Source organism: Stenotrophomonas sp. TWI602, assembly GCF_039674045.1.
Lineage (GTDB): Bacteria > Pseudomonadota > Gammaproteobacteria > Xanthomonadales > Xanthomonadaceae > Stenotrophomonas.
In genome coordinates this window covers 10001-125343 of record NZ_JBDJMT010000007.1, presented here as the reverse complement: position 1 = coordinate 125343, position 115343 = coordinate 10001, and the positions used below count along the sequence as shown (strand labels likewise).

97 protein-coding genes and 2 rRNA genes (2 of these 99 running past the window's edge) are annotated in these 115343 nt (G+C 67.8%); 27 read left to right on the top strand and 72 right to left on the bottom strand.

Annotated elements, in window-relative coordinates; genetic code table 11:
- Window positions 1-384, bottom strand: partial view of a methyltransferase gene (locus ABE483_RS09725; protein WP_313209539.1) — the 5' portion only. It extends 426 nt beyond the left edge of the window; only the first 384 of its 810 coding nucleotides appear in the window; it begins with the start codon at window positions 382-384; the stop codon falls past the left edge of the window.
- 225 nt (window positions 385-609) lie between these two features.
- Between ABE483_RS09725 and ABE483_RS09720 the strand changes: the two genes are divergently transcribed.
- Window positions 610-1569, top strand: coding sequence for an aldo/keto reductase (locus tag ABE483_RS09720; protein WP_346481590.1), 960 nt, complete (start codon window positions 610-612; stop codon window positions 1567-1569).
- A gap of 93 nt (window positions 1570-1662) precedes the next feature.
- Here ABE483_RS09720 and ABE483_RS09715 read toward each other — a convergent pair whose 3' ends face one another.
- The gene (locus tag ABE483_RS09715; RefSeq protein ID WP_313209457.1) at window positions 1663-2571 is read right to left on the bottom strand and encodes an NAD(P)/FAD-dependent oxidoreductase; all 909 of its coding nucleotides are present in this window, start codon (window positions 2569-2571) and stop codon (window positions 1663-1665) included.
- Window positions 2561-3013: an Rrf2 family transcriptional regulator gene (locus ABE483_RS09710; RefSeq protein WP_313219329.1), complete on the bottom strand. Its 453-nt coding sequence runs from the start codon at window positions 3011-3013 to the stop codon at window positions 2561-2563. Before ABE483_RS09710 ends, ABE483_RS09715 begins: the two co-directional genes overlap by 11 nt.
- A gap of 181 nt (window positions 3014-3194) precedes the next feature.
- On the opposite strand from ABE483_RS09710, the gene ABE483_RS09705 reads away from it, so the two are divergent.
- Window positions 3195-5327: a methyl-accepting chemotaxis protein gene (locus tag ABE483_RS09705; RefSeq protein ID WP_346481589.1), complete on the top strand. Its 2133-nt coding sequence runs from the start codon at window positions 3195-3197 to the stop codon at window positions 5325-5327.
- Window positions 5328-5402: 75 nt separating this feature from the next.
- Here ABE483_RS09705 and ABE483_RS09700 read toward each other — a convergent pair whose 3' ends face one another.
- Window positions 5403-6305, bottom strand: coding sequence for a LysR family transcriptional regulator (locus tag ABE483_RS09700; RefSeq protein ID WP_102788681.1), 903 nt, complete (start codon window positions 6303-6305; stop codon window positions 5403-5405).
- Between the two features lie 126 nt (window positions 6306-6431).
- Between ABE483_RS09700 and ABE483_RS09695 the strand changes: the two genes are divergently transcribed.
- Together ABE483_RS09695 and dkgB are read left to right on the top strand one after the other, a co-directional pair.
- On the top strand, window positions 6432-7646 hold the full coding sequence (locus ABE483_RS09695; protein ID WP_313219325.1) for an MFS transporter: 1215 nt from the start codon (window positions 6432-6434) through the stop codon (window positions 7644-7646).
- A gap of 133 nt (window positions 7647-7779) precedes the next feature.
- The gene (gene dkgB, locus ABE483_RS09690; protein ID WP_346465679.1) at window positions 7780-8583 is read left to right on the top strand and encodes a 2,5-didehydrogluconate reductase DkgB; all 804 of its coding nucleotides are present in this window, start codon (window positions 7780-7782) and stop codon (window positions 8581-8583) included.
- A gap of 57 nt (window positions 8584-8640) precedes the next feature.
- Here dkgB and ABE483_RS09685 read toward each other — a convergent pair whose 3' ends face one another.
- The 3 genes from ABE483_RS09685 to mgtE are packed head-to-tail and all read right to left on the bottom strand — an operon-like array spanning window position 8641 to window position 13540.
- On the bottom strand, window positions 8641-9339 hold the full coding sequence (locus ABE483_RS09685) for an alpha/beta hydrolase (protein WP_346481588.1): 699 nt from the start codon (window positions 9337-9339) through the stop codon (window positions 8641-8643).
- 47 nt (window positions 9340-9386) lie between these two features.
- On the bottom strand, window positions 9387-12116 hold the full coding sequence (locus ABE483_RS09680) for a bifunctional acetate--CoA ligase family protein/GNAT family N-acetyltransferase (protein WP_313219320.1): 2730 nt from the start codon (window positions 12114-12116) through the stop codon (window positions 9387-9389).
- Window positions 12117-12169: 53 nt separating this feature from the next.
- Window positions 12170-13540 (bottom strand): magnesium transporter, encoded by a 1371-nt coding sequence (gene mgtE / locus ABE483_RS09675; RefSeq protein ID WP_070469987.1) that lies wholly within the window; start codon window positions 13538-13540, stop codon window positions 12170-12172.
- Window positions 13541-13885: 345 nt separating this feature from the next.
- Between mgtE and ABE483_RS09670 the strand changes: the two genes are divergently transcribed.
- On the top strand, window positions 13886-15691 hold the full coding sequence (locus ABE483_RS09670; protein ID WP_346481587.1) for a monovalent cation:proton antiporter-2 (CPA2) family protein: 1806 nt from the start codon (window positions 13886-13888) through the stop codon (window positions 15689-15691).
- Between the two features lie 72 nt (window positions 15692-15763).
- Here ABE483_RS09670 and ABE483_RS09665 read toward each other — a convergent pair whose 3' ends face one another.
- The 21 genes from ABE483_RS09665 to ABE483_RS09565 all read right to left on the bottom strand — a co-directional run bounded on the left by ABE483_RS09665 (window position 15764) and on the right by ABE483_RS09565 (window position 36494).
- Complete coding sequence (locus tag ABE483_RS09665) at window positions 15764-19099, bottom strand: ankyrin repeat domain-containing protein (protein ID WP_346481586.1); 3336 nt, start codon at window positions 19097-19099, stop codon at window positions 15764-15766.
- Window positions 19092-19358, bottom strand: a complete 267-nt coding sequence (locus ABE483_RS09660) for a YcgL domain-containing protein (RefSeq protein WP_019185480.1) — start codon at window positions 19356-19358, stop codon at window positions 19092-19094. The genes ABE483_RS09665 and ABE483_RS09660 overlap by 8 nt, the downstream gene beginning before the upstream one ends.
- 247 nt (window positions 19359-19605) lie before the next feature.
- On the bottom strand, window positions 19606-20043 hold the full coding sequence (locus ABE483_RS09655) for an excinuclease ATPase subunit (RefSeq protein ID WP_313209482.1): 438 nt from the start codon (window positions 20041-20043) through the stop codon (window positions 19606-19608).
- A gap of 76 nt (window positions 20044-20119) precedes the next feature.
- A complete protein-coding gene (locus ABE483_RS09650) occupies window positions 20120-21361 on the bottom strand; it encodes a beta-ketoacyl-ACP synthase (protein WP_346481585.1) in 1242 nt (413 codons plus the stop codon).
- Window positions 21361-22092 carry a 3-ketoacyl-ACP reductase FabG2 gene (locus ABE483_RS09645; protein WP_313209486.1) on the bottom strand — a complete coding sequence of 244 codons (732 nt, stop codon included), beginning with the start codon at window positions 22090-22092 and terminating at the stop codon, window positions 21361-21363. The genes ABE483_RS09650 and ABE483_RS09645 overlap by 1 nt, the downstream gene beginning before the upstream one ends.
- On the bottom strand, window positions 22089-22544 hold the full coding sequence (locus ABE483_RS09640; RefSeq protein ID WP_313209488.1) for a hotdog family protein: 456 nt from the start codon (window positions 22542-22544) through the stop codon (window positions 22089-22091). Before ABE483_RS09640 ends, ABE483_RS09645 begins: the two co-directional genes overlap by 4 nt.
- A gap of 2 nt (window positions 22545-22546) precedes the next feature.
- Window positions 22547-23734, bottom strand: a complete 1188-nt coding sequence (locus tag ABE483_RS09635) for a beta-ketoacyl-[acyl-carrier-protein] synthase family protein (protein ID WP_346481584.1) — start codon at window positions 23732-23734, stop codon at window positions 22547-22549.
- Window positions 23731-24282: a DUF3261 domain-containing protein gene (locus ABE483_RS09630; protein ID WP_313219313.1), complete on the bottom strand. Its 552-nt coding sequence runs from the start codon at window positions 24280-24282 to the stop codon at window positions 23731-23733. Before ABE483_RS09630 ends, ABE483_RS09635 begins: the two co-directional genes overlap by 4 nt.
- Window positions 24270-25511, bottom strand: a complete 1242-nt coding sequence (locus ABE483_RS09625; RefSeq protein ID WP_313209496.1) for an NAD(P)/FAD-dependent oxidoreductase — start codon at window positions 25509-25511, stop codon at window positions 24270-24272. Before ABE483_RS09625 ends, ABE483_RS09630 begins: the two co-directional genes overlap by 13 nt.
- A 43-nt stretch (window positions 25512-25554) precedes the next feature.
- On the bottom strand, window positions 25555-27900 hold the full coding sequence (locus ABE483_RS09620; protein WP_346481583.1) for an MMPL family transporter: 2346 nt from the start codon (window positions 27898-27900) through the stop codon (window positions 25555-25557).
- Entirely contained in the window at window positions 27893-28513 is a 621-nt protein-coding gene (locus ABE483_RS09615) for an outer membrane lipoprotein carrier protein LolA (protein ID WP_346463428.1), read from the bottom strand. Before ABE483_RS09615 ends, ABE483_RS09620 begins: the two co-directional genes overlap by 8 nt.
- Window positions 28510-28932, bottom strand: coding sequence for a thioesterase family protein (locus ABE483_RS09610; RefSeq protein WP_313219306.1), 423 nt, complete (start codon window positions 28930-28932; stop codon window positions 28510-28512). Before ABE483_RS09610 ends, ABE483_RS09615 begins: the two co-directional genes overlap by 4 nt.
- The gene (locus tag ABE483_RS09605; protein WP_313209504.1) at window positions 28919-30475 is read right to left on the bottom strand and encodes an aromatic amino acid ammonia-lyase; all 1557 of its coding nucleotides are present in this window, start codon (window positions 30473-30475) and stop codon (window positions 28919-28921) included. The genes ABE483_RS09610 and ABE483_RS09605 overlap by 14 nt, the downstream gene beginning before the upstream one ends.
- Window positions 30465-31412 carry an acyltransferase gene (locus ABE483_RS09600; RefSeq protein ID WP_313209506.1) on the bottom strand — a complete coding sequence of 316 codons (948 nt, stop codon included), beginning with the start codon at window positions 31410-31412 and terminating at the stop codon, window positions 30465-30467. Before ABE483_RS09600 ends, ABE483_RS09605 begins: the two co-directional genes overlap by 11 nt.
- Window positions 31409-32194 (bottom strand): glycosyltransferase family 2 protein, encoded by a 786-nt coding sequence (locus ABE483_RS09595; protein ID WP_313219303.1) that lies wholly within the window; start codon window positions 32192-32194, stop codon window positions 31409-31411. The genes ABE483_RS09600 and ABE483_RS09595 overlap by 4 nt, the downstream gene beginning before the upstream one ends.
- Window positions 32187-33872 (bottom strand): AMP-binding protein, encoded by a 1686-nt coding sequence (locus tag ABE483_RS09590; RefSeq protein ID WP_313209510.1) that lies wholly within the window; start codon window positions 33870-33872, stop codon window positions 32187-32189. Before ABE483_RS09590 ends, ABE483_RS09595 begins: the two co-directional genes overlap by 8 nt.
- The gene (locus ABE483_RS09585; RefSeq protein WP_088433443.1) at window positions 33865-34416 is read right to left on the bottom strand and encodes a hypothetical protein; all 552 of its coding nucleotides are present in this window, start codon (window positions 34414-34416) and stop codon (window positions 33865-33867) included. The genes ABE483_RS09590 and ABE483_RS09585 overlap by 8 nt, the downstream gene beginning before the upstream one ends.
- A gap of 22 nt (window positions 34417-34438) precedes the next feature.
- Window positions 34439-34696, bottom strand: coding sequence for an acyl carrier protein (locus ABE483_RS09580; protein ID WP_019185496.1), 258 nt, complete (start codon window positions 34694-34696; stop codon window positions 34439-34441).
- A 20-nt stretch (window positions 34697-34716) separates the two neighbouring features.
- Window positions 34717-34977 carry a phosphopantetheine-binding protein gene (locus ABE483_RS09575; protein ID WP_019185497.1) on the bottom strand — a complete coding sequence of 87 codons (261 nt, stop codon included), beginning with the start codon at window positions 34975-34977 and terminating at the stop codon, window positions 34717-34719.
- Window positions 34964-35767 (bottom strand): lysophospholipid acyltransferase family protein, encoded by an 804-nt coding sequence (locus ABE483_RS09570; RefSeq protein ID WP_313209526.1) that lies wholly within the window; start codon window positions 35765-35767, stop codon window positions 34964-34966. The genes ABE483_RS09575 and ABE483_RS09570 overlap by 14 nt, the downstream gene beginning before the upstream one ends.
- Complete coding sequence (locus ABE483_RS09565; protein WP_313209528.1) at window positions 35760-36494, bottom strand: beta-ketoacyl synthase chain length factor; 735 nt, start codon at window positions 36492-36494, stop codon at window positions 35760-35762. Before ABE483_RS09565 ends, ABE483_RS09570 begins: the two co-directional genes overlap by 8 nt.
- A gap of 180 nt (window positions 36495-36674) precedes the next feature.
- Between ABE483_RS09565 and ABE483_RS09560 the strand changes: the two genes are divergently transcribed.
- Window positions 36675-37697, top strand: a complete 1023-nt coding sequence (locus ABE483_RS09560; protein WP_313219298.1) for a pteridine-dependent deoxygenase — start codon at window positions 36675-36677, stop codon at window positions 37695-37697.
- A gap of 463 nt (window positions 37698-38160) precedes the next feature.
- Here the strand turns inward: ABE483_RS09560 and cydB are convergent, their stop codons facing one another.
- Together cydB and ABE483_RS09550 are read right to left on the bottom strand one after the other, a co-directional pair.
- Window positions 38161-39174 carry a cytochrome d ubiquinol oxidase subunit II gene (cydB, locus tag ABE483_RS09555; protein ID WP_313212568.1) on the bottom strand — a complete coding sequence of 338 codons (1014 nt, stop codon included), beginning with the start codon at window positions 39172-39174 and terminating at the stop codon, window positions 38161-38163.
- Window position 39175: 1 nt separating this feature from the next.
- A complete protein-coding gene (locus ABE483_RS09550; protein ID WP_313212569.1) occupies window positions 39176-40573 on the bottom strand; it encodes a cytochrome ubiquinol oxidase subunit I in 1398 nt (465 codons plus the stop codon).
- 328 nt (window positions 40574-40901) lie between these two features.
- Between ABE483_RS09550 and ABE483_RS09545 the strand changes: the two genes are divergently transcribed.
- From ABE483_RS09545 to hemF, 5 genes are all read left to right on the top strand, one after another.
- Window positions 40902-43268, top strand: a complete 2367-nt coding sequence (locus tag ABE483_RS09545; protein WP_346481582.1) for a S9 family peptidase — start codon at window positions 40902-40904, stop codon at window positions 43266-43268.
- 28 nt (window positions 43269-43296) lie between these two features.
- Complete coding sequence (locus tag ABE483_RS09540) at window positions 43297-43716, top strand: NUDIX domain-containing protein (protein WP_313212585.1); 420 nt, start codon at window positions 43297-43299, stop codon at window positions 43714-43716.
- A gap of 123 nt (window positions 43717-43839) precedes the next feature.
- On the top strand, window positions 43840-44346 hold the full coding sequence (locus ABE483_RS09535; protein ID WP_346481581.1) for a hypothetical protein: 507 nt from the start codon (window positions 43840-43842) through the stop codon (window positions 44344-44346).
- Between the two features lie 51 nt (window positions 44347-44397).
- Complete coding sequence (locus ABE483_RS09530) at window positions 44398-46029, top strand: hypothetical protein (RefSeq protein WP_346481580.1); 1632 nt, start codon at window positions 44398-44400, stop codon at window positions 46027-46029.
- Window positions 46030-46081: 52 nt separating this feature from the next.
- A complete protein-coding gene (gene hemF / locus ABE483_RS09525; RefSeq protein WP_313212573.1) occupies window positions 46082-46978 on the top strand; it encodes an oxygen-dependent coproporphyrinogen oxidase in 897 nt (298 codons plus the stop codon).
- 87 nt (window positions 46979-47065) lie between these two features.
- On the opposite strand, the gene ABE483_RS09520 is transcribed toward hemF, so the two are convergent.
- Both ABE483_RS09520 and polA read right to left on the bottom strand, forming a co-directional pair.
- Entirely contained in the window at window positions 47066-47542 is a 477-nt protein-coding gene (locus ABE483_RS09520) for a YetF domain-containing protein (protein ID WP_313212574.1), read from the bottom strand.
- A gap of 375 nt (window positions 47543-47917) precedes the next feature.
- On the bottom strand, window positions 47918-50689 hold the full coding sequence (gene polA / locus ABE483_RS09515) for a DNA polymerase I (protein ID WP_346481579.1): 2772 nt from the start codon (window positions 50687-50689) through the stop codon (window positions 47918-47920).
- A gap of 97 nt (window positions 50690-50786) precedes the next feature.
- On the opposite strand from polA, the gene ABE483_RS09510 reads away from it, so the two are divergent.
- Together ABE483_RS09510 and ABE483_RS09505 are read left to right on the top strand one after the other, a co-directional pair.
- Window positions 50787-51068, top strand: coding sequence for a DUF2782 domain-containing protein (locus ABE483_RS09510; protein ID WP_070470027.1), 282 nt, complete (start codon window positions 50787-50789; stop codon window positions 51066-51068).
- Window positions 51069-51151: 83 nt separating this feature from the next.
- Window positions 51152-51391 (top strand): hypothetical protein, encoded by a 240-nt coding sequence (locus ABE483_RS09505; protein WP_121040913.1) that lies wholly within the window; start codon window positions 51152-51154, stop codon window positions 51389-51391.
- 51 nt (window positions 51392-51442) lie between these two features.
- On the opposite strand, the gene ABE483_RS09500 is transcribed toward ABE483_RS09505, so the two are convergent.
- The 3 genes from ABE483_RS09500 to ABE483_RS09490 all read right to left on the bottom strand — a co-directional run bounded on the left by ABE483_RS09500 (window position 51443) and on the right by ABE483_RS09490 (window position 52841).
- Complete coding sequence (locus ABE483_RS09500) at window positions 51443-51889, bottom strand: universal stress protein (RefSeq protein ID WP_313212577.1); 447 nt, start codon at window positions 51887-51889, stop codon at window positions 51443-51445.
- A gap of 75 nt (window positions 51890-51964) precedes the next feature.
- Window positions 51965-52534, bottom strand: coding sequence for a sugar O-acetyltransferase (locus tag ABE483_RS09495; protein WP_313212578.1), 570 nt, complete (start codon window positions 52532-52534; stop codon window positions 51965-51967).
- 49 nt (window positions 52535-52583) lie between these two features.
- Window positions 52584-52841 (bottom strand): hypothetical protein, encoded by a 258-nt coding sequence (locus ABE483_RS09490; RefSeq protein WP_313212579.1) that lies wholly within the window; start codon window positions 52839-52841, stop codon window positions 52584-52586.
- Between the two features lie 153 nt (window positions 52842-52994).
- Here ABE483_RS09490 and ABE483_RS09485 point away from each other — a divergent pair, with 153 nt between their 5' ends.
- Window positions 52995-53726: a ThuA domain-containing protein gene (locus ABE483_RS09485; protein ID WP_346465652.1), complete on the top strand. Its 732-nt coding sequence runs from the start codon at window positions 52995-52997 to the stop codon at window positions 53724-53726.
- On the opposite strand, the gene ABE483_RS09480 is transcribed toward ABE483_RS09485, so the two are convergent.
- The 7 genes from ABE483_RS09480 to rpmB form a co-directional block, all read right to left on the bottom strand.
- On the bottom strand, window positions 53727-54281 hold the full coding sequence (locus ABE483_RS09480; RefSeq protein WP_282264094.1) for a hypothetical protein: 555 nt from the start codon (window positions 54279-54281) through the stop codon (window positions 53727-53729).
- A 166-nt stretch (window positions 54282-54447) separates the two neighbouring features.
- Window positions 54448-56637, bottom strand: a complete 2190-nt coding sequence (uvrD, locus tag ABE483_RS09475) for a DNA helicase II (RefSeq protein ID WP_346481578.1) — start codon at window positions 56635-56637, stop codon at window positions 54448-54450.
- Window positions 56638-56671: 34 nt separating this feature from the next.
- Window positions 56672-57673, bottom strand: a complete 1002-nt coding sequence (bla, locus tag ABE483_RS09470) for a subclass B3 metallo-beta-lactamase (RefSeq protein ID WP_346465648.1) — start codon at window positions 57671-57673, stop codon at window positions 56672-56674.
- Between the two features lie 125 nt (window positions 57674-57798).
- The gene (locus ABE483_RS09465; protein ID WP_346481577.1) at window positions 57799-59181 is read right to left on the bottom strand and encodes an FAD/NAD(P)-binding protein; all 1383 of its coding nucleotides are present in this window, start codon (window positions 59179-59181) and stop codon (window positions 57799-57801) included.
- A gap of 54 nt (window positions 59182-59235) precedes the next feature.
- On the bottom strand, window positions 59236-60654 hold the full coding sequence (cls, locus tag ABE483_RS09460; RefSeq protein ID WP_313212587.1) for a cardiolipin synthase: 1419 nt from the start codon (window positions 60652-60654) through the stop codon (window positions 59236-59238).
- Window positions 60655-60809: 155 nt separating this feature from the next.
- Window positions 60810-60977, bottom strand: coding sequence for a 50S ribosomal protein L33 (gene rpmG / locus ABE483_RS09455; RefSeq protein WP_172407465.1), 168 nt, complete (start codon window positions 60975-60977; stop codon window positions 60810-60812).
- A 10-nt stretch (window positions 60978-60987) separates the two neighbouring features.
- On the bottom strand, window positions 60988-61224 hold the full coding sequence (gene rpmB / locus ABE483_RS09450; RefSeq protein WP_019185625.1) for a 50S ribosomal protein L28: 237 nt from the start codon (window positions 61222-61224) through the stop codon (window positions 60988-60990).
- Between the two features lie 306 nt (window positions 61225-61530).
- On the opposite strand from rpmB, the gene ABE483_RS09445 reads away from it, so the two are divergent.
- Window positions 61531-62748 carry a glycosyltransferase gene (locus ABE483_RS09445; RefSeq protein ID WP_346481576.1) on the top strand — a complete coding sequence of 406 codons (1218 nt, stop codon included), beginning with the start codon at window positions 61531-61533 and terminating at the stop codon, window positions 62746-62748.
- A gap of 261 nt (window positions 62749-63009) precedes the next feature.
- Here ABE483_RS09445 and ABE483_RS09440 read toward each other — a convergent pair whose 3' ends face one another.
- From ABE483_RS09440 to ABE483_RS09380, 13 genes are all read right to left on the bottom strand, one after another.
- A complete protein-coding gene (locus tag ABE483_RS09440; protein ID WP_346481575.1) occupies window positions 63010-66183 on the bottom strand; it encodes a CusA/CzcA family heavy metal efflux RND transporter in 3174 nt (1057 codons plus the stop codon).
- A 35-nt stretch (window positions 66184-66218) separates the two neighbouring features.
- The gene (locus ABE483_RS09435) at window positions 66219-67208 is read right to left on the bottom strand and encodes an efflux RND transporter periplasmic adaptor subunit (protein ID WP_313211903.1); all 990 of its coding nucleotides are present in this window, start codon (window positions 67206-67208) and stop codon (window positions 66219-66221) included.
- Entirely contained in the window at window positions 67205-68485 is a 1281-nt protein-coding gene (locus ABE483_RS09430) for a TolC family protein (RefSeq protein WP_346481574.1), read from the bottom strand. The genes ABE483_RS09435 and ABE483_RS09430 overlap by 4 nt, the downstream gene beginning before the upstream one ends.
- A 55-nt stretch (window positions 68486-68540) precedes the next feature.
- The gene (locus tag ABE483_RS09425) at window positions 68541-68921 is read right to left on the bottom strand and encodes a DUF2946 family protein (protein WP_313211905.1); all 381 of its coding nucleotides are present in this window, start codon (window positions 68919-68921) and stop codon (window positions 68541-68543) included.
- Window positions 68922-69020: 99 nt separating this feature from the next.
- A complete protein-coding gene (locus ABE483_RS09420) occupies window positions 69021-70808 on the bottom strand; it encodes a DUF885 family protein (protein ID WP_346481573.1) in 1788 nt (595 codons plus the stop codon).
- A 173-nt stretch (window positions 70809-70981) separates the two neighbouring features.
- Window positions 70982-71323, bottom strand: a complete 342-nt coding sequence (locus ABE483_RS09415) for a lipid-A-disaccharide synthase N-terminal domain-containing protein (RefSeq protein WP_088432293.1) — start codon at window positions 71321-71323, stop codon at window positions 70982-70984.
- Window positions 71323-72045: a glycosyltransferase family 2 protein gene (locus ABE483_RS09410; protein WP_313211908.1), complete on the bottom strand. Its 723-nt coding sequence runs from the start codon at window positions 72043-72045 to the stop codon at window positions 71323-71325. The genes ABE483_RS09415 and ABE483_RS09410 overlap by 1 nt, the downstream gene beginning before the upstream one ends.
- An 87-nt stretch (window positions 72046-72132) precedes the next feature.
- Window positions 72133-73098 (bottom strand): SDR family NAD(P)-dependent oxidoreductase, encoded by a 966-nt coding sequence (locus ABE483_RS09405; RefSeq protein WP_313211909.1) that lies wholly within the window; start codon window positions 73096-73098, stop codon window positions 72133-72135.
- Window positions 73099-73185: 87 nt separating this feature from the next.
- Window positions 73186-73494 (bottom strand): helix-hairpin-helix domain-containing protein, encoded by a 309-nt coding sequence (locus tag ABE483_RS09400; protein WP_019185615.1) that lies wholly within the window; start codon window positions 73492-73494, stop codon window positions 73186-73188.
- A gap of 35 nt (window positions 73495-73529) precedes the next feature.
- On the bottom strand, window positions 73530-74453 hold the full coding sequence (locus ABE483_RS09395) for a ParB/RepB/Spo0J family partition protein (RefSeq protein ID WP_313211910.1): 924 nt from the start codon (window positions 74451-74453) through the stop codon (window positions 73530-73532).
- The gene (locus tag ABE483_RS09390; protein WP_019185613.1) at window positions 74453-75250 is read right to left on the bottom strand and encodes a ParA family protein; all 798 of its coding nucleotides are present in this window, start codon (window positions 75248-75250) and stop codon (window positions 74453-74455) included. The genes ABE483_RS09395 and ABE483_RS09390 overlap by 1 nt, the downstream gene beginning before the upstream one ends.
- Window positions 75251-75451: 201 nt before the next feature.
- A complete protein-coding gene (gene rsmG, locus ABE483_RS09385; protein ID WP_346481572.1) occupies window positions 75452-76090 on the bottom strand; it encodes a 16S rRNA (guanine(527)-N(7))-methyltransferase RsmG in 639 nt (212 codons plus the stop codon).
- A gap of 50 nt (window positions 76091-76140) precedes the next feature.
- Complete coding sequence (locus tag ABE483_RS09380) at window positions 76141-76740, bottom strand: 4'-phosphopantetheinyl transferase superfamily protein (RefSeq protein WP_346464281.1); 600 nt, start codon at window positions 76738-76740, stop codon at window positions 76141-76143.
- Between the two features lie 90 nt (window positions 76741-76830).
- On the opposite strand from ABE483_RS09380, the gene ABE483_RS09375 reads away from it, so the two are divergent.
- Window positions 76831-77082: a GlsB/YeaQ/YmgE family stress response membrane protein gene (locus ABE483_RS09375; protein ID WP_123729793.1), complete on the top strand. Its 252-nt coding sequence runs from the start codon at window positions 76831-76833 to the stop codon at window positions 77080-77082.
- Window positions 77083-77145: 63 nt separating this feature from the next.
- On the opposite strand, the gene xth is transcribed toward ABE483_RS09375, so the two are convergent.
- A complete protein-coding gene (xth, locus tag ABE483_RS09370; RefSeq protein WP_313211915.1) occupies window positions 77146-77913 on the bottom strand; it encodes an exodeoxyribonuclease III in 768 nt (255 codons plus the stop codon).
- Window positions 77914-78171: 258 nt separating this feature from the next.
- On the opposite strand from xth, the gene ABE483_RS09365 reads away from it, so the two are divergent.
- Both ABE483_RS09365 and ABE483_RS09360 read left to right on the top strand, forming a co-directional pair.
- On the top strand, window positions 78172-78405 hold the full coding sequence (locus ABE483_RS09365) for a hypothetical protein (RefSeq protein ID WP_346464282.1): 234 nt from the start codon (window positions 78172-78174) through the stop codon (window positions 78403-78405).
- A gap of 257 nt (window positions 78406-78662) precedes the next feature.
- Window positions 78663-79178: a PH domain-containing protein gene (locus ABE483_RS09360; RefSeq protein ID WP_346481571.1), complete on the top strand. Its 516-nt coding sequence runs from the start codon at window positions 78663-78665 to the stop codon at window positions 79176-79178.
- Between the two features lie 22 nt (window positions 79179-79200).
- Here the strand turns inward: ABE483_RS09360 and ABE483_RS09355 are convergent, their stop codons facing one another.
- The 3 genes from ABE483_RS09355 to ABE483_RS09345 form a co-directional block, all read right to left on the bottom strand.
- Complete coding sequence (locus tag ABE483_RS09355; RefSeq protein ID WP_346481570.1) at window positions 79201-80616, bottom strand: coniferyl aldehyde dehydrogenase; 1416 nt, start codon at window positions 80614-80616, stop codon at window positions 79201-79203.
- Between the two features lie 181 nt (window positions 80617-80797).
- Window positions 80798-82453, bottom strand: coding sequence for an MFS transporter (locus ABE483_RS09350; RefSeq protein ID WP_346481569.1), 1656 nt, complete (start codon window positions 82451-82453; stop codon window positions 80798-80800).
- Between the two features lie 66 nt (window positions 82454-82519).
- Window positions 82520-83947, bottom strand: a complete 1428-nt coding sequence (locus tag ABE483_RS09345; protein WP_346481568.1) for a DcaP family trimeric outer membrane transporter — start codon at window positions 83945-83947, stop codon at window positions 82520-82522.
- Between the two features lie 519 nt (window positions 83948-84466).
- Here ABE483_RS09345 and acs point away from each other — a divergent pair.
- From acs to ABE483_RS09330, 3 genes are all read left to right on the top strand, one after another.
- Window positions 84467-86410: an acetate--CoA ligase gene (acs, locus tag ABE483_RS09340; RefSeq protein WP_346481567.1), complete on the top strand. Its 1944-nt coding sequence runs from the start codon at window positions 84467-84469 to the stop codon at window positions 86408-86410.
- Window positions 86411-86615: 205 nt separating this feature from the next.
- Entirely contained in the window at window positions 86616-87281 is a 666-nt protein-coding gene (locus tag ABE483_RS09335) for a response regulator transcription factor (protein ID WP_121040978.1), read from the top strand.
- A 268-nt stretch (window positions 87282-87549) separates the two neighbouring features.
- Window positions 87550-88128, top strand: a complete 579-nt coding sequence (locus ABE483_RS09330) for a manganese efflux pump MntP family protein (RefSeq protein WP_313211923.1) — start codon at window positions 87550-87552, stop codon at window positions 88126-88128.
- 24 nt (window positions 88129-88152) lie between these two features.
- Here the strand turns inward: ABE483_RS09330 and ABE483_RS09325 are convergent, their stop codons facing one another.
- From ABE483_RS09325 to glyQ, 6 genes are all read right to left on the bottom strand, one after another.
- Window positions 88153-91602: a PAS domain-containing hybrid sensor histidine kinase/response regulator gene (locus tag ABE483_RS09325; RefSeq protein ID WP_152152054.1), complete on the bottom strand. Its 3450-nt coding sequence runs from the start codon at window positions 91600-91602 to the stop codon at window positions 88153-88155.
- Window positions 91603-91680: 78 nt separating this feature from the next.
- Window positions 91681-93828: a S46 family peptidase gene (locus tag ABE483_RS09320; protein ID WP_346481566.1), complete on the bottom strand. Its 2148-nt coding sequence runs from the start codon at window positions 93826-93828 to the stop codon at window positions 91681-91683.
- Between the two features lie 107 nt (window positions 93829-93935).
- Window positions 93936-97781, bottom strand: a complete 3846-nt coding sequence (locus tag ABE483_RS09315) for a translocation/assembly module TamB domain-containing protein (protein ID WP_346481565.1) — start codon at window positions 97779-97781, stop codon at window positions 93936-93938.
- Window positions 97778-99562, bottom strand: coding sequence for an autotransporter assembly complex family protein (locus ABE483_RS09310; protein WP_313211940.1), 1785 nt, complete (start codon window positions 99560-99562; stop codon window positions 97778-97780). The genes ABE483_RS09315 and ABE483_RS09310 overlap by 4 nt, the downstream gene beginning before the upstream one ends.
- Before the next feature lie 284 nt (window positions 99563-99846).
- Window positions 99847-101943 (bottom strand): glycine--tRNA ligase subunit beta, encoded by a 2097-nt coding sequence (gene glyS / locus ABE483_RS09305; RefSeq protein ID WP_313211928.1) that lies wholly within the window; start codon window positions 101941-101943, stop codon window positions 99847-99849.
- Window positions 101940-102851 (bottom strand): glycine--tRNA ligase subunit alpha, encoded by a 912-nt coding sequence (glyQ, locus tag ABE483_RS09300; protein ID WP_102788722.1) that lies wholly within the window; start codon window positions 102849-102851, stop codon window positions 101940-101942. Before glyQ ends, glyS begins: the two co-directional genes overlap by 4 nt.
- Window positions 102852-102932: 81 nt before the next feature.
- On the opposite strand from glyQ, the gene ABE483_RS09295 reads away from it, so the two are divergent.
- The 3 genes from ABE483_RS09295 to ABE483_RS09285 all read left to right on the top strand — a co-directional run bounded on the left by ABE483_RS09295 (window position 102933) and on the right by ABE483_RS09285 (window position 106497).
- Window positions 102933-104771, top strand: coding sequence for an ATPase, T2SS/T4P/T4SS family (locus ABE483_RS09295; protein WP_313211931.1), 1839 nt, complete (start codon window positions 102933-102935; stop codon window positions 104769-104771).
- Entirely contained in the window at window positions 104743-105462 is a 720-nt protein-coding gene (locus tag ABE483_RS09290) for a glutamine amidotransferase (RefSeq protein ID WP_313211932.1), read from the top strand. Before ABE483_RS09295 ends, ABE483_RS09290 begins: the two co-directional genes overlap by 29 nt.
- Before the next feature lie 135 nt (window positions 105463-105597).
- Complete coding sequence (locus tag ABE483_RS09285; RefSeq protein ID WP_313219253.1) at window positions 105598-106497, top strand: BPSS1780 family membrane protein; 900 nt, start codon at window positions 105598-105600, stop codon at window positions 106495-106497.
- A 42-nt stretch (window positions 106498-106539) separates the two neighbouring features.
- Here the strand turns inward: ABE483_RS09285 and tatC are convergent, their stop codons facing one another.
- From tatC to ABE483_RS09265, 4 genes are all read right to left on the bottom strand, one after another.
- A complete protein-coding gene (gene tatC / locus ABE483_RS09280) occupies window positions 106540-107289 on the bottom strand; it encodes a twin-arginine translocase subunit TatC (protein ID WP_102788725.1) in 750 nt (249 codons plus the stop codon).
- The gene (gene tatB, locus ABE483_RS09275) at window positions 107286-107828 is read right to left on the bottom strand and encodes a Sec-independent protein translocase protein TatB (protein WP_313211934.1); all 543 of its coding nucleotides are present in this window, start codon (window positions 107826-107828) and stop codon (window positions 107286-107288) included. Before tatB ends, tatC begins: the two co-directional genes overlap by 4 nt.
- A 15-nt stretch (window positions 107829-107843) precedes the next feature.
- Entirely contained in the window at window positions 107844-108071 is a 228-nt protein-coding gene (gene tatA, locus ABE483_RS09270) for a Sec-independent protein translocase subunit TatA (protein WP_019185586.1), read from the bottom strand.
- Between the two features lie 75 nt (window positions 108072-108146).
- Window positions 108147-109043: a YSC84-related protein gene (locus ABE483_RS09265; protein WP_313211935.1), complete on the bottom strand. Its 897-nt coding sequence runs from the start codon at window positions 109041-109043 to the stop codon at window positions 108147-108149.
- A 187-nt stretch (window positions 109044-109230) separates the two neighbouring features.
- On the opposite strand from ABE483_RS09265, the gene hemH reads away from it, so the two are divergent.
- The 3 genes from hemH to ABE483_RS09250 all read left to right on the top strand — a co-directional run bounded on the left by hemH (window position 109231) and on the right by ABE483_RS09250 (window position 113139).
- On the top strand, window positions 109231-110193 hold the full coding sequence (hemH, locus tag ABE483_RS09260; protein ID WP_313211936.1) for a ferrochelatase: 963 nt from the start codon (window positions 109231-109233) through the stop codon (window positions 110191-110193).
- Complete coding sequence (locus ABE483_RS09255; RefSeq protein WP_313211937.1) at window positions 110190-111038, top strand: alpha/beta hydrolase; 849 nt, start codon at window positions 110190-110192, stop codon at window positions 111036-111038. The genes hemH and ABE483_RS09255 overlap by 4 nt, the downstream gene beginning before the upstream one ends.
- Before the next feature lie 364 nt (window positions 111039-111402).
- Entirely contained in the window at window positions 111403-113139 is a 1737-nt protein-coding gene (locus tag ABE483_RS09250; RefSeq protein ID WP_346481564.1) for a methyl-accepting chemotaxis protein, read from the top strand.
- Between the two features lie 6 nt (window positions 113140-113145).
- Here ABE483_RS09250 and ABE483_RS09245 read toward each other — a convergent pair whose 3' ends face one another.
- The 3 genes from ABE483_RS09245 to ABE483_RS09235 all read right to left on the bottom strand — a co-directional run.
- Window positions 113146-114033, bottom strand: a complete 888-nt coding sequence (locus ABE483_RS09245) for a D-2-hydroxyacid dehydrogenase family protein (RefSeq protein ID WP_346481600.1) — start codon at window positions 114031-114033, stop codon at window positions 113146-113148.
- 20 nt (window positions 114034-114053) lie between these two features.
- A 5S ribosomal RNA gene (rrf, locus tag ABE483_RS09240) occupies window positions 114054-114168 on the bottom strand.
- Window positions 114169-114293: 125 nt separating this feature from the next.
- Window positions 114294-115343: ribosomal RNA gene (locus tag ABE483_RS09235) — 23S ribosomal RNA — on the bottom strand; it runs 1829 nt beyond the window's last position.

Below are 115343 nucleotides of genomic sequence, written 5' to 3'. Positions count from 1 at the left end.
CACCACACGGCTCTTGCCGAACACGGCAGCGTTGCCGGCGAATTTCTTGTCCAGCCCATCGCGGCTGCGCTGCTGGTAGTCGCGGCCACGTCCCTCCGCCACGGCCATCGGGTCGACCACGGCGGCCACGTACTGGCCCTTGTCGTGCAGCAGCGGCGCCAGGATTTCCGAATACCAGCCGCTGCCCGGAGTGACTTCGATGACGGTCTGGCCCGGCGCGACACCGAAGAACGACAGCGTCTGCGCCGGATGGCGGTAGGCATCGCGTTTGACGTTGGCCGGATCGCGGCGATTGTCCTGCACGGCCTTCTGCACGGCCGGGGTGATCGCGACCTGCGCGTTCGGGCCGGCGGGCTTGATCGCCATCGCGGGCGCGGCAAGCATCAGGGTGGAGACAGTGAACAGGCAGGCACAGGTCAACGAACGGGCTTTCATCGGCGGGGCTTCCAGTAACGGGATGCGGCGAGACTAGCAGCCAAGCGTGCACAGGTGTTCACAAAGCGTTAGTGCGACGCAGCAATCCAGAACACTGTTTTGTGCCTGCTGCCGCAACGCTGTCACCCCCCCGGCCGTATCCTGTGGAAACGATTCCCAGGGAGAACATCACCCATGACTGCTACGCGCGAACTCGGTCGTTCCGGCCTCCATGTCGCCCCCATCGCCTTCGGCGGCAATGTCTTCGGCTGGAGTGCGGACGAGAAGACCTCCTTCGCCCTGCTCGATGCCCTCGTCGAGGCCGGCTTCAACCTGGTCGATACCGCCGATGTCTATTCGGCATGGGTGCCCGGTAACCAGGGGGGCGAGTCGGAAACCATTCTGGGCCGCTGGTTCAAGCACAGCGGCAAGCGCGACAAGGTGGTGCTGGCGACCAAGGTGGCCAAGTGGTCCGAACACCCGGGCCTGTCGGCCGACAACATCACCGCCGCCGTGGAGGATTCGCTGCGCCGCCTGCAGACCGACGTGATCGATCTGTACCAGGCGCACGAAGATGATGAATCCACCCCGCTGGAATCCACGCTGGCCGCCTTCGGTCGCCTGATCGAACAGGGCAAGGTGCGCGCGATCGGTGCCTCCAACTACAGCGCCGAGCGCCTGCGCGATGCCTTGAGGGTCTCGGCCGACTACAAACTGCCGCGCTATGAAACGCTGCAGCCGGAGTACAACCTGTACGACCGCGCCGGTTACGAAGCCGGGCTGGAAGCGGTAGTGCGCGAAGCGCAGCTCGGCGTGATCAGCTACTACTCGCTGGCCAGCGGCTTCCTCAGCGGCAAGTACCGCAGTGCCGCCGATGCGGGCAAGAGCAGCGCGCGCGGCCAGAGCGTGGTGGACAAGTACGTCAATCCGCGTGGCCTGCGCATCCTGGGCGCACTGGACGACATCGCCAGCACGCATGGCGTGAGCCCGTCGCAGATCGCGATCGCGTGGTTGATCGCCCGTCCAGGCATCACCGCGCCGATCGTCAGCGCCACCAGTGTCGAGCAGTTGCACGATGTGCTGGCCGCCGCGAAGGTCGCGCTGTCGGCGCAGGATGTGCAGCAGCTGGATGCGGCGAGCGCCGAACAGGCCTGAGCCCACCGCCATGTATGACGGACAGCCGCCGCAGGGCGGCTGTTTCCGTGTGGGGCGGGCGCTCGGTTTCCGGCCCGGCCGAGCGCCCTCGCCTTATCGGCTGGCCCGGCTGTCTTCGGCGACCAGCGCGTGGTGCAGGCTGACCCCGGCGCGCACGCCTTCGGCACTGGCCAGGCTGATGTTGCCGACCAGCGTTGCATCGCCTGCGGCGTAGATGCCGGGCACGCTGGTCTGCTTGCCCGGGTCGACCTGGACCAGCACGCCGATCGGGCTGTTCTCCAGCACGCAGCCCAGCTGTTCCACCAGGGGTGTCGCCATGTGCTGGCGCGCGGTGACGAACAGCGCGCGCAGTTCAACCCGGCGGCCATCGGCGAGCACGGCAGCGCTCAGCGCCGGTGCCTCGCCTTCGAGACCGATCACGGCCTCGTGCTCGATGCTGACCCCGCGGTGCTGCAGGGCAGCGCGTTCTTCCGGTGCCAGTGTCATGCCGTGCGCGAACAGGGTGACGTTGCCCCAGTCCGCGAGCAACGCGGCCATCGTCGCGGATTTCTCATGCCCGCCCAGCAGGCCGATCGCGCCGCCGCCGATTTCATAGCCATGGCAGTACGGGCAGTGCACCACGCTGTGGCCCCAGCGCTCGGCCAGGCCGGGCAGTTCGGGCAGTTCATCGGCGATGCCGGTGGCCAGCAGCAGCTTGCGCGTGGCCCAGGTGTCACCGTTCGCGGTGCCGACCACGAAACCATCCACGGTCGGCTCGGCCGTGCTGACCGTATCGTTGACCCAGCGCACCGTCGGGTAGTCCAACAGCTGCGCCTTGGCGTTGCGCAGCAGCTCGGCACCGGCGATGCCATCCTGGCCCAGCACGCCCTGGGAATGGGCGGCGAAGCGGTTGCGGGGCAGGCCGCTGTCGATCACCAGGATCTCGCGGCGCGCACGCGCCAGGATCAGGGCAGCGGACAGGCCGGCGAAGCTGCCGCCGACGACAATCGCATCAAACCTCATGGGGAACTCCTGCAGCATGGTGGGCCAGGTGGCGGGCGAATTCCTCGCCCAGCGTGGCCAGGGTGGTGTCACGCAGGCGGGCCTCGAGCAGCGCCTGGGCCTGGCGGTAACTGTCGTCCAGCGCCTCGTTGACCACGCGCTGCACCGGGCAGCCGCGCCCGGTCTCGCGCGCGCCGGTGTGCAGCAGGGCGGGCGCACCGATGGCGACATACACGTCGTGCAGGGTGATCTGCGCCGGCTCCCGGGCGAGTTGGGCGCCGCCCCCGTGGCCACGCACGGTGGTCACCAGACCGCCTTTGTTCAGGGCCGACAGCAGACGGCGGATCACCACGGGATGGGTCGGCAGGCAGGTGGCGAGCTGCTCGGAGGTGCGCGGACCGTCCTGGCCGACCAGATGGGCCATCACGTGCAAGGCGTCTGAGAACTGGTTGCTGGATTTCATGTAACTACATTAGTTACATATTGGTTGCGTGTCCAGTCCTGTTTCGTTCCATATGCGACCAAAATTAATCTACACGCCATCGTCACAACGTTTAATGGAACGGTAACCGTGATTGGCGTCGCACTTCAGCCTGCTTTAGGCAGACCGATACCGCATTGCCCTTCCCCACTTTTCATTTCCCATGACGTCCTCCGCACCGGCGCGTCCACGCGCCCTGAGTCTTCAATTCAAACTGCTGGGCGCGCTGTCGCTCGGCCTGGTCATCATCGTGCTGGCGGCCCTGGCCGGGCTGGGGTCGGCCTGGCGGAACCTGTCGGCCGAGGTGCCCGTCGAGGTCGCCCGCAAAGCGCAGGCCGAGCTGCTGCAGCGCGAGTTCCGGCTGCAGGTGCAGGAGTGGAAGAACGTCTTGATCCGGGGCGCCGATGAGGCGCTGCGCGAGCGCCACCTGGCGGCGTTCGATGCGGAAGGACGCCGCATTGAAGCCCTGGCCGGCACGCTGGCGACCAGCCGCGATGAACAGACACGCACGCTGGCCAACCGGTTCCTGGCCGAGCACCGCGCATTGGAGGCCCGCTACCGCGGCGCGTTGGAGGCATTCGCGGCCAGTGGCTATGACACCCAGGCCGGCGACGCGCTGGTGCGCGGCGCCGACCGCGCCGTGGGCGCCACGCTGGATGCCTTGGCCGCGCGCGCCAGCGAACGAGCCGAGTACGAGACCGGTGCAACGGCCGAGCGCGCCCGCGCCGCGCTGGTCGCCTCGGCCATGGTCACGGCGCTGGCGGCGCTGGTGCTGCTGGCCGTGCTCACCCTGTGGCTGCGGCGCGCGGTGATCGCCCCGGTGGTCGCGGTCGAAGCCGCAGCCCGCGCGGTGGCACGCGGCGATCTGGAGCATGTGGTGGTGGTGCGCAGCGGCGATGAGATCGGTCGCCTTGGCACCGCGATGCGCGAGGTTACCCAGACCCTGAAGGGCGTGCTGGCCGCGCAGGCGACGATGGCGCAGCGCCACGACGCCGGTGAGATCAGCTACCGCATGGACGCCACGGCATTCCCGGGCGGCTATGGGCAGATGGTCAGCGACACCAACACCCTGGTCGCCAACCACATCCAGGTGAAGCTGCGGGCGATCGAGATCATGGGCCACTACGCGGTCGGTGATCTATCGGTGGACATGGAACGCCTGCCCGGCGAGAAGGCGGTGATCACCCAGGCGCTGGATACCGCCAAGGCCAACCTCGGTGCCATCAATGCCGAGATCAAACGATTGGCGGCGGCAGCGGCCGTGGGCGATTTCAGCCAGCGCGGCGATGAGGCACGCTACCAGCACGACTTCGGCGAGATGGTCGGCGGTCTCAACCGCCTGATGCAGACCACCGAGCAGGATCTGGGCGAGGTCTCGCGCGTGCTGCAGGCGATCGCCGGGGGTGATCTCAGCGCGCGCATGCGCGGCGACTTCCACGGGGTGTTCGCGCGCATGCGCGATGACATGGCGCGTACCACCGGTCAGCTGACCACCATCGTCGGCGACATCAAGCACGCCGCGCAATCGATCCAGACCGCCGCCGGCGAGATCGCCGCGGGCAACAGCGACCTGTCGCGCCGTACCGAACAGCAGGCCGCCAACCTGGAAGAAACCGCCGCCTCGATGGAGGAACTCACCTCCACCGTGCGCCAGAACGCCGAGCACGCGCGCCAGGCCAACCAGCTTTCGCTCAACGCCGCCTCGGTCGCCTCGCAAGGCGGTGAGGTGGTCGGCCAGGTGGTCACGACGATGGGGGCGATCCAGGCCTCGTCGCGGCAGATCGCCGAGATCATCAGCGTCATCGACGGCATCGCGTTCCAGACCAACATCCTGGCGCTCAACGCTGCCGTGGAAGCGGCGCGCGCCGGCGAGCAGGGCCGCGGCTTTGCGGTGGTCGCCAGCGAAGTGCGCACGCTGGCGCAGCGCTCGGCCAGCGCGGCCAAGGAGATCAAGGGGCTGATCGATCAATCCGTCGCCGATGTCGACAGCGGTGCCGCGCTGGTGCAGCAGGCCGGGCAGACCATGGGCGAGATCGTCGGCAGTGTGCAGCGCGTCACCGACATCATGGCCGACATCGCAGCGGCCTCGCAGGAACAGTCCGCCGGGATCGAGCAGGTCAACCAGACCGTGGTGCAGATGGACGAGACCACGCAGCAGAACGCAGCGCTGGTGGAAGAAGCTTCGGCGGCAGCGCGCAGCATGGAAGAGCAGGCGCTGGCCCTGAACGCGGCGGTGGATGTGTTCGTGCTGGATGCCGGGCGCGGTGCGGTGACCGGATTGGCGCGCGCGGCGTGATGCAGCCGTAGTGCCGGCCGCTGGCCGGCAACCGCACGCAGTGGGCATCGCGAGGGAGCCGGCCAGCGGCCGGTACTACCGGACGTAAGGGGTACCCACCATGGCCTCGGCCAGGTGATCGAGGAAGGAGCTGATCCGCGCCGAGACCGCCGTGTTGCGGTAGTACACGGCGTGGATCGGCTGGCGGACCTCCACGGTGATATCCGGCAGCACCTGCACCAGGGCGCCGGCTTCGCGGTCACGGTGGGTCATGAAATCAGACAGGCTGACGATCCCGACCCCTTCCAGCGCCAGCCGGCGCAGTGTTTCGCCGCTGGAGACCGCCACCGCCGGGCGCACGTGCAGCAGCGCGTCGGTCGCGCCGGGCAGCGGCCAGTGGTTGAGCGAGTCAGGCTCGTTGAAGCCGAGCAGGGTGTGCTCGGTCAGTGCCGCCACGTCGCGCGGGGTGCCGTGCTGCTCCAGATACGCCGGGCTGGCCATCACGCGCAGCCGGCTGTGGGCCAGCGGCCGCGCATGCAGGGTGGAATCGGCCAATGGCCCGATACGGATGGCCACATCGGTGCGCCGCTCCAGCAGATCGATGTAGCGCTCGCTGCTGTTGAGCTCCAGCGCCACCTCGGGATAGCGCGCGCGGTAGCTGGCCACCAGCGGGGCGATCACGTGCAGGACGAACGGCATCGCCGCATCCACGCGCAGGCGCCCGGCCGGTCGCTGACGGCGTGCGGCGATCTGCTCTTCGGCCGCTTCCACCGAGGCCACGATCGCGCGGGCCTGGGCCAGGAAAGCGTCGCCCTCCTCGGTCAGCTGCAGGCGACGGGTCGTCCGCGTGAGCAGGGTGGTGCCGAGCTTTTCTTCCAGCCGACCCAGCGCGCGGCTGACCCCGGAGGTGGTCTGGCCCAGCTGTTCGGCGGCGGCGGTGATCGACCCGCTGTCGATCACGGCGATGAAGGCCTGCATTTCATCGAGGGTGGTTTTCATGGCGGCGGCCCGGCGGAGACGCTCCATTATTGACCATGGAGCAACAGTGATTGGCGTGAAGGCCGCTTTTTCCGCAAGAGTGCGGCGCGCAGACTGCGCAGCCTCACTCCCCACCGGTATCCGTCCATGTCCCGTGGTATCCCCTTGGCCTTGTTGGCGTTGACGCTGGGTGCGTACGCCATCGGCACGACTGAATTCGTCATCGTCGGCCTGATCCCGACGATCGCCGCCGACCTCGGCGTCACCCTGCCCTCGGCCGGCCTGCTGGTGTCGCTGTATGCGCTTGGCGTGGCGGTCGGTGCGCCGGTGCTCACCGCGCTGACCGGCCGGGTGCCACGCAAGACCCTGCTGGTCGCGCTGATGCTGCTGTTCACCCTCGGCAATGTGATCGCCTGGATGGCTCCGGGCTACGGCTCGCTGATCGTGGCGCGCGTGCTGACCGGCCTGGCGCACGGTGTGTTCTTCTCGATCGGCTCGATCATCGCCACCTCGGTGGTGCCCAAGGAAAAGGCCGCCAGCGCGATCGCGATCATGTTCACCGGCCTCACCGTGGCGCTGGTCACCGGCGTGCCGCTGGGCACCTTCATCGGCCAGCACCTGGGCTGGCGGGCCACCTTCCTGGCCGTGGCCGCGCTCGGCGTGATCGCGCTGATCGGCAGCCTGCTGTTCGTGCCGCGCAACCTGCAGCGCAGCGCGCCGGCCACGTTCGGCCAGCAGCTCGCCGTGCTCGCACAGCCGCGCCTGCTGCTGGTGTATGCGATCACCGCACTCGGCTACGGCGGCACCTTCCTCTCCTTCACCTACCTGGCCTCGATCCTGCAGGACGTGACCGGTTTCTCGGCCAATGCGGTCAGTGGCGTGCTGCTGGTCTACGGCGTGTCGGTGGCGATCGGCAACCTGTGGGGCGGCCGCCTGGCCGACCGCCGCGGCCCGATCCCGGCCCTGAAGCTGATCTTCGCGTTGCTGGCCGCCGTGCTGTTCTTGCTTACCTTCACCGCCTACAACACCTGGTTGGTGCTGCTGACCGTGCTCGCGCTGGGTGCGGTGGCGTTCGGCAACGTGCCGGGCCTGCAGGTGTACGTGGTCAAGCAGGCACAGCGGTTCGCCCCGCAGGCCGCCGACGTGGCGTCGGGCCTGAACATCGCCGCCTTCAACGTCGGCATCGCGCTCGGTGCTTCGCTGGGGGGCCTGGTGGTCGACCACTTCGGCCTGATGCATACCCCGTGGCTGGGCGCGCTGGTGGTGATGGGCGCCTTTGGCCTGACCGCGTTGAGCGGCCGCCTGGACCGCCGCGATGGGGTGGCCGACCGCGCCGAAGGCATCGCCGTGAGTGCGCATTGAGGGATCCCGGTCGCGGACCCGTGACAGCAGCCGACCAACGGTCGGCTCTACCTGACAGCCGACCAACGGTCGGCTCTACCGTCGCTTTACGGTGCACGGCGTAGCCTGCACCTCACCCCATGAAGGAGTTTCCATGAGCATTCCCGCCTTCGGCCTCGGCACCTTCCGCCTGAAGGGCCAGACCGTGATCGACTCGGTGCGCAACGCACTGGACGTCGGCTACCGCGCCATCGATACCGCGCAGATCTACGAGAACGAAGCCGAGGTCGGCCAGGCCATCGCCGAGTCCGGCGTGGCGCGCGAAGCTCTGTTCCTGACCACCAAGATCTGGATCGCCAACTTCCACCACGACGCGCTGCTGGAGAGCCTGCACGAGAGCCTGCGCAAGCTGCGCACCGACCACGTCGAGCTGACCTTGATCCACTGGCCGTCGCCGAAGGATGCGGTGCCGATGGCCGAGTATCTCGGTGCACTGGCCGAGGCCAAGTCGCAGGGCCTGACCCGCCAGATCGGCATCTCCAACTTCACCATCGCCCAGACCCGCCAGGCCATCGAGATCCTCGGTGCCGATGCAATCGCGACCAACCAGATCGAAGTCCACCCCTACCTGCAGAACCGCGCGCTGATCGCGTTCCTGAAGGAACAGGGCATCGCTGTCACCGCCTACATGAGCCTGGCCTACGGCGAAGTGCTCAAGGACCCGGTGATCCAGGCCATCGCCGCGCGCCACCAGGCCACCCCGGCCCAGGTCGCGTTGGCGTGGGCGCTGCAGCAGGGCTTTGCGGTGATTCCGTCCTCGACCAAGCGCGACAACCTGGCCGGCAACCTGTTGGCCGCCGATCTGCGCTTGAGCGATGAGGACATGGCGCAGATCGCCACGCTGGATCGCGGGCATCGCCTGGCGAACCCTGAGGCGATTGCGCCAGCCTGGGATTGACCGGTAGCGCCCGACCGTTGGTCGGGCGTGGTGGGCATGCCGACCAACGGTCGGCACCTACCCCTGCAACCACGCGCGCAGTGCCGCGCTGACCTCGTCGGGCTTCTCCATCGGGGCCAGATGGCCACAATCGGGCAGCGCCACCAGGGTTGAATCCGGCACCAGCGCATGCATCGCCTCGCTGATCGCCAGCGGGGTGATGCGGTCGTTCGCACCGCATACGATCAACAGCGGATCGCGGTATCCGGCCAGCACGTCATGGCCATCCACCCGGTCCAGTGCGCTCTGGCGCAGGAACACCTCCGCGCCCAGCCGCGCGGTCATGTCGCGTACGCGCTGCACCAGCACATCGTCATCCAGCCGCGAGGCATCGATGTAGCTGCGCATCAACGTGTCACCGAAGCCGTGGAATTTTCCGGGCAGCCGCACGCTTGCCTGCTGCGTCCTCCGTTGCGCGGCGCGCTCGGGCGAGTCGGCATGGATCGAGGTATCGATCAGGGCCAGCCGCAGCACCCGCTCCGGCGCGGTGCGCAGAATCTGCTGGGCGACGAAACCGCCGAGGGAGAACCCGGCCAGGGCAAAGCGCGCCGGTGCCTGCGCCAGCACGTCATCGACCACGGCCTGCATCGTCTCGCCGCGGGTCTGGTCGCCCACGATGCAGTCGGCGATATCGGACAGGTCGGCGATCTGCGCACGCCAGAGTTCAGCGTCGTTGAGCAGGCCGGGGAGCAGCAGCAGGGGGAGGCGGTCGGTCATCCCGTATTGTCGCCCCGCCCACGTGCACGCGCCGTACCGCGATCGGCTCAGTGCGTTGCAGGATCGGGCGCCTGCGGCACCTGTACGTCCTGCACCGGCAGGGTCACCACCATCACCGTCGAATCGTCCGGGTCGAGCCGGGTCTTGAAGCCCAGGCTCTGGCACATCGCCAGCATGGTGCTGTTCTCGCGCAGCACCTGGCCTTCGATGATGTTCAGGCCCAGCCATTGCGCGTACTCGATCATGATCGCCATCAACCGCCAACCGATGCCGTGGCCCTTGAGGTCGGAGCGGATCAGGATGCCGTACTCGCCACGGTCGTAGTCCGCATCGGCGTGCAGGCGCACCGCGCCGAGCATGTCGCCGCTGCGCGGGTCGATGGCCACCAGCGCGATGGAACGCGCGTAGTCGAGCTGGGTCAGGCGCGCGATGAACTCGTGGCTGAAGTGCTTCACCGACTGGAAGAAGCGCAGCCGCAGGTCGTCATCGGTGACGCGCGCGAAGAAGGCACGGAACAGCGCGTCGTCCTCGGGGCGGACCGGGCGTACAAAGGCGGGGGCGCCGTCGGACAGGGTGATGGTGCGCTCCCACTCCTTCGGGTACGGAAACACCGCGAAACGTGGGTGGCCGCGGCCCTTGTGCAGCTTGCGCGACGGTTCGATCGCCACGCGCGCATCGAGTGCGATCACCCCGTCGCGGTCGGCCAGCAGCGGATTGATGTCGAGCGTGCGGATCTCGGGGATGTCGGCGGCAAGCTGGGCGAGCTTGACCAGGATCAGCGCAACCGCGCGTTCGTCGGCGGCCGGAACATCGCGGTACGCCTTGAGGATGCGTGAGACCCGCGTGCGGCCGATCAGTTCATGCGACAGGCGCAGGTCCAGCGGTGGCAGGGCGATCGCCTTGTCGTCGATCACTTCGACCGCAGTGCCGCCACGGCCGAATACGATCACCGGGCCGAAGGTCGGGTCATCGGCAATACCCGCGATCAACTCGCGCGCCTTGGGCCGCACGATGGTCGGCTGCACCAGCACGCCATCGATACGCGCATCGGGCCGCTTTTCATGCGCGCGCGCGATGATCGAGGTCGCCGCCGCATGCACGGATTGCAGGGTACCGAGGTTCAGACGCACGCCGTCGACATCGGACTTGTGCGGGATGTCGGCCGAGAACACCTTGATCGCCACCGTGGCGCCCTGCTCCAGCAATGGCTGGGCCAGGTCCATCGCCTCGTGGGCATCACGGGCCTGCATCACCGGCGCGGACGGAATGCCGTAGGCGCTGAGCAGCTGGTGGGTGGCGATCGGGTCCAGCCACTGCTGGCCGGCGGCCAGTGCGGTCTCCACCAGCGCGCGCGCCCCGGCGGTATCGACCACGAAATCCTCGGGCAGGCTGGGCGGGGTTTCCATCAACGCGGCCTGCGCGTCGCGGTAGCGCACCAGATGCTGGAAGCCGCGCACGGCCTCCGCTTCGGTCGGGTAGGTCGGCACGCGCGCGGCATTGAGCGTGGCGGTGGCACGATCGTCGTTGCCCAGCCACACCGCGAACACCGGCTTGTCGCGGTGGTGGCGCGGGCGCAGGCCGAGCGTGCGGGTCAGGGCCTGCGCGGCATCGGCCGAGGAGGTGAACGCGGTCGGCACGTTGACCACCAGCACGGCGTCGTTCTCGGTATCGGACATCAGCGCTTCGATCGCCGCGGCGTAGCGGTCGCCATCGGCATCGACCACGATGTCGACCGGATTGCTGCGCGACCAGCCTTGCGGCAGCACCGCATCGAGCTGGGCGACGGTGGCCGGCGACAGCTCGGCCAGGCTGCCGCGCAGGGCCAGCAGCTGGTCCACCGCCAGCCGCCCCACCCCACCGCCGTTGCTCAGGATCGCCAGGCGACGGCCCGGGAAGGTGCCGAGCCGGCCCAGTGTTTCGGCCGCGGTGAACAGCTCATCCAGCGCGCTGACGCGCAGCAGGCCCGCACGGTTGAATGCCGCACCGTACACCGCATCGGCGCTGGCCAGCGCCTGCACGTGGGTATCGGCATCGGGATTGATGCGGATGTGGCGGCCGGATTTGACCACCACCACCGGCTTGGCGCGCGCAGCGGCACGCGCGGCGGACATGAACTTGCGCGCATCGCGGATGTGCTCGACGTACAGCAGGATCGCGCGGGTGCGGTAATCGGTGGCGAAGTAATCGAGCAGATCGCCGAAGTCGACATCCAGGGTGTCGCCGAGCGAGACCACAGCGGAGAAACCGACCGAGCGCGCCACGCCCCACTCCACCAGGGCCGCGGCAATCGCACTGGATTCGGAGATCAGGGCCAGATCGCCGGCCTGCGGGAAGTGCGCGGCGATGCTGGCGTTCAAGCGTGCATGCGGCGCGATCACGCCCAGGCAGTGCGGGCCGAGAATACGCAGGCCCTTGGGCCGGGCGGCGGCCTCCACCTGCGCGGCCAGCGAGCCCGGGCCTTCGCCCAGGTTGGCCGTCAGAATGATCGCCGCGCTGACACCGCGCTCGGCGGCCGTGGCCACCACCTGCGGCACGATGCTGGCCGGGGCGGTGATCACCACCAGCTCGGGCACCCAGTCCAGATCCTTGAGCCGCTTCACGGTGCGGATGCCGTCGATCTCGCTGTAACGCGGATTGATCCAGGCCACCTTGCCGGTGAAGCCGGTGCCGCGCAGATTGCGCATCACTGCGCGGCCAGCGGAGCGTTCACGTGGGCTGCCGCCGATCACGGCGACCGACTGCGGGCGGAAGACGGCTTGCAGGTGGTAGGTGCTCATGCGATCAGACAGTAACAGGGACGGGGGTGGTTATTAACCACCCCCCGTCCCTGTCAAAGGAGGGTGCCGCGCAGGATCATCGCGGCGATGCTGAAGTAGATGACCAGGCCGGTAACATCGACCAGCGTGGCCACGAACGGGGCCGAGGCGCTGGCCGGGTCGAAGCCCAGGCGCTTGAGGATGAAGGGCAGCATCGAGCCGGACAGCGAGCCGAAGGTGACGATGCCGACCAGGGCCGCGCCGATGGTCAGTGCCAGCAGCTGCCAGTGCTCGCCGTAGTCGTGCAGGCCCAGCAGCTGCCAGGACACGATGCGGATGATCGCCAGCACGCCCAGGATCGCGCCCAGGGTGATGCCGGTCGGCACCTCGCGCAGCGCCACCTTCCACCAGTCACGCAGGCGCAGCTCGCGCAGGGCCAGGCTGCGGATCAGCAGCGAAGTGGCCTGCGAGCCGGAGTTGCCGCCCGAGCTCATGATCAGCGGGATGAACAGCGTCAGCACCACCGCGCGTGCCAGCTCGTCCTCGTAGTGCTGCATCGCGCTGGCGGTCAACATTTCGCCGAGGAACAGCACGCTGAGCCAGCCGGCCCGCTTGCGCAGCATCTCGAAGAAGCCGATCTGCATGTACGGCTTTTCCAGCGCCTCCATACCGCCGAACTTGTGCACGTCCTCGGTGGATTCTTCGATCAGGGCATCGAGGATGTCATCCACCGTAACGATGCCAAGCACATGGTGCTGCGCGTCGACCACCGGAATCGCGAGCAGGTCGTGGCGGCGGATCAGCTGCGCCACCTCTTCCTGATCCAGCTGCACCTCCACCGTTACCGGCGGGTTGACCTGGGCAACGTCGAGGATGGGTTCCTCGGGCAGCCCGGTGATCAGCCGGCGCATGGTCACCACCTGCACCAGCGCGCGGGTGTGCGGGTCCAGCACATAGATCGCGTAGACGGTCTCGCGGGTGCGCTCGACCTCGCGGATGTGCTGCAGGGTGCGGCCGACCGTCCAGTCCGAGGGCACGCTGACGAACTCGGTGGTCATCAGCGCGCCGGCGGTGTGCGCCGGGTAGCTCAGTAACTGCTGGATCGCCTTGCGCGCCTCCGGGCTGAGCAGCGGGATCAGGCGCGCGCGTTCGTCCTCGTCCAGCTCGTGGACGATATCGGTGGCGCGGTCATCGGCCATCAGCCCGAGCAGGGCGGCGGCGCGGGCCACCGGCATGGCCGCCACGAGATCGCCGCCGCGGTTGAGCTCGGGCTGCTCGAGCATCTTCACCGCGCGCGGCAACGGCAACGCGGCCAGCGTGTCGGCGGCGCGCGACAGGCTCAGCGTGTTGAGGAATTCCACCGCATCGGCGGTGTTGAAATTATCGAGGGGTGCGCTCAACGAGGCGGCATCGGCCACCGGGCGCAGCAGGTCTTTCTGGTTCATCGTATTCGCCTGTGGGTATCGCATTGCGCGACGCCAACGCTGGCGAACCGACCCGTGTCAGGCGGTCGCCATCGCTGGCGTCGAGCAAGGTCGACTTCTACTGTCGCTGGACATGGGTTGGGGACTCCGGAAGGGTTTACTGCCGACGGCGGACGCCAGCAGCGGCGGGCAGTCTGGACCCGGGTGTGACGCAGGTCAACCCTTGTGCGGGACGCCGTTCCGGTGGGAGTCGCCTTCCGCACCCATCGCGGTCGCATAATGGCGCGTGGCCCCGGCCACAGGCCCCGGTCCGCCCGGGGAGGCTTTCCACCCGCACGGCACACGACCCCATGAGCAGGTTCCCCCATGCATAGCGGCGCGCTCGAGCTGGCCCTGGTGCTGCTGCTGGCCGCGGTGATCGCGGTGCCGGTGTTCAAAAAACTCGGCCTGGGCGCGGTGCTTGGCTATCTGGCGGCTGGCGTGGTGCTCGGCCCGGATGGCCTGGGTTTCGTGCAGGACGCCGACCGCATCCTCAGCGCCGCCGAGATCGGCGTGGTGATGCTGCTGTTCGTGATCGGCCTGGAGCTGTCGCCCGCCCGCCTGAAGGTGATGCGCCGCTCGGTGTTCGGTGCCGGCGCACTGCAGGTCGCGCTGAGTGCCCTCGTGCTGGGCAGCCTGCTGATGCTGGATCACTTCCAGTGGAAGAGCGCGTTGATCGTCGGCATCGCGCTGGCACTGTCCTCCACGGCGGTCGGGCTGCAGCTGCTGTCCGAACACAAAGCGATCAACAGCGATTACGGGCGCCTGGGCTTCGCCATCCTGCTCTTCCAGGATCTGATCGCGATCCCGTTGCTGGCGGCGATTCCGCTGCTCGGCGGTGCGCGCAACGACACTCTGCAGTGGAACGACGTGGCGATCGCGATCGGCGCGCTGGCGGTGGTGATCCTGTGCGGACGGCCGGTGCTGCGCCGGCTGTTCAACATCATCGCGCGCACGCGCAGCCCGGAGGTGTTCACCGCCACCGCGCTGCTGGTCGTGCTCGGCACCGCATGGTTCATGCAGGAGGCCGGGCTGAGCCCGAGCCTGGGCGCGTTCCTGGCCGGTGTGCTGTTGTCCGATTCGGAATTCCGCCACGAGCTGGAATCGCAGATCGAACCGTTCAAGGGCCTGCTGCTCGGCCTGTTCTTCATCGCCGTGGGCATGGGCATCGACCTGGACCGCATCGTCGCCGAGCCGATGATGATCGCCGCCGGCGTGGCGATCCTGCTGGTGGTCAAGTTCGGCCTGCTGTTCGGCATCGGCAAGCTGGCCAAGCTGCGCACGCGCCACGCGGTGCTGCTGGGCAGCGTGCTGTGGCTGGGCGGCGAGTTCGCCTTCGTGGTGTTCAACGAAGCCCAGCGCGCGCACCTGCTTGGCAGTGCCAACCATGATCGGCTGGTGGCGATTGTCGGCCTGTCGATGGCGATCACGCCGCTGTTGATGATCGGCCTGATCCGCCTGCTGGGCCGCGATGACGGTCCCAAGGCGCCGGCCCAGCCCGCCGACAAGGTCGACATCACCGATGTACAGCCGCAGGTGATGATCGCCGGCATGGGCCGCTTCGGCCAGGTGGTGGCGCGCCTGCTGACCGCGCAGAAGATCCCGTTCGTGGCGCTGGAGTCCAATCCGGATACGGTCTCGGACCTGCGCCGCTTCGGCAACAAACTCTATTACGGCGACCCGACCCGGCCGGAGATGCTGCGCGCCGCCGGCGGCGAGCACATCCGCGTCTACGTGGTCACACTGGATGATCCGGACGCCAACATGCGGGCCACGCGGCTGATCCGGCGCATGTATCCCAATGCGGTGGTGCTGGTGCGCGCACGCAACCGCCAGCATGCGTGGCGGCTGATGGACATGTCCGCCGAGCCGTTCCGCGAGGTGTTCGGCACCAGCCTGGAACTGAGCGAACGGATGCTGATCGCGCTCGGCATGTCGGTGGAGACCGCACGCAGCCATGTGCAGCGCTTCCGCGAGCATGACGAGAAGCTGCTGCGCGATCAGTACCTTGTCTACGACGACGAAGCGGCGGTGATCCAGACCTCGCGCGATGCGCGCGCGGACCTGATGCATCTGTTCGAGGCGGATGCGGAGAGTGATGGGAACGGTGTGGACGGCAACCCGCCGCGTTGATGAACCTGCAGGTGCACCTGCCCGTGCCTCATTGAGCGCTGCCGGCCAGCGGCCGGCACTACCAGGCGGGGCTCAGCCGTTATCGCGCAGGAACCGGGCCATCGAGGACACGCCCGGTACCAGCGGTTCGAATTCGCCGGCGACGTCGATGAAACCACGCATCACCGCGATCTCGCGCGGGCTGCGGTTGAGTGCGTCGCGCACGTCCGGGTCGGCGCCGGCACGCAGCAGGCGCTGCACCAGCAGCGGTAGGCCGTGCAGGGCCGCCAGATGCAGCGGGCCGAAGCCACGCGGATCCCGCACGTCCAGCGAGACCTCTTCGTCCAGCAGGCGCTCCACCGCGGCGAGCACGATCTGCTCGTCGCAGGCGGTGCCCGGTTCGGCGCGGGCGCCGAGCAGCAGCAGCAACGGCGTGACCGAGCCGGCGGCAGCCTGGTCCGGTTCGGCGCCGGCCAGCAGCAGGGTGTCGAGCAGGGCCAGCAGACGCGAGCGGTCGCGCGCACTGAAACCGTATAGCGCGGCGCAGTGCAGCGGGCCGAGCTGCTGGGCATCGCCCGCATGGACGTTGGCACCGGCGGTGAGCAGACGCGAAACAATGTCCGGCAGGCCCAGCGCCGAGGCCAGCATCAGCACGGTGACCCCGCCCGGCAGGCGGTATTCCAGTTCGGCACCGGCATCGAGCAGGGCCGAGACGATATCGATCTGGCGCATGCTGACCGCCGCCGACAGCGGCGTCGCACCGCTGGCCGCGGCGTGCTGCGGATTCGCACCACGGGTGAGCAGCAGGTCGACCACGGCCAGGTGCCCGCCACCGGCGGCACGCAGCAGCGCGGTGCAGCCTTGGGCGTCGACCACATCCACGGCGAAACCGAGATCGATCAGGCGACGCACGGCATCGGCGTCACCGGCCATCGCGGCCGCCGGCAGGTCGCCGTCGCGCAACGCGCGGCGCGGCAGCGGCCACACCCGCCAGTCCAGCCAGTCGGCCAGATCGCGGCGGCCGATCGACAGCGCCACGCCCAGCGGGGTCTGGCCGTCGGCGGCGCGGGCTTCGGGTGAGGCGCCCTGCTGCACCAGCAGCTTGATCGAGCCTTCGCGCGCGAGCGCGGTGGCCAGATGCAGGGCGGTCATGCCATGGCTGTCGCGCGCTTCGCGGTCCACGCCTTGAGTGAGCAGCGCCTGCTGCAGCCGCAGCCAGCCCAGCCGCACGGCCAGCGACAGCGGCGGATCGCCGGCCGGCGATGGCGCGAACGGATCCGCGCCGCGTTCCAGCAGTTCAAGTGCAAGCTGTTCCAGCCCGCGTGAGGCGTGGTCGTGCTGGGCGCAGGCGCTCAGCAGACGCGCCAGGCCACCGCGACCGGCCGGGGACACGCCACGGCGCAGCAGCACCTGCAGCGCCGGCACCGCGTCGATGCCCCGCGCCAGCAGCGCGAACATCGGGGTATCACCGCACGCATCCAGCACTTCCGGCGCCGCGCCGTGCGCGAGCAGCCAGTCCAGCGCCTGCGGATCCAGCGCCAGTTCGGCGTCGTGCAGCAGCGCACCCAGTTCCTCCGGCGCGCACAGGCGGGCCAGCGCGGCCATGCCCTCCACGTTGCCGAAGCTCAGCGCTTCACGCAGCAGTTCCAGTGGCGGACGGTCCGGCAGCGAGGGCGAGGCCGTGTCCCCGTCGCCGGACATCACCAGCCCATCGCTGACCGCGGACGGCAGCGGATAGGCGGGATCCAGCAGCGAGACGATCGCCCAGCGCCCGGCACCGGCGGCGATATCCACGGCACGGCGGCCCTGCGGGTCGGCCACGTCCACGGCGATGCCCAGATCACGCAGGCGGCGCACCAGCAGTGGCGAGACGTTGTCGGCCATGCAGGCCAGCAGCACCGCGTTGCGGCCTTCGCCATCAACCGCATTGAGATCGGGGTGGTGCGGCAGCAGGTGTTCGACCACGCCGGCCCGACCACCGCGCGCGGCTTCGAGCCACGGCGTGCGCGCCAGTCCGTCGCGGGCTTCCAGATTGGCGCCGGCGGCGAGCAGCACATCGATGATGTCGACATGGCCGGCCAACGCGGCTTCGTGCAGCGCGCTGCGGCGCTGGCGGTCACGCGCATCGGCGCGGGCCTTGTGCTTGAGCAGCAGCTGCACACCGGCGGGATCGTCTTCTTCGGTGCCCGCGGCCGCCAGCAGCACGGGCGTTCCCTCGGCCGGCTCGGTCTTGGCCCCGCGTTCCAGCAGGAACTTGGCCAGGCGCCAGTTGCCCACCTGGCAGGCCACCGCCAGCGGTGACCAGCCATCGTCGTTCAGCGCGTCCACTTCGGCAGCGGCGTCGCGCAGCAACGCGGCGACGCCGGGATCGGAGCTGCGCGCGGCGTGGTGCAGGGGGGTGTTGCCTTCGCTGTCCACTGCACGCGGGTCGGCGCCGTTGGCGAGCAGGGTCATCACCGCCTCGGGGCGGCCATGCCAGCTGTCGCGGGTGGCGGCCAGCAGCGGGGTCATGCCGCGGTGCGGCGCATTGACCCCGACGCCGCGGGCAATCAGTTCACGCAGCAGCCGCAGGTCAGGCAGCACCGCGGCGAGCACCGCCAGGCTGCGCTGGTCGCGCCAGGCCGGGTCGGGCAGGCCGTGCGGATCGGCGCCGGCCTGCAGCAGCTGCAGGGCGCGGTCGACCCGGCCGCTGCGCGCGGCGTCATACAGCGCCGGCTGTTGTTCGTGCAGGCCGATCGATTCGAGCGGCTTGGGCTCGGGGTATGGCTCGGCAAAGGGATCGGCGCGGTCGCCGCGCGTCTCGGCCGGCACCGGCGCACCCAGGCTCGTCGCCGGCGCGATCGCCTGCAGCAGCACGTGCGCCAAGGGCGAGAGCAGCACGACCGCAGCGGCGATCGGCCAATGCAGCGCGTCCGACACCAGGCCCGGCCACGCCGGCAGCACCACCAGCGCGCACACCAGCACCACCAGTGCGGCCACGGCCAAGCCGCGCCAGGCGGTCAGGTCGCGTCCGGCCAGGGTCTGCCAATGCCGGGCCAGACTGCCCTCGCTGCGTTCCACGTCATTCCACAACGGCCAGGTTCGCCAGACCCCGAGCAGCGCGGCACTGACCGCCACGCTCAGGCCAAGCACGGCGGCCAGGCTGCCGCTGTCGTGCAGTGCGTTCAGCGGCCAGGCCACCAGCAGGGTCAGCAGCAGCGGGCCAAGGGACCACAGCGCCAACAGCGCGGGCGCGTCGTGGCGGGCCACTTGGGGCAATGGCTGCAGCGGGCGCGTCCGGCGCCACCACGATACCGCCAGCGCGAACGCCGGCTGGGCCAGCGCGGCGCACACCGCACCGGGCACGCCACCGACGGCCGCGGCCAGGGCCAGCAGCACACCGAGCGCGGCAGCGGAGGCAACAGCGCGAGGGCGTTGGGAGTCAGTCATTGCGTCGCGGGAACCGGACCGGCGCCAACGGGGGCGGCGGCAGCTGCAGGTGGAATCCACGCTCGGTCAGGTTCTGGCGCACTTGTGCGGCATCGACCTGGGCAAGGCGACGGTCGGGAGTCAGGGCCACTTCGAGAACGAACTGGAACGGCGCCAGCGAGGCCTTTACCGCGTCAGGGATGACCGAGAAGTCATCACGAACGGCGAGATAGACGAAGCTGTCCTGCTTGCGTTGGCTTTTATAGACGTAGGCTTGCATGCCGCAGGGCTTTGCCCAGGGTAGTGAATGACAATGATTGTGGAGGAAAGCCGGCACAGGTGAAAGCCGCGTGCACTGTCCACCGTCGGTTTTCCGTCGCGCGACAGCGTCAGGTTCATCAATGTCGCGATGTCGTTCAGCTGGGCGCCGCTGCAGTCTGCCCGCGCCGCCGTGATGAATGCGTATCTGCGGCGGCCTGGGCAGGGGGCAGCCGACCACCGCCGGGTGAGGCGGTGGCCGTGTCTGCTTACTTCACCTTGGCGTAGGTGCCCTTCAGTGCCACGCCGGCCAGGATCGCGCCCGCATAGCATTCGTAGTTGGTGGTGCTCTTGAACTCGTTCTTCTTGTAATAGCTGACGATGTCGACCACCGCATTGGCACCGCGCGACTTGGCACCGTCCTGCAGCGCGCGCAGCGCCGACAGGGCCACCCAGCGGCAAGCGTCGGCATCGCTCTTGTTGGCGGCGTTGGTCTTCTTGTTGGTCACATCCTCGCCCAGGCGCTGCAGCACGCTGACTTTCTCGCCGGCCAGATAGAACTTCACGCTGCCGTCGATGCCGACGTTGCGGGCTTCGGCGGAATTGACCAGCTCATGCAGCGACTGCTCCACGCGGGTATCGCGGGCCTGGGCGGTGCCGGCGACGGCGAGCAGGGCGGTGGCGGCCATCAGGGCAAAACGACGCATTCAACTTTCTCCTTGTTGGTGGGACGCGAGGGGTCTACGGAAACGGCCGGCCCGCACGGCAGGCCGGAAACAGCGGTCAGTCCTGCCAGCGGCGGAAGATCAACGAGGTGTTGATGCCACCGAAGGCGAAGTTGTTGCTCATGACGTAGTCGGTCTGCAACGCGCGGCCTTCGCCATCGATGTAATCCAGCACGCCGCAGCGCGGATCGACCTCGTGCAGATTCAGGGTCGGGGCGAACCAGCCGTCACGCATCATCTCGATGCTCAGCCAGGCCTCGAACGCGCCGCAGGCACCGAGCATGTGGCCGACGTAGCTCTTGAGCGAACTGATCGGCATGCCCGGGCCGAACACCTGGTGGGTGGCCTGGGTTTCGGCGATGTCGCCGTGCTCGGTGGCGGTACCGTGCGCGTTGACGTAGCCGATCCGATCGGCGGCCAGGTCGGCGTCTTCCAATGCCAGCCGCATCGCCTGGGCCATGGTGCCGGCGCTGGGCTGGGTGACGTGCTGGCCGTCGCTGTTGGTGCCGTAGCCGACCACTTCGGCCAGGATCGTGGCACCACGCGCCTGTGCATGCTCCAGCTCTTCCAGGATCAGCGTGCAGGCGCCCTCGCCCAGCACCAGGCCATCGCGGTGCGCATCGAACGGGCTGGGCGTGGTCTGCGGCGCGTCATTGCGCACGCTGGTGGCGAACAGGGTGTCGAACACCGCCGCGGCGGTGGCATCAAGCTGCTCGGCACCACCGGTGACCATCACCGTCTGCTTGCCGCTGCGGATCGCTTCATAGCCCGAACCCACGCCCTGGCTGCCCGAGGTACAGGCGCTGGAGGTGGTGTAGACGCGGCCGGACAAGCCGAAGAACACGCCGATGTTCACCGGCGAGGTGTGGCTCATCATCTTCAGGTAGGTGGTGGCGCTGATGCCTTCGGTGGTGTGCTCATGGAGCATGCGGCCGAACTCGGCGGTGGCCTCGTGGCTGCCCGAGGACGAGCCGTAGGCCACGCCGGCCATGCCACTGCGCAGCACAGGGTGGCCGACCAGGCCGGCTGCCTCCAGCGCCAGCTCGGTGGCACGCACCGACATCACCGCCACCTTGCCCATGCTGCGGGTGGTCTTGCGGTTGTAGTTGGCCGGGAGCTCGAAATCCTCGGCTGGCGCGGCCAGGCGGGTATTGAGGCCATCAAACACTTCCCACTCGGGGATGTAGCGCACCGCGTTGGTCCGCGCCTGCAGGCGCGCGCGGATGCTCGCCCAATCCTGCCCGAGCGGGCTGATGGCAGCGGCGCCGGTCACCACCACGCGACGATCGGAGCCGGCCATCAGACCATGCCTCCGTTGACCGAGATCACCTGGCGGGTGATGTAGCCGGCCGACTCGGAGAGCAGGAAGGACACGGCCGCAGCGACCTCTTCCGGCTGGCCCAGGCGGTTGGCGGGAATCAGCTTGAGCGCGTGCTCGACGACTTCTTCATTGACCATCTCGGTCTCGATCAGCCCGGGGGCCACGCAGTTGACGGTGATCGCGCGGCTGGCCAGCTCCAGCGCCAGCGCCTTGGTGGCGCCGATGATGCCGGCTTTGGCCGCACTGTAGTTGGTCTGGCCGCGGTTGCCGACCAGGCCGGACACCGAGGACAAGGTCACGATGCGGCCCGGTTTGCGCCGGCGCACCAACGGCATCACCAGTGGGTGCAGCACGTTGTAGAAGCTGTCCAGGTTGGTGTGGATGACCGCATCCCAATCCTCGGCCGGCATCGCCGGGAAGGCACCGTCGCGGGCGATGCCGGCATTGCAGACCACCCCGTAATAGGTGCCGTGCTCGGCGATGTCCGCTTCCAGCGCGGTGCGCGCGGCATCGCGGTCGGCCACATCGAACATCAGCACCCGGGCCTGCCGGCCCAGCGCCTGGATCTCGGTCACCACGGCCTGTGCGTCTTCGATGCGGCTGCGGCAATGCACCACCACGTCGAAGCCGTCGCGCGCGCAACGCAGCGCCACGGCACGGCCGATGCCACGGCTGGCGCCGGTCACCAGCACGGTCAAATTCCCTGTCATGCCTCTCCACTCTCCAGATAAGCCGCTGCATCCGTGGGTTGGAACACGGAAACGTTGGCAACTGCCACTTCGATATCGTCCGCCAGGATCCGGCAGGCGAACATGCCCAGGCCATTCTCGCCCAACAGCTCGCAGTTCGCCTCCACCCGCAGGCAGCTCCCGGCGGCAAAGTATGGCCGGTGGGCGGTGTAACGACGGCTGCCGAGCAGGAAGCCGATCGAGGGTTCCGCACCGGTCTGCCAGGCGCGGCACCCGGCCCAGGCGGCGATCGCCTGGGCCATGTATTCGACCCCGACCCAGGCGGGCACGCCGTCGGGGGTGCAGAACAGACCCTGCGTCGGGACGTCCACCTCGACCGCGATGGATTCGTCCTGCCAGGCCACCACGCGGTGGATCAGGCGCATGCTGTCGCGGTGCGGAAGCACGGCGTCGATGTCGGGGGGCAGCGGCATGCTCATCCCTTGGCCAGTGCCAGCACGGCATTGCTGCCGCCAAAGGCAAATGAGTGACTGAGCACGTGCTGCAGCGGCTGCGCGGCATGCGTCCCCGGCGCCACCAGCGCCAGTGCCGGCAAGGCGTCATCGGCCTGTCCATCCCACCAGTGGGTGGGCAACTGCTGGTCGGGGTTGTCGGCCAGCGTCATCCAGCACAGCGCCGCTTCGATCGCGCCGGAGGCACCCAGCGTGTGCCCGGTCAGCGGCTTGGTTGAGCTGGCCGGCACCTGCGTGCCAAGCACGGCGGCGACCGCCTGGCTTTCCATCGCATCGTTGTGGCCGGTGGCGGTGCCGTGCAGGTTCACGTAGTCGATCTGCGCGGGCGTCAGGCCGGCCCGGTCCAGCGCCTGCTGCATCGCATCGATCGCCCCGCGTGCCTGCGGATCCGGCGCGGACATGTGGTGCGCATCGGAGGATTCCCCCCAGCCGGAGAGCCGCACCGGGCCCGGCTCGCGGGTCATCAGGAACAGCGCCGCGCCCTCACCGATGTTGATGCCGTTGCGGTTGACGGAGAACGGATTGCAGCGCGCCGCCGAGACCGACTCCAATGCGCTGAACCCGGCCACGGTGAACCGGCACATCGAATCGGCGCCACCGGCCACCACGGCATCGACCACGCCGGCCTGCAGCAGGCGCGCGGCCGACATCAGCGCCTTGGCGCTGGACGAGCATGCGGTGGAGATCGTCCACGCCGGGCCGGTGCTGCCGATCCGCTCGCGCACGAAGCGCGCGGCGGTGCCCATTTCCTGCTGGGCGTAATGGAAATCGGCCGGCCACACACCATCGCGGTGATGCGTACGCAGTGCATTCTCCGATTCGCCGATGCCCGAGGTGCTGGTGCCGATGATCACCGCCACGCGATCGGCACCGAAACGGGCCACGGCGGCAGCGATGCCCTCGCGGATCTGCTCCAGTGCGGCCTCCAGCAGGCCGTTGTTGCGGCCACGCAGGGCCACCGGCAAGGCGGCCAGGTCCGGCAGCGGCGCATGCACTTCGCCCAGCGCCAGCGTGCGCCCGGGGAGGATCTCAGCGTTGTCGCGCAAACCACCGGGCTGCGCCGCGAACAGGCCGTCGCGCACCTGGGCGCGGTCGGCACCCAGCGCGCAGATCACCCCCAGCTCGTTCAGATAGACCGCGCTACTGCTCACTCTTGGCCCTGCCCCATGTCCATCGATTCGATCACCAGTTCATAGCCCTCGGCCAGGTTGCGCAGGCGCACGCGGCCGTCGGGGAGGCTGTCGCGCACCAGCCAGGGTTTGCCGCCCTGCTCCAGGCTGCGCACGCCATCGGTCTCCTGCAGGGTCCAGCCGGCGGGCAGCGCGGCACGGATCGCCGCCGCCGGCCACAACGCGAACTGCAGGTCGTCCAGCACGCGCTCGCCGCGCACCTGCGGCGGCAGCCAGGGGGCACGGGTCTGTTCAAGATGCTGCCCGTCCCAGACCATGCGCACGCCGGTCTGGCCCATCGCCTGCACCGCCAGCCGCACCTGCTCGGCATCCACTTCCAGCAGCGCATCCAGCTCTCGCTGGTGGCTGCCGAAGCGGAACTGCAGGCGCTGCTGCAGCTGCACCGGTTGCGGCAATGCCGACGGCGCCAGCTGCAGCGTGGGCAGCTGCACCAGCGGTGTGGGCATGCGGGTACTGGCACACGCGGCCAGCAGCAGGCTCAGCAACAGGGTCAGGATCAGGCGCTGCACAGTTCCTCCAGCACGCGCAGGCGCCGGCCGCTGGCATCGGCAACATACGGGTTCTGCGTGTCCCAGGCGTAGCCGGCCAGGATCGAGGAGATCATGCGGCGCACCTCCGGCTGCGGATCGGGATGGTAGATGATCTTCTGGAAGCCACCGGCGTACCAGGCTTCGACAAAGCGACGGAAGGTCTTCACCCCGGCGCGCAGCGGCACCGAGAACGCCTGCTCCCAATCCACCGTCTCACCGGCATGCTCGCGCGCCAGGCACTCGCTGGCCAGCTGCGCCGACTTGAAGGCAATGGTCACGCCCGAGGAGAACACCGGGTCCAGGAACTCGCCGGCATTGCCCAGCAGCGCATAGCCCTCGCCCCACAACGAGGAGACGTTGGCCGAGTACCCGGTGATGGTGCGCACCGGCAGCACCGCCCATTCGGCGTTGCTGAGCAGGCGGGTCAGGTTCGGGTCTTCGCCGACGATGGCCTGCAGCTTCTCCAGATCGGTACCGGGGTAGCGCTCGAAGAAACTCGGCTCGGCGACCACGCCCAGCGAGCAGCACCCATTGGAGAACGGAATCGTCCAGTACCACACGTCCACGTGCTCGGGATGGGTGGTGATCAGGATCTTGTTGCGGTCAAACCCCGCGCCGGCCGGAATGTGGTCACGCACGTGGCAGAAGATCGCGCCGCGCACCGGGAAGTTCGACGGCGACTCCAGCTTCAGCAGGCGCGGCAGCAGCCGGGCGAAACCGCTGGCGTCGAGGATGAAACCGGCCTCGATGGTGTACTCGCTGCCATCCGGGCGGCGCACCTGCACCTGTGCCGGGCGGCCGGGCTGCACCGAGAGCACTTCATCGCCGAAGCGCAGCGTGGCACCCATGCGCTCGGCACCGCGCGCCAGCACATCATCGAAGTCGGCGCGCTGCACCTGGTAGGTGGTGCCCCAGCCCGGCGAGAACTTGTCGCGGAAGTCGAACTCGGTGGTCGCTTCGCCGCGCACGAACGCGGCACCGTTCTTGTACTGGAACCCGGCCTGCACCACATCCTGCAGCAGCCCGGCGGCCTCGATGTACTCCATGCTCTGCGGCAGCAGGCTCTCGCCGATCGAGAAGCGCGGAAACTGCTGGCGCTCCAGGATCAGCACCTGGCGGCCCTGCCTGCGCAGCATCGCGGCGGCCACGGAGCCGGCCGGGCCGGCGCCGATGACCAGGATTTCAGTACGTTCCACCTGCGGGTTCATCGATACATCCTTGATCAGTGCATGAAAGGAAAAACGCGGTCGCTCAGTGCGGGGCGTCGTGCGGTGGTGGGCGGAACAGCGGCGAAATCAGCCAGACCAGGCCGATGCCGAACAACAGGGTCAGACCGAACGCGCGCAGCGCCGGCGTGGCCGACAGCCCGAGCAGGCCGAACGACAGCCAGGTACTGGCCGCGCCGACGCACACGGCCAGCCAGGCACTGGCATCGCCGCGGTGCTCGATCAGGAAGATGCCGTAGTCGATGCCCATGCCCAGCAGCAGCATGAGCGCGAGCACGTTGAACAGCTGCAGCGGTTGCCCGAACAGGCCCAGCAGGGCCAGCGTCAGCGCACCGGCAACCAGGGTCGGGGCGAGCACGCGCCAGGCCTGCCCGCGGTAGCGCCAGTACAGCACCGCGAACACCAGCGCGATGCCGATCAGCAGCAAGCCGCTCATCAGCTTGCGATAGTGCTTGAGCAGCTGCGAGAAATCGGCGGTACGGTCGACCCAGCGCACCCCATCAATGCCCTTGGCCTGTGCTTCCAGCACAGCCAGTGCATCGGCGCGGGAGAGGTCATCGACCATCACCACCGAGGCCACGCCCTGCCCGACCGTCCCCAGCCACAGGTGGCGGAACGGCATCGCCGCCGGCGATGCGAGGAAGGCCTCGGCCTGCAGATCCTGCGCGGCATAGGCCGGGCGCAGCAATGGCTCGCCCACGGCCTCTCCGACCCGGGCCAGCACCTGCGGCTCGACCTTGGCCGTCAGCGCGGCATCAGCATGCTGGCGCTTCTGCGAAGGCAGCCAATCGCTGATCGCGCGGTAGCCGCCGATCTGCTTGTCTGCTTCCAGCACGCGCAGGCGGTCGATCAGCGCTTCTTCGCGCTCGAGCACCTGCTCGGCGGTATCACCCTGGACCAGATAGAACTGCGCCGGGCTGGGCATGCCCAGCATCTGGCTGATGCGGATCTGCTGGGCGATCAGCTCCGGTGGCGACGACTGCAGGCTGCGCAGGTCATCGTTGGTCTGCAGGCGCGCGATGCCGATCGCCGAGAGCAGCGTCACCACGCCCAGGAACATCGCCGCCTTGCGCCCATGCAGGCGCGGCCAGCGCTCCAGCGTGGCGCCGAGCCAGCGGGCGAAGCCGGTACGACGGATTTCGCCGCCATCCAGCCACGGGAACCAGAAGATCACGGTCAGGAAGGCGGCGGCCAGGCCCACCACCGAGAACAGCGCCATCTGGCGCAGCCCCGGGAACGGGGCCAGCCCCAGCGCGAGATACGCCAGCGCGCTGGTCAGCAACGCCAGCCACAGGCCCGGCAGCAGATGCCGCAGCAGCTTCCAGCGACGGTCAGCCGGCTCCGCCTGGCGCGAGGCGAACCAGTGGATGCCGTAGTCCTCGGCAACACCGACCAGTGACGCACCAAACACCAGCGTCAGCACATGCACCTTGCCGAACACCAGCACCGTCACCGCCAGCGCGACACCGCAGCCGATCAGCAGCGAGGCGGCCACCAGCAGGATCGGGCGCAGCGAGCGGAATGCCAGCCACACCAGCAGCAGCACGGCGGCCAGCGAGCCCCAGCCGATCGTGTTGATTTCCCAATTGGCCTGCACCGCAGCCGCCTCGGCATGCAGCGGCACACCGGCGCGCAGCACCTCAAGACCAGGCGCCTGCCTGGCGGCGGCTTCGGCAGCGGTGTCCAGCAGCAGATCGATATGGCGCTCACCATCGAGCTGGAACGCCGAACCGACCGTGTCGTACTGCACGATCGACCAATGCTTGCCATCGGCCTCCAGCAGGCCGTCGTCGCCCATCTGCAGGCCCGAGCCCAGCGCGCGTTCCTGCCACCACTGCGGCCACAGCGAGAGCGGATCCTGGCGCCACTCGGTCAGGCGCGGTGCGCCCATCGGACCGTACAGCGCCGCCAGTGCCGACTCGGCCAGGCCTTGGGTGGGTTCGTTCTGCAGCCGCTCGCGCTGTGCGCTGGTCAGCAGACGGTCGCGATACGGTGCATAGAACGCGCGGGCCTGATCGAACCAGCCCTCGATCGAGCCGCTCTCCTGGAGCAGCGGGGCAGCGCCCCGCTCTGCCTTGATGGCATCGCGGAAGGCCGCCTCGGCCGCCTTGGTCTGCGCCGCATCGGTACTGCCCAGCAGCACCACGATCTGGCGCGCATTGGCATCGGCGATGCGCCGGGTGACATCGGACAGCAGGCGATCATGCGCGTCCTGCGGCAGCAGCGCGAGGATGTCGGTGTCGATCCGCGATTCGCTCTTCCACAGCTGCCACTGCTGCACGCCCAGGCCGACCAGCACCAGCAGCCAAACGATGGCCAGCCAGCGCCAGAGGCGCTGCAGGCGACCGTTCGAGGTCAGCACGTCATTCAAACCTGCGACCCTCGTCGGTGCTCAGCGTGGCCGGCGTATCGCTCATGCCGGCAAAATGGATGCGGGTGACATCCTGGTTGGCCTCGTTGATCTGGACCTCGCGCACGTAACGGTCGCCGCTCAGGGTGAGCTGCGCGAACACCTTGCCGAGCATCGCCGAGCGCGGGGTCAGCTGCATTTTCCAGGCGTTGCCAGGCAGCACCTCGACCTTGACCGTGAACTGCGCCGACAGCGCCTGCGCATCGCCGCTCATCAGCGCGAACATGATCGCGTTGACCGAGCGCATCGCCGGCTGCTGGCGGCCATCGAGTTCGACCCGGCTGCTGCCATCGCTTTGCCGGCTGAGGATGCGGTCACGGGTGACCACCACCTCGGACGGGAACGGCTTGAGCGTGGTCCAGATCACCCCGTGGTCCTGGGCCAGCACGAAGCGGCCCTGCGAGCGCAGCGGATTCTTGAAGCCGGCGACCTGCTTCTCCTGGGTGAACTCGCCACGCAGCACGTCGACCTTGGCCACGCGCTGTTTGACGGCCTCCACATCGGTGGCGGCAAGCGCCGGGGCGACCACGGCCAGCATCACCAGCACGCACAGCGTGCGCAGCAAACGGTTCATTGCGGTTGCACTCCCAGACGCTCCCACAGCACCGGCGGGCACAGGTAGAGCATTTCATTGGTGGCCGCGTCGACCGCGACCTGGATGGTGTGGGCGCGGGTCAGCGTGGTACCGCTTTCCGCATCCACGATGTCGTAGGCGATCTTCAGGCGGTTTTCCCACTCGGTGATCGTGGCGCGCACGCGCAGCGCCTGGCCGTACAGCAACGGCCGGATGTACTTGACCCGCGCATCGACCACCGGCCACAGGTAGCCCGAATCGCGCATCTGCGGGTAGTCGTAATCGTGGCGCTGCAGCAGTGCGCAGCGCGCGATCTCGAAATACTTGAAGTAGTTGCCGTGCCAGACCACTTCCATGGCGTCGCAGTCATGGAAGGCCGGCGACAGCGTCACCTCGAAGCTCAGATCAGGCGTGGACATACAACTCCCAGCGCTGTGCGCGGATATCGTCCAGCAGGGCGCGCAGCTCGCCATCCAGCGCGCGGTCTTCCTCGATCAGCGCGATGCGCTCGGACAGGTCCTGGTACATCGCGGCCAGATCGCCGTGCAACGTCGCTTTCATGCCGACACGCTCGCGCAGGGCCATGCCCTGGCGGGCAGTGATCAGCAGCGCGGCGACGACCTGTTCGGTCAGTTCGATCACGCGCAGGCAATCGCGCGCGGCGATGGTGCCCATGCTGACCTTGTCCTGGTTGTGGCATTCGGTGGAACGCGAGAACACCGAGGCCGGCATGGTCTGCTTGAGCGCTTCGGCGGTCCACGCCGAGACACTGATCTGCAGCGCCTTCAGGCCATGGTTGATCGCGGCACGCTCACCGGTGGCGGCCGACAGGTTGGCCGGCAGACCGTGGTTGAAGCGCGCATCCACCACCAGCGCCATCTGCCGATCAAGCAGATCGGCCAGGTTGGCGATGGTGTTCTTCAGCGCATCCATGGCGAAGGCGATGTGGCCGCCATAGAAATGGCCGCCGTGCAGGATGCGCTCGCCCTCGACATCGATCAGCGGGTTGTCGTTGGCGCTGTTGAGTTCGGTTTCGATCAGCTGGCGGAAGAACGGCAGCGCGTCCTGCACCACCCCGATCACGTGCGGGGCGCAGCGCAGCGAGTAACGGTCCTGCAGCCGCTGTTCGTTGCGCGGCGGGCGATCGCTGTGCAGGTCCTGGCGCAGGCGCGCGGCGATCTGCGTCTGCCCCGGGTGCGGTTTGGCGGCGAACAGCATTTCATCGAAGTGGTGCGCGTTGCCGTCGCTGGCCAGCACGTTGAACGCGGTCAGGCGCGTGGCCAGCCTGGTCAGGTAATCGGCACGGTCATAGGCCAGGCAGGCCAGCGCGGTCATCACGGCGGTGCCGTTCATGATCGCCAGGCCTTCCTTGGGGCGCAGCCGGAGCGGGGTCATGCCGATCTCGGCCAGCACCTCGGCCGCCGCGCGGCGCGCGCCCTGGTACATCACCTCGCGCTCGCCACACAGCACCGCAGCCACGTAGGACAGCGGGGTCAGATCGCCACTGGCACCGACCGAACCCTCGGCCGGGATCAGCGGCAGCACGTCGTGGCGCAGCAGCGTGGCCAGGCCCTGCAGCAGCGGATGGCTGACGCCGGACATGCCACGCACCAGCGAGGCCAGGCGTGCAGCGATCACCGCACGGGTCTCCTGCGGATCCAGGAAACGACCCAGGCCACAGCCGTGGTAGGTGAACAGGTGGTGCGGCAGCTCGGCCACCAGCGCCGGCGGAATGTTCACCGTGCACGAATCGCCGTAGCCGGTGGTCACCCCGTAGATGACGCCATCCTCGCGCAGCAGGCGATCAAGGAAATCCGCGCCGCGCTGGATGCGCGCGGTGAATGCCGCATCGTCGGTGACGACGGCCTGGGCCTGGCGCTGCGACAGCGCGACCACGTCTTCGATGGTCAGCGGCGCATCGCCGAAGCGGACGGAGGGTGCCTGATCGGCCTTACTTGCCATGAGATGCCTGATCCCAGAAGGGGAAGAAATTGAACCAGTCCAAGGGTGCCTGGGTGACCTGAACTTCCAGCCACCGGGCGAAATGTTCAGCCTGCGCGGTCAGCGCGGCGTCACGCGAACCGCGCGGCAATACGATGCGATCGGTGAACTGTTCAAAGCGCACCTGGTAGCCTCGGCCATGATGCAGGCAGGCCATGGTGTAGACCGGACAGGCCAGCGCCGCAGCGAGCACATAGGCGCCGATCGGGAACTGCGCGGTGTGGCCGAGGAACGAGGCCGGTACCGTGCGCCCGCCGCGCAGCGGCACGCGATCGCCGACGATGGCCACAAAGCCCCCCGCCTCGACCCGGCGCTGCAGCTCGACGGCGGTGGCCGGGCCCATGTCGGTCACCTGCAGCAGTTCCACCGAGGCCAGCGGATCGAGCCGCTGCATCAGCCGGTTGAAACGCTGCGCGTGCGCGGTGTGCACCAGCACGGTGATGTGGAAGCCGGGCACCTGCTCGGCCAGCACCTGGCACAACTCCAGGCAGCCGATATGCGCGGTGAGGATCAGGCCACCTTCGCGGCGCGCGATCCTGTCCAGCACCAGGTCACGCTGCAGATAGATGCGCTCGGGCGGATAGCGGCCGCCCAGGCCCAGCAGCTTGTCGAGCATGGTGTCGGCAAACAGCGCGAAGTGCTTCAGGCTCTGCCAGCGGCCCGGCGGCGTGGCAAACACGCCGGTGTGCGCCTGCAGACGCTGCAGATACTGCAACGAAGACTCGCGCGCGAGCCGGTTGGTCAGCCAGTGGCACAGCACCACCGGATACACGCACAGGCGGAACGGCCAACGGCCGAACCAGCGGTGTACCCAGCACAGGAACAGCACGCCGGCGGCCGAGGTCGACTCGCCGATGTCGGCCCAGTGCGGGGCGCTCCCAGGTGCAGGCGTGGTCATGGGCGAGGACCTGCGAGGCGTTGCCACAGCAGCCGCGGCGCGCGCCACAGCATCCCGAAGAACAGGCGCGCGTGCATGCGGCTAATGCGTACGTTGTCGCGCCACACATCAAAGTGCGAGACGCCATCGCTAGGATAGGTGACGGCCGTCGGCACGTTGATCACCTTGACCCCGCGCCAGAACAACCGCACCAGGATCTCGCTGTCGAAATCCATGCGACGGCCGATGGTTTCCTCACCGATCAGGCGCGTCACCGGCGCCAGCGGATACAGGCGGAAGCCGCACATCGAGTCGCGGATCTGCAGCGACAGTGTGTTGATCCAGACCCAGATATGCGTGGCATAACGGCCGTACAGGCGCGCCTTGGGCACGCTGGCATCGTAGGCGGGCGTGCCGCAGATCACCGCGTCCGGCTGCGCCTGCGACAACGCGACGAAGCGCGGGAGGTCACCGGTGTTGTGCTGGCCATCGGCATCGATCTGCAGCACGTGGCTGTAATCCAGACGCGCGGCCTCGGCGAAGCCGGCCAGCATCGCGCCGCCCTTGCCCTGGTTGACCGGCAGCCGCAGCAGCGTCACCTGCGGTGCGTGCGCGTGCGCCAGGGCATCGAGCACCCGTGCGCAGTCCAGATGCGAACCATCGTCCACCAGCAGGCACGGCAGGCCACTGGCGAGCACGCCCTGCACCACCGCGCCGATCGCATGCGCGTGGTCGTATACCGGGATCACCACCAACGGGGCGAAGGCCGGCCTGCTCACGCCACTACCGGTGTCATCATGCATCGCCGAACACCACCCGGCCGCTGGCATGCACGCCATGGTCGGAGACGTATCGGAAGCTCATCGCCGATTTGGCCGCGTCCCAACCCAGGCTCAGCTGCAGGCAGTCGCCCGGCCGCGCCACGTGCTGGAACTTCACCGCATCCATCCGTACGAACCGCGGCGGCATCGTGAAGGCGCTACGGCCGTAGTGGATTGCCCAGTCCAGCTGGACCACGCCGGGCAGGATCTTCGCCTGCGGGAAATGCCCGTCGAACGCGACCAGGTCAGGATCCAGAACGAACTGCAGCGACGCGGTGGTGTCATCGCGCTGCTGCCACTCGGCCATCGGCATCAACGGGCGGAACAGCGCCGCCAGTGCCGCGGCGGTGACCTTGCCCTGCGCATTGAAGGGAAGTTCGTCGATGAAGCGCCAGCGGCGCGGCCGGGTCACCGCGTCATGGCTGCGGGCCAGATGCGCGCTGAGCTGCTGCGCCTGGCGGCGGCGCTCGGCGTCATCCCACTGCGCGGCGCCCGTCGCCTGCGGCACCACCACGGCGGCCAGCTGTTCGCGCGCGCCCGGCAGCACCAGCACGCGCACCTCCTGCACGGCCGGGTGCGCGCGCAGCTGCTGCTCGAGGGCATCAAGCGAGACGCGCCGCTCTTCGATCTTGACGATGCGATCGGCGCGGCCGAGCAGGCGGAAGCTGTGGCCGTCATCGGCCACGGCACGGTCCTGGGTCAGCCACCAGTCTTCGCTCGCCAGGTGCGGCGAGCGGACCGCCAGGCAGCCCTCCTCGATCCGCCAGGCGACGCCGGGCAACGGATGCCACTGCGGCCGCGCTGCACTCCAGCGCCGCCACGCAACGCCACCGGTTTCGCTGCTGCCGAAGACTTCGGTCGGGGCCACGCCCATCAAGGCGCGCACCTGCAGCGCCGCCTCGGTCGGCAGCGGACCGCCAGAGGAGAACACCGCGCGCAGCTGACCGCCCAGCGAGGACCAGTCCAGCTGCTCGGGCAGGCGTTTGAGATGGGCCGGGGTGGCCACCAGCACCGACGGCTGGCCGCCCAGCGCGCTGACCAGGTCTTCGTGGAAGAACCGGCGCGGTTGGATCGCGCGTCCGGCCACCAGCGGCCACAGCACCCGGAACAGCAGCCCGTAGATGTGCTGGTGCGAGACCGTGCCCTGCACCTGGGCGCCGTCGAACTGCTCGCCGAAGGCGGCCTGCAGCGCATCCACCTCGCGGGTCAGCTGGCGCATGCGTTTGACGATGGCGCTCGGCGCGCCGGTGCTGCCGGAGGTGAACACCACCAGTTCCAGCGCCGCGTCGTCCAACGGCTGCAGCACCTGCTCCGGATCGGCCGCCGCATCGGGCTGCAGCGGCGCATACCGGGCCGGCACGTCGCCGGCGAACCCGGCCACGCGCGGGCTCAGTCCTTCCAGCGTGGCCGGCAGGTTGTCACCGCCCAGGAACACACGCTTGCCGGCATGCCAGGCCCCCAACAGGGCGGCGGCGAAGGTCAGCGTGTCATCGAAATACAGCGCCCAGTCGGTGCCGGGGGCACGCGCGAACGCCTGCTGCCAGCACAGTACCTGCGCGCGGAACTGCGGGTGCTCCACCACGGTGTCGCCGGCGATGCCGACGATGCGGCCCGGGCGCGGGGCCAGCGCCAACCGGTCCAGTGCGATCCACTCAGCCATGGGCATGCGCCGCCTTGACCCGTCGCCGGACCAGCCATTCCCCGCCAAACAGAGCACCCATCATCACGTAGGCCAACAATCCGTTGTAGAACGCCCAGACCTGGTTGGACGCCCACAGCGCCGTGGCCAGGGCCAGACTTCCGTTGAGAACAAAGAAGCCGCACCAGATCCACGTGACGCGACGGGTATAGATCACGGCGAACGGCGGCAGGTCCGGCTCACTCAGCCGCGCCAGGCGCTCCACGGCACTGGGCCCGAAGCGCAGGCTGGTGGCGAAGATGACCAGCATCACCGCGTTCACCAGCGCCGGGTACAGCTTCAGCGGCAGGGCCTCGTTGAAGGCCGTAGCCACCAGGGCGAGCACACCGGTGCCGAGTGCGGCCACCCACCACACCGCCTGGCGGGTGGTCAGCGCGCGCAGCGCGGCCAGGGTGAACAGCAGCAGCGACAACCAGCGCGGCTCGAACCGGCCCAGCGACAGGTAGACCACCAGCGGGTATGCCAGCGACAGCAACGCAAACGCCGCGACGCGTACCCGGACCATGGTCAGTCTTCAGCGATGGCCGTCAGGCGGCCGCTTGACCAGGCAACAGCCCGTGCACCACATCCACGATGTCCTGCACGGTGCGCACCTGCTTGAACGCTTCCGGCTGCAGATTGCGGCCGAGCAGCGGCTTGAGCTGCACGATCAGGTCGACCGCGTCGATGCTGTCGATGTCCAGGTCGTCATACAGCCGCGCGGCGGGCGTGATACGGCTCGGCTCGATCTCAAAGCTGTCCTTGAGGATCTTGACGATGCGCTCGAAAAGTTCGTTCTTGGTCATGGGTAAATCCTGACGCGCCGTTAGGACGGCTGGCGTGCGGCGACAAACTCGCTCAGGGCACGCACGCTGGAGAAATGGCGACGGGTCTCTTCCGAATCGGCTGACAGGCTGACACCGTACTTTTTCTGCAGGGCCAATCCAAGTTCCAGCGCGTCGATCGAATCCAGGCCCAACCCCTCTACAAACAAGGGCGCGGCGGAATCGATGTCTTCGGGAGTGATGTCTTCCAGTGAAAGCGATGAAATGATCAATTCCTTGATCTCGTGCTCAAGTGCCTGCACGGGTCGGGTCTCCAGCGAAGTCGAAGTAATGGGCAAGATGATCGGTCACACGCCTGGCCGCCAAGGCATCCCCCCTGGGCGCATCGCCGGTCTCGTTCAGAAACGGGGCAATCGGGAGATCCTCCCCGACTTCCAGCTGAACGTGAAATCGCCGTGATGGCACACGATACCATTTCTGGCCCTTGGTCAGGGTCAGCGGGGTGCAGGTGATCCGCACCGGGGTGATGTCCAGCCGGCCCCGCACCGCGATGTTGGCCGCCCCGCGCTGCAGGCGCAGCGGCTGTCCCGGCACGGTGCGGGTGCCCTCCGGGAAGATGACCAGGTTGCCGCCGGCCTGGACCGCCGCGATGCAGTCATCGATCAGGCCCGCTCCGTCGTCGTTGGAGACATAGCCGGCCGCGCGGACCGGGCCGCGCATGAACGGGTTGCGCGCCACGGCCTGCTTGACCACGCAATCGGCATTGGGCAGCTGGGCGATCAGCAGCACCACGTCGATCAGGGTCGGGTGGTTGGCCAGGATCAGCAGGCCGTTGCGTTGCAGGCGCTCACCCCCGCGGATCTCATAGGTCATCAGCCCGAGCCGGCGCATCAGGCCGACGTGCGTGGCGAAGCTGCCCTGGACCAGGCGCCGCGCCAGCACGCGCCGGCGCACCGGGTCGCGGATCAGCAGCAGCGACAGGAACAGCAGCCCGCCCAGCACCAGCCCGCCGAGCCCGAAGGCGGCAAAGCTCAGCCCCGTGCCCAGCACCCGCCAGGCATGGTTGATCCGGGCCGGCCAGCGCTCAGCCATGGCGTTGCCAGGTCCAGCGTTGCCCATCGGCCTCCAGCCCCAGCGAAGGCGCACCGGCCAGCAGGAAACGCAAGGCTTCCAGGCCATGCGGCAGACCGTCGGAGGGGCGATCCTCGCCGCCTGCCCCCCAACCCAGCGACAGCCGGGTGCCCGGACCGTCGGCCGGTCCCAGCCGCCAGCACCAGGCGAAGAACGGATCGGGCTCGTCGGCGAAGCCGGCGTAGATCGGTGGCAAGGGCGATTCATAGACCACCAGTCGCACCTCGGGCGCGCCATCGGCGAGCAGGCCGAAGGCCTCCATGCAGGCGGTCTCGACCGTGGCCCGGCCGGCCGCGAGGGCCAGATAGTTGCCGCGATGGCCGCGGGCGATCGAATACAGCGCGGCGATCGCGTTGTGCACCGACAGCCCGAAGCCGGTTGGCGACATCGGCTGGTCTGCGCTCAGGGTATTGAGCAGTTCCATCGAACGGGCCACGTCGCCATGCCGCGAGGCGAACACCAGCGGCACCTGGCCACCGTCGTCGGGCTGCTCGCACCAGCACGCGGTCTGGATCGCCATGCGCCCCAGCCGCTCGATCCGGCGGCGCTGCATGGCCGGCACTTCGGACAGCGCCGGCGTGTCCTCACCGGTCGGCAGCCAAGGGGCCTCTGCCCACGCCTGCCACTGCTCCCGGGTGGTGATGCCTGGCGCCCAGGCCGACCAATCCACTACTGAAAACTCGATCATTCACGCCAACATGATGGATGGGTACCAGGACGGGCACGAGCCAGGGTGGCCACGCGGATCGGCTCCCCATGCCAGCCGGACCGCGCCTGTCATCGACATCGTCCGGCGCCGGACGCGGTGCCGAGAAAGGAGCGCACGCTATCATGACACTCTCGGCACTGGCAGCATTCACATTCTGAAATGAGCAACACGATCGACCACGCAACGTCCCCGGCAATCGCTTTCCCTTCCTCCGGACCTGCGTGGTTCCATGTCGCCTACGCCCCGGCGGCGCACCGTGATGCCGCGCTGGCCGACCCGCAGACGCTGGCGGTGTTCGGCTTCGGCCTGCGCCACGCCGCGCTGGACGACCCGCGCTGGCTGCAGGTCCCGCTGGCCGAACAGGGTCCGGCGCAGATCGAGGTCTGGCGTGGCGGCACGCCGGTCGCGCACGGCACCACCGATGGGGTGCGCTGGTCGCACACCGACAGCCTGCTGTTCGGGGTGCTGGAGATTGACGAGGTCGACAGCGATATCGAGTCCGCCGCAGCCGAGGCCTATGCGCGGATGAGCGCGTTCCTGTCGCGCTGCGGCTATCCGCATCTGCTGCGCACCTGGAACTATCTGGACGCAGTGACCGAGGGCGATGGCGACGATGAACGCTACCGACGTTTCTGCGTGGGCCGCGTGCGGGGCCTGCGGGAACTGGATGAAGCCGCACTGCCGGCGGCAACCTGCATTGGCCGCTTCGACGGTGAGCGCCGGCTGCAGGTGTATTGGCTGGCAGCCCGCGAGCCGGGCCTGCCGCTGGAGAATCCGCGTCAGGTGAGCGCGTTCCGTTATCCACGCCAGTACGGGCCGCAGTCGCCGAGTTTTTCGCGGGCGCTGTTGCCGCCGTTGGCAACGGGGTTGCCGTTGCTGCAGTCCGGGACGGCGGCGATCGTGGGGCATGTGTCGCAGCACACGGGGGCGGTGGATGAGCAGTTGCGGGAGACGTTGACGAATCTGCAGAGTCTGGTGGATACGGCGCGCGGTCAGCGGCCGTCGCTGTCACCGGCGTTGGGGTCGACGTCGGTGCTGAAGGTGTATGTGCGGCGCGCGGAGGATATGGCCGCGGTGGCGGCGCAGATGGCGGCGCTGCCGACGGCCCCGCCGTTCGTGGTGTTGCATGCAGAGGTGTGCCGGGCGGAGTTGCTGGTGGAGATCGAGGGGCTGCACGGCTGAGTCAACAGCCTTGGTCTGCCGGGCGTGCCTGGCCTGGGTCGGTGTGGGTGGGATGTCGGGACCCGCTGCAAGTACGTCCCTGTAAGCTCATGTGTTGCCATCCATGGCAACACATGGTCCCGCCACCCCACCCACACCGCCCCTTCGACAGTTGGCTGGTGCGCATCGGAAAGATCAACGGCAGGTCGAATCGGCCGCCTGACGTTTCTTCTTGATCAATCAAGCAGCTTTCATGCTGGGGTAGAGCCGACCGTTGGTCGGCTGCTCTTGACCCGTTTTTATGCGGTTGACTCTTCCCACCGACGACGCAGACCTTTCAGGGCGAGGGCGGTCGGACCCTGCCGGGACCGTCGGGCGCCATGGATGGCGCCCGTCGAGCCCCCAGGGATGGGTTTACGGCGCGTCCCGGCAGGGTCTGACCGCCCTCGCGCGCACGGAACCGGGAATAGCCACCGTGCTTTCCTCAGTGATACCCCACATCCGCCCGCACCTTGCCGCGGAACACCCGGTACGACCAGGCCGTATAGCCCAGGATCACCGGCAGCAGGATCACCAGCCCGACCAGGCTGAAGCTCAGCGACGAGGCCGGCGCCGCGGCCTGCCACAACGTCATGCTCGGCGGCAGCAGGTACGGCCACATGCCCAGCACCAGGCCGATGAAGCCGAGGATGAACAGGGCCAGCGTCAACAGGAACGGCGGCAGATCGCGCTTGGGATGCATCGCGCTGCGCCACAGCGCGGTGGCGACCGCCAACGTCAGCAACGGCACCGGCGAGAGCCACCAGAAGTTGCCATCGCTGAACCAGCGCGCCATCAGGCGCGAATCCAGGAACGGCAGCCACGCGCTCACCAAGCCCATGAACACGATCACCGCCACCACCAACGGGCGGGTCAAGGTGCGTGCGAAGGTCTGCTCGCGGCCTTCGGTCTTGAGGATCAACCAGGTGCTGCCGAGCAGCGCGTAACCGAACACCACGGCTGCGCCGGTCAGCATCGAGAACGGGCTGAACCAGCTGAAGGCGCCGCCGACATAGCGGCCATCCACGACCTGCAGGCCCTGCACGAGTGCGCCGAGGATCACGCCCTGCGCGAAGGCGGCCAGCAGCGAGCCCAGGCCGAATGCCACGCTCCACAGCTTGCGCGAGCGGTGCGCCTTGAAGCGGAATTCGAAGGCCACGCCGCGGAACACCAGCGCGACCACCAGCAACAGGACCGGCAGGTACAGCGCCGACAGCAGCGCCGCGTAGGCCTTCGGGAAGGCCGCCATCAGCCCGGCCCCGCCCAGCACCAGCCAGGTTTCGTTGCCGTCCCAGATCGGGGCGGCGGTGTTCATCATGATGTCGAGCTGTTCTTCATCCTCGGCCATCGGCGCGAGGATACCGATGCCAAGCACGAAGCCATCCAGCACCACGTACATCAGCACACCAAAGCCGATCACCGCGAACCATGCCACCGGCAGCCAGGTCGTCATCTCCATCTCAGCGCTCCTCCAGCGGTTCATCGGCACCGGACAGCGGCCGCGCCGGGGTGTGGCTGCCGGCATCCAGGGCCGGGGCCGGGTCATGCGGCTTGGGACCGGTGCGGATGATCTTCACCAGGTACCAGACGCCCCAGCCGAACACGAACGCATAGCCGACGATGTACACGCCCAGCGAGAGCGCCGTCATCCACGCGCTCTGCGGACCCACGGCATCGGCGGTGCGAAGCACGCCATAGACCACCCACGGTTGCCGCCCCATCTCGGTCACGAACCAGCCGGAGATCAGCGCGATGAAGCCACTGGGCAGCATCCAGTTCCAGCCGCGGATCAGCCAGCGCGACTGCAGCAGTTTGCCGCGCCACCACTGGAACGCCGAGACCCAGGCCAGCAGCAGCATCAGCGTGCCCAGCCCGACCATCACCCGGAACGCAAAGAACACCGGCACCACCGGCGGCCGGTCGCTGGCTGGCACCGAGGTCAGCGGATCGAACGTGCCCTCCAGCGAATGGGTGAGGATCAGGCTGCCCAGGCGCGGGATCGCGATTTCGTAATCGTTGCGCTCTGCCTTTTCATTGGGCACCGCGAACACCACCAGCGGCACGCCCTTGCCCTCGCCTTCGGAATGCCAGTGCGCTTCCATCGCCGCGATCTTCATCGGCTGGTGCTTGAGGGTATTCAGGCCATGCATGTCGCCGACGAAGATCTGTACCGGCACCGTCAGCGCGGCGAAGCCCACCGCCGCCAGCAGCATCTTGCGGCCGGCTTCGCGGTGCACGTCCTTGCGCAGGTACCACGCCCCCACGCCGCCGATCACGAAGCAGGTGGTGATGAACGAGCCCAGGGCCATGTGCGCCAAGCGGTACGGGAAGGACGGGTTGAAGACGATCTGCCACCAGTTCTGCGGGTGCACGATGCCATCGACCATCGCGTAACCGGCCGGCGTCTGCAGCCAGCTGTTGGAGGACAGGATCCAGAACGTGGAGACCAGCGTGCCCAGCGCCACCATGCAGGTGGAGAAGAAATGCAGGCGCGGCGAGACCTTGCCCCAGCCGAACATCATCACGCCCAGGAAGCTGGCTTCCAGGAAGAACGCCGTGAGCACTTCATAGGTCAGCAGCGGGCCGATCACCGTGCCGGCGACTTCGCTCAGCCGGGGCCAGTTGGTGCCGAACTGGAAGGCCATGACGATGCCGCTGACCACCCCCATGCCGAAGGAGACCGCGAAGATCTTCTGCCAGAAGAAATACAGCTCGCGCCAGACCGGATTGCCGGTGCGCAGCCAGCGCGATTCGACAAAGGCCAGCCAGCTGGCGGTACCGATCGTGAAGGCCGGGAACAGCACGTGGAAACTGATGACGAACCCGAACTGGATCCGGGACAACAACAACGCGTCCAAGAGACGCCTCCGACTGGCTTCTGAAATCCGCACCAGTCTGGGCCTGTATCCGTGAAAGGCACATGCGACCCGGTGACGCGCTGCTTCACTTTGTCGCAGGTGGGTCGGGCGCTGGGCCCCCATACCCTTTCCGGCGAATGTCCCCCGGCGTCGGCCTGCGGCCGCCCCCTCCTCCTTTATTTCGCCTCCAAGGGTATGGGGGCCCAGCGCCCGACCCACCGACCACCGTTTGCCTTCCGCATGAGCGCACGCCCATGACCTGTGGCCCCTTCCTGCGGTCCTTGCGGCTGCTACGCTTGCCGGGTTTTCTACTACGGTGCCGCCCGCAATGCCCAGAACGCTGCCTTTGTCCCTGCTGCTGCTCGCCGCCCTCGGCGGGACCGCCCACGCGGCGCCCACGCCGATCACCATCGAGCAGGCCATGGCCGACCCCGACTGGATCGGCCCGCCGGTCGAAAGCGCGTGGTGGTCCTGGAACAGCCAGCAGGTCGAGTACCAGCTCAAGCGCAACGGCAGCCCGGTGCGCGACACCTTCCGCCAGCCGGTGGCCGGCGGCGTGGCCGCACAGGTTGGCGATGACCAGCGCGGCACCCTGGATGTGGACAGCCCGGTCTACGACAGCGCGCGCCAGCGCTCGGCCTTCGTGCGCAATGGCGATGTGTTCGTGCGCGACCTGCGCAGCGGCGCGCTGACCCAGCTGACCCGCAGCACCGAGAAGTCCGGCGCGGTCAATTTCGCCCGCGACGGCGGCGTGATCTGGCGCACCGGCCAGAACTGGTTCCATTGGACCGCCGCCGCCGGCGTGCAGCAGGTCGCCAGCCTGAAGGCCGAGAAGAATCCGGACGACGCGCCCAAGGCCGATACCCTGCGCGAGCAGCAGCTGCGCACCCTGGCCACGCTGCGTAACGATCGCGCCCAGCGCGAGGCACTCAAGGCCCAGGAAGCCAGCTGGCGTCGCGCCGATGGCACCCGCGCACCGGGCCCGGTGTATCTGGGCGCGGATGTGGAGATCGTCGACAGCGTGCTCTCGCCGGATGCGCGCACGCTGATCGTGGTCACCAAGCCGAAGAGCTTCGATGAAGGCCGCGGCGGCAAGATGCCCAAGTACGTGACCGAGTCGGGTTACGAAGAGTTCGAGGACACCCGCACCCGCGTGGGCCGCAACGACCCGGAGCCGAACGCGCTGTGGCTGGTCGATGCCGTCGCCGGCACGGTCAAGCCGCTGTCGCTGGACGGCCTGCCGGGCATCGGCACCGACCCGCTGGCCGCGCTGCGCAAGGCCGCCGGCAAGGACGCCCTGAAGGGCAACCGCCCGGTGGAAGTACTCGGTGGCCCCGGCGCGCCCGGCATCCGCTGGAGCGCCGATGGCCAGCAGGCCGCGATCATGCTGCGCGCCAACGACAACAAGGACCGCTGGATCGCCAGCGTGACCCCGGCCAGCGCCAAGCTGGAGACGCGTCATCGCCTGACCGACAGCGCCTGGATCAACTGGAGCTTCAACGATTTCGGCTGGTCCAACGACAACCGCACGCTGTGGCTGCTGTCCGAAGAATCCGGCTATTCGCACCTGTACACCCAGCAGGGCACGGCCAAGCCGCAGGCACTGACCGGCGGCAAGTGGGAAAGCTCGATGCCGGTGCCCAGCGCCGACGGCCGCGGCTTCTACTTCCTGTGCAACCAGCAGTCGCCGGGCGACTACGAAGTGTGCGCGGTCGACACCGCCAGCAAGCAGGTGCGTGAGCTGACCTCGCTCAACGGCGTGGAAGACTTCTCGCTGTCCCCGGATGGCCAGCAGCTGCTGGTGCGTTACTCCGGCGCCTACCTGCCGACCCAGCTGGCCGTGGTGCCCGCTGCCGGTGGCCAGGCCAAGGTGCTGACCGACACCCGCACGGCCGAGTTCAAGGCGCGCGAGTGGATCCAGCCCAAGCTGGTACAGGTGCCGTCCAAGCACGGCGCGGGCGTGGTCTGGGCCAAGTACTACGGACCGGAGACCTTCGAGCCGGGCAAGCAGTACCCGATCGCCATGTTCGTGCACGGCGCCGGCTATCTGCAGAACGTGCACCAGCAGTACCCGGCCTACTTCCGTGAGCAGATGTTCCATAACCTGCTGGTGCAGAAGGGCTACGTGGTGCTGGACATGGATTACCGCGGCAGCGCCGGCTACGGCCGCGACTGGCGCACGGCGATCTACCGCAACATGGGCCACCCGGAACTGGAAGACTACAAGGACGGCCTGGACTGGCTGGTCGCCACCAAGCAGGGCGACCGTGACCACGCCGGCATCTACGGCGGTTCCTATGGCGGCTTCATGACCTTCATGGCGCTGTTCCGCTCGCCGGGCACGTTCAAGGCCGGTGCCGCGCTGCGCCCGGTGGTCGATTGGCACCAGTACAACCACGGCTACACCGCCAACATCCTCAACACCCCGGACATCGACCCGGAGGCGTACCGCAAATCGTCGCCGATCGAGTACGCCGACGGGCTGCAGGACCACCTGCTGATCGCGCACGGGATGATGGATGACAACGTGTTCTTCCAGGATTCGGTCAACCTCACCCAGAAGCTGATCGAACTGCACAAGGACAACTGGTCGATCGCGCCGTACCCGCTGGAACGCCACGGCTATGTGCGTGCCGATTCCTGGCTGGACCAGTACAAGCGCATCCTCAAGCTGTTCGAAGAGAACCTGAAGTAATCCAGCGATGACGTCGGTGCCCACTGACGTGCAGCACGCCGCGGCGACGATCGATATCGTCGCCGCGGTCGTTTTCGATCCCGACGGCCGCGTACTGGTGGTGCGCAAGCACGGCTCGGACACCTTCATCCAGCCCGGCGGCAAACCCGAGCCCGGCGAAGCGCCCTTGGCCGCGCTGGCGCGCGAGCTGGAAGAAGAACTCGGGGTCACGGTGGACCCCGCCAGTGCCGTGCCGTTGGGCCGGTTCGAGGCCTGGGCGGTGCACGAAGCCGGACACCGCGTACGGGCCCACGCCTATCTGGTGACGGTGACCGGTTCGCCCCGCGCACAGGCGGAAATCGCCGAACTGGCCTGGGTGCCGCTGCGCCCGCCGCATGGCGTTTGCTTGGCACCGCTGAGCGCAGACCATATCCTGCCCGCGGCCGCGAACGCGGTGGCTGGGACCTAGACGTCGCGGCCTGCCCAACCAGGACACCGGATGTCAGCCTCGCTTCCCCCGCAATTGCCTTCCTGCACGCCCCGCCCCAGCAGGGAGGGTGCGCCTGCGTTTCTCGCCCCCCTGCTCAAGTCCGTGCTGCTGGTCTGCCTGGTCACGGCCGCGATGTGGGGGGTACTGGCCCTGATTGCGATCCCCCTGTCAGGCTCGGAGGCGCTGCAGGCGCTACTGGCCGATGAGGACCTGCACTGGCTGCCTGGCTCGCTGCGCTGGCTGCTCACCCACCCGGTGCTGGCCAACGTGCTGCTGTGCGTGTCGAGCCTCTTGGGCGTTGCCGCATGCTGGGGCATGCTGCGTCGCTGGCGCTGGGCATGGGCACTGTTCATCGTGCTGCTGGCGGTCACCGCCGTCCTCAACGTGGTCGCCGCGTGGCTGCTGGATGACGCATTCCGCCACCTGCTGGCGCAGATACCCGGTGACACCCTGTCGATCGAACTGCTCAAGCTGCGCAGTGAGCTGCGCGTCCAGCGCGTGATCTGCAGCGGCCTTGCCGGCATCACCGCGCTGGCCTTCGCGGTACTGCAGGGCTGGCTGATCGTGCGCCTGTGCGCGGCCGATGTACGTGCGCTGTTCCGCCGCTGACCTGTTTCCCGCAGCGCCACGGTGCGCTGCACGACCTGCAAGGATGATCGTGTGACTGTTTCCCTCCCCCTTCTGCGCCGCCATGGCTGGCGCGCGACCCTGTTCCCCCTGCTCACGGCGGTCAGCCTGCCGGCGGCGGCCCAGGCCATGGTCTGTGGCACGTTCGTGGCCAAGGACAGCGGCACCACATTGACCCTGCACAGTGCGAACGAGGGGGTGCGGCAGATTCCCGGCCAAGCGCCCGAGCCTTACCTCCTCAGCCGCCTCGGCGACGAGCTGAAGCTGGCCGACCTGGACAACGGCGGCGTCAGCTCGCTGAACGTGCAGGAGGGCGGTCGCCTGCTCAGTGACCGCTTCAACGACTACCGCTTGCAGAAGGCGGCCACCTGCCGCCGCGCGACGGTCTTTCCGGCGGCATCGTGCCGGGCCGAGATCGGCACCTGCCTGAACGACACGCTCTTCGCCAGCAACGACCGCCTGCGTCAATGGTGTCGGGAGGATGTGCCGGCCGCCTGCAAGCGTCTGCTGGCCAATTTCCAGTCCGAAGCGCGCGAGGCCAGGACGCTGGCGGCGACCCGGGACGATGCGCCGGAGCTGCCCGAGCCGGAGGTCTGCAAACCTGCGTCCACGCAGTACGACCAGGCTGCCTGTCTGGAGGCCGCGCGCGACGCGATGGGGCAAGCGCTGGCCAAGGCGCTGCTTGGCGGGCTCAGCGCAGCCAAGGCGTCACCGCTGCCGGCCATACAGCTCGATGAGATCACCACCCTGTGCCGGGCACAGACCGGCGGCACGTTCTGCGCCAACGCTGCCGAGGCGTTGTGGGACGCCGGCCGCCTGATCCCGGCCCGCGATGCACTGCAGCGGGCGTGCACCCTGGGCAAGGACCCGCGCGCCTGCGAGCGTGCGGCGCCGCTGGCCACGCTGGAGGCCAAGGCACTGACCCCGGTGGCAGCCACCGCCCTGCCCTGCGGCAGCTATGTCGCCAGCCAGGGCCTGATGGACCATCTGCCGTTCGGCGATGGCGGCATGCTCGACAGCGGCTTCGGCGGCAAGCTGCGCGCGCGGCTGGTCGATGGCGACATCCGTGTGCGCCATGACCAGGGCGACGACTTCGTGTTCAAGCGCCTGGCCAACGGCAACCTGATCGGCATGGACAGCTGGAACCGCTTCAGCTATTACGAGCGCACCGGCGAGGCGCAGCAGTGCAGCGCGCCGGTGGTCTTCGTCGAAACCCCGCTGCCGCAGGATTGCCCGACCTTGGGCCGCGAGGGCGGTGCGCAGGCGTGCTGCGCGGCCGGCAAGCTGCAGGGCTGCAATGCCGCCGGTCACCAGCTGGCGCTGCGCAACCGCTGGGCCGAGGCGGCGCCGTTCTATCTCAAGCTCTGCGCCGCCGGGGTACGCGAGGGCTGCGAGAACCTGGCCAGCGTCTACGAACACACCGGTGACGAGGCGCTGCCCGAGCAGATGGCCTCGATCTGCGCCAAGGATGGAAACGGCACGCACGTGGCCTGCGATGTGCGCGCGACCCGCAACTGGGGCCTGATGCGGGTCAGTGCCGGGCTGGAACAGATCGCCGAGCGCATGGCGACCGAGCCCGATGCCGAGGCAGACGACGCCGCACCGGCCGAGGCGCCCGCCGCGGCGAAGAACAGCAAGAGCAGCACCCGCAAAAGCGGTCACTGAGCGCCAGTGAGCACACGCAGGCCGTGCACCGGCCTGCGGTAAAGTAGCGCCCATGAACGACTTTGACCGCGTCCGCGCGTATCTGACCGACCTGCAGGACCGCATCTGTGCGGCGATTGAAACCGCCGACGGCCAGGCCCGCTTCACCGAAGATCTCTGGCAGCGCGCGGAGGGCGGCGGTGGCCGGACCCGCATCCTGCGCGATGGGGCGGTGTTCGAGCAGGCCGGGATCGGGTTCTCTGATGTTGCCGGCACGCGCCTGCCGCCATCGGCCTCGGCGAACCGGCCAGAGTTGGCCGGCGCGTCATGGCGCGCGACCGGCGTCTCGCTGGTCTTCCATCCCGCCAATCCCTACCTGCCGACGACGCACGCCAACGTGCGCTACTTCCGCGCCGAGCGTGATGGCGTGGCGGTGGCCTCGTGGTTCGGAGGCGGCTTTGACCTCACTCCGTTCTACCCCATCGACGAAGACGTGCGGCACTGGCACCAGGTTGCGCACGATCTGTGCGCGCCCTTCGGCGAAGAGCGCTATGCAGCGCACAAGCGCTGGTGCGATGAGTATTTCTTCCTGCGCCACCGCAATGAAACGCGCGGCGTGGGCGGATTGTTCTTCGACGACCTGCATGGCGACTTCGAGCGCGATTTTGCGTATCTGCGTGCGGTCGGCGATGGCTTCCTGGATGCCTATCTGCCGCTGGTCGAGCGCCGCAAGGACACGCCGTATGGCGAGCGCGAACGCGAGTTCCAGCTGTACCGCCGTGGCCGCTACGTGGAGTTCAACCTGGTCTATGACCGCGGCACGCTGTTCGGGCTGCAAAGCGGTGGGCGCAGCGAGAGCATCCTGATGAGCCTTCCCCCGCGCGTGCGCTGGGAATACGGTTTCCAACCTGAAACCGGCAGCGACGAAGCCCGCCTGGCCGACTACCTGGTTCCGCGCGACTGGGTGTAACCCAGCGCGCCACCGCATGGGCCGGCATGGATTTCGCATGCGGTGCATGGGTGGCACCCGTCGGGTAGAGCCACCCATGGGGTGGCTCTACGCCTTCTTCGGCACGATGGTGATGTGCCCGTTGATCTCCAGCACCGCCAGGGCGACATCGTCGATGGACAGGCAGCCCTGCTGACGCATCGCTGCGTCGAGATCGGCCGGGGTCACGAGCTCGCGCTTGAGCACGGAATCGAGCACCTTGCCATCACGGGCGATCAGGATCGGCTCGCCTTCGACCAGCGTTTCCACGCGCCGACTGCGCGTGCTGAGCCAGCCCACGCCGTAGTTGATCGAGATCAGGGTCGCCGCCAGCAGCAGGCCGCCGCCCAGGGAGGTGTCTTCGCCAAGCAGCGCGTTCTGCACCGCGTTGCCGAGCAGCACGATCAGCAAGACATCGAACGGGGTGATCTGGCCCAGCGCGCGCTTGCCGGAGAGCCGGACCATGCCCAGTACCACCGCGTACACCACCACCGCGCGCAGGATGAATTCCCACCACGGCATGGCCAATGCAAACAGGTCGCTCATGCGGTTCTCCCCGGGTCCAGCCCACAGCATGGGCCGCGCGCAGGGCAAACGGCAATCGGCCGCGCGGGGTCTCTCGTGCGGCGGGCCGCGCGGGGTTTTCGGCGCCACAAATAAAAAGCCCCGCCAACCAGGGGGAGGTTAGCGGGGCCGGGGAACGGGTGCTTGGGGAGGAGCCCCCGTTCCGAGATCTGCTCCAGGGGATGGGAGAGATCCACAACAGGCATTGCGCCTGTCGAGGTCTATCAAAGCACTCCGAACATTGATAGTTCGTGAAGGGGCCCAATTAATTCGGGCCTCCTCCCAGAAACATTCATCCAACAGTCAGATTATCGTGGCGCACTGAACCAATTCAGCCTTTTGACTGTGATTCAGGCCTCAATGTGCCTCATCCCAGTTGTCGCCCACGCCCGCATCCACCACCAGCGGTACACGCAGTTCGGCGGCCGAGGACATCAGTTCCACGACTTTCAAACGCAAGGTATCGAGGAAACTACTTTCGGTTTCAAAGACCAGTTCATCGTGCACCTGCAGAATCATCTTGGCCTGGTCGCCGTGATCCTCCAGCCAGCTGTCCACCTTGACCATGGCGCGCTTGATGATGTCCGCCGCGGTGCCCTGCATCGGGGCATTGATCGCGGCCCGTTCAGCACCGGCGCGCAGGCCCTGGTTGCGGGCGTTGATGTCGTTCAGGTACAGACGGCGGCCGAACAGGGTTTCCACATAGCCCTGGTCGCGGGCCTGCTGGCGCATCCGCTCCATGAAATCGCGCACGCCCGGGTAGCGGCTGAAGTACAGCGCCACGTAATCCTGGGCCTGGCCGCGGTCGATGCCCAGGTTGCGGGCCAGGCCGAACGCGCTCATGCCGTACATCAGGCCGAAGTTGATCGCCTTGGCGGCCCGGCGCTCGTTGGAGGTCACCTCTTCCAGGCGGCGGCTGAAGACTTCCGCCGCCGTCGCCCGGTGCACGTCCACGCCCTGCTCGAACGCCCGCACCAGGCCGGGGTCCTCGGAGAGGTGGGCCATGATCCGCAGCTCGATCTGCGAGTAATCGCAGGCCAGGATCTTGCGGCCCGGCGGGGCCACGAAGGCGCGGCGGATGCGGCGGCCATCCTCGGTGCGGATCGGGATGTTCTGCAGGTTCGGGTCGGACGAGGACAGCCGACCGGTGGCGGCGCCGGACTGGTGGTAGCTGGTGTGTACCCGCCCGGTGTCCTGGTTGATCATCTCCGGCAGCTTGTCGGTGTAGGTGCTGCGCAGCTTGGCCAGCCCGCGGTACTCCAGGATCACCCGCGGCAGTTCATGCTGCTCGGCGATCGCCTCCAGCGCCTCTTCGTTGGTGCTGGGCTGGCCCTTGGGGGTCTTCACCAGTGCCGGCAGCTGCAGTTCGTCGAACAGCACGGCCTGCAGCTGCTTGGGCGAATCCAGGTTGAAGGTGCGCCCGGCCAGCTCGGTGGCCTTCTGCTGGGCAGCCAGCATGCGCGAGCCCAGGTCCTGGCTCTGCCGGCGCAGTTCGGCCATGTCGATGTGCACGCCATTGGCTTCGATGCGGGTCAGCACCGGCACCAGCGGCATCTCGATGTCGCGGTAGACGCTGTCCAGCGAGGGCGTGGCCTGTAGTTGTGGCTGCAGGGCGTGGTGCAGGCGCAGGGTCAGGTCGGCATCTTCGGCGGCGTAGCGGCAGGCTTCGTCCAGGCCCACCTGCGAGAACGAGATCTGTTTGGCACCCTTGCCGGCCACCTCCTCGAACTTGATCGTGGTGTAGCCCAGGTAGCGCATCGCCAGCGAGTCCATGTCATGGCGCGTGGCGGTGGAATTGAGCACGAAGCTCTCCAGCATGGTGTCGTCGTGGTACCCCTGCAGGTTCACGCCGTGGCGGCGCAGCACGTGCAGGTCGTACTTGCCGTGCTGGCCAAGCTTCTTCTTGGAGGGGTCTTCCAGGGCAGGACGCAGCGCGGCCAGCACCTGCTCGCGTGGCAGCTGGGCCGGCGCACCGGGGTAATCATGGCCGACCGGGATATAGGCGGCGCGGCCCGGCTCGACCGCCAGGCTGATGCCGACCAGGTTGGCGCGCATGGCGTCCAGCGCGTCGGTCTCGGTATCGAACGAGATCAGCTCGGCATCGGCCAGGCGCTGCACCCAGGCGTCGAGCTGCTCGGTGGTCAGCACCATCTCGTACTCGCCGGGGGCGGAGAGCGCCGGGTCGACCGGCACCACCGCCACCTCCGGCGTGGCACGGGCGTAGCCGGCCGCGGTGCCACGCAGGCTGACCGGGGCCTCGCTGGCAGCGGCCGGGGCCGGCACGGGACCGCCCAGCTCCTTGAGCGCCTGGGTGAAGCCGTAACGCAGGTACAGCTCGCTCAGCGACGGCACGTCCGGCTCGCGCAGCGGCAGGGTCTGCGCCGTTACCTCCAGCGGCACATCGGTGCGGATCGTGACCAGCTCGCGGTTGAGCGGCAGGCGCTCCAGCGCCGCGCGCAGGTTCTCGCCGATCTTGCCCTTCATGGTCGGGGCCGCCGCCATCACCCCATCCAGGTGCTGGTACTCGGCCAGCCACTTGGCGGCGGTCTTGGGACCGCACTTTTCCACGCCGGGCACGTTGTCCACGGCGTCGCCCATCAGTGCCAGCAGGTCGACGATCTGGTCGGCGCGCACGCCGAACTTCTCCATGACCGCCGCGTCCGAATCCATGCGGCTGCCGGTCATGGTGTTGACCAGCTCGATACCCGGGCGGACCAGCTGGGCGAAGTCCTTGTCGCCGGTGGAAATGGTCACCTGCAGGCCATCGCGGTGGCCCTGCAGGGCCAGCGTGCCGATCACATCATCGGCTTCCACGCCGGGGATGCGCAGGATGCTCAGGCCCAGCGCCTCGACGATGCGGCACATCGGCTCGATCTGCGGGCGCAGGTCGTCGGGCATCGGCGGGCGGTTGGCCTTGTAGTCGGCATACAGGTCGTCACGGAAGGTCTTGCCGGGCGCATCGACCACGAAGGCGACGTACTCGGGGCGCTCCTTCAAGGTGGCGCGCAGCATGTTGACCACGCCGAACAGTGCGCCGGTGGGTTCACCGTGTGCGTTGGTCAGCGGCGGAAGCGCGTGGAACGCGCGATACAGGTAACTGGACCCGTCAATCAGGACTAATCGGCTCATGGGGCGATTCTACGCGCCCGGCCCTGACCGTCGTCGGCACCGGCCTCACGATCCATCGGGCATAATCAGGCCCTCTTCGCCCAAGGACTCCCGGCCCATGAAGATTCTGTTGCTCGCAGGCGTGCTCGCGCTGGCCGGCTGTGCCACCGGTGGCGGCGGCAGGCCCCCGGTTGATGTCACTGGTGCCGATGTGGTCAAGACGGTGCAGGACAACGGCGACACCATCGAGGAATACCGGGTGGGCGGCCAGCTGCGGATGGTCAAGGTGACCCCGTCGCGCGGTGCCCCGTTCTACATGTACGACCAGAACGGCGATGGCCGCATGGACAGCGACAAGGACGGCGTCTCGCCGGTGTATTGGAAGCTCTACAGCTGGTGATTCCGGGCGTCGACCGCACTGCCGCCCCGTGACCGCACGGGGCCGGCAAGGCGCTGACCCCCGTCCCCGCTTGCCCACGCTCGATGACTACACCCGAACGCCGCCACGATCCAAATCCGGCTGAACTGCGCGCCGGCCTTACTGCAGAGCAACGCCAGGCGGTGGAGACGCTGGAGCATTTCGGCTGGCAGCTGCGCTTCGTGCGCCGCCCGCTGTTCCGCGACCCGATCCCGGTGCTGTTCGACCGCAGCGGCGAGCGTTATGTGGTGCTGCAGCCGGATGGCACGCTGGATGAATCGCAGACGTTGAAACTGCGCGATTGACGGGCACTGAGGGGCACTGCCGGCCAGCGGCCGGCACTACACGTTTCTCCGTTATCGGATGACCAGCACCGGTACCGTGCTGCGTGCCAGCACTTCGGCGGTCTGGCTGCCGAGCAGCACGCGGGTCACACCACGGCGGCCATGCGAGGTCATCACGATCAGGTCGCTGCCGCGCTCGGTGGCGGTATCGATGATGCCGTCGGCGGCATAGCGGTCCAGCACATGCACGGTTTCAGTGCGCAGGCCCTGCGCCTCTGCGGCGGCCTTGGCCGGCTGCAGCACCTTCTGCGCGGTCTCTTCGCGATCGGCTTTGTATTCGGGCGTGTTCATGTAGCCCACGCTCCAGCCCATCGCGTCGTACATACCGACGGCCCATGGCTCGGAGACGGTCACGATATCGACCTCGGCATCGAGGTCCTTGGCCAGCTCCAGGCCCTTGGCCAGGCCTTTCTCGGCCAGCTCCGAACCATCGGTGGCAATCAGGATGCGCTTGTACATGGCAGAGCTCCTTGGGGTGGGCAATGGGAACATCACCATTGCACACCCGGTGTGGACGCAGTGCCTTGAGCTGGATCAATCGCCGTGGCCGCGGGCAGGCACCGCCCGCGCCGGATTGCCCACCACGGTCGCGCCCGCAGGCACGTCGCGGGTGACCACACTGCCCGCGCCCACCACCGCGTCATCGCCGATGGTGACGCCGGGCAGCACGATCGCGCCGCCCCCGATCCAGACATTGCGCCCGATCCGGATCGGCCTGGCCGACTCCAGGCCTTCCGCCCGCGCCTGGGGATCACGCGGATGGTCGGCGGCGTAGAGCTGCACTGCCGGACCGATCTGGGTGCCATCGCCGATGCTGACCTCGGCCACGTCCAGGATCACGCAGTTGTAGTTGAGGAACACGCCCTGCCCCAGGCGGATGTTGTAGCCGTAGTCGCAATGGAATGGCGGCCGGATCACCGCGCCTTCGCCGACCGCGCCGAGCTGCTCGCGCAACAGCGCGCGGCGCACGGCCGGGCTTTCGGCCAGGGCGGCGTTGTAGCGGACCATCCAGACCTTGGCGGCGGCCATGTCGGCCTGCAGCGCCGGATCACCGGGGCGGTAGGGCAGCCCGGACAGCATCTTTTCTTTTTCGCTCGGACCCATGTGGCCTCCCTCAGACAGAGGGTGATGATGCCGGTTGGCCGCTCGCGTGTCAGCGCGTGCCGCGTCGCGTGCCCAGCAGCGCCACCAGTGCGAAGACGATGCCGCTCAGCCAGAACCACAGCGTTGCCTGGCCGATGCACAACCCACTGGGCTGCGGCTGGCAGCGCAGGCGCAGCAGATCGAAGTCGCCGCCGTCGGCCAGGCAGGTCTGCGCGTGCTGGAACAGGGCCAGCACCGGCTCGGCCCAGCCTGCCGACCATGTCAGCAGAACCAGTGCAGCAAGCAGATACGGAATTCCCTTGTTCACGAGTGCGCTCCCAGCGGACAGGGGCAGACTCTGGGCGCCGGCCGGGGGAGCGACAAGCGGCACGCGACGAACTGTGTGAAATCCGGGATGAGCCGGGGGCGATCGGGGATGAAGCGAGGCGCCCTGGCCCACCACAACACGGATAGCGCAGGCATGCGCCCTCTGCTCATCGCCCTGCTGTGCTCGCTGGCCCTGCTGCCGCTACCCGGCCTAGCCGCCGCGCCGGGTCCGGACCGCGTGCTGATCTTCAGCCGCACCGCCACGTTCCACCACGACTCGATTCCTGTGGCCGTGGCAACGCTGCGCGAGCTGAGTGCCGAGGCCGGCATGACGGCGGACCCGAGCGACGATCCCCGGGACTTCCGCCCCGACAACCTCGCCCGCTACCGCGCCGTGGTCTTCGCCAATACCACCGGCGACGTACTCGACGCCGCGCAGCAGGCGGCGATGGAACAGTTCATCCGCAACGGCGGCGGCTTCATGGGCGTGCACGCCGCGGCCGACACCGAGTACGACTGGCCTTGGTACGGCGAACTGGTCGGCGCGTGGTTCCACAAGCATCCCAAGGGTCTGCAGGAGACGCTTGTGCAGCCCGAACGTGACGGCAGGCCGTCAGGCCCGGCGTGGCCGATCCGCGATGAGCTTTACAACTACCGGCGCAATCCGCGTGGAATGGTGAAGGTCATCGCGACAGTGGACGAATCGCGTTACGACGGCGGCACCATGGGCGCCGATCATCCCATCGCCTGGTGCCGGCCCTTCGATGGAGGCCGCAGCTGGTACACCGGGCTGGGCCACGACGCGGCGGTGTATGCCGACCCGAATGTGCGGGCGCAGCTGCGCCGTGGCCTGCGCTATGCAGCAGGCCACGCGCCGGACTGCTGATCAGGCGGTACGCACCACGCGCGCGCCTTGGCACAGCGGGTAGCTCGCCAGCAGATCGGCGATGCGCGCGTGCAGGGTGTCGAACGAGGCGCCATACAGATACAGCGCCGTCTCGGTCGGGCCCTGCCACCAGCTGCAGATCTCGCCGTGGCCTTCGATGCGCTCGACGATCTGTTCGAACACATAGTTCGAGTCGCACTGCTCGTAGACCTCATCGGGCAGGTCGGTGCCGTTGAGATACAACGCCAGGCCTTCGGTGACGCCGAACGGTTGATCGGGGGCGCCTTCGCGCTGGATCAGCGAGCCCTTCGGCGCACCCAGCTGCTCCAGCAGCTCGATCACGCCAGGCAGCGAGGCTGGATCGTTCAACGCGACCTCGATATCGCCGTAGTCCACTTCACCATCTTCCGTCAGCGCGGTGCCACCGCCGGTGATCTCACCCAGCTCGGCACTGCCCAGCAGCGCATCCAGCGGATCTTCGAACAGCTCATGGCGATGCTCGGGCTGGAGCCTGGCGTTCAATTTGACGGTGAGGTGCAGCGGCGAATCGGTCATGGCGGGGGCCTGCGCGAAAGGAATGCCGCCATTGTAGTGCCGGCCGCTGGCCGGCTCCCGACAAGGTATGCCGCCCATTGCAGTGCCGGCCGCTGGCCGGCTCCCGACAACGCCGCGGCAAGGAGCAGCCGGCCAGCGGCCGGCACTACCGGATCACGAGCGCTGCTCAGAGCACCGTCAAATTGGCATACGCCATCACCAGCCACTTGCTGCCGGCCTCGATGAATTCGACCTGCACGCGGGCGTGCTGGCCGCTGCCTTCGTAGTCGGTGACCATGCCTTCGCCGAACTTGGGATGGTTGACCATCGCGCCCAGCTTGAGTGGCGGTGCTTCCAGCGCCGCGTGGCCCATCACCCGGTTGGCACCGAGCGAGGTGCCACGCGAGACCTGCACCTTCGGGCGCACTTCATTGACCAGCTCACGCGGGATCTCGCGCAGGAAGCGCGAGGGCACGTTGTAGTTGTCCTGGCCATGGATGCGACGTGATTCGGCGTAGCAGAGCACCAGCTTCTGGCGCGCGCGGGTGATGCCCACGTACGCCAGGCGCCGTTCTTCTTCCAGCCGGCCGCTTTCTTCCAGCGAGCGCGCGCTCGGGAACAGGCCGTCTTCCATGCCGGCCAGGAACACCAGCGGGAACTCCAGGCCCTTGGCGGCGTGCAGCGTCATCAACTGCACGCCCTCTTCGCCGGCCTGGGCCTGGCCTTCGCCGGCCTCCAGCGAGGCATAGGCGAGGAAGGCGACCAGCTCGCTCATGTCCTGGGTTTCTTCGACATCGTCTTCGCGACGCACGAAGCGCGAGGCCACCGAGACCAGTTCGTCCAGGTTGTCCGCGCGCGATTCCGAATCCAGCGCGTTGCGGCTTTCCTTGGACCAGTGCTCGCGCAGGCCCGAGCGCATCAGCACATGGTCGATGCGTTCGGCGAGGGTCATCGTGTCGGCTTCAGCCTGGAGCTGATTGACCAGCACCAGGAAGCCGGCCAGCGCGTTGCGTGCACGTGCAGCGAGCTCATTGCCCTGGGTGGTCAGCATGGTGGCCTCCCACAGCGAAATCGCGTGGGAACGGGCCAAGCGGCGCACTTCATCCAGGGTGCGGTCGCCGATGCCACGCGTCGGCGTGTTGACCGCGCGCTCGAAGGCCGCGTCATCGTTGCGGTTGGTCATCAACCGCAGGTACGCCAGCGCGTCCTTGATTTCGGCACGCTCGAAGAAGCGCATGCCGCCGTACACGCGGTACGGCACCTGCTCGGAGAGCAGGGATTCTTCGAAGGCACGCGACTGCGCATTGCTGCGGTAGAGCACGGCGACATCGCCGTAGCTGCCGCCATCACGCACCCACTGGCGCGCGCGCTCGACCACGTAACGCGCCTCGTCCATCTCGTTGTAGGCCGCATACAGATCGATCGGATCGCCGTCGCCGCTGTCGGTCCACAACTCTTTGCCGATACGGTCCGGGTTGTGCGCGATCACCGCATTGGCCGCGCCGAGGATATTGGCGGTGGAGCGGTAGTTCTGCTCCAGGCGGACGGTCTGCGCACCCGGGAAATCCTTCAGGAAGCGCTGCACGTTCTCGACCTTGGCGCCGCGCCAGCCATAGATGGCCTGGTCATCGTCGCCGACCACGAACACGTGGCCGGTATCGCCGGCGAGTACGCGCACGAAGGCGTACTGGATGGCGTTGGTGTCCTGGAACTCGTCCACCAGGATTTCGCGGAAGCGCGAACGGTAGTGAGCCAGCAAGGCCGGGTTGTCGCGCAGCAGTTCATGCGCGCGCAGCAGCAGTTCGGCGAAATCGACCAGACCGGCGCGATCGCAGCGCTCCTGGTAGGCGATATACGCCTCGCGCATGGTTTCCAGCCACGCGTCATGCGGCTCGGGCTGGATATGCTGCGGGCGACGGCCCTCGTCCTTCTGCTCGTTGATCCACCAGGCGATCTGCTTCGGCGGGAACTTGCCGTCGTCGATCTCCAGCTGCTGGACCACGCGCTTGACCAGCCGCAGCTGGTCGTCCGAATCCATCACCTGGAAGCTGTCGGGCAGCTTGGCGTCCTGGAAATGCAGGCGCAGCAGGCGATGGGCCAGGCCGTGGAAGGTGCCGATCCAGGCGCCACGGCTGCCCTGCGACAGCTGCAGGTCGATGCGGTGACGCATCTCCCCGGCGGCCTTGTTGGTGAAGGTCACCGCAAAAATGCCATGGGTCGGCACGCCGCAGACTTCATTGAGCCAGGCGATGCGGTGGATAAGCACGCGGGTCTTGCCGGAACCGGCACCGGCAAGCACCAGATGGTGGCCGGGCGGGGCGGACACAGCTTCGCGCTGGGCGGGGTTCAACCCGTCGAGCAAGTGGGAAACATCCATGTCCCCATTTTACGCCCTCTGCACCCTCCCTGCGTCAGGGCGCGCGTCCGGCGGCTTCCTCGGCAAGCCGTGTGTCCAGCTGGGTGTGCCCCATCTGCGCGTAGCGACGGCAGGCGCCTGGCTGGACCAGCGGGGTGGCTGCGTCGCCCTGCAGACGGATGAACAGGTTGCTGCCCAGGGGATGCGGCGTCACATGCACGTCGCAGGGTAGCGCCGCCAGCGTATCCAGACCGCGCCGGAAGGCCTCCACCATCTGCGGGTGATCGAGATAGCGGTACTGGGCATCGGAGATCGCACTCACGCTGTCGGTGTAGGCGATGTCCAGGCAGCGCCCTGCCTCGCAGGACCGCCAGGTCCAACTGGTGCCGCCCGGCGCGTGGCCCGGGGTGGCATGGGCGGTCAGCGCCAGCGGACCGACGCGGACGACCTCGTCGTCGCCGATGGCCATGACCTCGGCCACCGCTGGAAATGCCGAGCCTTCCTCAAGGAACTGCGGATCGCTGCGATCGCTCCGGCCGTTACGCAGGGTGGCCACGGCGGGCGAGCGTGCCAGCAGCGGTGCGCCGGTGGCCGCCTGCAGGTGCGCCAGGCCGGCGGCGTGATCGTAATGCTCGTGCGAGTTCAGCAGATACTTCACGTCCTGCGGATCGAAGCCAAGCGTGCGGATATTGGCCTCGATCAGGGGGCCGGCGGGCGTCGTGCCGCCATCGATCAGCACATGGCCCTGATCGGAGGTCACGAGCACCGCAGCCAGCCCACAGGTGCCGACATACCATGTGTTGCCGAAAATGCGCCGCGGCGGGGCGCGGTCGTTCCATCCCTCCATCACGCTGGCGCCCGCCGGGCAGGCGGGAATGTCGCGCAGTGCGGTGACGGCGACGGGCGCCGCGACCGTCGCATCGGTCGAGGCAGCGGGATCGACCGGGGCGTGGCGCTGGCAGGCGGCCAGAACCAGTGTTGCGCCCAGCACGACGAGCGGGCGCCATGGGGTCGTCGCCGTGACACGGGGGGCGGTCCTGTCGGGACGTAGCGTCATGGTCATTTCCTGTGAGAAAGACACGAGCCTAGTGCCGTCGTCATGCCGCCACCACCGAGCCGTTCGAGGGGAAGGCATGAGGTGTTTGTGTGCCTCGCGCACGGCCGCGAGGCACGGTGTCGCAGTCAGCCCACCGCGCGCAGCGCGGCCTGCTGGGCCTGCATCCGCAACTCGGGAATGGCCAGGCTTTCCCAGAGCGTGCCGATGCGCAGGCTGCCCACCACCAGCACGCGGGTCTGACGCTGGCCGTCGGCACCGAGCAGTTCGCCGTTCTCCACCGAGGTATCCAGCCCCAGCCCGTGCGGACCAGGCCGCGCATGCCCATCGGCCAGCAGCTGCTGGATCAGTGGATTGCGCATGCACAGCGCGCGGGTTTCCACGCCGGTGGCATTGATCACCGCGCTGACCGTCAGTGGCGGCAGGCCGCCGGCCGGGCCGTGCCCGTGCAGCTGCAGCCCGCCTTCCTGCACCAGCAGCGTGTCCAGCCGGGCGCGGTGGCGCTGCAGCTGGCCGCTGCGCTCCAGCTCGCTGACCTGGGCATGCACCGATTCGGCGATGCGGTGGCGGTGCACGTCCCAATGGCGCACCACGTGGCGCAGGAAACGACGCTGGTCGGCCTCGCCCAGGCTCAACCACAATGCCTGGCCCATCGGCCGGATGCGGTCCATGACGCTTTGCCAAGGGATGCCCTGCGCCCCGGCGGCACGGGCCTGCCCACGCAGTTCACGCACGCGCTGACGCAACGACATCGTCAACAAGGGCTGCGGATCGAAGGTGACCGCTCCGCCGTGCGCCTGTGGCAATGGCAGCAGCGCATGTCGCGACAGCACGAAGATGCGCCCGCGGTGTCCGGCGGCCGCCAGGGCCACCACGCTGTCGGCCATGCTCAGGCCCGAGCCGATGATGGCCAGATCGTCATCGCCGGCCAGCACGCGCACGCCGTCGTAATCCCAGGCCTCCACCGCCTGCGCCGGCGGCAGGGCATCGGCACCGGGCACCGGCAGTGGTCGCATGCTGTTGCCACAGGCCAGCACCACGCGCTGCGCGCGCCACACCACGTCGTCGTCGAGCCGCAACTGCACACCGTGTTCGGTCGGCTCCAGCGCGAACACTGGCTGCTCGACCACCTCCAGCACTGCCACGCTGCGCTCGCACGCCTGTTCCAGGCGCTCACGCAGGTAGGCGGCGTAATGGCGGCGCGGCACGAACTGGTCCGCCAGCACCTCGCGCGCCACATCGGCAATCGCCTGGCTGTCGATCAGGTAATCGAGGAAATCCGCAGGCTGATCGGGCAGCGCGCTCATCTTGCCGGCCGGCACGTTGAGCAGGTGCTCGGGCCAAGGCGTGGCGTAGGCGATGCCTTCGGCCAGCGCCGAAGCCGGCTCGAACAGCACGATGCGTGACGGTCGCGGAGCATGGCGCAGGGCCTGCAGTGCAACGAGGACGCCGGCAGCGCCGCCGCCGACGATGGCCAGATCACACTGGCGGTGGGTATCGGACGCAGTCATGCCTCGATTGTAGGCGATGCGCGTGGACCGGCCGTCCACGTGCGTCACAGCGGGCTACATCAAGGCATCGGCCAGCCGTGCGATGCCTTCGCGGCTGCGCTTCCACGCCGGCCGTTGGCGCCACGTCGCCAGATCGAGCTGACGGGACTGCTCGAGATAGTCGGCTTCGATCTGCGCCAGCTGCCGCACCATGCCGGGGTCATAACAGAGCATGCCGATCTCGGCATTGAGCGCGAACGAGCGGATATCCAGGTTGATCGAGCCGACCAGGGCAATGTCTTCATCGACGGTCAGGTGCTTGGCATGCAGGAAATGCGGTTCGTACAGCGCGATGCGCACCCCGCTGCGCAGCAGCTCATCGTAGTAGGCCTCCTGCGCCCAGGAGGTCAGCCGCTGGTTGGTGCTGGCCGACAGGATCAGCTGCACCTGCACGCCGGACAGCGCCGCGATGCGCAGCGCACTCAAGGTCGCTTCATCGGGAACGAAGTATGGCGTGACCAGCACGATTCGCCGGCGCGCCAGATGGATCAGCGCGTTCACCGCATCGCGCGCATTGCTGAAGGGGTATGCCGGGCCACTGGGCAGCAGCTGGGTCGGCACATCGGCCGAGCACACCGGCACGGCGGTGAGCACATCCAGGCGTTGCCCGGTTTCCATGTACCAGTCGCTGGCGAACACCGCTTCCAGGTGCGCCACCACCGGCCCGCGCACGCGCGCGACCAGCTCCTTGTTCGGGAACCCGGCGACGAACTGCGCGCGTGCCAGGTTCTGTGAGCCGATGTAGCCGACGCGGTTGTCGATCACCGCGATCTTGCGGTGGTTGCGCAGGTCCATGCGGCCACTGCGCCGCCAGCGCAGACCACCGGGCAGCATCGCGCGCACGTCGACACCGATCGCCTGCAGGCGATGGCGATAGTGGCGCAGCCCACGCTTGGCCCCCACTGCATCGAGCAGCACGCGGCAATGCACACCGCGCGCGGCCGCCCGCTGCAGCGCCTCCACGATGGCCTCGCCGACGGCATCGTCGAACATCAGGTAGTACAGCAGGTGCACGCGCTCACGGGCCTGGTCGATGTCTTCGATCAGGGCCTGCAGCGAGGCGTCGTAGTCATTGAGCAGATCCACCGCGTTGCCGTGGATGGGCATGAAATCGCCCTGGCGCTCGATCAGCGGCACGATCTCGGCGGTGGCCGTCTCCGGCGGCGGCGTCCAGCGCAGCGGCGGCTGCAGCGCCTGCTCCTCGCGGATCACCTGGGAGGCCTCGGCCTGGCGCTGCACGCGCTGGCGCGACAGCCACGGGTGGCCGAACAGCAGATACAGCGGCAGCCCGAGCAGCGGCACGAAGCCGACCAGCAGCAGCCAGCTGCGCGCGGCACCGGGCGTGGTGCGGCTGGGAATCCACAACAGCGCGGCCAGCCGGATCAGCCAATCCAGCATCAACAACCACGAACCCAGCAGCCACTCGAACAGCATCGCGTCGCCCGTCGGGAGGGAAACGCATTCTGCCATGGGCCGCTGCATGCAACCGGTCGTGCCGGCCGCTGGCCGGCGCCACGTATCGCCGGCCCAACAAAAAAACCCGCCACGAGGGCGGGTTTTTCGTCGGGAAGCTCAAGAACCCTTGCGGATTACTTGATCTTGCCTTCCTTGTACAGGACGTGCTTGCGCACGACCGGATCGTACTTCAGGAATTCCATCTTCCCGGGGGTGTTCTTCTTGTTCTTGTCCGTCGTGTAGAAGTGGCCAGTGTTGGCCGTCGAAATCAGACGGATCTTATCGCGCTTGCCTGCCATGATCGTTTACTCCTCAGACCTTTTCGCCGCGCGAACGCAGCTCAGCCAGAACGGAGTCGATACCGTTCTTGTCGATGGTGCGCAGGGCATGCGCGGAAACACGAAGCTTGACCCAGCGGTTTTCGCTGGCAACCCAGAAGCGGCGCTCGTGCAGGTTGGGCAGGAAACGACGGCGGGTCTTGTTGTTGGCGTGCGAGACGTTGTTACCCGTCTGCACTCGCTTGCCGGAAACTTGGCATACGCGGGACATTGCGCACCTCGATAAAAGTAGTTGTCAGCCCATAGCCCGGGCGACGGCGGCCTCGACGGTTTCCCGCCACACGTCATGAGAATCAAAGGGTTACGCTGTCGAGGGCGGACCGGATGACGTGTTCCCGGCCGCCGATCCAGAGATTTCTGGACACAGCGAGCCGCGCATTATGCCGCAGGCCGGTGGCTGGCGCAAGTTGTCCACAGGGCCATGGTGGTCTGTCAGTGCCGGGACGGCCTCCCGTGTTCGCATCGCCACCCACGGGCGATGGCGATACTGGCCGCCCCTTTTCCCCTGGACCCCTCGATGCGGCTGCTGGCACTTACCTACGGCACCGAAGGCGACACCCGCCCGCTGGTCATGCTCTGCCACGGCCTGATGGCCGCCGGACACGAGGTCATGCTGCTGGCCGAGGGCGGCACCCTGGGCAGCGCGCGCGCCCTGGGCGTGCCGCACGCCGCGCTGGAAGGCGACATCCACGACGAGGTGGTGGCGCTGGTGTCGCGTGGCAACAACACGCTGGCCGCCTCCCGCGGACTGGCCCGGATGGCGCGCCGGCACGTGCCGGCGTGGACCCGGCAGGCCGATGCGGCTGCCGCCGGGTGCGATGCGGTGCTGACCGGTGGGCTGGCCGCCTTCGTGGGTATGACCGTGGCCGAGCGGCATGGCCTGCCCGCGATCGGGCTGGGCATGATCCCGCTGACGCCCACGGCCGCCTTCCCGTCCCCGTTCCTGCCCCGGCTGCCCCTGCCGGGTGTGCTTAACCGGCTCAGCTACGGGCTGGTCAACCAGGCGGTCTGGCGCACCTTCCGGCAGCCGATCAACCAGGCCCGGCACGCGCTGGGCATGTCGCCGCGACGCAGCCTCTGGCGCGACCTGCCGATGCTCTACGGCATCTCGCCCAGCCTGCTGCCGCAACCGGCGGACTGGCCCGCCAACCATCGCATCTGCGGCCAATGGCGCCTGCCGGACAGTCCCTGGCAACCACCGCCGGACCTGCAGGCCTTCCTCGATGCCGGGCCCGCCCCGGTGTACGTGGGCTTTGGCAGCATGACCGGCTTTGATCGCGACCGCGTGCTGCCAGCGCTGCTGGACGCCCTGGCCCCCCGCCGGGTGCTGCTGTTCCCCGGTTGGGCGGGGCTGCCCAGCACCCCCCTGCCCGCCCGCGTGTTCGTGGTCGGGCCAACCCCACACGAGGCGCTGTTCCCGCGCTGCGCGCTGGTGATCCACCACGGCGGCAGCGGCACCACGCATTCGGCCTGCCGGGCCGGGGTGCCATCGCTGGTGATGCCGTTCGCGGCCGACCAGTTTTTCTGGGCGGCGCGGTTGCAGGGGTTGGGCGTGGCGCCGGCGGCGTTGTCGCCGAAGCGGTTGGATGCCAACACGCTGGCGCGGGCCATTGGCTTCGTCGAACACGCCGGAACGCGTGAACGGGCTGCTGCTCTGGGAAGGGCGATGGGCATGGAAACTGGCGTGGCCAAAGCAGCCGATCTGATCCAGCAATGGCTGGCAGGAAATCGATAAACGCCAAGTGGATGAGGCGACCTCAAGGTGTGACCCCGTCATTTGACCGCCATGGCAACGGACTGCTGTAGTGGCCACACGACCCCGCCCTCGCCGTCGTCATCCAGTTGGCTAAACGGCTTGGGACGAAAAAACCGCCGAACGGCGGTTTTTTCATGTCAGTTGCCTCACCGGATCCAGACCGGGAAGAAGCCCATCGACAAGCCAGCGCATTGGTGAGGCAGCCAGGTCCGCACGTGGCATCACGTGCGGACCCACCCTTCAAACCGCGTCAGGCCCCTTCCGGTGCAACCACCGATACAGCACCGGCAGCACCAGCAACGTCAGCAGCGTGGACGAGACGATACCGCCGATCACCACGGTGGCCAGCGGGCGCTGCACCTCCGAGCCGGCGCCGACGTTGAAGGCCATCGGCACGAAGCCGAGCGAGGCCACCAGCGCGGTCATCAGGACCGGGCGCAGACGGCCCAAGGCACCTTCGCGCACCGCCTGCGGCAACGGCATGCCGTGCTCGCGCAGGCTGCGCACGAAGCTGATCATCACCAGGCCGTTGAGCACCGCCACACCGGACAGCGCGATGAAGCCCACGCCGGCCGAGATCGACAGCGGAATGCCCCGCAGGGCCAGCGCGAGCACGCCGCCGGTGAGCGCCAGCGGCACGCCACTGAACACGATGGCCGCATCCTTGACCGAGCCGAACGCCCAGAACAGCAGGGCGAAGATGATCGCCAGCGTCACCGGCACCACGATCGACAGGCGCTGGCTGGCCGAGATCAGCTGCTCGAAGCTGCCGCCGTATTCGATCCAGTAGCCGTTGGGCACCTGCACATCGCGCCCGATCGCCTGCTGCAGATCGCCGACAAATCCACCCAGGTCGCGGTCGCGCACGTTGGCGGTGACCACGATCCGGCGCTTGCCGTTCTCGCGGTTGATCTGGTTCGGCCCTTCGCTGTTGCTCAGCGTCGCCAGCTCACGCAGCGGTACGGTGCGTGCACTGCCGCTGGTCCAGCTGCCGGTGCGGCTGGACTCGTCGGCGTCGTCGGCCAGCGCCGTCTCCAGCGACACCGGCAGGTCCGCCAGTGCGGCCGGGTCCTGGCGCAGTGCGTCGGGCAGGCGCACCACGATGTCGAAGCGGCGGTCACCCTCGAACAACTGCCCTGCCACCTGCCCGCCCACGGCGGTGGCCACGGTCGATTGCACCTGGCCGGGATTCAAGCCATAGCCGGCCAACGCGGTGCGGTTGGGGGTGACAGTCAGCAGCGGCAGGCCGCTGGTCTCCTCCACCCGCACATCGGCCGCGCCCGGCACCGTGCCGGCTACCGCGGCAATGCGCTTGCCGACCGACAGCAGCGTCTCCAGGTCATCGCCGAACAGCATCACCGCCACGTCGGCACGCACGCCGGAGATCAGTTCGTTGGTACGCATCTGGATCGGCTGGGTGAACTCGTAGTTGTTGCCGGGCAGCTGCTCCACCGCGTCTTCCAGCTCGGCCAGCAGTGCCGCACGCGATTTGCGTGGATCCGGCCAGGCCTTGCGCGGTTTCATCATGATGAAGGTATCGGCGACCGAGGGCGGCATCGGATCGGAGGCGACTTCCGGCGTGCCGATCTTGGAGAACACCTTGTCCACCTCGGCGAACTGCACCAGCCGGTTCTCGATCTGCTTCTGCATCTCGATCGACTGGGTCAGGCTGGTCCCGGGGATGCGCATGGCGTGCATGGCGACATCGCCTTCGTCCAGGTTTGGTACGAACTCGCTGCCCAGCCGCGTCGCCAGCAGGCCACAACCGATCACCAGCACCAGCGCACCGGCGACCATCCAGCGGCCGCGCCGCAGGGCAAAGGCCAGCATCGGCTCGTAGCGCCGGCGCACCCAGGCCATCAGGCGGTTCTCCGTCTCCTGCACACGGCCACCGAGGAACAGCGCGATCGCGGCAGGCACGAAGGTCAACGCCAGCACCATCGCACCGGTCAGGGCCAGCACCACGGTGATCGCCATCGGGTGGAACATTTTTCCTTCCACGCCGGTGAGCGCGAAGATCGGCAGGTACACCGCGGTGATGATGCCCAGCCCGAACAGGCTCGGGCGGATCACCTCGGCGGTGGCGCTGGCGGTTTCGGCGAAGCGTTCGTCGCGGGTCATGTCGCGGCCGAGCGCGTGCTGGCGTTCGCCGAAGCGGCGCAGGCAGTTCTCGATGATGATCACCGCCCCGTCGACGATCAGGCCGAAGTCCAGCGCGCCCAGACTCATCAGGTTCGCCGACACGCCACCGCGGGCCATGCCGGTCAGCGTGAACAGCATCGCCAGTGGAATCACCGCCGCGGTGATCAACGCCGCCCGGAAGTTGCCGAGCAGCAGGAACAGCACCACGATCACCAGCAAGGCGCCTTCGATCAGGTTCTTGGCGACCGTGGCGATGGTGCGGTCGACCAGCGCGGTGCGGTCGTAGCTGGCGGTGACGGTGACGCCCTCCGGCAGACTGGCCTGCGCCTGCTGCAGACGCGCCGCCGCGGCCTGGGCCACATCGCGGCTGTTGGCCCCGATCAGCATCACCACCGTGCCCATCACCACTTCATGGCCGTTCTGGGTGGCCGCGCCACTGCGCAGCTCCGGGCCGTCCTGCACCTGGGCGACGTCGTGCACGTGGATCGGCACGCCTTCACGGCGGGCCAGCACGATGTTGCCGATCTCCTCCAGGTTGGCGACCTGGCCGGGAATGCGGACCAGGAACTGCTGGCCGTTGCGTTCGATGTAGCCGGCGCCGACGTTCTGGTTGTTGGTCTCCACCGCCTGTGCCACGTCCTCCAACGTGAAGCCCAGCGCGCGCAGGCGGGCCGGGTCGGGGGTGATGTGCACCTGACGCTGGAAGCCACCGATGGTGTTGACCTCGGTCACGCCGGGCACGTTGCGCAGCTGCGGCCGGATCACCCAGTCCTGCAGGGTGCGCAGGTCGGTGGCGGTGTACGCCGTGCCATCGGCCTTGCGCGCCTTGGGATCGGCGTCGATGGTGTACATGAAGATCTCGCCGAGGCCGGTCGAGATCGGGCCCAGCTGCGGATCCAGGCCGTCGGGAATCTGCGATTTGACCTGCTGCAGGCGTTCGGCGACCTGCTGGCGGGCGAAGTAGATGTCGGTGCCGTCCTTGAAGACCACGGTCACCTGCGAGAGCCCGTAGCGCGACAGCGAGCGGGCCTGCTCCATCGCCGGCAGGCCGGCCATCACCGTCTCCACCGGGTAGGTGATGCGCTGTTCGGTTTCCAGCGGCGAGTAACCGGGGGCCGCGGTATTGATCTGCACCTGGACGTTGGTAATGTCCGGGGTGGCATCGATCGGCAGCTTGGTGAAGCTCCAGCTGCCGATGACGATCAGCACCAACGTCAGGGCCATCATCAACCAGCGATGGGCGATGGCGGCGCGGAGGATGCGCTCAAGCATGGGAGCGCCCTCCGTGTGCGGGGCGCGGCAACGCATCAATGTTCATGCGATGCCCCTGCCTTGCCGATGTCGGCCTTGACCACGTAGCTCTGCTCGACCACGACGTCTTCGCCGACGGCCAGGCCACTGAGCACTTCGACCTTGCCGGCATCGCGCGCCCCCAGGGTCACCGCACGCGCGGTGTAGGTGTCCCCTTCGCGCACGAACACCACGTCTTTGCCGTCCATCGTCTGCAGCGCGCTCAACGGCACCACCTGCGCGGCCGGCGTGGTGGCCACCACGATGCGCGCCTTGACGGCCGCACCGGGCCGCCATTGGCCGTCGTCGTTGCGCAGCGTGGCGCGCGCGACCGTGCTCTGGCTGGCGGTCGCGGTGCCGGGCAGCACGCGTTCCAGCGTGGTGGCCTGGCTGACGCCGTCGGTCATGCGTGACACGGTGACCGGCACGCCGGCGGTGATGTGCTGGGTGTCGTTGCCGAAGATATGCAGGTCCACCCACAACGTGGACAGATCACCGATCTCGAACAACGGCGTGCCCTCGCCTGCCACCCCACCGACCTGCGCCTGGCGCGCGAGCACCACGCCACCGATCGGTGCGGTCACGGTGTAGGTGGTGAGGCTGAGGTTGCTCTCGATGCTGGCCACTACCTGACCGGCGCGCACGCGGTCGCCCACATTGGCGCGCAGCGAACGGATCGGGCCGGGAAAGCGCGCCATCACCTGGGCAACGCGGCCATCGACCGGGGTCAGCAGCCCCTGCACATCGTGTTCGTCGGCGATGGTGCCGGCGACGACAGGTGCCACGCGGATGCCCGCCTGTTCGGCCATGGCCGCGGCGATGGTGGTGCGTTCCGGGGCGTCGTGATCGTCGTGGTCATCGTCGTGCCCAGCCTCACCATGGCCGGCGTCCTCGTCGGCCGCGTTGGCCGGCGCCGCAGCGGGCTCAGCGCCGCCGCAGCCGGTGAGCGCCATCAGCGCGATCAACAGGCTGGCGGCCAGCGCGGTACGGGTCTGGGAAAGGGTCATCGGCGGTCCTCCGTGGACACGGTGTCGGTGGCGGCGACCATGCTCTGGCCGGTCAGGCGCTGGAGTTCGATCAGGGCGGTCTGTGCGGCGATGGCCGCGTCGAGCTGGCGCTGGCGTGCGTCGATCCGCATCGCCTGCAGCTGGGCCCATTCCATGTAACTGATCGCGCCGGCACGCCAGGCCTTCTCGGCTGCGTTCTCGGCACGCTGCAGCTGCGGCAGCACGTCGCGCGCCATGCGGGTCACTTCCAGCCGCGAGGTCAGGTAGCGGCCATGCGCTTCGGCAAGGGTGGCGTACAGCTGCAGCGCGCGCGCGTCGCGCTCCACGCTGTTGAGCGCCAGTTCGGCCTCGGCCGCACGGATCTCCGGGTCGGCACGGCGCACGCTGCCCAGCGGCAGGCTGAAACCGGCGACCAGGGAGGTGTCGCGGGTATCGCGCGAATTGCGCACGCCCACCTGCCAGCTGACATCGGGCCGTGCCTGGGTGCGGGCCAGCTGCACCTGCGCTTCGCGGATGCGACGCTCACCGGCCAGCACCGCCAGTTCCGGGGTGCGCTGCAGTTCCTCGGCGAGCACGGCGAAGTCCTGCAGCGCGGGCAGCTGCATGGGGTCGCCGGTGACCACGTCGAAACCGGGCTCACGCTGGCGCCACAGTGCGGACAGCGCCGCACGCGCGGACTGATCCATCTGCCGGGCGCGATCGCGGTCCAGCTCGGCCTGGGCCTGCATCGCCTGCGCGGTCAGCAGCACCGACTCGGGCGAGGCACCGGCCTGCAGGCGCAGTCGCGCGGCGGCGACGGCGCGCCGGCGCTGCTCGATATCGGTCTCGGCGATGCGCAGCTGCTGGCGCGCGTCGGTCACTGCCAGATAGCGGCGGGCGACCTCGGCCATCAGATCCAGCCGCGCGGTTTCGCGCTGCGGGGCCAGGCTGTCCAGATTGGCCTGGGCCACGGCGCGGCGGGCATCCAGCTTGCCGCCGCGTTCCAGCACGCCGGCCAGGGTGACGGTGACTTCGGCGGCATCGAAGCCACGGGTGTCACCGCTGCCGAGTGCGTTCTCCAGCTCCACGCCAAGGGTCAGCGGGGGCGACAGGCCGGCCGCGTCACGGCGGGCTTCCCACACCGGGCGCTGCGCCTGCGCCAGGCGCAGGTCGGGGTGGTACTGGGCGACGCGCGCGATGGCGTCGTCGAGGGTCAACGGTGCAGCAGGTGTCGTGCCCTGTGCGTACACGCACGGCACGAACGCAATGGCAGCCAAGGCTGCCAGACGCATCCACATGGGAGTCTCCAGAAAGCGATCAGAGGGCAAACGGCGGCCGCGCGGCCGCAGGGCATCAGATCGCTATCGGAGGACGCAGCAGGTTCTCGGGCGGTTGGGTGCGCAGTTGCGCGATCAACCCGGCAGGGACGCCGTGGCTGGGCGCGGCGGGCAGGCTCCAGGCCATCGCGGCCATCGGCAGCACGCCGCCGTGGCCATGGCAGTGGCCGCAATGCACCAGGGCATGCAGCCAGTCTTCGTTGCCGTCGTCATCGCCCGGTACATCGGCGGCGGCGTCATCCAGGCTGCCATGCACGTCGCTGCTGTCCGCATGCACGCTCAGGTGGATATCGGCCAGGGCCGAGGCCAGCGAGCTGCCGAACACGCCCACACCGACCACCACCAGCATCAGCAGGCGGAGCAGCAGGGACGGACGCGGGCGGGCACGACGGAACATGGCCCGCAGGGTAGCCGGGCGTGAAGCCGTTACACAATCGCAGCCCGGCCGCTTGGTTCACGTTGGCCGGGGCCGGCGCGATGGCCGGCCCCGCGCACCTCAGCTGGCCGCAGCCTTGCGCTGGGCGATGAAGGCCTGGATCTGTTCCTCCAGGACCGGCAACGGCACCGAGCCCTGGCTGAGCACCGCGTCGTGGAAGGCCTTGACGTCGAAGCGGTCGCCCAGCTCCTGCTCGGCCTGCGCGCGCAGGCGCACGATCGCGATCTCTCCGAGCTTGTAGCTCAGCGCCTGGCCCGGCCAGGAAATGTAGCGATCCACTTCGGTGGTCACTTCGTGCTCGCTCAGCGCGGTGTGGTCGCGCAGGTAGGACAGCGCCTGCTCGCGGGTCCAGCCCTTGTGGTGTACGCCGGTATCGATCACCAGGCGCGCGGCACGCCACATCTCGTAGGTCAGGCGGCCGAAATCCTCGTACGGGGTTTCGTAGATGCCCATCTCCACGCCGAGCTTCTCGCAGTACAGGCCCCAGCCTTCGCCGTAGGCGGAGATGTAGTTGTTGCGGCGGAACGCGGGCTGCTCACCCTGCTCTGCCGCCAGCGCGCCCTGCAGGGCATGGCCCGGATCGGACTCGTGCAGGGTCAGCGCGGGAAGGTTGTACAGCGGCCGCGCCGGCAGGTTGTAGGTGTTGAGCCAGTAGGTGCCCATGCCACCGCGGCCGGCGGTCCAGAACGGGGCGATGTCCGGCGGCACCGGCACGATGGTGAAGCGCGCACGCGGCAGCGTCATGTACTTGCCGATCACGCCATCCACGCGCTTGGAGATCCACGCCGCACGATGCAGCAGCTCATCCGGGGTCTTGGCGTAGAACTGCGGATCGGTACGCAGGAAGGTCAAGAACTCGGCGAAGCTGCCCTTGAACTCGACCTGCTGGATGATGCCGTTCATCTCGGCCTGGATACGTGCGACTTCCTTCAGGCCGATCTCGTGGATCTGCTGCGGGGTCAGGTCCAGCGTGGTGTATTCGTGGATCTGCTGCTTGTAGTACGCCTTGCCGCCCGGCATCGCCTCGGCGGCCAGGGTGGTGCGCGCCTGCGGGACGTACTCGCTGACGAAGAAGGTGCGCAACTTGCCGAACGCCGGCACCACGCTGCCGCCGATGGCCTGGCGGGCCTGTTCCTGCAGCTGCGCCTGCTCGGCGGCCGGGATGCTGGCCGGCAGCTTCTTGAACGGCGCGTACAGCGGCGACTGGGTCGGGTCCTTCAGTTCGGACACGGTGGCGATCGAGACCTCGCGGCCATCGAGCACTGCACGCGGCACGCTGAAGCCGCGCTTGAGGCCGGCACGCATGTTCTCGGTCTGCTGCTCGAAGTAGCGCGGCACATCGTTCAGACGCGCGATGTAGTTGCGATAGTCCTGCACGGTCTTCATCTCGCGCCGGGCCATGAAGGACAGGTTGGACCAGAACGAGGAGTCCGCGTTGAACGGCATTTCGTAGGCGCGCAGGCGGACATCGGCAGCCAGGTTGAACACCTGGTCGCGGTAGATCGCGTAGTTGATGCGGTTCTCGGCCGAGAGTGCCTGGGTGTCGACCTTGTCCAGCTGCGCCAGGACGTCGTCCCAGACCTTCAACCGGCCCTGCTGCGCGGCGGCGCCGACATCGGGCATGCGGGTGGCGTTGGCCGGGCCGTCACCGTCTTCGCTGGCCTCACCGCCGCCGGCTTCGCGCCAGGCCCATTCCTTCTCGTAGATGGCACGGAACTGCGCGTCGGCAGGGCTTTCAGTGGCCAGGCTGGCCGGGGCGGCAGCCGGGGCGGCCGGAGGCGCAGCCAGGGCAGTGCCGGCGGGAAGGGCCAGGGCGAGCAGCAGCGCAGCAACGAGCGGTGATTTCACGGTCAAGGGTTCCCGAGGGACGGCAAACCCCGATCATGGCACCCGGCGAAGGGGCCGCGCATGGATCAAAGGTCCTGCCCGCGTCGCGGGCAGGACCGGGGACCGGCCGCAGGCTGGGACCCCAGCGCCGAAGGCGCGAGGTAGCCAGCGACCGTGGGTCGGTGGGCACGCCCTCAATGCGCCGCCTTGTCCCGCTTCCAACCACGGTGCGCGATATCCAGCTTCAGGCTGTACAACGCGGTGAAGGCCGGAAACAGGTTCTGCAGCACGCCCACCGAGTCCTGCTTGGCCGAGAACAGGAAGTAGCTCAGCGTCATCAGGCTGCCGACCACGCTCATGTACCAGAACAGGCGCGGGATCACCGGCTTGCCGGCGCGGCGCGAGGCCACGAACTGGACCAGCCAGCGCCCGCCGAACATCAGTGCGCCGGTGTAGCCGATCAGCTTCCAGCCGGTGACGTGCAGGCCGGTCCAGTACAGCCAGGTCAACGGCTGGTCGAGCCAGTGCAGTTCCATCAGCGTTCTTCCACGGCGGTGCGCTTGCTGCGCGTGATCAGCCAGGCGACCCCGCGCAGGTCGCGGATGCCGACCAGGGCGCGGCCGAGGTTGTTGTACTTGGATACGCCCGCGGTGCGATGCCGATGATTGACCGGCACGCTGATGGTCTTCCAGCCGGCACGCTGCATCAGCGCCGGCAGGTAGCGGTGCATGTGGTCGAAATACGGCAGGTCCATGAACGCGGCACGCTCGAACAGCTTGATGCCGCAGCCGGTATCGGGCGTGTCGTCGCGCAGCATGCGCGCGCGGATCGCGTTGGCCCACTTGCTGGCCCAGCGCTTGCTGCCCGAATCCTGGCGATTGACGCGCCACCCAGCGAACAGCTTTACCTCGCTGGCGGCGGCAGCGCGCGCGGCGAGCAGCCCGGGGATGTCGGCCGGATCGTTCTGGCCGTCACCGTCCAGGGTGGCGATCCACGGCGCGCGCGCGTGCTTGACGCCGTTGCGCACCGCGGTGCTCTGCCCGCTCTGGGTGACATGGTGCAGCACCCGCAGTTCCGAGGTGGTGGCCTTCAGGGCCTGCAGCACCGCCAGGGTGTCGTCGCGCGAATGGTCGTCGACATAGACGATTTCGAACTCGATCCGTCCGCGCAGCGCGGTGGTGATCTCGTGGATCAGGGGCGTGACGTTGTCGCGTTCATTGAAGACCGGGACGACGACCGACAACTGGGGTTGGCTCATGGTCGGACTCTGCGAATGGCCAGGATCGAAAAAGAGCGCGCATTTTCCGCACCCGAGGTTATCCGAAGATGAATGGGTCCGCGTGTGTCAGGCGTGAGCACCGAAATAATCGCGGCACCAGGCCACCACCGGCGGCAGACCGCGCTCGATCGGCATGGCCGGCGCGTAGCCGAACGCGTCATGCGCCCGCGTGGTATCGGCCATGGTGCGGACCATGTCGCCCGGCTGCATCGGCTTGTAGACCTTCTGCGCTGGACGTCCGGCGGCGGCCTCGATGACACCGATGAAGTGCTCCAGCTCGATCGGCGTGTGATTGCCGAGATTGAAGACGCGATGCGGAACGACCTCGCTGGACGGATGCGCCAGCGCGCCGAGGATACCGTCCACGATGTCGGAGACATGTGTGAAGTCGCGCTGCATTTTTCCGTCGTTGAACACGTCGATCGGGCGGCCGGCCAGCACCGCGCGCGAGAACAGCAGCGGTGCCATGTCCGGGCGGCCCCACGGGCCATACACGGTGAAGAAGCGCAGGCCGGTGGCATGCAGGCCGAACAGCTGGGCGTAGGTGTAGGCCATCAGCTCGTTGGCGGCCTTGGTCGCGGCGTACAGCGAGCGCGGCTTGTCGATGCGCTGGTCTTCGGAGAACGGCGGGGTCGCCGAATCGCCGTACACCGAGCTGCTCGAGGCATACACCAGATGGGCCACGCCGCGATGGCGGCACAGCTCCAGCATGTTGACGAAGCCGGTCAGGTTGCTGTCGACGTAGGCATGCGGGTTCTCCAGCGAGTAACGCACGCCGGCCTGTGCGGCCAGATGGATGACCCGGGTCGGCTGGACCTCGTCGAACAGCGCGGCCAGGCCGTCGCGGTCGGTCAGGTCGAGCACGCGGATGTCGGCGTCCGGGCACAGCGCGGCCACGCGATCGCGCTTGATCTGCGGATCGTAGTAGTCGTTGTAGTTGTCCAGGCCGACGACGCGCTCACCGCGCGCGAGCAGGGCCTTGCAGGTGTTGGCACCGATGAAACCGGCTGCGCCGGTCACGAGAATCGTCATGGGGTCCGTCCGTCATACTTGCCACGTATCAATACAGTGCTTTCCCGGGACGCCCGCGTGGCGTTGCACACGTCCCGATGGTCCGCTTCACCAGAGGCTGAGCGGCGCTTCCTTGGCCAGGGTGGCCTTGCGTTCCTTGCTGAAATCCCACCACGGTCGCGGCGCTTCGCCCTGCATGAAACGCAGCACCGACAGAAATACATCGATCACACAGGGGTCGTGCATCACCCCGGTGCGCAGACACAGCTGCGCGTACATGTCGTAGGCATCGCGGCCGCGCAGATGCGCTGGCACGCGGATGCCGATCAGACGGAGATCTTTCTCACAGGCCGGCCCGACATTCGGCAGGTCGGTCAGACGCAACAGATGGTTGCGGTCGACCTTGGTGGGGTTCATTGGTTGGGGGAAATCCTCTGACGCCTGCGGGGGACTCAGCCCTTCTGTGCGCGAAGTCGGTCGAGCACGCCATCCAGCGTGTCCAGGTCGGTGTAATGGATGATCAGCTTGCCCTTGCCGCCACGGCCATGGGCAATCGCCACGCGGGCGCCCAGCGACTCGGACAACTCGGTTTCCAGCGACGCGATATCGGCCTGCGGCGCGGCGGCGGTGGGCTTCTTGCGCAGCGCGCCGGGCACTTTGCCAGCAGCGAACTGCTGCGCGCGGTGTTCCACTTCGCGCACCGACCAGCCCTGGTCGGCCGCTTCCTGGGCCAGCTTGCTGGCCAGTTCCGGCGCCAGGGTGAGCAGCGCGCGGGCATGGCCCATTTCCAGCCGGCGGGTTTCCAGCAGCAGGCGGATCGCGATCGGCAGCTCCAGCAGGCGCAGCAGGTTGGACACCGCCGCACGCGAGCGGCCAACGGCCTGGGCGGCCTCGGCATGGGTCAGGGCGAACTCGCTGATCAGCCGCTGCAGCGCTTCGGCTTCCTCAAGCGGGTTGAGGTCTTCGCGCTGGATGTTCTCGATCAGCGCCATCGCGATGACGGTGCGGTCTTCCAGCTCGCGCACCACCACCGGCACTTCGTCCAGGCCGGCCAGCTGCGAAGCGCGCCAACGGCGTTCGCCGGCCACGATCTCGAAACTGTCCGGGCCCAGCTGGCGGACCAGGATCGGCTGGATCACGCCCTGCGCCTTGATCGACTCGGCCAGCTCGGCAAGCTTGGTCTCGTCCATGTCGCGGCGCGGCTGGTACTTGCCCGGCTGCAGATGGCCGACCGGCAGCTTGCGCAGGCGTTCGCCCGGCAGCGGTTCGACCACGGCCGCCGCCTGCACCTGTGTCACCGCCCCCTTGGGCCCCAACAGCGCGTCGAGGCCGCGGCCGAGGCCGCGTTTCTTGCCGAGGGCAGGCTTGGTGCTCATCAGGCGGTCTCCATGGCCTTGTCGGCCTTCTTGCGTTGGTTGTTGCGACGGATGATCTCGCCGGCCAGGCCGAGATAGGCAACGCCACCGCGCGAGGCACGGTCGTACCCGACGATGCTCTGGCCATGGCTGGGTGCCTCGGCCAGGCGCACGTTGCGCGGCACGATGGTGCGGAACACCTGCTCGCCGAAGTGCTCGGTCAGCTCGGCCGACACGGCATTGGCCAGGTTGTTGCGCACATCGAACATGGTCCGCAGCACGCCCTCGATCTCCAGCGCGGGATTGAGGTTGGCACGCAGTGCTTCGATGGTTTCCACCAGCGCGCTCAGGCCTTCCAGCGCGTAGTACTCGCACTGCATCGGCACGATCACCGAATCGGCGGCGGCCAGTGCGTTGAGCGTCAGCAGCGACAGCGCCGGCGGGCAGTCGATCAGGATGTAGTCGTATTCGTCGCGGATAGGGGCCAGCGCGCGCTTGAGGCGCTGCTCGCGCTCGCTCTGGTCCATCAGCTGGATCTCGGCGGCGGTCAGGTCGATGTTGCCCGGGAGCAGGTCGAAGCCTTCCGGGGTCTTGACCCGGACCTCGGCCGCAGTGCTTTCGCCCAGCAGCAGATCACAGGTGGACGCGGCGACTTCACGCTTGTCCACGCCGCTGCCCATGGTCGCATTGCCTTGGGAATCGAGGTCGACAAGAAGCACGCGCTTGGGTGCAGCAGCCAGGGAGGCGGCCAGATTGACGGCTGTCGTGGTCTTGCCGACGCCACCTTTCTGGTTGGCGATGGCGATGATGCGGGCCATGCGGGTGAGCCTCATCGGCAGGGAGTGGGACTGGTCATTATGCGTATATGGGGCGTGTCATGCACTGTGAGATGCGCGGAAGGCACGCGCCGCAATACCGCAGCGACGCCCACGGGCATGCCGATGGCGCCGCGTGGGGCCACCGCGGGAGGGCGCCGGGACGACGCTGGGGCGGGCGATGCGGGCGCGGGAGTCACCGGCTCACGGGCCGGTGACCACCACCAGATGGCGCTCGCCGGTCAATCCAGGGACGCTCAACGGCAGCACCTGTTCGACCGACCAACCGGCCGGCAGCTGCGCGATCTCGTCGTGCGGGTACACGCCTTTCATCGCCAGCAGGCGGCCGCCCGGGCGCAACAGGTGCCCACCGACCCGGATGATCCCGGCCAGGGTGTCCATCGCGCGCGCGGTCAGATGGTCATAGGCGGCCGGTTCGGCCAGCGCCTCGGCGCGCGACTCGGCTACGCGGGCGTTGCCCAGGCCCAGCTGGCGCACGGCCTCGCGCATGAAGCGGGCCTTCTTGCCATTGCTTTCGACCAGGGTCACCTGCAGCTGCGGGCGTGCGATGGCCAGCGGGATGCCCGGCAGCCCGGGGCCGGTGCCCAGATCGGCAAGGTTGCCGGTCTCCAGGAACGGCTGCATCGCCAGCGAATCGAGCAGATGGCGGGTCACCATCTCCAGCGGATCGCGGATGGCCGTCAGGTTGTACGTCCGGTTCCAGCGGTCGAGCAGGGTCAGGTAGGTCAGCAGCGGCGGTGCCAGCGCGGCGTCCAGCTGCATGGCGGCCAGGCCGCGCTCAAGCGCGTCGGCCACGCCAGCGGGGAGGGTGTGTTCTGTCATGGCACCATTATCGCAGGTCGGTAGAGCCGACCGTTGGTCGGCGCCCCATCTCACATCGCATGCCAGGCCAGCGCCGCCCGGAAATCATCGGCTGCCTGCCACTCATGCAGGTGCCAGCGCTCGGCCGGCCCCAGTTCCGGATCGCACCAGGCCAGATGCAGGCCACCGTCGATGCCGGGCGCGAGCTGCAGCCGGTGCAGACCGAAGGAGATGCCCTGCCCCTGCGCCTTCAACAGCGCTTCCTTGGCGCACCACACGCGGAAGAACCAATGGTTGCGGGCGTTCTCGTCCAGCGATTCCAGCCAGGCGATCTCGGCCGGGTGGAAGAAGCGCTGCACGATGTCCAGCATCCGTGGCCTCGGGCGCAGCGGCTCCAGGTCCACGCCGAGGCGGACGCCTTCACCGAGGGCGACCAGCAGCTGCCCATGGCTGTGGCTCCAGCCGGTCCCGATATGCGCCAACGGGCCATGCAGCTCTGGCCGGCCGCGCGGGTCGCGCTGCAACGGCACGTCCTCCGGCGCCCCGCCCAGCTGCTCGGCCAGCAGCACCCGGGCCTGGGGCTCGCCCCGGGTGCCCGGCACATGCGGCAGGCGCCAGACCGTGACCGGGCCGAAGCGCCAAGGGCCGTCCAGCGTCGCCGGCAGGGTCATGCCACGGCTCCGCCATCGCGGCTGCACGACGATTTCACAGGGTGTGCCGTCCACTGCAGGGGTTGCAACCGCACAGAGGGAGTCAACGTTATGGGCATCATCATCTGGTTGATCGTCGGCGGCATCGTGGGCTGGCTTGCCAGCATCATCATGAAGCGGGACGCGCAGCAAGGCATCATCCTCAACATCGTGGTCGGCATCGTCGGCGCATTGCTGGCCGGTTGGCTGTTCGGCGGTGGCATCAATGAAGCGATCACCATCCGCACGTTCCTGTTCTCGTTGATCGGCGCAGTGATCCTGCTCGCGATCGTGAATCTGTTTACGCGCAGGAACGTGCGGTAACGAACGCACGTACAAGGTTTGATCGACAAGGCCCGGCACTGCCGGGCCTTGTTGTTTCCGCGGTCAGCCCAACTGCACCCAGGCCGGGGCATGGTCGCTGGGGCGCTCCCAGGTGCGCGGCTCACGGTCGATGCCCGAGGCCAGCGCGCGCGCCTTGAGCGCGTCGGAGACCAGGGTCAGGTCGATGCGCAGGCCCAGGTTGCGCCGGAAGCCGGCCGCCCGGTAGTCCCACCAGCTGAACACGCCCTCTTCCTCGCTGTGCAGGCGGAAGGCATCGTGCAGGCCGAGCTGCAGCAGCTTGTTCAGGGCGCCGCGCTCGGCGGTGGAGGTCAGGATGTGGTTCTCGTTCCAGACCAGCGGGTCGTGCACGTCGCGGGCATCGGGCGCGATGTTGAAGTCACCCATCACCACCAGCTCCGGGTACTTCGCCAGCTCGGCTTCGACCCAGGCATGCACGGCCTCCAGCCAGCGCAGCTTGTAGGCGTACTTGTCGGTGCCCACGTCCTGGCCGTTGACCACGTACAGGTTGATGATGCGCACGCCGTTGACGGTGCCGGCGATGGCGCGCTTCTGCTCATCCTCGAAGCCGGGGATGCCGATCTGCACGTCCTGCGCCGGTTCCCGCGAGAGCAGCGCGACGCCGTTGTAGGTCTTCTGCCCGGCAAACACGCTGCGGTAGCCCAGCCCGGCCAGCACCGCGTCGGGGAACTTGTGGTCCTCCATCTTGGTTTCCTGGATGCCGACCACGTCCGGCGCGAACGCCGTGAGCCATTGTTCCAGGTGCGGCAGGCGCACGTTGAGCGAGTTGACGTTCCAGGAGGCGATTTTCATGCGCGCCATTCTACCGGTAGCCACCGACCGTTGGTCGGTGGAGCCGGTAGTGCCGGCCGCTGGCCGGCAGCCTCTCGCATCCGGGCACGCAGATTTTTGCCGCACGCCTGCGTCTCCCGCTAGGCTCTGGCCCACCCCCGCTAGCGCAGATATCCCATGAACGCAGATGCCTTCGTAGCAAAATGGTACGCGGAGAAAGCGAACCTGCTCGCCATGGCATGGACCCCAGGCACGGCGTGCGCAGCAAGGATTGCCGCGATGGACCTGTCGTCCGAGCAGACCCAGCTGTTGCGGGAGATGCTCGACGTCTTCACCACCGACACCCTCTACACCCTGCTGCTCGGGTTGGATGGCAGCGCCGCGCTGGGCGGCGACCAGCGCCACTACACCCTGCTGGACGAGGACGGTTCGGTGATTGCCAAGGAAGGCGATCTTGAAGCTGCGGCCTATGCGTGGTTCCACGAAGGCCCATCGTCGCAGCCGGGGCGTTGAGGGTGCTTTGCGCCACATGACGTGATTGATCCGCAGCGCCACTCGCCAGCGGAGGCGCCGGGGCCAGCGGCGCAACACATTGTCCAGTGGGCAAGGGGATATCACGCTGCAATTGTTGCCGATGACTCGGAGTTCTGTAGGTGCTTTCGCACATGAAAGCGAGGAGCTTCCCCACTTGCATCGCTGTCGACTGGAGGAAGATTCTCGACATGTCGCCCCGTGACTACCGCCTATACCTGCAGGAGCTCCGACGCCCCATGCCCACTGAATTCGCGATCCACGCGTTGAATTACAAGACACTCGCTGCGGTGCTGCTGATCGGGGTCGTCCCGCTGCTGTTGGTCGGCATGGCGGTCTACTTCCTCGGGAAGGACAGAATGTCCCGGTTGGCCGCGCTCGGCGCCACCTCTCTGGCCGTCATCATCGGCCTGCTTGGCGTCTGGCAACTCAGCGCGATCCGACTGACCGCGGACGCCACGACCCTGACCGTCGGCGGCGGCGCGTATTCCGTTTCAGTTCCGATGGCACAGATCGATCATGCCGGTGCACGACGGCGGCTGCCCGGCAGCGATGACACTGCGTTGGGTCTACGCACCCATGGCATCGGCATGCCAGGCCTTTCATTGGGGTGGTTCCGCACCGGCAAGGGGAAGGCATTCGCAGCAGTGACCGATCCAGCGAAGGTGGTGATCCTGCCGACGACGGCCGGTTACACGCTGCTGGTATCCCCGGAGGATCCCGACGCGTTCCTGGCCGCGCTCAGGCGTCTGTAGCGGGCGTCCATGCCGGCGGCCCTCACCGCACCATCGCCTTCAACATCCCGGCGATCTTCGAATACGGCGGCTTGAGCAGATCGCTGGCCGCCCAACGTGACTGCCACAGGATCGGCAGCTGCTTGCTCATCGCATCGAAACCGGCGCGCGCGTGGTACGCGCCCATGCCACTCGGGCCGACCCCGCCGAACGGCAGGCCATTGACCGCGAAATGCAGCAGGGTGTCGTTGACGGTGACGCCGCCGGCCACGACCTGCACCAGCACCCGTTCCACCTGCGCACGTTCGTGACTGAAAACGTACAGCGCCAACGGGCGGTCACGGGACTGCACCTCTGCGATGGCGGCATCCAGATCCGGATACGCGCAGACCGGCAGGATCGGACCGAAGATCTCTTCGCGCATCAGCGCCAGGTCCGCCGGCGGATCGAGCACGATGGTCGGCACGATCAGCCGCTCGCGCTGCGCACGCTCGGGATCGACCGTCGCCAGTTCGATCACCGGCACGCCCCGCGCGCGGGCTTCATCGAGATAGCCACGCAGGCGCTGGTACTGGCCGTCGTGGATGATCCGGGTGTAATCGGCGGTGTCACTGAAATCGCCGTAGCGCGCCTGCACCTGGGTCTGCAGCTGCTGCACCAGCTCGCGCTGGCGATGGCCGTCGATCAGCACGTAGTCCGGCGCGATGCAGGTCTGGCCGGCATTGAAGAACTTGCCGGTGGCCAGGCGCGCGGCGGCCTTCTCCAGCGGGTAGTCGCTGCAGACAATGGCCGGGGATTTGCCGCCCAGCTCCAGCGTGAGCGGGGTCAGGTGCTCGGCGGCGGCCGCCATGACCTTGCGGCCGACGGTGGTGGAGCCGGTGAACACCAGATGGTCCAGCGGCGAGCCGGCCAGGGCGCTGGCGAGGTTTCCATCGCCCTGCACGACCGCCACGCGATCGGAAGGGAACACGTCAGCCAACAGCGAGTACAGGAATGCGCTGGTGCGGGGCGTGTGCTCGGACGGCTTGAGGATCACGTGGTTGCCGGCGGCGATCGCGGTGGCCAGCGGAATCAGCGCCAGGTTGACCGGGTAGTTCCAAGGCGAGATCACCCCGACCACGCCCAGCGGCACCGGGCGGGTCTGTGCGCGCGCCGGCCAGAACCGCCAGCCGACACCGACCCGGCGCGGCCGCATCCAGCCGCGCAGATGGCCGCACAGGTGGTCGATGTCGCCGAGCACGGTCATGCCATCGGCGATCAGTGATTCGTGGGTGGAGCGGTGGCCGAAATCGGCCGAGATCGCCGCGGCCATGTCCGGCAGACGTGCCTTGAGGGCGGCGCGCAGGCGCTGCAGGTCGTCGCGGCGCTGTTCCAGCGTCGGGCGGTTGGCCTGCCAGGCGGTACGCAGGGTCTGCAGGATCGCGGGAAGCGCGGCGGGATCGGTGTGGGCATCGCTCATGGGCCGACTATAGCGGGACGCAGCGTGAGCGCGGGTCAGGGTAGTGCCGGCCGCTGGCCGGCAGGCTCGCACGCGTGCCCGTCGATTGATCGGGAGCCGGCCAGCGGCCGGCACTACCCAGGACACAAAAAAGGGCCGCGATTCGCATCGCGGCCCCTTGGTCATACCGTGTGGCGCACCGTTACTTGGTGATGTCCACATCCTTGGTTTCATGCAGGAACAGGCCGCCGACCACGACCGTCATCAACGCGATGATGATCGGGTACCACAGGCCGTAGTAGAGGTTGCCGGTACCGGCCACCAGCGCGAAGGAAATCGCCGGCAGGAAGCCACCGAACCAGCCGTTGCCGATGTGGTACGGCAGCGACATCGAGGTGTAGCGGATACGCGTCGGGAACAGCTCGACCAGGTAGGCGGCGATCGGGCCGTAGACCATCGTCACGTACAGCACCAGCAGCCACAGCATGAAGATCGTGCCGGGGATGTTGATGCGCGCATTGTCAGCCTTGGCCGGGTAACCGGCGGCACCCAACGCACCCTTGAGCTCTCCGCCGAAGGCATCGCCCTTGGCCTTGAGTTCTTCCTTGGTCAGGCCTGCAGCCTCGTAGGAGGTCACGGCGGTGGCCCCGACGTTGACCGTCGCCAGTGTACCGGCCGGTGCCGGCTTCACTTCATAGGGCACACCGGCTTTGGTCAGGGCCGCGGTGGCCACGTCGCAGGAGCTGGTGAACTTGCGCAGGCCGACCGGATCGAACTGGAACGAGCAGGTGTTCGGGTCGGCATTGACCAGCGCCGGCGAGTTGGTGCGGGCTTCTTCGATGGCCGGGTTGGCGAAGTGGGTCAGGCCCTTGAAGATCGGGATGTAGGTGATGGCGGCCAACAGACAGCCGGCCAGGATGATCTTCTTGCGGCCGATACGGTCGGACAGCCAGCCGAAGAAGATGAAGAACGGCACGCCCAGCGCCAGCGCTGCGGCGATCAGCAGGTAGGAGGTGGTGGCGTCGACCTTGAGCATGCTGCTCAGGAAGAACAGCGCGTAGAACTGGCCGCCGTACCACACCACGGCCTGGCCGGCTGCGGCGCCGAGCAGGACCAGCAGCATCAGCTTGAGGTTGCCGTCCTTGAGGCTGTCACGGAACGGGGTCTTGGAGCCCTTGCCTTCGGCCTTCATCTGCTGGAACAGCGGGGATTCGCTCAGCTGCAGGCGGATCCACACCGAAATGCCCAGCAGCACGATCGAGACCAGGAACGGAATACGCCAGCCCCAGGCTTCGAACGCTTCATTGCCCAGGAAGTAGCGGCAGGCCAGGATGATCAGCAGCGACATGAACAGGCCGAGCGTCGCGGTGCACTGGATGAAGCTGGTGTACAGGCCACGCTTGTCGGCCGGTGCATGCTCGGCGACGTAGGTTGCCGCGCCACCGTATTCGCCACCCATCGCCAGGCCCTGGGCCAGACGCAGGATGATCAGGATCACCGGGGCGGCGAAGCCGATCGAGGCGTAGTTGGGCAGCACGCCGACCAGGAAGGTCGAGATGCCCATGATCAGGATCGTGACCAGGAAGGTGTACTTGCGGCCGATACGGTCGCCGAGGCTGCCGAAGAAGGCCGCGCCGAACGGGCGCACGAAGAAGCCGGCCGCGAACGCCAGCAGGGCGAAGATCATGCCGGTGGTTTCATTGACACCGCTGAAGAACTGCTTGGCAATGATCGCGGCGAGCGAGCCGTACAGGAAGAAGTCGTACCACTCGAAGACGGTACCCAGGCTGGACGCGAAGATGACCTTCTTGTGTCCCTGGGTAAGTTGGGCTTTCGCCGGTGCAGGTGTTGTTGACATGGGACGCTTCCCCTCCGAAGCAATCGTGGTGTTGTGCCGGCTGTTCACCGGCAATCGTTTTTTCTTTTAGAAGCTGTACTTCGTGGTGAACTGCAGGCGGCTGATATCGCCCTTGCGGCCATCCTCGATCTCGCGCACGCCGTACATCAGCTCGGCGCCGACATCGACCTTGGGCATCGGCGTATAGAACACGTTGCCGCGGATGCTCTGCACGCTCTTGGTGACCAGCGGGCCGAGGCTGCCGTCGTTGTCGTAATCGCTGCGCGCATAGATCAGGTTGGTGCGCAGCTTCGGAGTGAAGGCGTGGCGCCAGCCGACGTAGCCGGCCAGCACGCCGGTCGGGTTGAGTTCGTCGCGGGCGATGTCATACGCGGTATCGGCGGTGACGCCCAGGCCGATGTAGCGCGCGATGCCTTCACCGCCGGTGACCTGGTAGTGCAGCGTATCGGTCGGGCCCATCACCCACTTGCCGCCCAGGGTCAGGCCGCCGGCGATCTTGTCCACATCGGCGCCGGTGGTCTGGTTGTCGACCTTCAGCTGACGGACCACGCCGCCCACGCCGAAGGTGCCCCAGTCACCCTTCCAGCCATAACGCAGGGTCAGATCCGGCAGCGCGCCGCGATCGGAGTTGCTGGCCACGTTGGTCCACGCGCCGGTGACCGGGTTGCGGGTGCCGGTGAGCAGCGTGGTTTCCGGGTTTTCCAGCGCGACGCTGAAGCCGCCCTGGGTGTAGCGGATCTGTGCCTGGCGCACGAAGATCACACCATCGGTCGGGCCGACGAAGTCCGCCGCTTCCGGCAGCGACGCGGCGTCCATGAAGTTCGACCAGGTCTGGCCGGCCATCCAGTTGTTCCAGTACATGTAGGCGTGACGCAGGGTCGCACCGTAGGTATTGGTCGCGGTCTGGTTGCCCAGTGAGTTGCCGAAGAAGTCCATCTCGAAGAACGCACCGGACTTGTTGCCGGCCTCGCTGACATTGTCGATGCCAAGATTGAAGCGCGAGAACTTGGCGTGGGCGTTGTAGTCCACGTCCGAACGCTTGCCGCTGCCGCCGGCACCGGCCACCGGGGTCTGGCCCGGCAGGTACAGCGCGCGACCGGTGGCATCGTCGGCCAGCTGACCGTCGCCGGTCTGGGTGGCGAGGAAATCGGCCTTGATGAAGCCGCCGATCTTGACCGTGGTCCCCGGCGCGGCGCCCGGGGTGATGGTGGTGACCTGGATCGGCTGCTTGCCGGCCGGCACGGTGGCCGCCACCGGTTGCTGCGCCTGCACGGTGCGCACCGCGGTGACATCGGTCTGGGCCTGGCTGATCTGGACCTGCTGTTGCTGCTGGTTGTTCAGCAGCAGCTGGACCTGGCGCTCCAGTTCCACGACGCGGGCTTCCAGTGCTTTCTCTTTTGCGGTTTCGGCGAACGCCATGCCTGGCGCGATCAATGCGACGAACATGGCGGCGGCCAACGGCCGGCGTGTCGTCCTCAGCAAACGGTGGCTCATGTTGCCCTCTCTCCCGGGTGGCAAGGTGATGCCGCGCATGGGGCACGGTCGAGCCGAGGGTGCGGCGGGTTGACGCACCGAAGCTATTGGCCATTAGTCGTACTCGCCCCAGCGGGGCGAGTACGACCCGGGCGCCGGCAGGCGGCCGGCAGGTGCCGAAGGCACCGTGTAGGTACCGACCGTTGGTCGGTACGCAGTGCCTCACGACCAACGGTCGTGAGCTACCGGGGCGAATGGCCGTGAGCCTCACGACCAACGGTCGTGAGCTACCGGGGCGAACGGCCGTGTGCCTCACGACCAACGGTCGTGGGCTACCGGGGCGAATGGCCGTGAGCCTCACGACCAGCGGTCGTGGGCTACCGGGGTCAACGGCCATGTCATATCGGGGTGGTCGGCGTTCGACCATGGTCTAACCACCCCGATACCGCGCAGACGGGTGGATGCGGCAAACTGAGGGGGAGAGGTCGCCACTTATGTTGCGACCGCACAACCCCAAGTCAACGTGCAAGTGAGGGTGCCATGGCTGATCTTTACCCCGTCGACGCCGCGTTCGCCGCGGCATCGCGGATCGACAAGAACACGTACCAGCAGCTCTACCGCGAATCGGTGGAGCATCCGGATGCCTTCTGGGGCAAGGCCGCCGAGCGCCTGGACTGGTTCAAGAAACCGACCCGCATCAAGAACGTCAGCTACCAGCTCGACGATTTCCGCATCAAGTGGTTCGAAGACGGCGAACTCAACGCCAGCGTCAACTGCCTGGATCGCCAGCTCGACAAACGCGGCGACAAGATCGCCCTGCTGTTCGAACCGGACAGCCCCGATGCACCGTCCCAGGGTGTCACCTATCGCGAGCTGTATGAGCGCACCTGCCGCCTCGGCAACGCGCTGCGCAACCTCGGCGTCAAGAAGGGCGACCGGGTCACCATCTACCTGCCGATGATCGTCGACGCCGCGGTGGCCATGCTGGCCTGCGCGCGTATCGGTGCGATCCACTCGGTGGTGTTCGGCGGCTTTGCCCCGAACTCGATCGCCGACCGCGTCATCGACTGCGGCAGCAAGCTGATCATCACCGCCGACGAAGGTCTGCGCGGTGGCAAGAAGATTCCGCTCAAGGCCAACGTCGATGCGGCGCTGAAGCTGCCCGGCACCACCACCGTGGAAACGGTGCTGGTGGTCCGCCACACCGGCGGCGCGGTGGACATGCAGGCCCCGCGCGACCGCTGGTTCCACGACGTGGTGGATCCGCAGCCGACGCAGTGCGAGCCCGAGCGCATGAACGCCGAGGATCCGCTGTTCATCCTCTACACCTCCGGCTCCACCGGCAAGCCCAAGGGCGTGCTGCACACCACCGGCGGTTACCTGCTGTACGCGGCCTACACCCATGAAGCGGTGTTCGACCTGCGCGAGGACGACATCTACTGGTGCACCGCCGATGTCGGCTGGGTCACCGGCCACAGCTACATCGTGTACGGTCCGCTGGCCAATGGCGCGACCTCGGTGATGTTCGAAGGCGTGCCGAACTTCCCGAACACCTCGCGGTTCTGGGAAGTGATCGACAAGCACCAGGTCACCATCTTCTACACCGCCCCCACCGCGATCCGCGCGTTGATGCGCGAAGGCGATGCACCGGTCAAGCGTACCTCGCGCAGTTCGCTGCGCCTGCTCGGCAGTGTCGGCGAGCCGATCAATCCGGAAGCGTGGCGCTGGTACTACGAAGTGGTCGGCGACAGTCGCTGCCCGATCGTGGATACCTGGTGGCAGACCGAAACCGGCGGCATCCTGATTTCCCCGCTGCCGGGCGCGGTCGATCTCAAGCCGGGCTCGGCCACCCTGCCCTTCTTCGGCGTGCAGCCGGCGCTGGTCAATGCCGATGGCGAGATCCAGGAGGGGGCCACCGAAGGCAACCTGATCATCCGCGATTCGTGGCCGGGCCAGATGCGCACCGTCTACGGCGACCATCAGCGCTTCATCGATACCTACTTCCGCACCTACCCGGGCAGCTACTTCACCGGCGACGGCTGCCGTCGTGACGAGGATGGCTACTACTGGATCACCGGCCGCGTGGACGATGTGATCAACGTTTCCGGCCACCGCATCGGCACCGCCGAGGTGGAAAGCGCGCTGGTCTCGCACCCGAAGGTGGCCGAAGCGGCCGTGGTCGGCTTCCCGCACGACATCAAGGGCCAGGGCATCTATGCCTACGTGACCCTGATCGCCGACGAGACGCCGAGCGATGCACTGCACAAGGAGCTGGTGGCCTGGGTGCGCAAGGAGATCGGTCCGATCGCCGCGCCCGACCATCTGCAGTGGGCACCGGGCCTGCCCAAGACGCGCTCGGGCAAGATCATGCGCCGCATCCTGCGCAAGATCGCCGAGAACGCCCCGGACCAGCTCGGCGACACCTCGACCCTGGCCGATCCGTCGGTCGTGGCCTCGCTGGTGGAAGAACGCAAAGTGAAGTGAAGTAACCCTTCACCGTGCAGGCGCAGGATGGGGCCGCGTCATCGCCTTCGCGCTGTCGCTCCCACGATCCGCAAGCGGATCGTGGGCCCCGCCTCACCAGCACCCACACCCCGCCGCTTCGCGGCCGCCCCCTGACTCAGGGGGCTGTCATCTCGATAGACCTTTTCGTTGCGTCGCTGCACGCCTCCGCAACATGGCCCCCACCATGACGACCCTCCTGATTGCCGATGACCATCCGCTGTTCCGCGAAGCCCTTCGCGGGGCCGTGCAACGCGTCATCCCCGGCGTGCAGCTGTACGAAGCGGACAGCGTGGAAGCGCTGTACCAGCTGGCCGACCAGCACACCGACGCCGACCTGGTCCTGATGGACCTCAACATGCCCGGTGCGCAGGGCTTCAACGCGCTCGTGCATATGCGTGCCCTGCACCCGCAGCTGCCGGTGGTGGTGGTGTCCGCACGCGAAGAGCCGACGGTGATGCGCCGCGCGCTCGACCATGGCGCCTTCGGCTTCATCCCCAAATCCGCCGATTCGGACACGATCGGCCATGCACTGGGCACCATCCTGGATGGTGAGACCTGGGCACCGCCGGAAGCGCACAACGTGCCCCAGACCGGGCGCGAGGAACGCGAGATCGGCCAGCGCCTGCGCGAGCTGACCCCGCAGCAGTTCCGGGTATTGCAGATGCTCGGCGCCGGCCGCCTCAACAAGCAGATCGCCTACGACCTCAATGTCTCCGAAGCGACGATCAAAGCCCACGTCACCGCGATCCTGCGCAAGCTCGGTGTCACCAACCGCACCCAGGCGGTGCTGATGGCCGGCAAGCTGGCCATCGACGACGAACAGATCGTGTTGCCGCCGGAAGAAGAGTAGGCGTTATAGCCGGAGCTATGAATTCCAGCGTGACCTGCGCAATTCGCGGCAAACGCTCCACGCCGCGGGCCCGGTGCTAAGCTTCGCGTCCCCTTGGGGAGTAGCCGGATTCCTGCTGAAGGAATCGCCCGTATCAACATACTCGGCCAGTGCGCCGTGGTGCGGGCAACCATCTTGGTTGGCGAGACCAGCGGTCCGCGTGCGCAACGACAGGTTGGGCGCGTCCGCGGTCCGTTGCTCGCTCTCGCCCGACCTGTCGCGTATCCCAATGTCCCCCATTTCGATCCTGCTGATCGGCTTTGCCATGTCCACCGATGCCTTCGCTGCTGCCATCGGCAAGGGCGCGGCCATGCGCAAGCCACGCTTTTCCGACGCCTTGCGCGCCGGCCTGATTTTCGGTGTCATCGAAGGCATCACGCCGGTGATCGGCTGGCTGCTCGGCCGCGCTGCGCTGGCGTATGTGGAGGCCTTCGATCACTGGATCGCGTTCGGCCTGCTCGGTGCGCTGGGCGTGCACATGATCATCAACGGCCTGCGCCCCGACGAGGGCGGCGACGAGGAAGACACCAGCAAGCACCATGGCTTCTGGCGCCTGGCAATGACCGGCTTCGCCACCAGCATCGATGCGATGGCAGTCGGCATCGGCCTGGCCTTCCTCGACGTGCATATCGGTGTGATGGCGCTGATCATCGGCCTGTGCACGCTCACGATGGTGACCGCCGGCATCATGCTCGGCCGCGTGCTGGGCGGCATGGTCGGCAAGCGCGCCGAGATCATCGGCGGCCTGATCCTGATCATCATCGGCTCGACCATCCTGTACGAACATCTCAGCGGCGCCGTGGCCTGACCGGCGGTCACGCCCGCCCCACGGCTAGAGATCGCCGCGGGTGTCGTGGAAGGCGGCCAGGAAGGCCCGCAGGGAGGCCGGCTTGATCGGTTTGGTCAACAACCGATAGCCGCGGTCACGCGCCATCCGCTTGAGCTCGTCGCGGCCGTCGGCGGTGAGCAGCGCCCCCGGAATCGCACGCCCGGCCTTCTGGCCCAGCGCCACCAAGGTATCCAGCCCGTCCAGGCGGTCATGCAGGTGGTAATCCACCAACATCACGTCCGGCCGTTCGACCACTTTCTCCAGTGCCTGGTCGACGGTGCTGGCGGTGATCACCTGCACCTGCCAACGGCCCAGCAGCGCCCGCATGCCATCCAGGATTTCCTGATCGTTATCCACGCACAGCACGCGCATGCCGGCCAGGGAATCGGCGCGGGTGACCGGGCTCGGTGCCGGCGGTGCTTCTGCGGTCGGCAAGGCCGGGGCCGCCACGAGGGGCAGCAGGATCGAGAACATGCTGCCGCTGCCGACCCGGCTGCGGGCGTTGAGGCGGTGATCGAGCAGGCGCGAGATACGCTGGCAGATCGACAGGCCCAGCCCCAGGCCCTGCTCGCCCCAGTCGAACGGCTGCTGGTAGCGATGGAACTCATCGAAGATCTGCTGCATGTGGTGTTCGGGAATGCCCGGGCCGGTATCCCATACCTGCAGTTCCACTTCCGGCCCGCGATGGCGCACCGCCAGCACGATGCGGCCCTGGCGCGTGTAGCGCAGCGCATTGGCCAGGAAGTTCTGCAGCACGCGGCGCAGCAGGCGGCGATCGCTGCGCACCCAGGCCGGCCGCGCGAACAGATCCATGCGCAACCCACGGCCGGCTGCGACGGGCGAGTACTGCGCCGCCAGCTCGCGCATCAGCAGGCTGACATCGAAATCGCCGATCACCGGATGCAGGCCACCGGCATCCAGACGGGAGACATCCAGCAGGCCATCCAGCAGTTCCTCGGCTGCACGCAACGAGGCATCCACGCGCTCGGCCAGATGCCGTTGCTCTTCGTTGTTGTGGTGGCTCTCACGCAGCGCTGAAGCGAACAGACGGGCAGCATTGAGCGGCTGCAGCACGTCGTGGCTGATCGCGGCCAGGAAGCGCGTCTTGGACTGCTGGGCCACTTCGGCTTCATGCGAGCGCTCGGCCACGCGCTGCTCCAGCGTTTCGTTGGCTTCCAGCAGCGCGCGCTCGGCGTGCTTGTAGTCGGTGATGTCGTTGTAACTGGTGACGTAGCCACCGCCGGGCAGCGCCTGCCCGCGCATCTCGATCACCTTGCCGTCGCTGCGGGTGCGCTCGAAGATGTGCGGCGAGCCGGCTCGCATGTAGCCGATGCGGCGGTTGATCTGCAGCTCGATGTCACCCTCGCCGAGCTCACCGCGCTCGGCGTTGTAGCGGATCAGGTCGGCGACCGGCCGGCCCACGTAGAGCATCCCGTCGGGGTACCCGAACATCTGCTGGTAGCGGCGGTTCCAGGCGGTCAGGCGCATGTCCGGATCGACCACGCTGACCCCCGCGCTGATGTTCTCCAGGGTGGTGGAGAGAATCTCGCGGTTGAAGCGCAGTTCCTGGCCTGCCTCGTCGAGCACCGCCACCACTTCGCCCAGGTCCATGCCCGAACCGCGCAGCAGACTGGTCAGCAGCAGGCGGGCCGACGCCGCGCCGATCGAGGCCGCCAGCAGGCGCTCGGTGAACTGCACCCAGGCACGGTCCGCCGGCGCGGAGGCCTGCAGCTCGCGGTCCATGGACTGCGCCTGCTCGAAGAACGATCGACGGGCATGACGGTCGCCCACCACGCGCGAGGCCAGCGCCAACAGGTCACCGACATGCACGTTGCCCGGCCATGCACCGGCCACCGATGGGCGCTGCGCGTAGGGATCCAGGAACGGCGCCGCACGCAGGCGTTCATCCACGCCCGGGCGCCAGCGCACCGAGACCAGCACCATCGCCGCGACATTGACCAGCAGCGACCAGAACGTGCCGTGCGTCAGCGGGTCCCAGCCGCTCATGCCGAACAGGTGCTGCGGCTGCAGCCAGCCGATCCCGAACGGGCCCTGCACCAGCCAGGCCGACGACATCCAGCCGGCCTGGGTCAGCGCCGGCAACAGCAGCGTGTATACCCAGGTGCCGAAGCCGAGCAGCATGCCGACTTCGACGCCGCGGCGGCTGGCGCCGCGCCAGTACAGCCCGCCGATCAGCCCCGGGGCGAACTGCGCGACTGCGGCGAAGGCCATCAGGCCGTAGGAAGCCAGGGTACTGTCGTTGCTGCTGCCGCGGTAATAGCTGTAGGCCACCAGCGCCAGCAGCAGGATCGCGGTGCGGCGAATCCACAACACGCGCGAAGCGACATCCGCCGCCTCTTGATGATCGCCACTGCGGCGCAGCAGGACCGGCATCACCAGATCGTTGCTGACCATGGTCGCCAGCGCGATGGAGGCCACGATGACCATGCCGGTCGCGGCCGAGAAGCCGCCGACATAGGCGACCAGCGCCAGGAACTTGCGGCCTTCGGCGAGCGGCAGGGCCAGCACCATGCTGTCGTCGGCGACGCTGCCACCGGTGCCGAACAGGGTCACGCCGGCGGTGGCGATCGGAATCACCATCGCCGAGATGATCACCAGGTAGGCCCCGAACATCCAGCGCGCGCGGCGGATATCACGCACATCGCCACACTCGACCACCGCCACATGGAACTGGCGCGGCAGGCAGATGATGGCCAGGAAACTCAGCAGCGTCTGGGAAATGAACCCGACCGGTGGCAAGCCGGTGAACAGCGTATGCGCCGACTCGATCACCGCATCGGTGCGGTCGTTGAGCCACAGGTAGGCGAACAGGCCCAGCGCGACCATCGCGATCAGCTTGATCATCGATTCCAGCGCGATCGCCAGCATCATGCCGTGGTGGTGCTCGGTGGCATCCACCTGGCGGGTACCGAACAGCGTGGCGAACAGCGCCATCAGCAACGCCACGTACAACGCGGGATCCGTGAAGAAGCCAGTCGGGCCGACGTTGCCGGTCAGCACCTGCAGGCTCATCGCGACGGCTTTGTACTGCAGGGCCAGGTACGGCACGATGCCGATCAACGCGATCACCGCCACCAGTGCGGCCAGGCGGCGCGAGCGGCCGAACCGCGAGGAGATGAAATCGGCGATGGAGACCACGTTCTGGCTGCGTGCGATCAGCGCCAGGCGCTCGATGATCCGCCAGCCGAACACCCACAGCAGCAGGGGCCCCAGGTAGATCGGCAGGTAGCCGATGCCATTGCGCACCGCCGTGCCGACCGCACCGTAGAACGTCCATGACGAGCAGTACACCGCCAGCGCCAGGCTGTAGACCACCGGGCGCAACCACGGTCGATCCGGGTACATCGGGCGACGGTCACCCCACCACGCCACGCCGAACAGCAGCGCGGCATAGGCCACTGACACCAACAGCAGGATCCAGCTGGAGACCACGCGGGTGCTTCCGTGAGAGCAGCCCGCAGTGTAGGCCACGACCGTTGGTCGTGGCGTTCCAGGGCGGGCCGCCGTGCCTTATTCGGCCGGAACGCCCATTTCCTTCAGCAGTTCGGGTGCCGGGTAGACCTTGGCCAGCAGCCAGCGCAGGTAGCGCATGTCCACGTGCACCGCGCGCTTGAAGCGCGGATCGAACCACCAGCTGGCGCTGACCGACTCCCAATTGCTGTCGAAGTTCAGGCCGATCAGTTCGCCCTGTGCGTTGAGCACCGGCGAACCGGAGTTGCCGCCGGTGGTGTCCAGGTTGGTCAGGAAGTTGACCGTCTGGGTCTTCAGCACCGGATCGGCGGTGGAGCCGAAATCACCCTTGGCGATCGCGTCCAGCAGCGGCTTGGGCGCATCGAACGGGTAGGCGTTGGTGTTCTTCTCGACGATGCCGGCCACAGTGGTCACCGGGTCGAAATGCACCGCATCGCGCGGCGACAGCGCCTCGACCTTGCCGTAGCTGATGCGCAGGGTACGGTTCGCATCCGGGTAGACCGCGCGGCCCTGCTTGGCACGCCAGGCGAACAGCGCCTGCATGTACGCCGGGCGCAGGCGCAGCTGCTCGCCTTCGCGGGTCTTGCGCTCGTCATCCAGGCGCAGTTGCGCGGCGACCAGCGGGCCGGCCAGATCGATCAGCGGATCGCGTGCCAGCGCCTTGCCCTCTTTCGCCGCGGCAAAGCGCGACAGCCGCTCGGCTTCGTCGCCCAGGCGCGTGGTGGCGTACAGCGTATCCAGGGTCTTGGCCAGCGCGGCCGGGGTGCGGCCGAAGGCCGCGTCGAACGCGGGCACGCGCTGCGCGTCGGGCAGCTGCTGGTAGCGGGTCAGCAGCGTGGTCAACAGCGCTTTTTCGATGGCCGGATCGTAGCGGCGCTGGACCTGCTTGAGCACGCCCTCGATCAAGGCCAGATCGCGCTGCTGGTAGCCCGTGTCACGCTCGGCATCGGGCTTGGCCGATTCGATGCGCAGGCGCTCCAGGGTCAGTGCCGAGCGCAGCAGCTGGCTCTGCGCCGCGAGCAGATCGAGCAGCAGATCGCGCTCGCCCACTGATGCGCCGCTGGACAGCGAGCTCAGCAGGGACTGGATGTCGCCCCGGTACGTCGCGTCGGTGGCCTGCAGCATCGCTGCCTCATCGGCGGCACGCTGCGCCTTGGCATCGCTGCGCAGCAGGCCTTCCAGCTCGCCAGCGGCGCGCTTGCGGTTGTTCTTCAGCGACTGCAGCTGCGAGGCGTAACGGGTGCGTGCCTGCGCATCCTTCGCACTGGCCGCTTCGATGGTGTCGATCATCTGCTGGAACACCGCCACGCGGCGTGGCAGCACGGCATCGATCTGGCCGGCGAATTCCGCGGCGGTGCGATGGCGGTAGGTGATGCCCGGGTAACCGGCCAGCATCGCGTAGTCGCCGGTCTTCGGGCCGTCGATCGCCATCTTCAGGTGCGCCGGCGGGTGGTACGGCACGTTGTCCACGCTGTACGGCGCGGGCTTGCCGTCCTTGCCCACGTAGGCACGCAGCAGGGTGAAATCACCGGTGTGGCGCGGCCACATGAAGTTGTCGATCTCATCGCCATAATTGCCAATCGCGCGCGGCGGCGCGTAGACCAGGCGCACATCGCTCAGCTCAAGCTGGCGGATGCGATAGAAATCGGTGCCGTAGTACATGTCCGCCACGCTGCAGCGGATGTTGCCTTCTTTCTCACAGTCGGCCACCAGCTGCTTGCTGGCGCGGTCGACCGCATCGAAATACGCCCGTCCGGTCTTGCCGCGCGCATCGCGCAGCACTTCATCGGTGACCTTGTCGAACCCGACCGTGACCAGCACGCGGAAATCCGGATTGGCCGCGCGCTCATCGCTGCGGCCCTTGGCGATGAAGCCGTCGTTGATCAGGTTGTGCTCGGGCGAGGTGTTGTACTGGATCACGCCCATGGCCACATGGTGGTTGGTCAGCAGCAGGCCGTCGTCGGAGACGAACGAACCGGTCCCGCCACCGGCACGCACCACCGCACTCAGCGGCGGCGCGGTGACGTTGGCCAGGTCGCCCGGGTTGCCCTTGAAGCCGGCCGCCTTCAGCGGTTTGGCCAGGTCCGGCAGCTGGGTCGGCATCCACATGCCTTCGTCGGCATGGGCGCCGGCAGCGAGGGTCAGGCCAAGCGCCAGCGCGGCGGTGAGGGGTTTGCGTGAAGACATGGGCACATCCGGTACGTCAGAACAGCCCGAGACCTTAGCCGCTGCGCCCGGCAGGGGCAACGGCCGATGGTTGGGCAAGCACCCGCATCACGACCAACGGTCGTGATCTACTTTTCTTTTCGCCAGTTCAACGACCCACGGTTCTCCACCGTGCTCGATTCCAGCTCCGCATCGAAGCCACGGCGCAGCAGGTACTTCAGCGTCAGCACCGAGCCACTGCCGACCAGCGAGACGCCGTAGCCGATGTACAGCTTGGGCGAGATGTACTTGCCGAAGCCGATCACCGAGCCACCCAGCGCGCGCGACTGGCTCACGCCGGCGTCGTCCAGGCCAAGCTTGGCGCCCAGCTGCGAGGCGAGCAGGCCGCTGCCGGCCGACAGCGCCGCCGAGGCCGCGTTGACCTGCTGGGCCTGATCGCTGCTGGCACCGGTGAGGCTGCGTCCCAGCACCAGGTAGGCCAGTGCTTCGGACTGCGACATCGCCGGTTCCGACCACACATCCACGCGCGGCGACTGCGCCCGCCCGGTCACGTCGATGCCGGCGGTGACATCGCCGACGGCGCGCTGGGCCCGGATGTTGATGCGCGGATCGGAGACCGCGTTGTAGTTCCAGTTCAAGTTGCCGCGGGTGATGGTCAGGTCCTGTCCGTAGGCCTTGTAGCGGCCACTGACTTCCAGCCCGCCGTTGGCGGTCATCTCGCGCCCGGGGCGCGCCCATACCTGCATCTTGCCGGTCAGCGCACCCTTCAGGCCGAACCCGGCCATCTTGACCTTGTCGCCCAGGCTCACGGTCAGGTCCATGTCCAGCGGCGAGCTGGGCCCCTCTTCCGGATCGACCGGGTCCAGCACCACCACATCTTCGGAGACCGAGGTGCCACGATCCAGGCGCTCCAGGTCCAGATCCGCTTCGGGGACGTGCACGGTGCCACGCAGCTGCATCGCGCTGCCGGCCAACGTGAAGTCCAGGTTCGGGTTGGCGATCACGCGCAGCTCGCTGGTGTTGGCCAGCAGCACGTTTTCGCCGTGGATATGCAGCTGCAGCGGCTGTGCATCGCCGAACCACGACAGCCCGCCATCCACGTACAGCGTGCCCTTGCCGGAGTTGGCCTGCGCGGTGATCTTGGCCGAGCCGTCCGGCTGCGCGGTGAAGCTGCCCTTGCCTTCGGCGAAGGTCAGGCCGAGCGCAGGGAACTCGCCATTGAACTTGCTCAGCGTGGCCTCACCGCCCAATGACGGCGTACCACGGGTGCCGCGCAGACTCACGTGGCCTTCGATCAGGCCGGTTGGGCGCACGATGTCGGGCGAGAACAGTTCCAGCCAGTACAGCCGCGCGATGTTCATGTACAGCTCGCCGGTCAGCGGCGCGTTGGCATCCCAGCCGGTCTGCACCTTGGCATCGACGAAGCCGTCGCCCTGGAAACCGACACCGAGCTTGGCGTTGATCTGCTGCGGGGTCATCTCCAGGTTCACCGAGAACTGGTCGTAACGCACCAGCTCGCCACGCGCGTTGTCGCCCAGGCGTACCCCGCCTTCGCGCGAGGTGACCGAGGCACTGCCTTCCCACGCGTTGCCGCGGGGGCGGATGCGCCCATCCAGATTCACTTCACCGCGCAGGAAGATGCGCCTTCCGGACTGCGGCGGCAGCCACGGCTGCACCAGCGACAACGGCAAGGCATCGCCCCGCACCAGCAGCCCTTCGCGCGGCCAGTTCGCGCTGGCGCACAGCGCGCCGCCGGTGGCGGCACCCAGGCAGGCATCGCTCAGGGTGAAGTTGCTGCCCTGCACGCTGAAGGTGGCCGGTGCGCGCAGGCTCCAGGCATCGCCCTTCATCGGTGCGATGCGCAGCGCGGTCAGATCGCCACGCCAGGTCTGGCCCTGCTGGCGCACGCCGCCTTCCAGCGCGACAGCACCCAGCTCGTTCTTCGTCTGTGCATCCAGGCGCAGATTGGAGAGGCTGCCGCGTGCATTGACGTTGAGCGTGTCCAGCAGCATGCCGACCTGGACCTTGCTGCCCTGCACCGCCAGCGTGCCACTGTCGCCCTGCCACGGCAGGCGCCCCTTGATGCTGATCGCCTCGGCGCTCCAGTCGTCCCAGCGCAGGCCGCTGCCGACCAGATCGGCGGTGATGTCCGGCGCGGTACGCGCGCCCTTGATCAGCACGTGGCCACGCAGGCTGCCGCTGCTGTTGGGCAGCAGGTCGGCCAGCTGCACCGGATCCAGCTGCGCATCGATATCCAGGCGGTCACCGACCGAGCCCTTGGCGGTCAGGCGGCTGTTGCCCAGCGCCAGCCGGAGGTTGCCCTCGCCCTGCTCGCCGCGCAGCGCGAACTTGCCCTGTGCATCCAGCGCGCGCTTGCGCAGCGTGCCCTTGATGCCGGGCACATCGACGGTGGCTTCGTAGCTGCCAGCGGTACCGGCCGGACTGCCGGCGGGCGGCGGCAACTGGCGGCCCTTCGAGGCAAACGAACCGGACAGCTTGCCGTCCCAGCCCGGCGCGAAGTAGCCCGGATCGAAGCCGGCCAGTTTGGCGGCCACGTCCCAATCCAACTGCGGCGCCCAGGCCACCTGCCCGGTCACGTCGAGCGAACCGCCCGGCGTGCTGGCCTGCAGCTGTTTGATCACGGCGGCCTGGTCATTGCCGCGCACGTCGAACTGCAGATCGGCCACCTGCTTCTCGCGTTCCACCGAGGCACGGCCGACGGCCGCCCACGCCTTGAGCGTGCCGGCCAGGCCCATGCGCGCTTCTTTCAACGTCACCGGCACCGGCGCAGCCGCGCCCGGGGTGGTGGTATCGGCGGCGGGCACGAAGGTGAGGTCGTTGGCGACGATGGAGAAGCGCAGGCTGGCGTTTTCCTTGTCGGTGAAATCAGCGATGCCTTCCAGCCGCGCCTGCCCACCAAAGCCCTTCACCTGCAGCGGCGACACGGTCAGTACCTGGTCGGCCAGGCCGACCTTGGACGGTGCCAGTTCCACCGCGATGTCGCCCTGCTTGAAGCTGCCCTGCAGATTGGCCTGGCCACCCTTGCCGTCGGCCTGCACCTCCAGCGCCATCGGCGTGCTGGTGCTCGCGTCCATCCCCGGCACCAGCAGCGCCAGGTCCAGTTCCTTGCTGCGCGCAGCGAGTTTCCACACCGGGTCGGTGCGGCCATCGAACACGAGGCTGGCCTGCAGCGGTGCCGGTGCATTGCCGGCGATCGCCACTTCCATATGGCCCAGGTCACCGCGGGCGACCAGGCCCAGGCGCGCCGGGGTACGCCCGCGCGGCGCCGGCATCAGCGCGCCGAGGGTGATGTCGGTGTCGTAATCGCTGCGCGGCAGGTAATGCCCGTCCACGCGGAAATCGCCGTAGCTGCTGTCCACGATCAGCTGGCGCGCGCGGAATTCGCCATTGGCGATCTCCAGCCCACCGCGCACCTTGGCGATGTCGATCAGCGGCTGCTGCGCCTGGGTGATCCGGAAGCCATCGATGATGATGGTGTCGGCCTGGATCGCCAGCGGCATTTCAATCTGCGGCAGCGAGTCCGGCCACGAGGGCAGCTCGAACGGCTCATCGCTCTTGGCCAGGTTCAACGTGGCGTTCTTGATCTGCAGTGCATCGAGCTGCAGCTTGCGGCCCAGCAGCGGCCGGATGTCCGGATCCAGGTACGCCCGTTCGGCGGTGAAATGGATGTCGTCGTAGCGGAAGTCCAGATCGTGCAGCACCAGCGGCCCGGCGACCGGGCCATCGACCTTGCTCCAGGTGAGCGAGGCGCCGACCGGCAACCGCGCGACCACCTGGGCCAGCAGCACATCGCGGCCTGCCACGGTCTGCAGCAGCCAGTACACCAGCAGCAAGGCCAACAGCACCAGGCCGAGCACGGTGAAACCGGACCACGCCCAGAAGCGGCGCTTGCGGTAGAAACGCACGCGCGGGGGCGGCGGGGTGGCGGGGGCGGAAGGCGTCGGCGTGCTCACAGGTCCGCTCCGATGTTCAGGTACAGCTGGAACTGCGAATCCGGGTTGTTCAGGCCGTGCGCGATATCCACGCGCACCGGGCCCACCGGCGATTTCCAGCGCACGCCGAAGCCCACGCCGGTGTGCAGGTCGATGGTGTTGTCGAACGCGCTGCCGGTATCGACGAATACCGCCGCGCCCCACGGCCCGCCCTTGAAGTAATGCTCATACTCGGCCGAGCCGACCACCAGGTTCTTCGCGCCGAGCGCGTACTTGTCCGGTGGTGCGGTGCGCGGGCCGACTTCGCGGAAGGCATAGCCGCGGATGCTGCGGTCGCCACCGGCGAAGAAGCGCAGGCTCGGCGGCATCGCCACCAGATCGCTGGTCCAGGTGGTGCCACCTTCGCCGCGCAGGATCAGGCGGTCGCTGTCGCCGATCGGCACATACCAGCGCAGCACCATGTTGGCCTGCACGAAGCTGGTGTCCGAGCCCGCACCTTCGACGCCGCCACGCAGGGTGGCACTGCCGCTGAGGCCACGGCGCGGGAACATCTCATCGTCCACGTTGACGTAGTCGGCGACCAGCTGCGGGTAGACCAGCGTGGAGGTGTTGTAGACCGCATCGGTGAACTCGGTGCCCGAGGCGTAGCGCCAGCGCTCACGCAGGGCGTTGATCGAGGCGATCGCGGTCCAGTACTCGTTGATCTCGCCGCTGCGGCTGGCCGACAGTTTGAAGTTGCGCAGGTCGATGTAATCGGTCTGCTCGTCATAGGCGCTGGCGGTAAACGCATACCAGCCATCGAGCCAGGCAAAGCCCGGGATGCGGTAGCTGGTGACCAGGCTCTTGCGCTTCTGCGCGTAGTCGAGCTGGGTGTTCATCTTGTGGCCGCGGCTGTTGAGGAACCGCCGCTCCAGGCCCCCACGCACACCGGCGCCACTCTCGCTGCCGTAGCTCAGGCCGGCGGTGTAGATCGTGCGCTTGGCGCGGGTCAGGTTGACGTCCACCGGCACATCGCCGTTGTCATCGGCCTGGTCCGGGCGCGGCTGGATGTCGATCACGCTGAAGTAATCGAGCTTGGTCAGCGATTCGCGCAGGCGGTCCAGTTTGCCTTCGTGGAAGTAACTGCCTTCGTCCCAGTACACCAGCGGGTCGAACAGCTTGTCGACGAAGTAATCCTGATGGAAGCGGATCTCGCCCATGTTGTAGCGGCGGCCACTGTCCCAGGTCAGATCGACATCGGCCGCGTTCTCGGCGCGGGTGATCTGCACCTGGCGCTGGGTGAAGTCGGCATCGAAATAACCACGCTCGGCCAGGCGCCGGGTGACCCGGATCTTGCTGGCTTCGTACTCGGTGTGCTCGAACCGCTGGCCCTTGCGCGGCTTGAATTTCTCGAGGTCTTCCTGGAGGTACTGGTCCAGCTGGGCCGGGCCGGTGATGTCGATGTGCTCGCGGCGGACCAGGGTCGGCGGCCCTTTCTCGACCTGGATCACCACGCGCAGGTTCTCGCCTTCGCGCGGGCTTTCCACGGTGATGGTCGGGTTGTAGTACCCGAACGGCTCCAGCGCCTCGCGGGTCTGGCGCTCTGCCTGGGACAACAGATATTCCAGCCGCGACTCGCCCTGGACCTTGCCGATGGTGTCGTACAGGGACAGCGAGACCTCGATGTTCTCGATCATCTCGGCATCGTCGCCCTTGTCCAATCCTTTGATGTCCACTTTCTCGATGGTCCCCCGTGCATGTGCCACCGAGGCGGTGGCAAGGGACAGGAACATCAGCGGAAGGGCGAATTTCGTTGGCTGCATGGCGACAGCATAACGGGCCATCGCGAGCATGCGAAATCGGCGTGGCTGTTTCAGAACGGCGGTGAAGAAGCCGTTAAATTCCGCGAGAAAGTCGCTTGCATCACACGTGGCGAGATCGATGACAACACGTCATCGGACAGAAGCGTCCGCGACACCGGGGCGACACCATATGACGCTTCCGGCACGAGTATCGGAGCGCGCCGCCCTCCCGGAAACGCAGAAGGCGCGAACAGCCGAAGCCGTCGCGCCTTCCGGTCCACCGTGGGGCGCGCGGCCCCGCCGCGTCAGTTGGACAGGTGTTCGATCGCCGCCACGCTGCCCAGGCGGTCGCCCAGGCGCTTGAGCAGGGCCAGGCGATTGGCCCGCAGCGCGGGATCCTCGGCATTGACCATCACCGCATCGAAGAACGCGTCCACCTGCGGGCGCAGGCGCGCCAGCCGGTTCAACACGCTCACGTAGTCCTTCTGGTGCAGGCTGGCGTTGCTGTCATCGATGGCCGCTTCCACGGCTTCGGCCAGTTCGCTTTCGGCCGGCTCGGCCAGCAGCGCCGGGTCGATCATGCCCGGGATCTCGCCCTCGGCCTTGCGCAGGATGTTGCGGATGCGCTTGTTGGCCGCGGCCAGCGCTTCGGCTTCCGGCAGCGCGGCGAAGGTGCCGATGGCATCGATGCGGCGGTCGAAATCGTACAGCGAGGCCGGCTTCAGCTCGGCCACCGCGTTGAAATGCGTGGCCGGCACGCCCTTGTCGGCGTAGTAGCCGCGCAGGCGGTCGATGATGAAGTCATACAGCTCCTGCGGCAGCGCCTCGGTCTTGCGTTCGGCACTGGGCTGCACGCCCGCCGGCAGGCCCGCCACGGCGGTCGCGATCAGCGCGCGCAGATCCAGGTCGAATCCGCTCTCGATCACCGTGCGGGCCAGGCCCAGCGCATTGCGGCGCAGCGCGAACGGATCCTTGTTGCCGGTCGGCTTCAGGCCTGCGGCAAAACCACCGGCCAGCGTATCCAGACGCTCGGCGATGGCCAGCACCTTGCCCAGCGGCGACAGCGCGATGTCATCCCCACCGAAGCGCGGCTGGTAGGCCTCGTCGATGGCCAGCGCGACCTCGGGCGACTCCCCGCCGACCACGGCGTAATGCCGGCCGGCTATGCCCTGCAACTCCGGGAATTCGTTGACCATGCGCGACTGCAGGTCGTTCTTGGCCAGCACCGCGGCGCGCTTGGCCAGCACCGGCTCGACGCCCACCTGCGGCGCGATGGCCTCGGCGAGGGCGGCCACACGGGTCACTTTGTCGGCGACCGAGCCCAGCTTGGCCTGGTAGGTGACGGTCTTCAGGCCATCGCCCATCGATTCCAGACCCTGCTTCAGATCTTCGTCGAAGAAGAACTTGGCATCGGAGAAGCGCGGACGGATCACGCGCTCGTAGCCCTTGGCCACTTCGGCCACGTCCTTGGAGTCGATGTTGGCGATGCCGATGAACTTCTCGGTCAGCTTGCCGCTGGCATCGAGCACCGGGAAGAACTTCTGGTTGATCTCCATCGTCTCGATCAGCGCTTCCTGCGGCACCGCCAGGAACTCGCGCTCGAAACTGCACAGCACCGGCGCCGGCCATTCGACCAGGTTGACCACCTGCTCGAGATTGTCCGGAGTGATGCGCGCCTGACCGCCGGCCTGCGCGGCCGCCGCGTTGACCTGCTCGACGATGCGGGTACGGCGCGCGTCGGCATCGACCAGCACGTAGGCGGCCTGCAGCGAGGCGACGTAGTCCTCCGGCGCGCTCAGCCACACGGTCTTGTCATGCATGAAGCGATGGCCGCGGCTCATGCGGTCAGCCTTCAGGCCCAGCACCTCGGCCTCGATGATGTCCGGGCCGTGCAGCAGCACCAGCCAATGCACCGGGCGGGCGAAGCCATAGGTGTGGCTGCCCCAGCGCATCGGCTTGGGGATCGGCATCGCGGCGATCGCCTCGCGCAGGATCTCCGGCAGCAGCGTCGCGGTGCGCGCGCCCGGCGTGGTGGAGCGGTGTACGAAGCGCTCGCCCTTGGCGTCGCTGGTACGCTCCAGCGCGGTCCAGTCGATCCCGGCCTTGGCGGCGAAACCCTGCAGCGCCTTGGTCGGCTGACCCTCGGCGTCGAGCGCGATGTTCAGGTAAGGGCCGAGCACTTCGGAATGCTGTTCCGGCTGCTCAACGGCCACGCCGGGCAGCAGCACGGCCAGGCGACGCGGGGTCGACAGCGGCTTGGCATCGCCGCGTTCAATGGTCACGCCCCGCTTGGTCAGGCCGTCCACGACGCCATCGAAGAAGGCCTGGGCCAGGCCCGGCAGCGCCTTGACCGGCAGTTCTTCGGTACCCAGTTCAATCAGCAGCGGCTGCATCGTGCTCATGCCTGCACCTCCTTGGCGGCCACGGCTTCCAGGCGTTTGGCCTCGTAGAGCCTGGCCACGGCCTGGGCCAGCGCGCGCACGCGCAGGATGTAGCGCTGGCGCTCGGTCACGCTGATCGCGCGGCGCGCATCCAGCAGGTTGAAGGCATGGCTGGCCTTGCAGACCTGCTCATAGGCCGGCAGCGGCAGGCCGACATCGACCAGCTTCTGCGCCTCTTTTTCGCAGGCATCGAAGCGATGGAACATTTCGTCCACGTCGGCGTATTCGAAGTTGTAGGTGCTCTGCTCGATCTCGTTCTGCAGGTACACATCGCCGTAGGTCACCGGGGTGCCATCCGGACCATAGGTCCAGATCAGGTCATAGACGTTGTCGCAGTTCTGCAGGTACATGCACAGGCGCTCCAGACCGTAGGTGATCTCGCCGAGCACCGGCTTGCACTCCAGGCCGCCGGCCTGCTGGAAATAGGTGAACTGGGTGACTTCCATCCCGTTCAACCACACTTCCCAGCCCAGGCCCCAGGCGCCGAGGGTCGGCGATTCCCAGTTGTCCTCGACGAAGCGCAGGTCATGCACCAGCGGATCGATGCCCAGCGCCTTGAGCGAATCCAGGTACAGCTGCTGGATGTTGTCCGGACTCGGCTTCATCGCCACCTGGTACTGGTAGTAGCGCTGCAGGCGGTTGGGGTTCTCGCCGTAGCGGCCGTCGGTCGGGCGGCGTGAAGGCTGCACGTACGCGGCATTCCAGCTTTCCGGACCGATCGAGCGCAGGAACGTGGCCGGGTGGAAGGTGCCCGCACCGACCTCCAGGTCCAGCGGCTGGATCAGCACGCAGCCCTGCTGCGCCCAATACTGGTTGAGGGTCTGGATCAGGCCCTGGAAAGTGATCGGAACGTTCGGGATCGCGGACATGCGGCGGATTCTTGCCTGCAGAAGGGGTGCGCTAGTATAGCGACCGACCGCACGGGCCTTCCGTGCCTGGGGAAATGGAGGATGGATCCACGCCTGCCAGCGGCTTATGCCAGCGTCCCTGCCGGGGGCGTGCCCCTGCCGCACGGGCGGCTGGATTTCGACCAGGTCGCCGCGGCCCTGGTTGCCGACGGCCTGGTCGCCGCCGCCGATCTGGAGCGCATCCGCTTTTCCGCCCCGGGCGCACGCAATGCCAGCGAGGTCCACCCGCTGGTGCTGCTGGCCAACCTTAAACTGGGCGCCAGCGCAGGCGGTGAGCTCGGCCTGGAGCGCCTGAGCGAGTGGCTGGCCCAGCGCGCGGGCGTGCGCTACCTGCGGGTGGACCCGACCCGGGTCGACGTCTCGGCGGTCACCGCCCTGGTTTCCCATGCCTATGCCCGCCGCCACCGCTTCCTGCCGCTGGCGGTGGACAGCGAGCGCGTGCTGGTCGCCACCAGCGAGCCGCTGGCCCAGGAATGGTTGCGCGACCTGCAACACCTGAGCCGCCGCCGGATCGAGCTGGCGATGGTGAACCCGCTCGATCTGCACCGCTACACCATGGAGTTCTACGGGGTGACGCGCTCGGTGCGCGGCGCCCGTGGCGATGTCCGCGGCGAGACCAGCAGCACCCTGCCCAGCTTCGAGCAGCTGGTGGAACTGGGCCGCGCCGGCGACGTCAACGCCGACGACCAGCACATCGTGCACATCGTGGATTGGCTGCTGCAGTACGCCTACGAGCAGCGCGCCTCGGACATTCATCTGGAGCCACGCCGCGACATGGGCCGCATGCGCTTCCGCATCGATGGCGTGCTGCACAAGGTGTTCGAGGTGCCGCCGGCGGTGATGACCGCCGTGGTCAGCCGGATCAAGGTGCTGGGCCGGATGGACCTGGCCGAGCGCCGGCGCCCGCAGGACGGCCGCATCAAGACCCGCTCCCCGGGCGGGCGCGAAGTGGAAATGCGCCTGTCGACCATGCCCACCGCGTTCGGCGAAAAGTGCGTGATGCGCATCTTCGACCCGGATGCCGCCTTCAAGAGCATCGACCAGCTCGGCTTCAGCCCGCAGGAAGCGGCCGGCTGGACCGCCCTGGTCGAGCGCCCGCACGGCATCGTGCTGGTCACCGGGCCGACCGGCTCGGGCAAGACCACCACCCTGTATTCCACGCTGAAGCGGCTGGCCACCCCGGACGTGAATGTCTGCACGGTGGAAGACCCGATCGAAATGATCGCACCGGAGTTCAACCAGATGCAGGTGCAGACCAACATCGACCTGGATTTCGCCAGCGGCGTGCGCACCCTGCTGCGGCAGGACCCGGACATCATCATGATCGGCGAGATCCGCGATCTGGAGACCGCGCAGATGGCGGTCCAGGCCTCGCTCACCGGCCACCTGGTGCTGTCCACCCTGCACACCAACGATGCGCCCTCGGCGATCACCCGTCTGCTCGATCTGGGCGTGCCGCATTACCTGCTCGCCTCCACCCTCAACGGGGTGCTGGCCCAGCGGCTGGTGCGCACCCTGTGCAGCAGTTGCAAGGTGCCCACGGTGCTCTCGGCCGAGCAATGGGCGGTGCTGACTGATGCCGATGCGGCATTACCTGAGGCGCCCACGCCATATGCACCGGTCGGCTGCATCGACTGCCGACGCACCGGTTTCCTGGGCCGCGTGGGCCTGTATGAGTTGCTGCCATTGGGTTCCAGCCTGCGCCGACACATCCGCGCGGACATGGATCTGGCCGCCTTCAACCGTGCCGCACGTGCTGAAGGGGTACGAACCCTGCGTCGCGCGGGGCTTGAAAAGGTAGCGGCAGGGCTGACTACAATCGAGGAAGTCCTCTCGGTCCTGCCTCCCCCGGATGAATTCCGCCCCATTCCTGATTCTTGAAACCGGCCAACCCGTCGCCTCGCTGCGCCGTTACGGGCGGTTTTCGCACTGGATCCGGGTCGCGGCCGGGCTGGACGCCGACGAGACCGTGGTGGTCGATGTCGAGCAGGGCGGCACCCTGCCCAGCCACCGCGATTTTGCCGGGGTGATCGTCAGCGGTTCGGCCGCCTACGTCACCGACCGCGCCGAGTGGAGCGAACGCAGCGCGCAGTGGCTGCGCGCTGCCGCCCACGACGACCGGCCGGTGTTCGGCATCTGCTATGGCCACCAGCTGCTCGCCCACGCGCTGGGCGGCGAAGTGGCCTACAACCCGGCCGGCCGCGAGTCCGGCACGATCGAGCTGGCGCTGGATCCTTCGGCGGTGGACGACCCGCTGTTCGGCGGCCTGCCGGCGCGCTTCCCGGCCCATGCCACCCACCTGCAGACCGTGCTGCGCGCGCCCGAGGGCGCGGCGATCCTGGCACGCTCGGCGCAGGACAACTGCCACGCCTTCCGCTGGGGCGCACATGCCTGGGGCGTGCAGTTCCATCCGGAGTTCGCCACCCACCACATGCGCGGCTACGTCCGCGCCCGCGCCGAGTGCATCCGCCAGCACGGCGGTTGCGCGCGCAGTGTCGCCCGCGACGTCAGCGCCGCGCCGCTGGCCCGCCAGCTGCTGCGCCGTTTCGTCCGCCAGGCACGCAACGCCTGAGGGCTGCACCGGCATGCCCCCGGACGCAACGCAGCGTCCGCGCCGCGCAGGGCGGCCTTCAGGTCACGCGCCGGGAAAACAGGGATAATCGACCGCAATCGGGCGTTCGCGCCTTCTCCCCTGTCCCGGAATGTTATGAGCGAGATTCGCAAGCTGCCGGCCTCCGCCGGCGCGGAATGGCTGGTGTCGGGTTTCACCCTGCTGCGCAAGGCGCCGTTGGCGCTGGGCCTGCTCGGCGTGATCTGGGCCGTGGCCGCGTTGCTGGTGATGTCGCTGGCGATGGTCAGCCCGGCGCTGAGTACCCTGGCGCAGCTGTTGATGGCGCTGGCCGGCCCGCTGTTCTTCGGCGGCCTGGTGTGGGCCGTGCGCGAAGTCGACCAGGGTCGCGTGGCGCAGCCTGCGCACCTGCTGCAGGGCCTGCAGGAAGGCCGCGCCTTGAACCTGCTCGCCTCGCTGCTGCCGCAGCTGGTGGCCGGCCTGTTCCTGGGCGTGTTGTTGCTGGTGCTGATCGGCAGCAGTGGCCTGCAGCACCTGAGCGAGGTGATGGTGCAGCTCAACGCGATCAGCCAGTCCGGCGCGCAGCCGGACCCGGCGCAGATCGAAGAGCTGATGGCGAGCCTGCCGGCGATGCGCATCCTGCTCTGGCTGGCACTGGTGGTGGTCACCTTCCTGGCCATGGCGCTGGCGCTGTTCACCCTGCCGCCGCAGGTGATGTTCGAGCATCGCAACGGCCTACAGGCGATGCGCCTGAGCCTGCGCGCCTGCCTGCACAACGTGCTGGCGATGCTGGTGTTCTTCCTGCTCGCCTTCGTGGCGGTGTTTGCGATCTATTTCGGCGTGATGCTGGTGGCCCTGATCGCGCAGCTGATCGGCGGCACGATGCTCGCGCTGTTCGTTGCGCAGCTGCTGCTGATGGGCGTGGTGATGCCGGTCTTCGCCGGTGCCATCTACACGGCGTGGAAGCAGATGTTCGGCCAGCAGGGGCCGCAGACCCCGCCGCCGATGCCGGGCCCGAACAACGTGTTCGCCGCCTGATCAACAAAAACCCCGGCCTTGGCCGGGGTTTTTGTTTGTGCCTTACTCCGGCTGCTCTTTTCCGCCCGGGCGGGGCACCAGCCAGCGCGCGGCGTGGATGCCCAGTTCGTAGAGCAGGCACATCGGAATGGCCAGCATCAGCTGCGAGACCACGTCCGGCGGCGTCAGCACCGCGGCCAGCACGAAGATCCCGACGATCGCATAGCCGCGACCTTCCTTGAACTGCTGCGGCGTGATCCAGCCCAGCAGCACCAGGATCACCATCGCCACCGGCAGCTCGAAGCTGGTGCCGAAGGCGAAGAAGATCGCCAGCACGAAATCCAGGTACGCCGTCGCATCCGGTGTGATCGCAATCACCTCCGGGCGGAACGTGGTGAGGAAGTGGAACACCGCCGGCAGCACCAGGAAGTACGCGAACGCGCAGCCCAGATAGAACAGCAGTACCGACGAGGCCAGCAACGGTACCGCCAGGCGTTTTTCGCGGGCATACAGGCCCGGTGCCACGAACGACCACAGCTGGAACAGCAGCCACGGCACGGCGATGAACACCGCCACGAAGAAGGTCAGTTTCAACGGCGCGAAGAACGCGCCGGCCGGATTGGTCGCGATCATCGTCTGCCCGTTCGGCAGCTGCGAGATCAGCGGTTCGGCGATCATCGTGTAGATCTGCCGCGAGAACGGCATCAACCCCAGCAGCACCACGCCCAGGCCGATCAACGCGCGCACCAGGCGCGCACGCAGCTCGATCAGGTGTTCGACCAGCGAACTCTCGTTGCTTTCATGCTCGCTCATCGCGGTGCCTCGTCGTTCGGCGGCGTGGGCACAGGCGTAAGCGGCGCGGTGTCAGTCGACGGCGGCAGGGCCGCCGGCGGATCTGCACGCGGTGCGCTGCCATCGATGCCCGGCGGCGCCATCGCATCGCGCGGCGGCTCGGCCTCCTCGGGGGCCACCACATGCTGGGCCACGCTGGCCGGGGAACCTGGTGCGGGGCCGGTCATCACCGGTTCGTCGTCCGCAGCCGCGGCGACGTCATCGCCCTGCCGTGCCACGTCCTGGCGCATCTGCTCGGCCTCGCGGCGCACCGCTTCGCCACTGGCGCGCAGCTGCGACTCGGTATCGCGCATCGAGGTTTTCACATCATCGAACTGCCGCTTGATCTCTTCGGCGTGCAGTTCACGCTCGAGCTCCTGCTTCACCGAATCCCACTGGTTGCGGGCACGGCGCACCCACAGCCCGGCAAAGCGGGCCGCCTTGGGCAGCCGCTCGGGGCCGAGGACGACCAGGGCCACCACCGCGATGACCAGCAGTTCACTGAAACCGATATCGAACACGCCAAGCCGCCCGGATCAGCGCGGGTCGCGGTCGTGCTCGGTCTGCGACGTCGTCGTCGAGTCCTGCGGACGCGAACTGTCGCTGAGCTGCGCGTTCGGCTTGTCCTCGTCGCGCATGCCCTTCTTGAATTCCTTGACGGCGCTGCCAAGGTCCTTGGCGCCGCTGGTCAGTTTCTTGGTGCCGAACACCAGCAGAACGATGACCAGCACGACCAACCAATGCCAGATGCTGAAACTGCCCATGACTCGCTCGCGTTACGTAGTGATCAGACGGTTGAGCATAGCGCACCGGCGGTAAGCCGGCGCGCGTGACAAAAGTCAGTTGCCGTCCAGCGATTCGGTACGGACTTCACCGTCGCCAACCGGCTGGAAGCCCTGCTGCGGGGCCGGTTGCGCCGGCACGGACTGCAGCGGGGCCGTGGTCGCGCCAGCAGGGGCCGGGGCAGGTGCCTGTTCAGGTCGAACCGGTACGGCGGCGGCGCGCGGCGCAGCGGCCGGCGCTGGGGCATTGCCCGCAGTGCCGCGCTTCTCGCGGGCGGTATAGGTGGCTTCCTCCAGGCGATCACGGAAGGCGACCACGTCCACCGAAGGCGGCTCGCCGACACGGCCTTCGAACACCATGCGCGGCGTGGTGTTGCTGCCGTAGGCGTCCAGGTTGGCGGCATCGTCGATCTGCAGCACGGCGCCATCCAGCGCCACACCGGCGAACAGGCCACGGGCGCGCGACCAGGACCAGATCTCAGCCTTCAGCTGGCCATCGGTGGCGGCGGCGGCGTTGCGACCGACCGGTCCGGCGGCGACGCCGGCATCGGCGCCCAGGGTGAACTTGCCGTTGACGAGATTGTCCAGGCTGCGGTCGTTGCGGAACACCAGCACCACATCGGAGGACTGCACGCCGGCCTGGAAGCCGATGCTGCCGCCGGTGAGCTTCACGAACACCGGGTTGGACCAGCTGCCATCGGGCGTCTTGACGGACATCAAGCCATGGCCGCGACGGCCGCCGATCACCAGGCCGGCCTTGATCGTATCGGGAATGACGATGACCGCTCGGCCTTCGTCGAGCAGCTTGTCGGGAATCCCCTGCTCGGGGATGTCCTGGATTTCATTCAGGACGCGCACGGCATTGCGGGCGCGCTGGTCCTCCTGTGGCCCGGCCATGGCCTGGGTCGACAGCAGGCTGGCGGAGATCAGCAGAACAAGGCTGAGGCGGCGCATGGGTGGGCTCCAGAAAGTCGATTCATACAAGATAGCGGCAGGTACGACGGTGGTCGATACGCTTCTCGACGTTAGAAGGCCGGCGATGAATCGGCAATGAGTATTCCCGGCTATCGATATGCACGCTGGATCGCGTTCATCATCCAAATCCATCCCGCCAATCGCGCAGACCTGCGAGAATGGCGGCATGCTCGACGCACCCGACACCGCCGTGCTGGCGGTCAATCTAGGCACGCCCGAGACGCCAACCGCCCCGGCGGTGCGTCGCTACCTGGCTGAGTTCCTCAGCGATCCGCGCGTGGTCGCGATTCCGCCGCTGTTCTGGAAACCCTTGCTGTTCGGGCTGATCCTGCCATTGCGCAGTGGTCGCTCGGCCGCCAAGTACGCCCAGGTCTGGCTGCCGGAGGGCTCCCCGCTGATGGTCTACACGCGCCGGCTGGCCGAGGCCATGCAGGGCCTGATGCCCGATCTGCGGGTGCGCCATGCGATGCGTTATGGCGCCCCGGCGCTGCCGGCCGAGCTGGACCGGCTGGCCGCCGAAGGCATGAAACGGATCGTGGTACTGCCGTTGTACCCGCAGTATTCGACCACCACCACGGCCTCGATCGAGGACCAGGTGCGCGAGTGGCAGCCGAAGCATCCCGGCGTCACCGTGACCCTGGTGCGCGATTACGCGGTCGATCCGGACTGGGTCGCCGCCGTCGCCGGCAGCATCCGCCAGTGGTGGGAGCAGCATGGGCGCGGCGAGAAACTGGTGTTTTCCTTCCACGGCATTCCACAGCGCCTGGCCGACGCCGGCGATCCGTATCCGCAGCGCTGCGAAGCCAGCGCCCACGCGATCGCCCACGCGCTGGAGCTGGCCGACGATGCCTGGCAGCTGACCTACCAATCGCGTTTCGGCCGTGAGAAGTGGCTCCAGCCCTACGCCGAACCCACCCTGTGGGCGATGGCCGAGAAGGGCGTGCGCAGCATGGACGTGGTCTGCCCCGGCTTTGCCACCGACTGCCTGGAAACCCTGGAAGAAGTGGCGATGGGCTTTACCGAGACCGTGGCCGAGCGCGGCGCGACAATGCGCTACATCCCCTGCCTCAACGACGCGCACGCGCATGCACTGGCCCTGTCGCGGCTGAGCATCGCGGCGCTGGCATGACGCTGCAGCCGTTCTCGCTGCCGGTGGCCGGCAGCACCGTGGCCGGCCTGCGGTCGGGTGAGACCGGCGGCACGCGCGTCCTGGCGCTGCATGGCTGGCTCGACAACGCGGCCAGCTTCGTACCGTTGGCCGCGCAACTACCGGATCTGGCGCTGGTCGCGATCGATCTGCCCGGCCACGGCCACAGCGCGCATCTGCCGCCCGGCACGCAATACAACACGCCCGGTGCGATCTGCCACGTGCTCGACGTCGCTGATGCGCTGGGCTGGGACCGCTTCGTGCTGCTCGGCCACTCGATGGGCGCCGGCATTGCCAGCCTTACCGCGGCGGCCGCACCCGAACGCGTCGAACGCCTGATCGCGATCGAGGCCCTCGGCGGTCTGCGGGGCCCGGAGAATGAAACCGCACAGCGCCTGCGTGAGCATGTGCGTGCCGCGCGGGCGCTGCCCACCCGCAGACTGCGCGTGTTCCCCGATCTGGCCGCACCGATCCGCGCCCGCATGATGGCCAACCAGCTCAGCGAGCCGTGCGCGCGCCTGCTGGTCGAACGCGGCGTCAAGCCGGTTGAAGGGGGTTTCAGCTGGTGCAGCGATCAGCGCCTGATGCTGCCCACCGCGATGCGCCTGAGCGAAGCGCAGATCGACGACCTGCTCGCCGCGATCGAATGCCCGACCCAGGTGATCTACGCCACGCCAGCGCAGTCGTATTACCCGGAGCCGTTGCGCAGCCAGCGCATCTCGTTGCTGCGCGAAGGCCGCTTGGCGGTGTTCCCGGGCACGCATCATCTGCACATGGAGCATCCGCAGGTGGTCGCTGAGGTGATCCAGGGCTTCCTCGCCGGGTAAGCCCTGCACGGTGCGACACACGGTCGCACTCAACTTATCCCGGCAACGACCGATACCGATGATGCAGGCCGATCTTCGTCGGCCGCACTGTCGTCGCTTGCTCCGCCGTTGCGAAGCCGCGCATCACCCAGGCTTCCAGGGAACGTCGTCGCAATGCCGGATTGGCCGTGCCATCGCCCACAGGACCGGGCCATGCCGGCGGTGATCGCCACCGCCGACACGGCACCTGCCGTCACCTGCTCTGCGCGTGCCCCCCTGCTTCCTTCCGCTGCTGCACCCACCGCTTCGCCGGTGACGGGTGTGGCATCCGCCTGCGCGCGATCACGCCGCGGGCTTTCCGTTTTCTGCTGATTCTGGAGCCCTCATGTCCGCCATGCCCGATGCCACCTCCCGCCCACCCGATCTGCTGCGCACGCGCACGTCCCGGCCGTCCACGGATGCCGCCTATCTGATCTCGGCCGGGGTGCTGCTTGCCGCCGCGGTAACCGCCGCGATCTGGCAGCGGCAGCCTTGGGCGCTGCTTCCCGTGGCAGTCGCGGCGCTGCTGCTGGGCGTGGTAGCACTGCGCGTGCGGCAGCAGGGCCAGGCGTTGCGGCAGGCAGAGATGCGGTCGGTCTCGCTGGCCGCGGAGGCAGCCCGCGCGCAGGCGCGCGACAGTGTCGAACATACGCACGATGCCCAGGTCCGGCAGGCACTGGATGTCTCCCGCACCGCAATGATGATCGCCGACAACGACCACGTGATCCGCTACGTGAACCAGTCGGTGGTGAGCTTGCTGCGCAACCAGCAGACCAGCCTGCGTGAGGCCTTCCCCGACTTCGACGCAGAGCGCCTGGTCGGCAGCAGCATCCACCGTTTCCATGCCAATCCGGACCGCATCCGCGCCATCCTCAATACGCTGATGGTCACCCATCACGGGCGTGTGCGGATCGGCCCGGTGCACTTCGCCCAGGTTGTCACGCCGGTATTCGATGCGAAGGGCCAGCGCCAGGGCTTCGCGGTGGAATGGCATGACCGCACCCACGAACTGCTGCTGGAACATGCCGTGGCCGATATCGTCGAGGCCGCCAGCAAGGGCGATCTTGATCGCCGGCTGCAGGCCACGGACGGAGGCGCGAGCTTCCTCAACGGCCTGACCGGCGGCATCAATCAGCTGCTGGACAGCGTGGGTGGTACGGTCGGTGAGATTCGCCGCATGCTCTCGGCACTGGCCGATGGCGATCTGGACCAGCGCATGCGGGGCGACTTCCACGGGTCGTTCCAGGCCATGCAGCGCGATGCCAATGCGACGGCGGAGCAACTGACCGCGATGGTCGAACGGATCAAGCAGTGCACCGGCTCGATTTCGCTGGCCGCCAGTGAGATCGCCAGTGGCAACGATGATCTGTCCGAGCGTACCGAACGCCAGGCTGCCCATCTGGAGGAAACCGCCGCCTCGATGGAGGAGCTGACCTCCACCGTGCGACAGAATGCCGAACACGCGCGCCAGGCCAGTGCCTTGGCGCACGGCGCACATGACGTCGCCACCCGCGGCAGTCGGGTGGTGAGCGAGGTGGTGACCACCATGGACGCCATCCAGACCGCCTCTCACCGCATCGGCGACATCACGCGCGTCATCGACGGGATCGCCTTCCAGACCAATATTCTTGCCCTCAACGCCGCCGTGGAAGCAGCACGTGCAGGCGAGCAGGGCCGCGGCTTCGCGGTGGTGGCCAGCGAGGTACGCAGCCTGGCCCAGCGTTCGGCCGAGGCCGCCAAGGAGATCAAGGGCCTGATCGATGCCTCCGTGGTACAGGTTGCCGACGGCGCGCGCCTGGTCCAGGACGCCGGGCAGACCATGGGCGAGATTGTGAGCAGCGTGGCCGGTGTCAGCGGCATCATGGCCGAGATCTCTTCGGCCTCGCAGGAGCAGGCCGCCGGCATCGATCAGGTCAACCGGACGGTGGCGCAGATGGACGATGCCACCCAGCAGAATGCGGCGTTGGTCGAAGAGGCGAGTGCAGCGGCACGCCTGTTGGAGGCGCAGGCTGCCGACCTGACCCAGGCAGTGGCCGTGTTCCGTCATCAGGAACAGGCGTACCGCCCGGCCGCGGTGGCCTGACCGGCGTCAGTCCAGCACGCGTTTCGGCGCGCCCTGCAGCCAAGCGGCGATAGTCTCCACCCCCTGGCCGAAATAGTCCCGGTAATTGCGCGCGGTGACGTAGCCCAGAGGGGGCGTCGCCAATACGTTGGGCAATGTGCGCAGCGGATGCCCGGCCGGGAGGGGTTCGATGTCGAAGACATCCAGGCCAGCACCGGCGATGCGCTTGTCAGTCAGGGCGTCGATCAACGCCTGCTGATCGATCCGGCCCGCGCGTGCGGTATTGATCAGACATGCGTGTGCCGGCATGCAGGCCAGCGTGTCGGCATCCACGATCGCGGGGCTGCGTTCGCCCAGGACCCGGTGCAGCGACACCACCTCGCTGCCAGCGAACAGGGCCTGCTGCGATGTAGCCCATTGCACCGCCGCCGCACGTGGCGCGTCGAGATTCGGACGCCCTGCACTGACCTGCATCCCGAACGCCTGGCCGATCTGCGCCACGCGCTGACCGATCTTCCCCACTCCCAGCAGTCCCAACCGCGCACCATGCAGGTCACGGCCGACCGTCTGCTGCCACGGCCCGTCGCTGCGCAATGCATTGGCCTCAGGCACCAGGTGGCGCATCAGGCCGAGGATCAGCGCCCAGGTGATCTCCACGGCAGGCTCGGGATGGCTGTCGGTGCCGCAGACGATGACGCCCTGCGCTTTCGCTGCCGCGACATCGATGGCCGCATGGCGCATGCCGCTGGTGATCAGCAGGCGTAGACAGGGCCGGCGGGCCAACAGTGCCGCGGTGATCGGTGTGCGTTCGCGCATGGCCACCAGGATGTCGGCATCGCCGAGCGCGGCGACCCGTGCGTCCGTGGTGGGAGGGGCTGAAACGCAGACAAAAAGAAAACCCCGCTGCGTGAGCAGCGGGGTTTTCGGGGTAAAAACCCTGGCGATGACCTACTCTCGCATGGCTTAGGCCACACTACCATCGGCGCAGCTGCGTTTCACTTCCGAGTTCGGGATGGGATCGGGTGGTTCCACAGCGCTAATTTCACCAGGGAGACAGTTGGAGCGTCGCCATCCTAAAGAAACGGATAAGGCGCCTGCCTCTCGTAAGTCTTGTGACGTAGCGTGCACTTGGGATCTATCGACATGTCATGTCGGCCAAGGCAACTTGAGGTTATATGGTCAAGCCACACGGATCATTAGTATCAGTTAGCTCAATACATTGCTGTACTTACACACCTGACCTATCAACCACATAGTCTATATGGTTCCTTCAGGGGGCTTGTGCCCCGGGAGATCTCATCTTGAGGCGCGCTTCCCGCTTAGATGCTTTCAGCGGTTATCGCTTCCGAACATAGCTACCCGGCAATGCCACTGGCGTGACAACCGGAACACCAGAGGTTCGTCCACTCCGGTCCTCTCGTACTAGGAGCAGCCCCTCTCAAATCTCCAACGCCCATGGCAGATAGGGACCGAACTGTCTCACGACGTTCTGAACCCAGCTCGCGTACCACTTTAAATGGCGAACAGCCATACCCTTGGGACCGACTACAGCCCCAGGATGTGATGAGCCGACATCGAGGTGCCAAACACCGCCGTCGATATGAACTCTTGGGCGGTATCAGCCTGTTATCCCCGGAGTACCTTTTATCCGTTGAGCGATGGCCCTTCCATACAGAACCACCGGATCACTAAGTCCTAGTTTCCTACCTGCTTGATCCGTCGATCTTGCAGTCAAGCACGCTTATGCCTTTGCACACAGTGCGCGATGTCCGACCGCGCTGAGCGTACCTTCGAGCTCCTCCGTTACTCTTTAGGAGGAGACCGCCCCAGTCAAACTACCCACCATACACGGTCCCCGATCCAGATTATGGACCTAGGTTAGAACGTCAAGCACGACAGGGTGGTATTTCAAGGATGGCTCCACTGCAGCTAGCGCCACAGTTTCATAGCCTCCCACCTATCCTACACAGACGAACTCAACGTTCAGTGTAAAGCTATAGTAAAGGTTCACGGGGTCTTTCCGTCTTGCCACGGGAACGCTGCATCTTCACAGCGATTTCAATTTCACTGAGTCTCGGGTGGAGACAGCGCCGCTGTCGTTACGCCATTCGTGCAGGTCGGAACTTACCCGACAAGGAATTTCGCTACCTTAGGACCGTTATAGTTACGGCCGCCGTTTACTGGGGCTTCGATCAAGAGCTTCGCCTTGCGGCTGACCCCATCAA

Excerpts from the sequence above, each read along its gene's own strand:
- ABE483_RS09720 (WP_346481590.1), top strand. The coding sequence starts at position 610 with ATGACTGCTACGCGCGAACTCGGTCGTTCCGGCCTCCATGTCGCCCCC.
- ABE483_RS09715 (WP_313209457.1), bottom strand. The coding sequence starts at position 2,571 with ATGAGGTTTGATGCGATTGTCGTCGGCGGCAGCTTCGCCGGCCTGTCC.
- ABE483_RS09710 (WP_313219329.1), bottom strand. The coding sequence starts at position 3,013 with ATGAAATCCAGCAACCAGTTCTCAGACGCCTTGCACGTGATGGCCCAT.
- ABE483_RS09705 (WP_346481589.1), top strand. The coding sequence starts at position 3,195 with ATGACGTCCTCCGCACCGGCGCGTCCACGCGCCCTGAGTCTTCAATTC.
- ABE483_RS09700 (WP_102788681.1), bottom strand. The coding sequence starts at position 6,305 with ATGAAAACCACCCTCGATGAAATGCAGGCCTTCATCGCCGTGATCGAC.
- ABE483_RS09695 (WP_313219325.1), top strand. The coding sequence starts at position 6,432 with ATGTCCCGTGGTATCCCCTTGGCCTTGTTGGCGTTGACGCTGGGTGCG.
- dkgB (WP_346465679.1), top strand. The coding sequence starts at position 7,780 with ATGAGCATTCCCGCCTTCGGCCTCGGCACCTTCCGCCTGAAGGGCCAG.
- ABE483_RS09685 (WP_346481588.1), bottom strand. The coding sequence starts at position 9,339 with ATGACCGACCGCCTCCCCCTGCTGCTGCTCCCCGGCCTGCTCAACGAC.
- ABE483_RS09680 (WP_313219320.1), bottom strand. The coding sequence starts at position 12,116 with ATGAGCACCTACCACCTGCAAGCCGTCTTCCGCCCGCAGTCGGTCGCC.
- mgtE (WP_070469987.1), bottom strand. The coding sequence starts at position 13,540 with ATGAACCAGAAAGACCTGCTGCGCCCGGTGGCCGATGCCGCCTCGTTG.
- ABE483_RS09670 (WP_346481587.1), top strand. The coding sequence starts at position 13,886 with ATGCATAGCGGCGCGCTCGAGCTGGCCCTGGTGCTGCTGCTGGCCGCG.
- ABE483_RS09665 (WP_346481586.1), bottom strand. The coding sequence starts at position 19,099 with ATGACTGACTCCCAACGCCCTCGCGCTGTTGCCTCCGCTGCCGCGCTC.
- ABE483_RS09660 (WP_019185480.1), bottom strand. The coding sequence starts at position 19,358 with ATGCAAGCCTACGTCTATAAAAGCCAACGCAAGCAGGACAGCTTCGTC.
- ABE483_RS09655 (WP_313209482.1), bottom strand. The coding sequence starts at position 20,043 with ATGCGTCGTTTTGCCCTGATGGCCGCCACCGCCCTGCTCGCCGTCGCC.
- ABE483_RS09650 (WP_346481585.1), bottom strand. The coding sequence starts at position 21,361 with ATGGCCGGCTCCGATCGTCGCGTGGTGGTGACCGGCGCCGCTGCCATC.
- ABE483_RS09645 (WP_313209486.1), bottom strand. The coding sequence starts at position 22,092 with ATGACAGGGAATTTGACCGTGCTGGTGACCGGCGCCAGCCGTGGCATC.
- ABE483_RS09640 (WP_313209488.1), bottom strand. The coding sequence starts at position 22,544 with ATGCCGCTGCCCCCCGACATCGACGCCGTGCTTCCGCACCGCGACAGC.
- ABE483_RS09625 (WP_313209496.1), bottom strand. The coding sequence starts at position 25,511 with ATGAACCCGCAGGTGGAACGTACTGAAATCCTGGTCATCGGCGCCGGC.
- ABE483_RS09615 (WP_346463428.1), bottom strand. The coding sequence starts at position 28,513 with ATGAACCGTTTGCTGCGCACGCTGTGCGTGCTGGTGATGCTGGCCGTG.
- ABE483_RS09610 (WP_313219306.1), bottom strand. The coding sequence starts at position 28,932 with ATGTCCACGCCTGATCTGAGCTTCGAGGTGACGCTGTCGCCGGCCTTC.
- ABE483_RS09605 (WP_313209504.1), bottom strand. The coding sequence starts at position 30,475 with ATGGCAAGTAAGGCCGATCAGGCACCCTCCGTCCGCTTCGGCGATGCG.
- ABE483_RS09600 (WP_313209506.1), bottom strand. The coding sequence starts at position 31,412 with ATGACCACGCCTGCACCTGGGAGCGCCCCGCACTGGGCCGACATCGGC.
- ABE483_RS09595 (WP_313219303.1), bottom strand. The coding sequence starts at position 32,194 with ATGCATGATGACACCGGTAGTGGCGTGAGCAGGCCGGCCTTCGCCCCG.
- ABE483_RS09590 (WP_313209510.1), bottom strand. The coding sequence starts at position 33,872 with ATGGCTGAGTGGATCGCACTGGACCGGTTGGCGCTGGCCCCGCGCCCG.
- ABE483_RS09585 (WP_088433443.1), bottom strand. The coding sequence starts at position 34,416 with ATGGTCCGGGTACGCGTCGCGGCGTTTGCGTTGCTGTCGCTGGCATAC.
- ABE483_RS09580 (WP_019185496.1), bottom strand. The coding sequence starts at position 34,696 with ATGACCAAGAACGAACTTTTCGAGCGCATCGTCAAGATCCTCAAGGAC.
- ABE483_RS09570 (WP_313209526.1), bottom strand. The coding sequence starts at position 35,767 with ATGGCTGAGCGCTGGCCGGCCCGGATCAACCATGCCTGGCGGGTGCTG.
- ABE483_RS09565 (WP_313209528.1), bottom strand. The coding sequence starts at position 36,494 with ATGATCGAGTTTTCAGTAGTGGATTGGTCGGCCTGGGCGCCAGGCATC.
- ABE483_RS09560 (WP_313219298.1), top strand. The coding sequence starts at position 36,675 with ATGAGCAACACGATCGACCACGCAACGTCCCCGGCAATCGCTTTCCCT.
- cydB (WP_313212568.1), bottom strand. The coding sequence starts at position 39,174 with ATGGAGATGACGACCTGGCTGCCGGTGGCATGGTTCGCGGTGATCGGC.
- ABE483_RS09545 (WP_346481582.1), top strand. The coding sequence starts at position 40,902 with ATGCCCAGAACGCTGCCTTTGTCCCTGCTGCTGCTCGCCGCCCTCGGC.
- hemF (WP_313212573.1), top strand. The coding sequence starts at position 46,082 with ATGAACGACTTTGACCGCGTCCGCGCGTATCTGACCGACCTGCAGGAC.
- ABE483_RS09520 (WP_313212574.1), bottom strand. The coding sequence starts at position 47,542 with ATGAGCGACCTGTTTGCATTGGCCATGCCGTGGTGGGAATTCATCCTG.
- polA (WP_346481579.1), bottom strand. The coding sequence starts at position 50,689 with ATGAGCCGATTAGTCCTGATTGACGGGTCCAGTTACCTGTATCGCGCG.
- ABE483_RS09510 (WP_070470027.1), top strand. The coding sequence starts at position 50,787 with ATGAAGATTCTGTTGCTCGCAGGCGTGCTCGCGCTGGCCGGCTGTGCC.
- ABE483_RS09505 (WP_121040913.1), top strand. The coding sequence starts at position 51,152 with ATGACTACACCCGAACGCCGCCACGATCCAAATCCGGCTGAACTGCGC.
- ABE483_RS09500 (WP_313212577.1), bottom strand. The coding sequence starts at position 51,889 with ATGTACAAGCGCATCCTGATTGCCACCGATGGTTCGGAGCTGGCCGAG.
- ABE483_RS09495 (WP_313212578.1), bottom strand. The coding sequence starts at position 52,534 with ATGGGTCCGAGCGAAAAAGAAAAGATGCTGTCCGGGCTGCCCTACCGC.
- ABE483_RS09485 (WP_346465652.1), top strand. The coding sequence starts at position 52,995 with ATGCGCCCTCTGCTCATCGCCCTGCTGTGCTCGCTGGCCCTGCTGCCG.
- ABE483_RS09480 (WP_282264094.1), bottom strand. The coding sequence starts at position 54,281 with ATGACCGATTCGCCGCTGCACCTCACCGTCAAATTGAACGCCAGGCTC.
- uvrD (WP_346481578.1), bottom strand. The coding sequence starts at position 56,637 with ATGGATGTTTCCCACTTGCTCGACGGGTTGAACCCCGCCCAGCGCGAA.
- bla (WP_346465648.1), bottom strand. The coding sequence starts at position 57,673 with ATGACGCTACGTCCCGACAGGACCGCCCCCCGTGTCACGGCGACGACC.
- ABE483_RS09465 (WP_346481577.1), bottom strand. The coding sequence starts at position 59,181 with ATGACTGCGTCCGATACCCACCGCCAGTGTGATCTGGCCATCGTCGGC.
- cls (WP_313212587.1), bottom strand. The coding sequence starts at position 60,654 with ATGCTGTTCGAGTGGCTGCTGGGTTCGTGGTTGTTGATGCTGGATTGG.
- rpmB (WP_019185625.1), bottom strand. The coding sequence starts at position 61,224 with ATGTCCCGCGTATGCCAAGTTTCCGGCAAGCGAGTGCAGACGGGTAAC.
- ABE483_RS09445 (WP_346481576.1), top strand. The coding sequence starts at position 61,531 with ATGCGGCTGCTGGCACTTACCTACGGCACCGAAGGCGACACCCGCCCG.
- ABE483_RS09440 (WP_346481575.1), bottom strand. The coding sequence starts at position 66,183 with ATGCTTGAGCGCATCCTCCGCGCCGCCATCGCCCATCGCTGGTTGATG.
- ABE483_RS09435 (WP_313211903.1), bottom strand. The coding sequence starts at position 67,208 with ATGACCCTTTCCCAGACCCGTACCGCGCTGGCCGCCAGCCTGTTGATC.
- ABE483_RS09430 (WP_346481574.1), bottom strand. The coding sequence starts at position 68,485 with ATGTGGATGCGTCTGGCAGCCTTGGCTGCCATTGCGTTCGTGCCGTGC.
- ABE483_RS09425 (WP_313211905.1), bottom strand. The coding sequence starts at position 68,921 with ATGTTCCGTCGTGCCCGCCCGCGTCCGTCCCTGCTGCTCCGCCTGCTG.
- ABE483_RS09415 (WP_088432293.1), bottom strand. The coding sequence starts at position 71,323 with ATGGAACTGCACTGGCTCGACCAGCCGTTGACCTGGCTGTACTGGACC.
- ABE483_RS09410 (WP_313211908.1), bottom strand. The coding sequence starts at position 72,045 with ATGAGCCAACCCCAGTTGTCGGTCGTCGTCCCGGTCTTCAATGAACGC.
- ABE483_RS09405 (WP_313211909.1), bottom strand. The coding sequence starts at position 73,098 with ATGACGATTCTCGTGACCGGCGCAGCCGGTTTCATCGGTGCCAACACC.
- ABE483_RS09400 (WP_019185615.1), bottom strand. The coding sequence starts at position 73,494 with ATGAACCCCACCAAGGTCGACCGCAACCATCTGTTGCGTCTGACCGAC.
- ABE483_RS09395 (WP_313211910.1), bottom strand. The coding sequence starts at position 74,453 with ATGAGCACCAAGCCTGCCCTCGGCAAGAAACGCGGCCTCGGCCGCGGC.
- ABE483_RS09390 (WP_019185613.1), bottom strand. The coding sequence starts at position 75,250 with ATGGCCCGCATCATCGCCATCGCCAACCAGAAAGGTGGCGTCGGCAAG.
- rsmG (WP_346481572.1), bottom strand. The coding sequence starts at position 76,090 with ATGACAGAACACACCCTCCCCGCTGGCGTGGCCGACGCGCTTGAGCGC.
- ABE483_RS09380 (WP_346464281.1), bottom strand. The coding sequence starts at position 76,740 with ATGACCCTGCCGGCGACGCTGGACGGCCCTTGGCGCTTCGGCCCGGTC.
- ABE483_RS09375 (WP_123729793.1), top strand. The coding sequence starts at position 76,831 with ATGGGCATCATCATCTGGTTGATCGTCGGCGGCATCGTGGGCTGGCTT.
- xth (WP_313211915.1), bottom strand. The coding sequence starts at position 77,913 with ATGAAAATCGCCTCCTGGAACGTCAACTCGCTCAACGTGCGCCTGCCG.
- ABE483_RS09365 (WP_346464282.1), top strand. The coding sequence starts at position 78,172 with ATGGACCTGTCGTCCGAGCAGACCCAGCTGTTGCGGGAGATGCTCGAC.
- ABE483_RS09360 (WP_346481571.1), top strand. The coding sequence starts at position 78,663 with ATGCCCACTGAATTCGCGATCCACGCGTTGAATTACAAGACACTCGCT.
- ABE483_RS09355 (WP_346481570.1), bottom strand. The coding sequence starts at position 80,616 with ATGAGCGATGCCCACACCGATCCCGCCGCGCTTCCCGCGATCCTGCAG.
- ABE483_RS09350 (WP_346481569.1), bottom strand. The coding sequence starts at position 82,453 with ATGTCAACAACACCTGCACCGGCGAAAGCCCAACTTACCCAGGGACAC.
- ABE483_RS09345 (WP_346481568.1), bottom strand. The coding sequence starts at position 83,947 with ATGAGCCACCGTTTGCTGAGGACGACACGCCGGCCGTTGGCCGCCGCC.
- acs (WP_346481567.1), top strand. The coding sequence starts at position 84,467 with ATGGCTGATCTTTACCCCGTCGACGCCGCGTTCGCCGCGGCATCGCGG.
- ABE483_RS09335 (WP_121040978.1), top strand. The coding sequence starts at position 86,616 with ATGACGACCCTCCTGATTGCCGATGACCATCCGCTGTTCCGCGAAGCC.
- ABE483_RS09330 (WP_313211923.1), top strand. The coding sequence starts at position 87,550 with ATGTCCCCCATTTCGATCCTGCTGATCGGCTTTGCCATGTCCACCGAT.
- ABE483_RS09320 (WP_346481566.1), bottom strand. The coding sequence starts at position 93,828 with ATGTCTTCACGCAAACCCCTCACCGCCGCGCTGGCGCTTGGCCTGACC.
- ABE483_RS09310 (WP_313211940.1), bottom strand. The coding sequence starts at position 99,562 with ATGCAGCCAACGAAATTCGCCCTTCCGCTGATGTTCCTGTCCCTTGCC.
- glyS (WP_313211928.1), bottom strand. The coding sequence starts at position 101,943 with ATGAGCACGATGCAGCCGCTGCTGATTGAACTGGGTACCGAAGAACTG.
- glyQ (WP_102788722.1), bottom strand. The coding sequence starts at position 102,851 with ATGTCCGCGATCCCGAACGTTCCGATCACTTTCCAGGGCCTGATCCAG.
- ABE483_RS09295 (WP_313211931.1), top strand. The coding sequence starts at position 102,933 with ATGGATCCACGCCTGCCAGCGGCTTATGCCAGCGTCCCTGCCGGGGGC.
- ABE483_RS09290 (WP_313211932.1), top strand. The coding sequence starts at position 104,743 with ATGAATTCCGCCCCATTCCTGATTCTTGAAACCGGCCAACCCGTCGCC.
- ABE483_RS09285 (WP_313219253.1), top strand. The coding sequence starts at position 105,598 with ATGAGCGAGATTCGCAAGCTGCCGGCCTCCGCCGGCGCGGAATGGCTG.
- tatC (WP_102788725.1), bottom strand. The coding sequence starts at position 107,289 with ATGAGCGAGCATGAAAGCAACGAGAGTTCGCTGGTCGAACACCTGATC.
- tatA (WP_019185586.1), bottom strand. The coding sequence starts at position 108,071 with ATGGGCAGTTTCAGCATCTGGCATTGGTTGGTCGTGCTGGTCATCGTT.
- ABE483_RS09265 (WP_313211935.1), bottom strand. The coding sequence starts at position 109,043 with ATGCGCCGCCTCAGCCTTGTTCTGCTGATCTCCGCCAGCCTGCTGTCG.
- hemH (WP_313211936.1), top strand. The coding sequence starts at position 109,231 with ATGCTCGACGCACCCGACACCGCCGTGCTGGCGGTCAATCTAGGCACG.
- ABE483_RS09255 (WP_313211937.1), top strand. The coding sequence starts at position 110,190 with ATGACGCTGCAGCCGTTCTCGCTGCCGGTGGCCGGCAGCACCGTGGCC.
- ABE483_RS09250 (WP_346481564.1), top strand. The coding sequence starts at position 111,403 with ATGTCCGCCATGCCCGATGCCACCTCCCGCCCACCCGATCTGCTGCGC.